At 65.4% G+C, this 114,718-nt stretch carries 103 protein-coding genes, 3 tRNA genes and 2 pseudogenes (2 of these 108 only partly in view); 71 read left to right on the top strand and 37 right to left on the bottom strand.

Translation table 11 applies throughout. The features are described 5' to 3' along the window. Both HPY67_12000 and HPY67_11995 read left to right on the top strand, forming a co-directional pair. Positions 1-912 carry the 3' portion of a radical SAM protein gene (locus tag HPY67_12000; GenBank protein ID NPV05441.1) on the top strand. Its footprint begins 816 nt before the window's first position, so only the last 912 of its 1,728 coding nucleotides appear in the window; its start codon lies off the left edge, out of view; it ends in the stop codon at positions 910-912. Positions 913-1,080: 168 nt separating this feature from the next. Beyond that, complete coding sequence (locus HPY67_11995; GenBank protein NPV05440.1) at positions 1,081-1,974, top strand: hypothetical protein; 894 nt, start codon at positions 1,081-1,083, stop codon at positions 1,972-1,974. A 158-nt stretch (positions 1,975-2,132) separates the two neighbouring features. On the opposite strand, the gene HPY67_11990 is transcribed toward HPY67_11995, so the two are convergent. Next, the gene (locus HPY67_11990; protein ID NPV05439.1) at positions 2,133-2,315 is read right to left on the bottom strand and encodes a hypothetical protein; all 183 of its coding nucleotides are present in this window, start codon (positions 2,313-2,315) and stop codon (positions 2,133-2,135) included. A 483-nt stretch (positions 2,316-2,798) separates the two neighbouring features. Between HPY67_11990 and HPY67_11985 the strand changes: the two genes are divergently transcribed. Then, positions 2,799-3,152 (top strand): septum formation initiator family protein, encoded by a 354-nt coding sequence (locus tag HPY67_11985; protein NPV05438.1) that lies wholly within the window; start codon positions 2,799-2,801, stop codon positions 3,150-3,152. 134 nt (positions 3,153-3,286) lie between these two features. On the opposite strand, the gene HPY67_11980 is transcribed toward HPY67_11985, so the two are convergent. From HPY67_11980 to HPY67_11965, 4 genes are all read right to left on the bottom strand, one after another. Next, entirely contained in the window at positions 3,287-4,453 is a 1,167-nt protein-coding gene (locus HPY67_11980) for an ABC transporter permease (protein ID NPV05437.1), read from the bottom strand. Between the two features lie 94 nt (positions 4,454-4,547). After that, on the bottom strand, positions 4,548-5,705 hold the full coding sequence (locus HPY67_11975) for an FtsX-like permease family protein (protein ID NPV05436.1): 1,158 nt from the start codon (positions 5,703-5,705) through the stop codon (positions 4,548-4,550). Continuing rightward, positions 5,692-6,432: an ABC transporter ATP-binding protein gene (locus HPY67_11970; protein NPV05435.1), complete on the bottom strand. Its 741-nt coding sequence runs from the start codon at positions 6,430-6,432 to the stop codon at positions 5,692-5,694. Before HPY67_11970 ends, HPY67_11975 begins: the two co-directional genes overlap by 14 nt. A gap of 126 nt (positions 6,433-6,558) precedes the next feature. Then, positions 6,559-7,773, bottom strand: coding sequence for an efflux RND transporter periplasmic adaptor subunit (locus tag HPY67_11965; protein NPV05434.1), 1,215 nt, complete (start codon positions 7,771-7,773; stop codon positions 6,559-6,561). A gap of 231 nt (positions 7,774-8,004) precedes the next feature. On the opposite strand from HPY67_11965, the gene HPY67_11960 reads away from it, so the two are divergent. From HPY67_11960 to HPY67_11930, 7 genes are all read left to right on the top strand, one after another. Beyond that, positions 8,005-8,337 (top strand): antibiotic biosynthesis monooxygenase, encoded by a 333-nt coding sequence (locus HPY67_11960; GenBank protein NPV05433.1) that lies wholly within the window; start codon positions 8,005-8,007, stop codon positions 8,335-8,337. 10 nt (positions 8,338-8,347) lie between these two features. Further along, positions 8,348-9,238, top strand: coding sequence for an MBL fold metallo-hydrolase (locus HPY67_11955; GenBank protein NPV05432.1), 891 nt, complete (start codon positions 8,348-8,350; stop codon positions 9,236-9,238). Between the two features lie 263 nt (positions 9,239-9,501). Further along, complete coding sequence (locus tag HPY67_11950) at positions 9,502-9,966, top strand: CBS domain-containing protein (GenBank protein ID NPV05431.1); 465 nt, start codon at positions 9,502-9,504, stop codon at positions 9,964-9,966. Between the two features lie 242 nt (positions 9,967-10,208). Next, entirely contained in the window at positions 10,209-10,364 is a 156-nt protein-coding gene (locus HPY67_11945; protein ID NPV05430.1) for a hypothetical protein, read from the top strand. Between the two features lie 929 nt (positions 10,365-11,293). Then, positions 11,294-12,001: a transglutaminase family protein gene (locus HPY67_11940; GenBank protein NPV05429.1), complete on the top strand. Its 708-nt coding sequence runs from the start codon at positions 11,294-11,296 to the stop codon at positions 11,999-12,001. Positions 12,002-12,047: 46 nt separating this feature from the next. Next, positions 12,048-14,714, top strand: a complete 2,667-nt coding sequence (locus HPY67_11935; protein ID NPV05428.1) for a glycosyltransferase — start codon at positions 12,048-12,050, stop codon at positions 14,712-14,714. A 193-nt stretch (positions 14,715-14,907) separates the two neighbouring features. Continuing rightward, a complete protein-coding gene (locus tag HPY67_11930; GenBank protein ID NPV05427.1) occupies positions 14,908-15,543 on the top strand; it encodes a J domain-containing protein in 636 nt (211 codons plus the stop codon). 143 nt (positions 15,544-15,686) lie between these two features. Here HPY67_11930 and HPY67_11925 read toward each other — a convergent pair whose 3' ends face one another. From HPY67_11925 to HPY67_11915, 3 genes are all read right to left on the bottom strand, one after another. Continuing rightward, the gene (locus tag HPY67_11925) at positions 15,687-15,938 is read right to left on the bottom strand and encodes a hypothetical protein (GenBank protein ID NPV05426.1); all 252 of its coding nucleotides are present in this window, start codon (positions 15,936-15,938) and stop codon (positions 15,687-15,689) included. Between the two features lie 98 nt (positions 15,939-16,036). Next, a complete protein-coding gene (locus tag HPY67_11920) occupies positions 16,037-16,309 on the bottom strand; it encodes a hypothetical protein (GenBank protein ID NPV05425.1) in 273 nt (90 codons plus the stop codon). A gap of 275 nt (positions 16,310-16,584) precedes the next feature. Beyond that, entirely contained in the window at positions 16,585-16,863 is a 279-nt protein-coding gene (locus tag HPY67_11915) for a hypothetical protein (protein ID NPV05424.1), read from the bottom strand. Positions 16,864-17,097: 234 nt separating this feature from the next. On the opposite strand from HPY67_11915, the gene HPY67_11910 reads away from it, so the two are divergent. From HPY67_11910 to HPY67_11890, 5 genes are all read left to right on the top strand, one after another. Further along, positions 17,098-17,994, top strand: coding sequence for a hypothetical protein (locus HPY67_11910; protein ID NPV05423.1), 897 nt, complete (start codon positions 17,098-17,100; stop codon positions 17,992-17,994). 28 nt (positions 17,995-18,022) lie between these two features. Continuing rightward, positions 18,023-18,940 carry a 4Fe-4S binding protein gene (locus HPY67_11905; GenBank protein NPV05422.1) on the top strand — a complete coding sequence of 306 codons (918 nt, stop codon included), beginning with the start codon at positions 18,023-18,025 and terminating at the stop codon, positions 18,938-18,940. Between the two features lie 212 nt (positions 18,941-19,152). Further along, positions 19,153-20,073: an ATP-binding cassette domain-containing protein gene (locus HPY67_11900; GenBank protein NPV05421.1), complete on the top strand. Its 921-nt coding sequence runs from the start codon at positions 19,153-19,155 to the stop codon at positions 20,071-20,073. Continuing rightward, entirely contained in the window at positions 20,070-20,861 is a 792-nt protein-coding gene (locus tag HPY67_11895; protein NPV05420.1) for an ABC transporter permease, read from the top strand. Before HPY67_11900 ends, HPY67_11895 begins: the two co-directional genes overlap by 4 nt. Before the next feature lie 83 nt (positions 20,862-20,944). After that, positions 20,945-22,135, top strand: a complete 1,191-nt coding sequence (locus HPY67_11890) for an NAD(P)-binding domain-containing protein (protein ID NPV05419.1) — start codon at positions 20,945-20,947, stop codon at positions 22,133-22,135. Positions 22,136-22,412: 277 nt separating this feature from the next. On the opposite strand, the gene HPY67_11885 is transcribed toward HPY67_11890, so the two are convergent. The 6 genes from HPY67_11885 to HPY67_11860 form a co-directional block, all read right to left on the bottom strand. After that, positions 22,413-23,315 (bottom strand): hypothetical protein, encoded by a 903-nt coding sequence (locus HPY67_11885; protein ID NPV05418.1) that lies wholly within the window; start codon positions 23,313-23,315, stop codon positions 22,413-22,415. 295 nt (positions 23,316-23,610) lie between these two features. Beyond that, positions 23,611-26,583, bottom strand: coding sequence for a peptidase M16 (locus HPY67_11880; protein NPV05417.1), 2,973 nt, complete (start codon positions 26,581-26,583; stop codon positions 23,611-23,613). 153 nt (positions 26,584-26,736) lie between these two features. Beyond that, positions 26,737-28,323, bottom strand: coding sequence for an FMN-binding glutamate synthase family protein (locus HPY67_11875; GenBank protein NPV05416.1), 1,587 nt, complete (start codon positions 28,321-28,323; stop codon positions 26,737-26,739). Between the two features lie 114 nt (positions 28,324-28,437). Further along, positions 28,438-29,187: a GAF and ANTAR domain-containing protein gene (locus HPY67_11870; protein NPV05415.1), complete on the bottom strand. Its 750-nt coding sequence runs from the start codon at positions 29,185-29,187 to the stop codon at positions 28,438-28,440. Between the two features lie 140 nt (positions 29,188-29,327). After that, positions 29,328-29,537 (bottom strand): uracil-DNA glycosylase, encoded by a 210-nt coding sequence (locus HPY67_11865; protein ID NPV05414.1) that lies wholly within the window; start codon positions 29,535-29,537, stop codon positions 29,328-29,330. A gap of 27 nt (positions 29,538-29,564) precedes the next feature. After that, positions 29,565-31,094, bottom strand: a complete 1,530-nt coding sequence (locus tag HPY67_11860; protein NPV05413.1) for a sigma 54-interacting transcriptional regulator — start codon at positions 31,092-31,094, stop codon at positions 29,565-29,567. Between the two features lie 122 nt (positions 31,095-31,216). Between HPY67_11860 and HPY67_11855 the strand changes: the two genes are divergently transcribed. After that, entirely contained in the window at positions 31,217-33,808 is a 2,592-nt protein-coding gene (locus HPY67_11855; protein NPV05412.1) for a phosphoenolpyruvate synthase, read from the top strand. A gap of 72 nt (positions 33,809-33,880) precedes the next feature. Here HPY67_11855 and HPY67_11850 read toward each other — a convergent pair whose 3' ends face one another. Next, on the bottom strand, positions 33,881-34,843 hold the full coding sequence (locus HPY67_11850) for a LuxR family transcriptional regulator (protein ID NPV05411.1): 963 nt from the start codon (positions 34,841-34,843) through the stop codon (positions 33,881-33,883). A 171-nt stretch (positions 34,844-35,014) separates the two neighbouring features. Here HPY67_11850 and HPY67_11845 point away from each other — a divergent pair, with 171 nt between their 5' ends. The 3 genes from HPY67_11845 to HPY67_11835 are packed head-to-tail and all read left to right on the top strand — an operon-like array spanning position 35,015 to position 38,048. Beyond that, positions 35,015-35,494: an NAD(P)H-dependent oxidoreductase subunit E gene (locus tag HPY67_11845; GenBank protein ID NPV05410.1), complete on the top strand. Its 480-nt coding sequence runs from the start codon at positions 35,015-35,017 to the stop codon at positions 35,492-35,494. Further along, positions 35,487-37,340 (top strand): NADH-quinone oxidoreductase subunit NuoF, encoded by a 1,854-nt coding sequence (locus HPY67_11840; protein ID NPV05409.1) that lies wholly within the window; start codon positions 35,487-35,489, stop codon positions 37,338-37,340. The genes HPY67_11845 and HPY67_11840 overlap by 8 nt, the downstream gene beginning before the upstream one ends. Before the next feature lie 12 nt (positions 37,341-37,352). After that, entirely contained in the window at positions 37,353-38,048 is a 696-nt protein-coding gene (locus tag HPY67_11835; GenBank protein NPV05408.1) for a hypothetical protein, read from the top strand. A gap of 92 nt (positions 38,049-38,140) precedes the next feature. Here HPY67_11835 and HPY67_11830 read toward each other — a convergent pair whose 3' ends face one another. After that, positions 38,141-38,527 carry a hypothetical protein gene (locus HPY67_11830; GenBank protein ID NPV05407.1) on the bottom strand — a complete coding sequence of 129 codons (387 nt, stop codon included), beginning with the start codon at positions 38,525-38,527 and terminating at the stop codon, positions 38,141-38,143. Positions 38,528-39,070: 543 nt separating this feature from the next. On the opposite strand from HPY67_11830, the gene rfbB reads away from it, so the two are divergent. After that, on the top strand, positions 39,071-40,138 hold the full coding sequence (rfbB, locus tag HPY67_11825; GenBank protein NPV05406.1) for a dTDP-glucose 4,6-dehydratase: 1,068 nt from the start codon (positions 39,071-39,073) through the stop codon (positions 40,136-40,138). Between the two features lie 113 nt (positions 40,139-40,251). After that, entirely contained in the window at positions 40,252-41,352 is a 1,101-nt protein-coding gene (locus tag HPY67_11820; GenBank protein NPV05405.1) for an inositol-3-phosphate synthase, read from the top strand. Between the two features lie 50 nt (positions 41,353-41,402). Here HPY67_11820 and HPY67_11815 read toward each other — a convergent pair whose 3' ends face one another. Further along, positions 41,403-42,218: an inositol monophosphatase gene (locus HPY67_11815; GenBank protein ID NPV05404.1), complete on the bottom strand. Its 816-nt coding sequence runs from the start codon at positions 42,216-42,218 to the stop codon at positions 41,403-41,405. Positions 42,219-42,415: 197 nt separating this feature from the next. Here HPY67_11815 and HPY67_11810 point away from each other — a divergent pair, with 197 nt between their 5' ends. Continuing rightward, entirely contained in the window at positions 42,416-43,375 is a 960-nt protein-coding gene (locus HPY67_11810; GenBank protein ID NPV05403.1) for a DUF4115 domain-containing protein, read from the top strand. 61 nt (positions 43,376-43,436) lie between these two features. Further along, positions 43,437-43,616, top strand: a complete 180-nt coding sequence (tatA, locus tag HPY67_11805) for a twin-arginine translocase TatA/TatE family subunit (protein NPV05402.1) — start codon at positions 43,437-43,439, stop codon at positions 43,614-43,616. Positions 43,617-43,768: 152 nt separating this feature from the next. Here tatA and HPY67_11800 read toward each other — a convergent pair whose 3' ends face one another. Continuing rightward, positions 43,769-44,182 (bottom strand): single-stranded DNA-binding protein, encoded by a 414-nt coding sequence (locus tag HPY67_11800; protein NPV05401.1) that lies wholly within the window; start codon positions 44,180-44,182, stop codon positions 43,769-43,771. A 437-nt stretch (positions 44,183-44,619) separates the two neighbouring features. Here HPY67_11800 and HPY67_11795 point away from each other — a divergent pair, with 437 nt between their 5' ends. From HPY67_11795 to rimO, 4 genes are read left to right on the top strand one after another with little or no spacing between them, the layout of a single operon-like run. Then, positions 44,620-45,363: a 1-acyl-sn-glycerol-3-phosphate acyltransferase gene (locus HPY67_11795; protein NPV05400.1), complete on the top strand. Its 744-nt coding sequence runs from the start codon at positions 44,620-44,622 to the stop codon at positions 45,361-45,363. Beyond that, the gene (locus HPY67_11790; protein ID NPV05399.1) at positions 45,360-46,199 is read left to right on the top strand and encodes an undecaprenyl-diphosphate phosphatase; all 840 of its coding nucleotides are present in this window, start codon (positions 45,360-45,362) and stop codon (positions 46,197-46,199) included. The genes HPY67_11795 and HPY67_11790 overlap by 4 nt, the downstream gene beginning before the upstream one ends. 14 nt (positions 46,200-46,213) lie before the next feature. Beyond that, complete coding sequence (locus tag HPY67_11785) at positions 46,214-48,463, top strand: DNA translocase FtsK (GenBank protein ID NPV05398.1); 2,250 nt, start codon at positions 46,214-46,216, stop codon at positions 48,461-48,463. 1 nt (position 48,464) lies between these two features. Further along, positions 48,465-49,808, top strand: coding sequence for a 30S ribosomal protein S12 methylthiotransferase RimO (gene rimO / locus HPY67_11780; GenBank protein NPV05397.1), 1,344 nt, complete (start codon positions 48,465-48,467; stop codon positions 49,806-49,808). A 16-nt stretch (positions 49,809-49,824) separates the two neighbouring features. On the opposite strand, the gene HPY67_11775 is transcribed toward rimO, so the two are convergent. Both HPY67_11775 and HPY67_11770 read right to left on the bottom strand, forming a co-directional pair. Beyond that, complete coding sequence (locus tag HPY67_11775) at positions 49,825-49,986, bottom strand: hypothetical protein (protein ID NPV05396.1); 162 nt, start codon at positions 49,984-49,986, stop codon at positions 49,825-49,827. Positions 49,987-50,036: 50 nt separating this feature from the next. After that, positions 50,037-50,486 (bottom strand): peptidylprolyl isomerase, encoded by a 450-nt coding sequence (locus HPY67_11770; protein ID NPV05395.1) that lies wholly within the window; start codon positions 50,484-50,486, stop codon positions 50,037-50,039. 252 nt (positions 50,487-50,738) lie between these two features. On the opposite strand from HPY67_11770, the gene HPY67_11765 reads away from it, so the two are divergent. Both HPY67_11765 and HPY67_11760 read left to right on the top strand, forming a co-directional pair. Then, positions 50,739-51,362 (top strand): hemolysin III family protein, encoded by a 624-nt coding sequence (locus tag HPY67_11765; GenBank protein ID NPV05394.1) that lies wholly within the window; start codon positions 50,739-50,741, stop codon positions 51,360-51,362. Between the two features lie 60 nt (positions 51,363-51,422). Then, a complete protein-coding gene (locus tag HPY67_11760; GenBank protein ID NPV05393.1) occupies positions 51,423-52,700 on the top strand; it encodes an amidohydrolase family protein in 1,278 nt (425 codons plus the stop codon). A gap of 41 nt (positions 52,701-52,741) precedes the next feature. Here the strand turns inward: HPY67_11760 and HPY67_11755 are convergent, their stop codons facing one another. From HPY67_11755 to HPY67_11740, 4 genes are all read right to left on the bottom strand, one after another. Beyond that, positions 52,742-53,626 carry a hypothetical protein gene (locus HPY67_11755; protein NPV05392.1) on the bottom strand — a complete coding sequence of 295 codons (885 nt, stop codon included), beginning with the start codon at positions 53,624-53,626 and terminating at the stop codon, positions 52,742-52,744. Positions 53,627-53,771: 145 nt separating this feature from the next. After that, complete coding sequence (gene bla, locus HPY67_11750) at positions 53,772-54,803, bottom strand: class A beta-lactamase (protein ID NPV05391.1); 1,032 nt, start codon at positions 54,801-54,803, stop codon at positions 53,772-53,774. Between the two features lie 46 nt (positions 54,804-54,849). After that, positions 54,850-55,665, bottom strand: coding sequence for a hypothetical protein (locus HPY67_11745; GenBank protein NPV05390.1), 816 nt, complete (start codon positions 55,663-55,665; stop codon positions 54,850-54,852). Positions 55,666-55,676: 11 nt separating this feature from the next. Then, positions 55,677-56,201: an NTPase gene (locus HPY67_11740; GenBank protein ID NPV05389.1), complete on the bottom strand. Its 525-nt coding sequence runs from the start codon at positions 56,199-56,201 to the stop codon at positions 55,677-55,679. A 99-nt stretch (positions 56,202-56,300) separates the two neighbouring features. Between HPY67_11740 and HPY67_11735 the strand changes: the two genes are divergently transcribed. From HPY67_11735 to HPY67_11720, 4 genes are all read left to right on the top strand, one after another. Further along, entirely contained in the window at positions 56,301-56,753 is a 453-nt protein-coding gene (locus HPY67_11735) for a YbhB/YbcL family Raf kinase inhibitor-like protein (GenBank protein ID NPV05388.1), read from the top strand. 89 nt (positions 56,754-56,842) lie between these two features. Beyond that, the gene (locus tag HPY67_11730; protein ID NPV05387.1) at positions 56,843-57,775 is read left to right on the top strand and encodes a radical SAM protein; all 933 of its coding nucleotides are present in this window, start codon (positions 56,843-56,845) and stop codon (positions 57,773-57,775) included. A gap of 211 nt (positions 57,776-57,986) precedes the next feature. After that, positions 57,987-58,196, top strand: coding sequence for a zinc ribbon domain-containing protein (locus HPY67_11725; protein NPV05386.1), 210 nt, complete (start codon positions 57,987-57,989; stop codon positions 58,194-58,196). Positions 58,197-58,339: 143 nt separating this feature from the next. After that, entirely contained in the window at positions 58,340-58,558 is a 219-nt protein-coding gene (locus tag HPY67_11720) for a PspC domain-containing protein (GenBank protein NPV05385.1), read from the top strand. A 145-nt stretch (positions 58,559-58,703) separates the two neighbouring features. Here HPY67_11720 and HPY67_11715 read toward each other — a convergent pair whose 3' ends face one another. From HPY67_11715 to HPY67_11705, 3 genes are all read right to left on the bottom strand, one after another. Then, entirely contained in the window at positions 58,704-60,347 is a 1,644-nt protein-coding gene (locus HPY67_11715; protein NPV05384.1) for a response regulator, read from the bottom strand. Between the two features lie 4 nt (positions 60,348-60,351). Continuing rightward, the gene (locus HPY67_11710; protein ID NPV05383.1) at positions 60,352-61,680 is read right to left on the bottom strand and encodes a replication-associated recombination protein A; all 1,329 of its coding nucleotides are present in this window, start codon (positions 61,678-61,680) and stop codon (positions 60,352-60,354) included. A 322-nt stretch (positions 61,681-62,002) separates the two neighbouring features. Further along, positions 62,003-63,373 carry a TrpB-like pyridoxal phosphate-dependent enzyme gene (locus tag HPY67_11705; GenBank protein NPV05382.1) on the bottom strand — a complete coding sequence of 457 codons (1,371 nt, stop codon included), beginning with the start codon at positions 63,371-63,373 and terminating at the stop codon, positions 62,003-62,005. A 514-nt stretch (positions 63,374-63,887) separates the two neighbouring features. On the opposite strand from HPY67_11705, the gene HPY67_11700 reads away from it, so the two are divergent. After that, a complete protein-coding gene (locus HPY67_11700; protein NPV05381.1) occupies positions 63,888-64,496 on the top strand; it encodes a threonylcarbamoyl-AMP synthase in 609 nt (202 codons plus the stop codon). 40 nt (positions 64,497-64,536) lie between these two features. After that, complete coding sequence (locus HPY67_11695; GenBank protein ID NPV05380.1) at positions 64,537-66,306, top strand: Rne/Rng family ribonuclease; 1,770 nt, start codon at positions 64,537-64,539, stop codon at positions 66,304-66,306. 95 nt (positions 66,307-66,401) lie between these two features. Here the strand turns inward: HPY67_11695 and proC are convergent, their stop codons facing one another. Further along, positions 66,402-67,220 carry a pyrroline-5-carboxylate reductase gene (gene proC, locus HPY67_11690; GenBank protein ID NPV05379.1) on the bottom strand — a complete coding sequence of 273 codons (819 nt, stop codon included), beginning with the start codon at positions 67,218-67,220 and terminating at the stop codon, positions 66,402-66,404. 246 nt (positions 67,221-67,466) lie between these two features. Here proC and HPY67_11685 point away from each other — a divergent pair, with 246 nt between their 5' ends. The 19 genes and pseudogenes from HPY67_11685 (at position 67,467) to HPY67_11595 (ending at position 85,372) form a co-directional block, all read left to right on the top strand. Continuing rightward, positions 67,467-67,769: a YggT family protein gene (locus tag HPY67_11685; protein ID NPV05378.1), complete on the top strand. Its 303-nt coding sequence runs from the start codon at positions 67,467-67,469 to the stop codon at positions 67,767-67,769. Between the two features lie 12 nt (positions 67,770-67,781). After that, the gene (locus HPY67_11680; GenBank protein ID NPV05377.1) at positions 67,782-70,385 is read left to right on the top strand and encodes a DivIVA domain-containing protein; all 2,604 of its coding nucleotides are present in this window, start codon (positions 67,782-67,784) and stop codon (positions 70,383-70,385) included. Between the two features lie 158 nt (positions 70,386-70,543). Next, entirely contained in the window at positions 70,544-70,843 is a 300-nt protein-coding gene (locus tag HPY67_11675) for a YggU family protein (protein ID NPV05376.1), read from the top strand. Positions 70,844-70,924: 81 nt separating this feature from the next. Continuing rightward, positions 70,925-72,517, top strand: coding sequence for a murein biosynthesis integral membrane protein MurJ (gene murJ, locus HPY67_11670; GenBank protein NPV05375.1), 1,593 nt, complete (start codon positions 70,925-70,927; stop codon positions 72,515-72,517). Between the two features lie 246 nt (positions 72,518-72,763). Further along, positions 72,764-74,206: pseudogene (locus tag HPY67_11665) on the top strand (IS1182 family transposase). A gap of 300 nt (positions 74,207-74,506) precedes the next feature. Then, positions 74,507-75,787, top strand: a complete 1,281-nt coding sequence (gene serS / locus HPY67_11660) for a serine--tRNA ligase (protein NPV05374.1) — start codon at positions 74,507-74,509, stop codon at positions 75,785-75,787. Positions 75,788-75,854: 67 nt separating this feature from the next. Then, a tRNA-Ser gene (locus tag HPY67_11655) sits at positions 75,855-75,940 on the top strand. Positions 75,941-76,097: 157 nt separating this feature from the next. Beyond that, positions 76,098-76,192: transfer RNA gene (locus HPY67_11650), tRNA-Ser, on the top strand. A gap of 20 nt (positions 76,193-76,212) precedes the next feature. Further along, positions 76,213-76,289: transfer RNA gene (locus HPY67_11645), tRNA-Arg, on the top strand. 96 nt (positions 76,290-76,385) lie between these two features. Continuing rightward, on the top strand, positions 76,386-76,694 hold the full coding sequence (locus HPY67_11640) for a nucleotidyltransferase family protein (GenBank protein ID NPV05373.1): 309 nt from the start codon (positions 76,386-76,388) through the stop codon (positions 76,692-76,694). Then, positions 76,681-77,031 (top strand): annotated as a pseudogene (locus HPY67_11635) (DUF86 domain-containing protein). The gene HPY67_11640 and the pseudogene HPY67_11635 overlap by 14 nt, the downstream one beginning before the upstream one ends. A gap of 543 nt (positions 77,032-77,574) precedes the next feature. Beyond that, positions 77,575-78,123, top strand: a complete 549-nt coding sequence (locus HPY67_11630) for a glycine zipper family protein (protein ID NPV05372.1) — start codon at positions 77,575-77,577, stop codon at positions 78,121-78,123. A 105-nt stretch (positions 78,124-78,228) separates the two neighbouring features. Next, the gene (locus HPY67_11625; GenBank protein ID NPV05371.1) at positions 78,229-78,660 is read left to right on the top strand and encodes a hypothetical protein; all 432 of its coding nucleotides are present in this window, start codon (positions 78,229-78,231) and stop codon (positions 78,658-78,660) included. A gap of 350 nt (positions 78,661-79,010) precedes the next feature. Continuing rightward, on the top strand, positions 79,011-80,177 hold the full coding sequence (gene pal, locus HPY67_11620; protein ID NPV05370.1) for a peptidoglycan-associated lipoprotein Pal: 1,167 nt from the start codon (positions 79,011-79,013) through the stop codon (positions 80,175-80,177). Between the two features lie 207 nt (positions 80,178-80,384). Then, positions 80,385-81,743, top strand: coding sequence for a tetratricopeptide repeat protein (locus HPY67_11615; protein NPV05369.1), 1,359 nt, complete (start codon positions 80,385-80,387; stop codon positions 81,741-81,743). A gap of 234 nt (positions 81,744-81,977) precedes the next feature. Next, positions 81,978-83,060, top strand: coding sequence for a hypothetical protein (locus tag HPY67_11610; GenBank protein ID NPV05368.1), 1,083 nt, complete (start codon positions 81,978-81,980; stop codon positions 83,058-83,060). A gap of 194 nt (positions 83,061-83,254) precedes the next feature. Then, entirely contained in the window at positions 83,255-84,061 is an 807-nt protein-coding gene (locus HPY67_11605) for an NYN domain-containing protein (protein ID NPV05367.1), read from the top strand. Positions 84,062-84,288: 227 nt separating this feature from the next. Beyond that, the gene (locus tag HPY67_11600) at positions 84,289-84,726 is read left to right on the top strand and encodes a hypothetical protein (GenBank protein NPV05366.1); all 438 of its coding nucleotides are present in this window, start codon (positions 84,289-84,291) and stop codon (positions 84,724-84,726) included. A gap of 244 nt (positions 84,727-84,970) precedes the next feature. Beyond that, positions 84,971-85,372, top strand: coding sequence for a hypothetical protein (locus HPY67_11595; GenBank protein ID NPV05365.1), 402 nt, complete (start codon positions 84,971-84,973; stop codon positions 85,370-85,372). Between the two features lie 237 nt (positions 85,373-85,609). Here HPY67_11595 and HPY67_11590 read toward each other — a convergent pair whose 3' ends face one another. Further along, positions 85,610-86,377 carry a PASTA domain-containing protein gene (locus tag HPY67_11590; protein ID NPV05364.1) on the bottom strand — a complete coding sequence of 256 codons (768 nt, stop codon included), beginning with the start codon at positions 86,375-86,377 and terminating at the stop codon, positions 85,610-85,612. A gap of 323 nt (positions 86,378-86,700) precedes the next feature. Here HPY67_11590 and HPY67_11585 point away from each other — a divergent pair, with 323 nt between their 5' ends. The 7 genes from HPY67_11585 (at position 86,701) to HPY67_11555 (ending at position 93,281) form a co-directional block, all read left to right on the top strand. After that, positions 86,701-87,963, top strand: coding sequence for an ABC transporter substrate-binding protein (locus tag HPY67_11585; protein NPV05363.1), 1,263 nt, complete (start codon positions 86,701-86,703; stop codon positions 87,961-87,963). A gap of 264 nt (positions 87,964-88,227) precedes the next feature. Continuing rightward, positions 88,228-89,088, top strand: coding sequence for a branched-chain amino acid ABC transporter permease (locus tag HPY67_11580; protein NPV05362.1), 861 nt, complete (start codon positions 88,228-88,230; stop codon positions 89,086-89,088). A 4-nt stretch (positions 89,089-89,092) separates the two neighbouring features. Beyond that, complete coding sequence (locus HPY67_11575) at positions 89,093-90,112, top strand: branched-chain amino acid ABC transporter permease (protein ID NPV05361.1); 1,020 nt, start codon at positions 89,093-89,095, stop codon at positions 90,110-90,112. Further along, complete coding sequence (locus HPY67_11570) at positions 90,099-90,857, top strand: ABC transporter ATP-binding protein (GenBank protein ID NPV05360.1); 759 nt, start codon at positions 90,099-90,101, stop codon at positions 90,855-90,857. Before HPY67_11575 ends, HPY67_11570 begins: the two co-directional genes overlap by 14 nt. Next, positions 90,850-91,566 (top strand): ABC transporter ATP-binding protein, encoded by a 717-nt coding sequence (locus HPY67_11565; GenBank protein NPV05359.1) that lies wholly within the window; start codon positions 90,850-90,852, stop codon positions 91,564-91,566. The genes HPY67_11570 and HPY67_11565 overlap by 8 nt, the downstream gene beginning before the upstream one ends. Positions 91,567-91,830: 264 nt before the next feature. Then, positions 91,831-92,718: a hypothetical protein gene (locus tag HPY67_11560; protein NPV05358.1), complete on the top strand. Its 888-nt coding sequence runs from the start codon at positions 91,831-91,833 to the stop codon at positions 92,716-92,718. Between the two features lie 26 nt (positions 92,719-92,744). Next, entirely contained in the window at positions 92,745-93,281 is a 537-nt protein-coding gene (locus tag HPY67_11555) for a hypothetical protein (GenBank protein ID NPV05357.1), read from the top strand. 74 nt (positions 93,282-93,355) lie between these two features. On the opposite strand, the gene HPY67_11550 is transcribed toward HPY67_11555, so the two are convergent. Together HPY67_11550 and HPY67_11545 are read right to left on the bottom strand one after the other, a co-directional pair. Next, positions 93,356-95,437 carry a hypothetical protein gene (locus HPY67_11550; protein ID NPV05356.1) on the bottom strand — a complete coding sequence of 694 codons (2,082 nt, stop codon included), beginning with the start codon at positions 95,435-95,437 and terminating at the stop codon, positions 93,356-93,358. Between the two features lie 106 nt (positions 95,438-95,543). Beyond that, positions 95,544-96,158 carry a peroxiredoxin gene (locus HPY67_11545; GenBank protein ID NPV05355.1) on the bottom strand — a complete coding sequence of 205 codons (615 nt, stop codon included), beginning with the start codon at positions 96,156-96,158 and terminating at the stop codon, positions 95,544-95,546. A 353-nt stretch (positions 96,159-96,511) separates the two neighbouring features. Between HPY67_11545 and HPY67_11540 the strand changes: the two genes are divergently transcribed. Beyond that, the gene (locus HPY67_11540; protein NPV05354.1) at positions 96,512-97,594 is read left to right on the top strand and encodes an IS630 family transposase; all 1,083 of its coding nucleotides are present in this window, start codon (positions 96,512-96,514) and stop codon (positions 97,592-97,594) included. On the opposite strand, the gene HPY67_11535 is transcribed toward HPY67_11540, so the two are convergent. The 5 genes from HPY67_11535 to HPY67_11515 form a co-directional block, all read right to left on the bottom strand. Continuing rightward, positions 97,591-98,298 (bottom strand): ABC transporter ATP-binding protein, encoded by a 708-nt coding sequence (locus HPY67_11535; protein NPV05353.1) that lies wholly within the window; start codon positions 98,296-98,298, stop codon positions 97,591-97,593. The genes HPY67_11540 and HPY67_11535 overlap by 4 nt on opposite strands. Positions 98,299-98,305: 7 nt before the next feature. Next, positions 98,306-99,466, bottom strand: coding sequence for an FtsX-like permease family protein (locus HPY67_11530; GenBank protein NPV05352.1), 1,161 nt, complete (start codon positions 99,464-99,466; stop codon positions 98,306-98,308). 141 nt (positions 99,467-99,607) lie between these two features. Beyond that, complete coding sequence (locus HPY67_11525) at positions 99,608-101,023, bottom strand: NAD(P)/FAD-dependent oxidoreductase (protein NPV05351.1); 1,416 nt, start codon at positions 101,021-101,023, stop codon at positions 99,608-99,610. Positions 101,024-101,048: 25 nt separating this feature from the next. Beyond that, positions 101,049-103,664, bottom strand: a complete 2,616-nt coding sequence (locus HPY67_11520) for an FAD-dependent oxidoreductase (GenBank protein NPV05350.1) — start codon at positions 103,662-103,664, stop codon at positions 101,049-101,051. Between the two features lie 249 nt (positions 103,665-103,913). Beyond that, on the bottom strand, positions 103,914-104,102 hold the full coding sequence (locus HPY67_11515; GenBank protein ID NPV05349.1) for an ArsR family transcriptional regulator: 189 nt from the start codon (positions 104,100-104,102) through the stop codon (positions 103,914-103,916). Positions 104,103-104,375: 273 nt separating this feature from the next. Here HPY67_11515 and HPY67_11510 point away from each other — a divergent pair, with 273 nt between their 5' ends. The 3 genes from HPY67_11510 (at position 104,376) to HPY67_11500 (ending at position 106,774) form a co-directional block, all read left to right on the top strand. Beyond that, positions 104,376-105,041, top strand: coding sequence for a PilZ domain-containing protein (locus tag HPY67_11510; protein ID NPV05348.1), 666 nt, complete (start codon positions 104,376-104,378; stop codon positions 105,039-105,041). A gap of 44 nt (positions 105,042-105,085) precedes the next feature. Next, positions 105,086-105,502: a hypothetical protein gene (locus tag HPY67_11505; protein NPV05347.1), complete on the top strand. Its 417-nt coding sequence runs from the start codon at positions 105,086-105,088 to the stop codon at positions 105,500-105,502. A 294-nt stretch (positions 105,503-105,796) separates the two neighbouring features. Further along, positions 105,797-106,774, top strand: coding sequence for a hypothetical protein (locus tag HPY67_11500; GenBank protein NPV05346.1), 978 nt, complete (start codon positions 105,797-105,799; stop codon positions 106,772-106,774). Positions 106,775-106,932: 158 nt separating this feature from the next. Here the strand turns inward: HPY67_11500 and HPY67_11495 are convergent, their stop codons facing one another. After that, positions 106,933-107,706, bottom strand: coding sequence for a hypothetical protein (locus HPY67_11495; protein ID NPV05345.1), 774 nt, complete (start codon positions 107,704-107,706; stop codon positions 106,933-106,935). 234 nt (positions 107,707-107,940) lie between these two features. Here HPY67_11495 and HPY67_11490 point away from each other — a divergent pair, with 234 nt between their 5' ends. The 6 genes in view from HPY67_11490 to tssA are tightly spaced (at most 21 nt apart) and all read left to right on the top strand, a layout consistent with a single transcriptional unit that may run on beyond the window. After that, entirely contained in the window at positions 107,941-108,552 is a 612-nt protein-coding gene (locus HPY67_11490; GenBank protein ID NPV05344.1) for an IS1595 family transposase, read from the top strand. Positions 108,553-108,573: 21 nt separating this feature from the next. Continuing rightward, on the top strand, positions 108,574-109,095 hold the full coding sequence (locus HPY67_11485; GenBank protein ID NPV05343.1) for a type VI secretion system lipoprotein TssJ: 522 nt from the start codon (positions 108,574-108,576) through the stop codon (positions 109,093-109,095). Continuing rightward, positions 109,092-110,474, top strand: a complete 1,383-nt coding sequence (tssK, locus tag HPY67_11480; GenBank protein NPV05342.1) for a type VI secretion system baseplate subunit TssK — start codon at positions 109,092-109,094, stop codon at positions 110,472-110,474. The genes HPY67_11485 and tssK overlap by 4 nt, the downstream gene beginning before the upstream one ends. A 2-nt stretch (positions 110,475-110,476) precedes the next feature. Further along, positions 110,477-111,154, top strand: a complete 678-nt coding sequence (locus HPY67_11475; protein ID NPV05341.1) for a DotU family type IV/VI secretion system protein — start codon at positions 110,477-110,479, stop codon at positions 111,152-111,154. Continuing rightward, positions 111,151-114,624 carry a type VI secretion system protein ImpL gene (locus HPY67_11470; protein NPV05340.1) on the top strand — a complete coding sequence of 1,158 codons (3,474 nt, stop codon included), beginning with the start codon at positions 111,151-111,153 and terminating at the stop codon, positions 114,622-114,624. The genes HPY67_11475 and HPY67_11470 overlap by 4 nt, the downstream gene beginning before the upstream one ends. After that, positions 114,621-114,718: the start of a type VI secretion system protein TssA gene (gene tssA, locus HPY67_11465; GenBank protein NPV05339.1), read on the top strand. It continues 2,290 nt past the right edge of the window; the window shows 98 of its 2,388 coding nt (coding positions 1-98); it begins with the start codon at positions 114,621-114,623; the stop codon falls past the right edge of the window. Before HPY67_11470 ends, tssA begins: the two co-directional genes overlap by 4 nt.

Below are 114,718 nucleotides of genomic sequence, written 5' to 3'. Positions count from 1 at the left end.
GTCTACCGGCCGGCCCGCTTCCGCAGCCTCGCCGCGCTCGAGGCCACGCTGGAGGAAGGGCTGCGCCGAAAGGGGCGCGTGGGGCTCCTCGGGACGGCCGTCTCCGACCACCCGCAGCTGGCCGCCCTCTGCCGCCGGACCCTCGCGGCCCGGGGCAGCTTCTCCATCGGGTCGCTCCGGGTCGACCGGGTCACGGGCGAGCTCGCGGGGCTGCTGGCCGAATCCGGCGTGGAGATGGTGTCGCTTGCCCCCGAGGCGGGTTCCCAGCGGCTGCGCGACGTGGTCCGCAAGGGGGTGACGGAGGAGCAGATCTTCCGGGCCGTGGAACATCTCATCGCAAACGGCATCGTGAACCTGAGGCTCTACTTCATGGTGGGGCTCCCCACGGAGGAGGAAGCGGACGTCGACGCGATCGTCGACCTGACCCGCCGGATCGGGCACCATGCCGTGAAGAGCGCGAAGGGGACCCGGCGCTTCCGCCGGATCACCCTGAGCGTCAACCAGTTCATCCCCAAGCCCGCAACGCCCTTCCAGTGGAGCCCGCTGGCCGACGCGGCCCTCGTGCGCAAGCGGATCCAGAGGATCAAGAGGGCCCTCGGGAAGGAGCGCGCCGTGAGCGTGATTCACGACCTTCCGAAGTGGAACTACGTGCAGGCGCTGCTGTCGCTCGGGGACCGTCTGGTCGGCGAGGTCCTGCTGGCCGTCCACGCCAGCGGCGGCAACTGGCCCCAGGCGCTCAAGCAGGTCAACGTCAACGCCGACTACTACGTGTACCGCGAGAAGGACCCCGCCGAGATCCTGCCTTGGGACTTCATCGATCACGGGGTGAGCCGGGAGTTTCTCCTCGAGGAGTACCGCAAGGCGATGGAAACGGCGACTCCGCCGCCGGCAGCAGAAGGTAAGAAGGTTTGAGGGTAAGAAGGTTGGAGAATCGGAGACACATTCGCGGTTGGCAGCCTGTCCAACCCTCTTACCCTCTTACCCTCTTACCCTCTTACCCTCTCACCTTCTGGTTCCGCTGTTGACGGTGGCTCACGTTCCGACTTATAGTACATATGCATTCCACAGGAAGGGGTTCTCATGGACAAGAATGCCCTCTACTTCGCCTACTCCTCCGACATCAACGAGAAGAGCCTCTCCAGGTGGTGCTCGAAGAACGGCTTCGACTATCCCCTGAAGGCCAAGGTGGCCAATGCCTGGCTGCCCGACCACGAACTGATCTTCAACTACCGCGAGCGGGAAAACCGGGGGCGCGTCTCGAACCTTCGTCGCCGCTACGGCCAGGCCGTGCCCGGCGTCCTCTTCGAGGTCAAGCCCGGGGGCTGGGCGGCCATCGAGGCCAAGAAGCTCGTGCCCCGCTGCTACAGGCCCTTCGAGACGATCGTGCTCACCGAGGACGGCCGGGAGCGGGAGGCCGTGGCCTACCGCGTGTTCGCCGATCACATCGCGGGCACGTTCTACCCCCCGCGCCTGGACTACGCGGCGGCCCTGCGTGACGGGCTCCTCTCCCACGGCCTCGACGACCGGATGCTCACGGCCGTCGCCGCAGGGCGCGAGGCCCCGTGGAGCATCGACCACATCTTCGTCTACGGGACGCTCATGAAGGGCTTCGCGCGGCATCACCTGCTCGAGTCCTGCGCACACCCCATGACCCGCCGGGAGGCCAAGGCGCCCGGGATCCTGTTCGACTGCCGCAAGGGATATCCCGGCATGGTCCCGGCCAGGAGGGACGGGCAGGTCGTTGCGGGCGAGCTGTACCGCCTCCAGGACAACCGCCAGGCCTTCGAGATGCTCGACATCGTCGAGGACTTCCGCGGGTACGGGGATGCCCGCTCGGAGTTCCGCCGGGCCATCGTGCGCGTGGAGGCGGGCGGTGAGAGCCTGCCGGCCTGGGCCTATCTGTACAACAAGCCCACGGCAAAGCTGGACGTCATCGAGTCGGGTGATTGGAGGAACAGGCCGTTCCTGGCTTGAGCGCGCAGCGGATTCGACGGGCGGACCCGGGAGCGGACCCCTCCCTGCCGCCGCCGATGCGGCGCAGGGGCGGACCGGCAGAAACAGCACACCCCGGCAGAGCGGAAAGCCCGGCCGGGGTGAACCGCTGAAGCGCTATGAGACCGTGTTGAGGCTGATTACGTTTCCTGGAACCGATACCAGAGGAATACCGCGCCGCAAAAGATGACAAAGGCTAACATGGGGTGGCCGACGAACTCGTCGAGCTTGCCGAAGGCGGCTCCGGCGCAGATCAGGATGACGGAGACAACAAAGAGCAGTTCGACGAGAACCTTGACGGGAGACGGGTACCGGCTGCTCATAGCACACCTCCCTGTGACGCAGGATCTCTTCTGACTCTCAGTTTTGCAAGAAAAGTGCCCACATTGAATGAAGGGGCATTTTTCCGGGCCGCATCAAGAAACACCGGGCATACCGTCTGACACGCGGGTCCTCGAAGCGTTGCGGCGCTTCATGAAAAAGTATGACCCGGGGATTCTTGCGGCACACTACTACAAAAAATGTAGATTGAACTGCATCTCCTGTAAAGACCTCCCCTGAAAAAATCGCCAAACCCCATCCGATCGCGCCAGCCGCATCGCGATCGCGCCGCCATACCCGGCACGAAGCCGCGAGTCCCGGACCGGGAGAACCCGTTTCCGGCAGGAGGCCGCCGCGTACGCCCCGAATCATGCCTAGTCCGCTGTATTTCCTGATTAAATATCACGATTCTTGCATGCGAAATCCGCTGGTGGGGTGTCTTCGCAGACTCATCTCGCAAAGCCTGAGCGGCTCCCGGGGCGGAAATGAGAATCGGCCGTTACCTGCTGTTGATCATCCTCTTCGTCGGCTTCTTCATCGTCTTCGGAAACCGGGGACTGCTGGACAACCAGCGACTGAAGCAGAAGCTCGCTGATCTGAGGGCCGAGAATGCCCGGCTCGAGGCGGTGAACAACAGCCTGAAGCGCGAGGCGCTCCTGATCCGGGAAGAGCCCCGGTACATCGAGTCCGTCGCCCGCCAGGAATTGGGCATGGTGAAGCGGGGGGAGCTGATCTACCGGTTCGTGGAACCGGCGGCATCGACTCCGCCGAGCGGCGACGGGAGTCCGCCGCAGGCGACGCATGGCCCGCCTGCCGGGAAGTCCGGCGCTCCCATGTAGTCCGTCTCGCCCGTCTTGCCGATCCGGCCCGCCTGGTCGTCTCATGCCGCCTGCACCGGTCAAGGTGACGGCGGCCGGATGACGGGGAAGAGCACCCGCAAGGATGTTGGTGTTGCCTGTTGCCCGTCCCCTGCCTAGGTCGTCCTCAGCGCGTCGACGATCTTCATCCGCGAGGCGCGCAGGGCCGGCAGCACGCCCCCGACGAACCCCATGACGAGCGAGAAGAGAAGGGCCTGCCACACGATCCCGGCGGTGAGGGTGAAGGAGAAGGCCAGCTCCGAAAAGGTCTGGAAGTTGAGCGTCGAGATCGTGAACAGCTGGAGAAAGGAGGCAAAGAAGAGCCCCGCGGCACCCCCGATGAGCCCCAGGAGCAGCGACTCCACGAGGAAGGCCGCCAGGATGCTGCGGCGCTGGAACCCTAGGGCCCTCAGCGTGCCGATCTCGGCGGTGCGGTTCGCCACGGCGGCATACATGGTGATCATGGCCCCGATGACGGCGCCCAGCGAGAAGATGATCGTCAGCGACATCCCGAGGATCCGCAGGAACTTCGCCATCACTTCCGACTGGTCGGCGTAGAAGCGGGTCTCGCGCTTGGCCTCGACGGTCAGCCTGGGGTCGGACTCGACGCGGGCCTTGAAGGCGTCGAAGGCCGAGGGGTCGCTCAGCCTGAAGATCACCGACGAGTAGGCCTGGCGGCGAAAGGTCTGCATGAGCTGGTCCGCATCGCCCCAGATCTCGGAGCTGAACCCGGTGCTCCCCGCGTCGAAGATCCCCACCACGGTCCAGTCCCGCATGCCGAAACGAAGCGTCTCGCCGATCCCGGCCCCCGAGAACCGCTGCGCCACGCTCGCGCCGGCGAGGATCTCGGCGGAGCCCCGCCGGGGCATCCGGCCTTCCGTCAGCCTCACCTGGGGGCGCATCGCCATCGACTGATCGCCGATGCCCCGGATGATGACGTTCGAGGGCTTGTCGGTGCCCCTCCTCGGGAGGCTGATCAGCACCACGACTTCCTTTGCAAGGACACGCCGCCCATCCGCCCCCACGGCCACCTCGGGCTGCGTCTCGAGGATGGAGGCCTGCAGCCGCTCGATGCCGCTCTGCACCTCCGACTGGGAGCCCTTGCGGATGAGGACCACGTTGTCCCAGGAGCCCGTCTCGACGAGGGTCTTCTGCAGGCCCTCGGCCAGCATGAGGATGGCGGCGAAGACGAAGACGACGAGCGCCATGCCCGCGGCGGTGAGGATCGTCGTCAGTCGCCTCGTCCAGAGATTCCGGAAGCTGTAGGAAACGGGAACCCGCATGTCTTGTCCAGAGTCCGGGGTACAGGATACAGGGTTAATTCATTCCGCGCCTTTTCCGCTCTTGTGCTCTTCCTCGCTTCCGCTCTTCCGGTCCTTACCCGATCCTCCGCAGGCCTTCGGCAATGCGGATGTTGACGGCCCGCCACGTGGGGAACAGGGCCGCCACCACCCCCACGAGCACCCCGGCGGCGAGGTCCATGAGGACCGTCTCCCTCTCCACGAAGAAGATGGGGAAGTAGGTCCCCAGGTAGTCGGCGAAGGCCTCCGCCGCCGGGAACGTGAGCCCGATCCCGATCGCCGTCCCCAGGAGGCTGATGAAGAGGGACTCCCCGAAGATGAGCCCCGCGATGAACCAGCCCCCGAACCCGAGGGTCTTGAACACGGCGTACTCCCCGATCCGCTCGCGGGCCGTCATGGCCATCGTGTTGGCGACGACGGCCATGATGATGACGATGATCACGATGGAGACGAGCTGGATGGCGATGAGGATCGCCTCGGTCATGGAGACGAAGCTCATCTGGAAGGCCTTCTCCGTCTCCGTGAGGGTCTCGGCGAGCGAATTCTTGAAGGCGGCGTCGATGGCCGCGCTCACTTCGCCCGCGAGGTTGGGGTTCGCGATCCCGATGATGTAGTACCCCACTTGGCCGGCGCGCCGGGGGGCCGTCTTCTTCATCGTCTCGTCGAGGTATTCCCAGTGAAAGAAGAACTGGGTCTCGTCGACGCTGCGGTCCTTGCCCCGGTAGATGCCCCGGACGGTGAACTCCCAGTTGCCGGGGAAGATCGTGCCCTTGAGGGTGACCGTGTCGCCGACCTTCCAGCCGAACTTGTCGGCGAGTTTCTTACCCACCACGGCGCCCTTGCGGTCGCCGAAAAAAGCAGCCTTCTGCGGGTCCGGGATGAGGTACTCCGGGTACAGGGCCAGGAAGCTGCGGGGGTCGACGGCGAAGTTGGGGAAGAAGTTCTTCTCCTCGATGTAGACGCCGCCGAACCAGTTGCCCCAGGAGACGAGGGTCACGCCGCTCACCTGGCGGATCTTGTCCTTGTAGGCCAGCGGAAGGGGAAAGACGAGGGAGATGGCGTTGCGGATCACGAGCCGGTTGGCCGACGAGGCCTCGACGCCCGCGTACCAGGCGTTGACCATGGTCCGCAGCATCCCGAAGGCGAGGATGGCGATGGTGATGCCCAGGACCGTGAGCCCCGTCCGCAGCTTGTGACGGAAGGCGTTGCGGAGGAAAAGCTTAAGCAGGCCCATGGTTCAGGGAGCCCTTGTCGAGGCGGAGGATCACCTGGGCCGCCTCGGCGGCCTTGGGATCGTGGGTCACCATGATGATCGTCTTGCCCGACTCGCGGCTCAGCCGGCACATGAGGGCCATGATCTCCCGCGCCGAGGCGCGGTCGAGGTCCCCCGTGGGCTCGTCGGCCACCAGGATCGTGGGGTCCGTGACGATGGCCCGGGCGATCGCCACCCGCTGCTGCTCGCCGCCGGAGAGCTGCGAGGGGTAGTGATCCATCCGGTGCGCGAGGTTCACCACGCGAAGGGCCGTCTCGACATGCTCGCGGCGCTCGGCGCGGCTCAGGCCCGTGAGCTGCAGGGGAAGCTCCACGTTCTCGAAGGCCGTGAGCACGGGGATGAGGTTGTAGAACTGGAAGATGAACCCCACGTGGGTGGCGCGCCAGCGGGCCAGCTCCGTCTCGTCGAGGGCCGTGATGTCGACGCCGCCGACGACGATCGAGCCGCTGTCGGCCTTGTCGATCCCGGCGATGAGGTTCAGCAGCGTGCTCTTGCCCGATCCCGAGGGGCCCATCAGCGCGAGGAACTCGCCCTCGCGGATGTCGAAATCGATCTCCCGCAGCACGGGGATGACGTGGCTGCCGCGCTGGTAGGACTTGCTGACGTTGCGCACCGCGACGATGACCGGCTGGTTCTCCAGCACGGGGGCCGGGCCGTGTTCGTCACAGATCGAGGTCGACTCGGGCATGGCCCTCCTCTTCAATCCGGAAGCTGTGAAGTTGGGAAGCTGAGAAGTTCGGAAGGGTCTGCCGTAAGGCGCCGACGGCATGCTTCTCCCAGCTTCATAACTTCCGCGCTTCGTAACTTCTGTCCTTTACTTCTCCGCCTGCTTCACCCGGCTGCCGGTCTTGAGGCCCTTGGGCGGGTTGAGGACGACCCGGTCGCCGGGCTTGAGGCCGCCCGTGACGATGAGCAGATCGCCCAGCTTTTCGCCCGTCGTGACCTCCTGCTCCTGCACCCGGCCCTCCCGGATGACGAAGGCGACCGTCCTGCCGTTGCGGCTCGCCAGCGCTGCGGGGTTGATCGTCGTGCGGGGGCTCTCCTCTCCGGCCCCCACGGGCCTCGACAGGAAAGCGACCTTGGCGCTCATCTCCGGGAGAATCCGGGGATCCGTCTCGACGAAGCGGACCTTCACCATCACCGTGGCCTTCGTCCGGTCCGCCGTCGGGATGATCATGTGCACCACGCCGCGGAACCGCTTGTCCGGCAGGGCGTCGAGCTGGATCTCGCTGGGCTGGCCGACCTTGACCTGCTCGAGGCTGGACTCCGACACGTCGGCCTCGACCTGCAGCGACTGCATGTCGGCGATGGTGACGACGGCGGCCTTGGCATTCGCGGCCGCGCCCAGAGGCGTCACGATGTCCCCGACGTCGGCGTTCTTCGTGAGCACGACGGCATCGAAGGGGGCGCGGATGAGCGTGTACTCCAGATTCACCGTCGCCGCCTCGAGGGCCGCCTCGGCGGCCTTCACGGCGGACTCGGCCCCCGCGACGCCGGCCTCGGCCTTGCGGAACCGGGCCTCGGCCGCGTCAAAGGCGGCCTTCGTCGTGTATTCCCGGGCCAGGAGCCCCTTTTCCCTCTCGTAGGAAACCCGCGCGTCCGCCAGCTCCGCCCGGGCCTGGTCCAGACTGTAGCGGGCCACACTCAGGTTTGCCCGGGCCTGGTCCCTTGCCGCGGCGGCGTCGGCGCCCTCGAGCCTCGCGATGATGTCGCCCTTCTTCACGCGGCTGCCCTCCTCGACGTGGATCTCCAGGAGCTGGGCCGTGATCTTCGAGGCGACGGCGGCCTTGCGCTGGGCCACCACGTAACCGCTCGCGTTGAGGACCGTGAAGGACTGCGAGGGGTAGGTCTGGCCCACCGTGGCCACGTCCACGGGCTGGGCGGCGCTGAAAACCCCCATCCCGTACAGGGCGGCCGCCAGCAACAGGAGAGCCGCGCCGACGACAAGCATCGGCTTTCTTTGCAGGCGCGGCCGCACGGTCTTCGCAGACTTGTCGATCTTGAGGCGGGAGAGGTCGTCGGCTGCCATCGGTTCTTTCTTTGCCCGGGCGCGGAAGTAAAAAAACCGGCGGAACCGGCCCTTCACACCGGATACGGCTCGCCGGGACAATGCGTATCCATTGCGGTTAAAAAAACATTCTCGGCCCGATTTGTCAACAGGATTGAGCGACCCGGCGGGACGGGGACTTTTTCGTTGAAGTTCGGCCCCATCGGGACTATGATGAAACTGCGCAGGAAATCCAAAAGAGGAGGCGTGAACATGCTCGTCAAAGTGCTCATCAAACGCAGGGTCACGCAGGACAAGGAAGCGGCTCTTCTGGATCTCATCACGCAACTCCGGACGCTTGCGTCCCGTCAGCCCGGATACATCTCCGGGGAGACGCTGCGCAGCGCCGACAACCCCGACGAGTATCTCGTCATCAGCACCTGGCAGACACTGGACGACTGGAAGAGGTGGCTCGCCAGCAAGGAGCGCGCGGCGCTGCAGGAACAGATCGACAAGCTCCTGGGCAAGAAAACCGAGTACGAAGTCTACCAATACCCGGAGAAATCGGTCTCCCTGCGCAGCTTCAAGGGCTACGAGGGCGGCTGATCCGCAGGCCATGGAACATCAGCCGACTGCCGCGGGCTATCCGCTGCGCCTGGCCGACGGGCTCTGGGTGCTGGGCAATTCCTTTTTCAACCTGTACCTGCTTCGGGGAGAGGCGGCGTCGGCCCTCGTGGAGACGGGCATCTCGGCCACGGCCGACATGGTCTTCGCGCAGATGGACGCGCTCGGGGTGAGGCCGGACCACCTCATCGTCACCCATCCGCACGGGGACCACATCAGCGGTCTGTCCGCCCTGCAGGAGCGCTACCCCGAGGCCCGCGTCGTGATTGGGCCCGGCGCGAGGGAATTCCTCGCCCACCCCAAGACGGCGGCGGCGATCGTGGCCGAGGACCGCTTCATGTCGGAGTTCCTGGCGTCTAAGGGGTTCAGGCCCGGGCGGCCCCCGATCGAACGGCCGCCTTCCGTGGAAAGCGCCGCGGTGGCCGCAGACGGCGACACGCTGGACCTGGGCGGCCTGGTCCTTCGATTCCTCCACGTCCGCGGTCACGCGATCGGCAACATCCTCGTGCACGCGCCGGCCCTGGGAGCCCTGATGTGCTCCGACAGCCTGGGTTTCCGCATCCCCCGCATCGGGTTCTTCCCGATCTTCTTCACGGGCTATGCGGACTACATGGCCACGATCGACCGGTTGGAAGCGCTCGAGCCCCGGATCCTCTGCCTCGCGCATCAGGGGCCGCTTGTGGGCGAGGACGCCCGCAAGGCCATCCAGGAGGCCCGGGAAGCCGCCCGTGCCCTCTGCGAGGAGATCCGCAACGACCCCCGCGACGAGGACGCGATCGTCCGGGACCTGTACCCGCGCTATTACCGGGACGAGCTGGCCCTCTACACGCCCGACAACATCATCGGGTGCTGCCGCCTGGTGATCCGCAGAAGCAGGGCCTGAGACGGGCCACGAAAAGGTCCCCCCGGGTGGTGCGGCCCGGGGGGAAGGTGAAAGGAAGAAAGGAGAAGATTGAAACGCTGCCAGCGGATCAGGGCTTGAAGCGGTCCCGGGTCCGTCCGGGAGGGTCGGGTCCCTGTTTTCCGTGACGGCCCGGCACCGGATCCAACCGCTGTCCCTGTCCACTTTATCGGCAGAGAACCCATCCAACTTGAGGACGCACGCGACGGCCCCGTCGCGCTGCGGCAGCAGGGAGGCATATGGCCATGCTCAAGGCCCGCGACATCATGACGAAAAATGTGATCACCGTCACCCCCGACACGGAGATCACGCAGGCGGCCAAGATTTTACTGGAAAACCATTTCAACGGGTTGCCCGTTGTCGACGACAAGGGGCGGCTCGTCGGGATCATCTGCCAGGACGATCTCATCGTTCAGCAAAAGAAATTTCCCCTTCCCTCCCTGTTCACCCTTTTCGACGGCCTCATCCCCCTGACATCCTACAGGAGCCTCGAAAAGGAGATGGCCAAGATCGTGGCCACCACGGTGGCGCAGGCCATGACGCCTGACCCGATCACGATCGACCCGGACGCGGCCCTGGAGGACATCGCCACCCTCATGGTCAACAACAACATCCACACCCTGCCGGTGCTCGATCAGGGCCGCCTCGTGGGCGTGATCGGCAAAGAGGATGTCCTGCGGACCCTCATGCCCGCAGGACGGCAGGACTGATTCGACTTTCCCATCCGTAGAATTTTTTCCGTCATACCCCTTGCTTTTTCGAATGAGAGTGTATAAATTGAATGCAGATTGTTCCGCACAGAGGAACAATCTGCCATTATGTAAGATGAATTTGGACTCGATTGTAGGTGTCTCTCTGACAGGAAAATCAGACTTGCTCCGATTCAACGAGGCGTTTCCATGGGGTATAAAGCGCCTAACCAAGTTCAGGGAATCGAGGCAAGAAAGACACCATGAACAGCAAAAAGGCTTCCACAGTGAATTTCAGGTTCTGGTTCGACCGTCAGATCCGCAATGCGAGGAAGCCGCGACTGATGTCGGGTTCGACGGAAAACCGTTTCTACTACGAAAAGCTCCTCGGCAAGTCCAAGGCCGAGGGCCGCTCTTGAAAAAAAGCCTGCGGGCACAGATAGAACTCTCTCTGTCATCTACCTCTCTCCTATTCGTTCATGGAGGGGACCAACGACGCTCCCCTCCATGAATGAATCCAAAACCGGAGGAGGGCGGCAGGGACCGAAAAGAAAGAACCCGTCCCCAGGACGGCAACCGTACTCTCTCTGTCATCTACCTCTCTCCTATTCGTTCATGGAGGGGACCAACGACGCTCCCCTCCATGAATGAATCCAAACCGGAAGAGGGCGGCAGGGACCGAAAAGAAAGAACCCGTCCCCAGGACGGCAACCGTACTCTCTCTGTCATCTACCTCTCTCCTATTCGTTCATGGAGGGGACCAACGACGCTCCCCTCCATGAATGAATCCAAAACCGGAAGAGGCGGCAGGGACCGAAAAGAAAGAACCCGTCCCCAGGACGGCAACCGTACTCTCTCTGTCATCTACCTCTCTCCTATTCGTTCATGGAGGGGACCAACGACGCTCCCCTCCATGAATGAATCCAAAAACCGGAAGAGGGCGGCAGGGACCGAAAAGAAAGAACCCGTCCCCAGGACGGCAACCGTACTCTCTCTGTCATCTACCTCTCTCCTATTCGTTCATGGAGGGGACCGACGACGCTCCCTTCCATGAATGAAGCCATCATGTATCCGTAACACATAACCCCCTTTCAACGGCCTGTCTCGCTCGAGGCAGGCTTTTTCTTGCCTTTTACCCGTTGGTCCCCCGCCCCTCCGGATGTTTAAACCCTTGAATGGATTTCCGAACTGCGTTATCTTGCCTGTGGCGGTCTCGCCGGGGCCTTCGGGCATGGCAGCCGCCGGCCGGGAGTCGGGAGCCCGAACGCCGCGGGCAAGACCGAGGGACATGCCCCGTCAACCAAGACTTCCCTTCCGGGAAGGAACAAGGAGAGCACAGGGGGTTCGCATGGAAGCGCAGGCTCCGGAAGATCTCCGTCCCTTTCTTCAGCCGACGTTCTACATCGATTCGGCATCCGGCACCGTCGTCGACTTCGCCCGGACCCGGGCAAGGGGACAAACGGCAGCGGAGAGGGCCGTGAGCCTCTTCCGCGCCGTCCGCGATGAACTCATTTACGACCCCTACAACATCGAGCTCGTGCCCGACGCCTTCAAGGCCAGCGTGATCATCGGCAAGAGACGCGGCTACTGCGTGGCGAAGGCCATCGCCCTGGCCGCCGTCGCCCGCGCGACCGGGATTCCCGCGCGGGTGGGGTTTGCCGACGTGAAGAACCACCTGAGCACGGAGAGGCTCCGCCGGCTCATGAAAACCGACGAATTCGTTTACCACGGCTATTCCGAGCTGTTCCTGGACGGCCGATGGCTCAAGGTCACGCCGACCTTCAACATGAGCCTCTGCGAGAAGTTCGGCGTCAGGCCGCTGGAGTTCGACGGCACGTCGGATTGTCTCTTTCACGAGTTCGACAGCCGGGGCCGGCGTCACATGCAGTACCTGCGGGACCACGGGGCCTTTGCCGACGTACCGTTCGAGCGGATCGTCGAGGCCATGCAGCGGCACTATCCCGATTTTTTCCCCGTGGGGGGCACCCCCGTCGGCGGCGACTTCGAGCGGGAAGCGATGAAGGAAGCGGCCGCCCCGGGCAACGACCGGCCCTGAGCCGTCCCCGCCCGCGGCTCGACAACCGGCAAGGATGAAGCGCCCGATGGTGTCCGTGATCTTCTATTTCCAGCTCCACCACCCCTGCCTGCTCCACCCGGAGCGCGACAAGTTCCTCTGGGACGAGCGGAACCGGGTATTCTTCGCGGACAAGGCGGCCCGGTTCTATCTGCCCGCCATCCGGACGCTTGCGGAGCTGGTCGGGCGCTGCCCCGATTTCAAGGCGGCCGTCAGTGTCTCGGGAACCTTCCTCGATCAGGCGGACCTCTACCAGAGCGAGGTCATCAGGGCCCTCCAGGACCTCCTCGATGCCGGGCGGGACGGCGCGAGGGTCGAGTTCCTCGACGAGACGCACTACCACTCGCTGGTGAGCCTCTTCGAGGACCCGCGCAAGCAGGAATTCCGGGACCAGGTCTCCCTGCACCGCGACCGGCTGGCCAAGCATTTCGGGACACGGCCCACGTCCTTCTGCAACACGGACCTGATCTGCAACCGGGACATCGCCGCCGTCGTCGCCGACATGGGCTACACGGCCATGCTGTGCGAGACGGGCGGCGCGGGCGGGGTGTGCCGGGCCGCCGGGTCGAGGCTTCTCCTGATCCCGAGGGACCGCGAGCTCAGCGATGCGATCGGTGCCTACGCCGTGCAGGGCGAACCCGGGCCCCGGGCGTACCTCGAGCGCATCGCCGCAAGCGCAGAAGGGGTCCTCCTTCTCGGCTACAACATGGAGACCCTCGGCTCACCGGGCGCCGGGGCGCCGGGGATGCACGACTTCTGGCGAAGGCTGGCCGAGGCGCTGCCGGAGTTCCCGGGCATCGAGGTCGTCACGCCGGCGGAAGTGGCCCGGAGCGTCGAGGCCGAAGGCTGCCCGGTCCTCGAGATCCCGGCGCCGCAAGCCGACGCGGCCTCGATGGAGGCGCAGACGGGGGGGTGGCTCGACGACCCCGCCCAGCTCGACCTCTTCCGGGATATCGAGAAGATGGAGGACATCGCCAGGAAGGCGGGCGGCGAGCTGCTGACGCACTGGCGCCACCTCACCGCGGCGGATCACCTGTTTTACATCCACCGGCCCACGGGCCGGGAGACGTCCCTGAGCAGCTACGCGAACCCTTACGGCGCATCGCTTGCCAGCGCCGTGCACATCCTGACCCGGAAGATCGACATCCTCACGGTCACCATCTTCCGCTTCGAGATCCTCACGCGCAAGGAAAAGCCCGCCGTTCTCATCGTGACGCCCGAAACGGGCCGGCTCCCCGAGGATCTGGGTGGGCTCGCCAAGTACATCTCCGGCAAGAGCGGCGGGCAGGGCGAGGTCATCTCGGCCCTGTGCGAGGGCCTGACGGAGCGGGGCGTCGACGTCCACCTCGCGCTGCTGAACCTCAAGAAGCGTTTCCAGCGGGAGTCCAGGCTCAGCGCGCAGCAGTGGCGGGAGATGCGCTACAGGATCGACCCCGAGAAGATCCACCTCGTCAGCTCGGGCGTCTTTTCCGATCTGCTGAGCGCCTACGGCGGCAACCCCCTGCTCAACGCCGCCGAGTTCCAGCGCGAGATCGTCAACAACGTCATCAAGGGCGTGAGCGCCCGCCACGGCGGCAGGCTGATCGTCCACACCCACGACTGGATGGCGGGCGGGATCATCAACGCCTACCTCAAGGCCCGCGGGGTCCCCGTCCTGCACACGGTCCACAACGTCTTCACGGGCCACATCCCACTGGACATGCTCTTCGGCGTCGACATGGAGGACTTCTCCGAGAACATCTACTACTCGGAGGAATACGGCAGGCGCTGCGTCGACAGCCAGGCCACGGCCATCAAGAACGCCACCCTGATCAACTTCGTGGGCGAGCAGTTCCTCAAGGAGGTGGTCTACGACTACTTCATGGACAGGCCCATCGTGCCGCCCGGCGTGCGGACCGAGGTCAAGGCCAAGTACTTCCACGGCTCGGCCATCGCGATCATGAACGCGCCGCCCGCCTACATGTACCCGGAACGGTGCGAGTACTGCGTCGAGAAATACGGGCCCGACGATGACGTCCTCAGGGCCAAGCGGATCAACCGCGTCGAGTTCCAGAAGCGGCTGGGCCTCAACGTCGAGCCCGACGCGATCCTGCTGTTCTGGCCCTCGCGCCTCGACCCCACGCAGAAAGGGGTGGAGCTGCTGGAACAGGTGGCAGGGCCCTTCTGCTCGGATCACCCCGACGTCCAGATCGCCATCGTGGGAGACGGCGTGGGCAGCGACCGGACCCACCCGGAGATCCTGGGGCGCATCGCCTACGCCTCGGGGGGGCGCATCGCTTACCAGCCCTTCACCGAGGAGCTCTGCATGCTGGGGTATGCCGCCGCGAGCGACGTCTTCGGGGCGTCGCTCTACGAACCCTGCGGCCAGATCGACCAGGTGGGCAACATCTTCGGCGCCACGGCCACGAACCGCGACACGGGCGGCTACCACGACAAGATCCGCGAGCTGCGCCTCAAGATCGCGGGGGCGCCCCAGGACGTGGGAAACGGCTTCTTGTTCCGGGACTACGACGCCCGCGGGCTCTGGTACGGCCTCGAGAACAGCGTGCGCTTCCACCGGCGCCCGGCCGAGGTCCGCGAGCCCCAGCTCAAGCGGATCATGCGCGAGGCCCGCCAGCGCTACCGCCTCGAGAACATGATCGCCGCCTACATCCGCGCCTACGAGCGCATCAACGGAGGCGAGCCGATCGTGTAGACGGCCCGGGGCGGCGGGTTTTCGAAGCCGTCCTGTGCATTTCTTGCGCTGCCGGCCGCGTTTGGCACATGGTTTGCTGCTCTTTTTCCCCGTCCGCAACCATCGATGGTCTGCCGTGCGCCCTCAAGGGGGCCGGGCCGGTTCGCGACCCTGCCCCGATGAGCGGCGCGGGCGACCCGGAAAGGGGTTTTTCGTGAACGACACGGGCTTCGTCGATTACTACGAGCTGCTGCAGCTGAGCCCGAACGCCGACACCGACACGGTGGAGCGCGTTTTCCGGCACCTGGCCAAGAAGCTGCACCCCGACAACCGGGAGTCGGCGGACCCCGAACGGTTCCGCCTGGTGGTGGAAGCGCATCAGGTTCTCTCCGACCCCAAGGCGCGGGCCGGCTACGACGTCAAGTACCAGGACTACTGGAACCGCAAGTGGAAGATCGCCTCCGAGGCGGGCGACGGGACCGCCTTCGGCGACGACCGGGAGACCCGCGAGAGCCTTCTCTCGATCCTCTACGTCCAGCGGCGGCGCAACCCGAAGAGCCCGGGACTGGGCGATTACGAGATGGCCCGCCTCCTCGGCAAGCCTTACGAACTCGTGGAGTTCCACCTCTGGTACCTGAAGTCCAAGGGCTGGGTCGAACGCCTCGACACGGGGATGCTGGCGATCAGCGCCCTGGGCGTCGACCAGATCGAAGAGAACCGGCTCCGGCTCCGAAAGGACCGCCTGCTCACGGCCGGCGGATCGGCTCCGCAGGGCCCGGACGGGAAAGCCGCCAGTCCCCGGAAGGAGGACCTTCTCGTCTCGCCCGAGGGTACGGCCTTCAACCGCTGATCCCCCCGGCCTCTCCCAATCTGAACGTAAAAAAAGCCCCCATCCCGGACGGGAGGGGGCTTTTTCTTTCAGGAGGACCTTCTGCGGTCTGTCTCGGCTGTTTCGTCTGTCGCGGGTTCCGTTTCCCTCGGCTCCCCGGGCCTCTAGCCCCGAGCCTTCTTCTCCCTGCCCACACGGTCCCAGGCATCCTTGTAGAGCCGCCCGATGCACAGCAGAAGCGCCAGGAAGAACAGCCCCAGCATGAACGTCGACGGCGTCCGCAGCATCTCGTCCAGCAGGTACCCCATGTACAGCGCCAGCATCGAGGCAATCACGATCGCAAACCCCCAGGAACCGATCACCAGAATATGCGAGAAGTCGATCTGCCGAACTCTTGCCTTCACCTGCGCTGCCATGGCCCCTGCCTCCTGTCTCGCGCTCGGGACTCCGTGCCTCTTTTGCCTTGCGCCTGCTGCTTCCTGAAGACTGACGCCTGATGCCTAGTGCCTGTCTCTTACAGCAGATTCTTGATCGCCTCGGCCACCGGGCTCGTGAAGAGCGCCACCAGCGCCGCGTACATCGCAAAGCTGCCCACCGCCTCGCTGAGGTAGAGCTTCTCGTACTTCTGCTTGAGCGATACGATCGTCATGCCGCCCACGATCAGGGCCCCCAGGTGGAAGTAGGGGAAGTTGCCCGCCCCGGCTGCCGCGTACTCGGCGAAGGCAAATCCGGCGGTGATCAGAACGACGACGGCGGAAAGAATCAGGGTGGAAAGCGTCTTTTTCATGGTCAGGTCCTCCTCGGTGTTTTTGTTTTGTTGCCCGATACCATAGAAAGGAGCGTGCCAGGATGGAGAGGGGAAGGCAGATAGTTTGCAAGTGCATGGATTCACGAAAGAAATGCCGGTGTGCAGGCGATGGCGGCGAGGCCTGCAGGGCGCCTCGGGAGGCCCTCTTTTGAACGGAACGTTCAACGCGGGATGAACGAAACATCAAAAAGGCATCCGGCACGGGGCGCAAGCGCAAAAAGACGGAAGGAGAGGGCGGCGAGCCCTGCTGTCGGCTACTTCGCCAGGTATGCAGCGAGTGTCTTGACGAAGCCGGGGGAAAACAGCGCAATCATCAGGATGTAGAGGACGTAGATCGAAGCGGCCGAGAAGAGGTCCAGGCCGCGGTAGCGCCTGAAGAGCGAGACGAGCGTCAGTCCCCCGAGGACGAGGGCGGCCCCCTGGACCGCGAGGAAAAGGTCGATGCCGGACAGGGACAAACTGGCCGCGATGAAGAGAAGGGCCGTCCCCGTCATGAAAAACCGGAGCATCCGGGTGTCGTGTTGCCGTTTCATGCGCCCTCCCTGGACCGGCCCGTCGGCTGTAGGCCCACCATAGCACAGAAGGCCCCGCCCTGTCGCGCGATCTTCGGGCGCAGCGGGCGCGGTACGATCCATGCAGGGAAAACCGGGGCCCGGGACGCAAAAAAAATTTTCTGTTTTCAGGGCCCTGTGGTAACGTTAGCAAATTGCAAACCCCCTGCGGGCGTACCGATGGCCCGAGGCAACCCGAGAAAAGGAGAAACGGAAATGAGAAAAATTTCGGCAGGCGCTCTTGCAGTCATCATGGTCTTGTTCGCCCTGACCGTCGCCGTCGCCCCGGCGGCGGAGAAGGCGAAGAAGGACGTGCTTGCGAAGGTCGGCAACAAGGAGATCACCCGGAGCGACATCGAGGCCTACACGGGCCTCTACCCGGAAAACCAGCAGGCCATGATCAAGGCCGATCCCCGGATGGAGGAGGTCCTCGTGCGGAACCTCGCGAGCATCATGGTCGTGTCCGACGTTGCCCGGAAGAAGGGCATCGACAAGAACCCCGCCGTCAGGAAGCAGATCGAGATCATGCGCGACGAGTACCTGGCCAGGACCTATGTCCAGAAGGAGATCATCGGCAAGATCAACCTCACCGAAAAGGATTTCCAGGCCTACTACGACGCGCACAAGAAGGAGTTCGAGAACCCCGAGATGGTCAGGGCGCGGCACATCCTCGTGAGCGTCAAGCCCGACGCGAAGGAGGACGACAAGAAAGCGGCACGGAAAAAGGCCGAGGAGATCCTCGCAAAGGCGAAAGCGGGCGAGGACTTTGCCAAGCTCGCCCAGGAGAACTCCGACGACCCCGGCTCCAAGGCCAAGGGCGGCGACCTGGGCTTCTTCACGCAGGGCAGCATGGTGGGCACCTTCGAGCAGGCGGCCTTCGCCCTGAAACCGGGGGAGCTGAGCGGCGTGGTCGAGACGGAGTTCGGCTACCACATCATCAAGCAGGAGGAGCGCAAGGCCGCCGAGCAGCAGCCCTACGAGTCCGTCAAGGAGCAGGTCAAGGCCCGGGCCACGCAGTCCATCCAGCAGGAGCGGCTCAACGCCTTCCTCGAGAAGTCGATGAAGGACGCCAAGGTCACCTACTACGGCCCGGAGCCCCCGAAGGAGCGGTAACCCGAATCGGAGGGGCGGGATGCCGGCGATGGAGGACTGGACGACACCCCGGCTCGATCCGGACCGGTGCACCGGCTGCGGTCTGTGCCTCGATGTCTGCCCGTCCGACGTTCTTGCCCTGGTGAACGGGACGATCACCCTGCGGCGGGACGGCTGCTTCGGCTGCGATCACTGCGCCGCCGTCTGCCCCGCCGGGGCCATCACGGTCGAATCCGTCAGCACGGGCCACATTGCGCTTGCCACGGTCGAAACGGGCGGTCGTTGGCTCCCCTTCGGGGAGTTCGACACCGCCCTGCTCGTCCGCCTCCTCGCCTCGCGGCGCTCGTGCCGCCGCTACACCGACGAGCCCGTCCCCAGGGCCGCCCTCGATGACCTCGCCCGGACCGGCGCCATGGCCCCTTCGGGCACCAACAGCCAGCGCTGGACCTTCACGATCGTTCCCGACCGGCAGGCCATGCTCGCCTTCGGCCGGCTCGTGGCCCGCTTCTACGAGCGGCTCAACCGCCTGGCCGCAAACCCGGCCGCCCGACTCTTCTCGAAGCTCTTCCTGAGGGACCGGCTGGGGTTCTACTACCGCCGCTACCACGACCAGGTCCGGGACGCCCTCCGCGAGTTCGAGGAGACGGGCCGCGACAGGCTGTTCCACGGCGCCACGGCGGCGATCGTCATCGCGACGAGGCCCGGCGCATCCTGCCCGCGGGAGGACGCGCTGCTGGCGGCGCAGAACATCGCGCTGGCCGCCCATGCCATGGGCATCGGGTCGTGCCTCATCGGCTTCGCCGTCGAGGCCATGCGCCGCGACCCCTCCATCCCGCGCGCCCTGGGCATCCCGGCCGACGAGACCGTCCACGCCGTCGTCGCCCTCGGCAGGCCCGCCGTCACCTACCTGCGGCCCGCCGGCCGAAAGCCCCCCGTGATCCGGTATGCTTTCCCGTCGAAAACATGATAAGCTGACCCCAAATTCAACCTGCGACGGACGTTTTTCTGACTGCGAAGTGAGACGCGTTTTCGGTATCCGCTCTTCGCGAAGCGGAACGTCTGCAGCGCAAACTGTCTGAGCCCGAAGGGCGAGTTTTTGCGTCTGCAGTGCAGCGGGCGTCAGAGCGGTCGAAAACCGTCTGTTCGCAGGAAGAATAATGTCCGTCGAATAACGGGGTCGTGTTGGACTACGTCATCGAGGCCGAGAACCTGAAAAAAACCTTCGGCGCCTTCACCGCCGTCGACGGGATCACCTTCCGGGCCCGGCGCGGGGAGTGCTTCGGCATCCTCGGGCCCAACGGCGCCGGCAAGACCTCGACGATCCGGATGATCTACGGCTTCTCGCCCCTGTCGGGCGGCACCCTGCGCGTCCTCGGGCATGACGTCTCCCGGCGGCGCGGGCTTCGCAAGCTCAAGTACCGCATCGGCGTCTGCCAGCAGGAAAACAACCTCGACCCCGAGCTGTCGGTCCTGCAGAACCTCGAGGTGTTCGCGTCCTACTTCGACATCCCCGGCCCGAAGGCGACCGAGAGGGCCCTCGAGCTGCTGCAGTTCATCGCCCTCGAGAGCCGCAGGGACGCGGCGATCCCCGATCTCTCGGGGGGCCTGATGCGGCGGGTGGTCCTCGCCCGGGCGCTGATCAACGAGCCCGACCTGCTGATCCTCGACGAGCCCACGACGGGCCTCGACCCCCAGTCGCGCCACCAGCTCTGGGAGCGCCTCGAGGGGCTCCGGGCGCGCGGCATCTCCATCCTGCTGACGACGCACTACATGGAGGAGGCCGCACGTCTCTGCGACCGGCTCATCATCATGGACCGCGGCAGGATCCTCGTGGAGGGAAGGCCCCGGGACCTGATCCGGGACCACGCGGGAAAGGACATCATCGAGGTGGGCGAACCCGGCGAGGCGCTGCGCACGTTCGTGCGGGACCGCGGGCTGCGGCACGACGACCTGGGTCACCGCATCATCATATACTGCGACGAGCGGGACCGGCTCTACCGCGAGATCAGCGAACAGTACTGCCGCGACGGCTGCATCCTGCGGGCGGCCACCCTGGAGGATGTCTTTCTGAAGCTCACGGGGAGGGAGCTGCGGGAATGAACGCTCTGCGCGACCTCCGGATATCCCGCCGCTTTCTCCACGTCTGGCGGCGCAACGTCCGGGTCTACCGGAAGACCTGGCGGGTGAGCTTCCTGCCGCCGCTGCTGGAGCCGCTGCTGTACATCCTCGCCTTCGGCTACGGCCTCAGCGTCCTCGTCGGCGACGTGCGCTGGCGGGAGGCGACGGTCCCCTACGTCGCCTTCATCGCCCCGGCGCTGCTGTGCATCGCCATGATGTACAACGCCTTCTTCGAGACGACCTACGGGTCCTTCGTCCGGATGTACTACCAGAAAACCTTTGACGCCATGCTGGCGACCCCGCTGTTTCTCGACGACATCATCGCGGGCGAGATCGTCTGGGGGGCCACCAAGGCCGTCATCGCCACGGCGATCATGCAGGCCATCCTGACCCTCTTCGGGCTGATCCGCTACCCCGAGGGGCTGCTGATCCTCCCCCTGTCCTTCATCGCCGGGTTCGCCTTCGCGTCGATCGGCATGGTCTTCACGGCCGTCGTCAAGCACATCGACCTGTTCAACCTGCCGATCTTCCTCTTCGTGACGCCCATGTTCCTCTTCGGGGGGACGTTCTTTCCCCTCGAGACCCTGCCCGCGTGGGCGCAGGCCGTCGCCTGGTTCCTGCCGCTCACCCACCTCGTGGAGCTCACCCGCGCGATCGGCCTCGGCCGCCTCGACCCGTCGCTGCCCTGGCACCTGATGTACCTCGCGGCCTTCAGCGCCGTATTCTTCCCGCTGGCCCTCGTATGGATGCGGCGCCGCCTGATCAAGTGATCCGCCGGGGGCATCCTTTTCATTTGACAGGCGGTTTCTAACTGCCTATACTTACAACCCATTCTGCAAAACGGGTAGCCACGTTGGACACGAACAAGATCGCCATCATAGGGCCGGGAAGGCTCGGCACGGCGCTGGCCTACATCTACGGCCGCAACGGCAGGCCCGTGACGATTTACTATCACGACGCCGAGGTGTGCCGTGCGATCAACGAGGAGCACCTCAACCCGAAGCACCTCACCAACGACCTCGCGCGGATCTACGGCGGGATGAGCAATGTCCCGAGGCTTGCCCCGGAGGTGAAGGCGACCAACGACCTCGAACGGGTCGTCAACGAGAACGACTTCATCTTCCTCGCCATCACGATGAACCGCCTGTCGCGCCTGCTCGACTACCTGCGCCCCATGATCGCCAAGAAGCGCGGCAAGACCTGCATCATCTCGGCCATCAAGGGCCTCGTGTCCGACGAAAAGACGAAGGAGCTGATCACCCCGTCACAGATGATCAACGGCGACCTCGTGCACATCCAGCACAAGTTCAAGGTCGTGGCGATGGGGGGGCCGTTTTTCGACGTGGACATTGCCATGGGCAAACCGGTGGCCCTGACCATCGCCGGACCGCGCAGCGTGGCGCAGACCGTCCGGAAGGAAATCCTGAATTTCGACCGGCGGGAGATCACATCCTACTACAATTTCGACATCGTGGGGATCGAGGCCTGCGGGGCCCTCAAGAACATCGTGGCCAACATCAAGGGGGTCACGGACAGCATGAACCTGGGCAACTCCATCCCGGGCACCATCTTTGCGCGCTCGGGGGTCGAGATCCGCTCGCTTGCCAGGCTCCTCGGGGGAAGTTTCCAGGCCTTCTACAGCCAGGCGGGCGTGGGCGACCTCTACGTCACGCTGTCCTCGGATGCCAGCAAGAACTACCGCTACGGAAAGCTCTACTACGAGCTCTTCGACGGCAACCCCATCGAGACGGACCGGAAGGTGCTGAGCCGCATCGACGGCACGCCGGAAGGCCCCAACACGATCCGCAACGTCTACCGCTACCTCGCGAAGAAGAACATGTACAGCCCCATCTTCTCCTGCGCCTACCACGTCTTCAACGAGTCGGGGGACCGCAAGCAGATCGAGGAGAGGCTCATCGAGTCCATCCAGTTCGACAAGCGCTCCAAGGAGTACATCGGCCCCGTCTCCCGCGTCCTGTACCGGCTCTTCCCGAACTGGTGGTACAGGCGTGACAAGGGACTGCCCTCGATGCTCGACTTCTAGGAGCCTGCTGATAAATCATCTACTGCGTTGCCCTCGTTCCTCGTCGCTCATGCACACCACACAGTACACTCTCTCCTCGGACCTTCGGGACGCCTTGTATCTGAACCTTTCTGAACAGGCTGCAGGAAAAGACCCCCTCTCACCGTCCGGCCGCTACAGGGTTGGATGCCCCCTGTCACGGTCAGGTCGGATGATATCCCGCAGATGATCGCGTTGAAAGAAATCAAATCCCTCGGATCCGCGATCACGGGGTATTCTGCTGTCTGCTGACTGCCGTCTATTGCCGGGCGGCGGGCTGGGGCTTGCCGTTGGCCGGGGTCTCCGGGGCCAGGGCGGCCGAGGCGGGGGGTTCCAAGGCCTTGAGTCTTTTGATGTACAGGCCCCGGTAGCTCAAGTTCCTGTAGTTGACCATGTCGTCCATGAGCTGGGCGGCGGCGGGCCGGATGTCCACGCCGTGGCGGTTCCTCTTCTCGCGGTTCGCGCGGTCCACGACCAGCACGGAGTAATAGGTGGCGAGGATCCGTGTCTTGGAGTCCCGCTTCCACAGGAAGGCCTTGCCGGACAGGGTGTTCAGGAAGAATGCGGCGTACTCGTAGAGCTCCTTCTGCGTCATGCGGATCTCGGGGTTGCCGGCCTCGATCCCCTTGTTGAGCCAATCGAAGACCATCTCCGCCGACGACTCCAACAGCTCCGTCTCGTTGGCGAGGATGTCGAGCAGCAGGCCGATATTCTCCTGCCCGATGACCCGCAGGAAATGCTCCTGGTTCAACTTGAGCTTGTAGGGGTCGGTTGCTTCTCCGGCCACGATGGGCGGGGCTGCAGCCAGGTTGTTGAGGATCCTGACCAGCTGCCGGTAGGTCCCCTCGGGAAGCCTGCGGGCCTTGATGTACTCCCGTTCATCCAGGTTGCGGCAGAAGCGGATCACGTCCTGCTCGAGCTCCTCGAAATCCTTCCACTCCTTCGGCGTCTTCTGCGCCCGCAGCTTCTTGCGGAAGACGCGGTTGCCCTGGATGTCGGGAAGCTCTCCCGGCGTATGCTTCGCCACAACGGGCTGGGCGAACCCCTTGCGCACGATGCCGAGGTCCTCGAGGCCGCCCCGCTCGAGGTAGACCCCGAAGCTGAGCACCGCGACGATGCCGAGAATCGTGCCGATTCCGACGAGGATGGAGCGGTTGTCCAAGTCGAGTCCTCCGACCGTGAGGTGAAACCCGCCTGGGGGAAGGAAACCCCTCGGCCTGTCGGGCTGAGAAATGAGCAATTTCTGTGCCGCAGGCTCCCCGGGTTGCATTTCCGGGGGCCCTCAGTCCCATGCGACCGGGATGAGGGGTATCAACCCGGCAGAAGGTAAGAAGGTGAGACGGTGAGAAGGTTGGAGGGGCTTTCAGCATGCGATAGCCCGCCGGCTTATCCAAACTTCTTACCTTCTTGCCCTCTTACCCTCTCAGCCTCTCTTCCGGGGCGGCACGCCCCGGAAATCACCCCATCAGCGGCTCGATGACGAGGTCCGGCACCGCCGTCTGCCGGGCCCGCGCGAGCCGTTCCTCGCCCGCATAGACCGCCACGGAGGACGCACCGAGCGCAGGGAGGAGGACCTCGCGGACGGCCCGCAGGAGCTCCTCGGGGGTCATGGCGAGGACCCGGTCCCGGAAGGCCTGACGGTCGGCGTCGGTGATCCCCGAAAAGTGGCGGACCATGGCGAGGTACCCCTTGCCCGCCGGGTCGGAGGGCCGGTCCAGGGTGCCGAGGGTCCCGATGACGGTCTTCTCCAGCTCTTCGGCATCGATCCCCGCGTCGAGCAGGTGCCGCGCGGCCCCCTCGTAGACCTTCAGCGTCTCCTCCAGGTGAGGGTCGCGGTAGGACAGGAAGGAGAAGATCCGCCCGGCAGGATCGTAGAGGGACATGCCCCCGTAGGCCCCGCCCTGCACACGGATCCGGTTGTACAGGTAGCCCTTCGAGAGGGCCCTCGAGGCGACGGCGAGCGCCGCCGAAGAGGGGTCGAGATAGCCGGGCGCGACGGCCACCTGCGCCACGTAGCACACCTGGGCGGCGATGGCCACCCCGAGCCGCGCGGGGCCCGGCGGCACCGATGCCGTGGCGGCCCCGGAGGAACCGCCGCCCAGCCGCCCGGTCAGGTTCCCGATCTCTTTGAGGAGACGTTCGATCCCCTCCGCATCCCCGGTCACGTTGATCAGCAGCCGGCCCCGGCCGAACACGAGCGCCCGGAGCCGCTCCATGGTCTCGATGAGGGGCTCGGCCGAGAATCGCTCCGCCAGGCCGTTGAGCAGCCGCAGCTGGATGCGCCCGTTCCACTGCTCGTCGCGCAGCGACGGCAGGGTCAGCGTCGCGGCCGCCGTGCGCTGGGCAAAGAGGTGCCCCGAGGGGATGACCGCCGACTGCAGGCTGTTTCGCTTCTCCAGGACGAGATCCTCCATCCGCTTGCGGTCCGCCAGGTCGCCCGCGGCGAGGATGTCGCCGAGGAGCCCCACGGCCTCGGGGATGTTGCGGTGCAGGGCCCGCATCCGGAACACCATCCTCTGCCAGCTCTCCTTCCCGTCGCACCCGAACCCCGAGGCAAGCTGCACCCCGAGCGCCCCCATGGTCATGGAGATCCGGGTCGCCATCTCGTCGTACCGCCGCCCTGCGGCACCCATCCCCCGCGCGAACTTGCCGAGCAGCGGCAGCCAGGGCTGGAGCTCCTCGGGCACGTGGGAGACATCGAAGGCGCAATCGAGGTAGACGATGCCGTTGCCGAAGATCTCGTGCTTCAGGACGTCGATCCCGTCGGTTCGATCCGTTTCGGAGGGGATCCGCTCCGCCTCGCGGGGAATGTCGGAGCGTCTCAGGCGGGGAAGCGTGGCGAGGGCCTCGGGGGAGTCGGGCTCGGACTGCAGCGCCCTGAGGCGCCGGGCCTCTTCGAGGATCCTCGACCGGTCCCTCTCGGTCAGGGCCGCCTCGATTTCGGCCATCCGCTGCCTGAACCGGGCCTCTGCCTCGTCCAGGCATGTCCGGCTCGGCTCCATTACGGAGGTGAGGCGGTGCGGGTTGTCCAGGAACCATCTCCGGACGACGCGCTGGAAGAGACCCGGATCACGCCGCCAGCGCTCCCGGATGCGCTCGATGAGGGCATTGAACTGCAGGGGCACGAGGGGGTCCCCGTCGTAGAGCCACGTGTGGAAGACGCGGCCCATGAGGGTGACCCCGTAGGGGTAGGCGCCCCGGACGATCTCGCGGCCGTGGAACTCCACCTGGTGCAGGGCCGCCTCGATGAGGTCCCGGTCGAACCCCCTATCGGCGATCCCCTCCAGGGTCTCGAGGATCAGCGCCTCGATGGCCCCCTGCCTGTCGGGCTCGGTGCCGCGGAGGCCGACGCCGAACACGACCTGGCGCAAGTCCGACTCGAGCCCCGTGACGGGCGACAGGTCCTCGCCGAGGCCCGAGTCGACGAGGGCCTTGCGCAGCGGGCCCGCCGCCGTGCCGACCAGCGCGTGGGACACGATGCGGAGGAGCAGCACCTCTTCGGGCTCGGTGTTCTCGGCGGTCATCCAGGCCATGTTGACGACGGTCTTCCGCGCCGGGCTGTCGGCCTTCGCGATGGGGTAGCAGTCCCGCCTCGACCGCGGCGCCGGCCACCGGGGCTGCAGGCCGATGGCCGAATCGACCCGGACCCGGCCGAACCCGGCGAGAACGCCCTCCAGGAAGGCCAGGTGCTCCTCGGTGGGGATGTTGCCGTAGAGGAAGAAATAGGCGTTCGAGGGCGAGTAGTAGAGCCGGTGGAACTCCCGGAGCTGCTCCCAGGTGAGCCGCGGGATCACCTCCGGGTCGCCGCCGGAATCGAACCCGTAGGGGTTGTCGGGGAAGAGGTTCTGCTGGAGGGCCTTGAACATCAGCGCCTCGGGCGAGGAGTAGGCCCCCTTCATCTCGTTGTAGACGATCCCCGAGACGGTGAGGCCGCTCGCCGGGTCTTCGGGGTCGGCAAACTCCAGGTGATGCCCCTCCTGCTGGAAGGTCTCCCGCAGGATGCGGGGCCTGAGCACGAGGTCCGTGTAGACCCGGGCGAGATTGAAGAAATCGGCGGGGACCTGGCTCGCCACGGGGTAGACGGTCTTGTCGGGGTAGGTGAAGGCGTTGATGAAGGTCTGCAGCGTGGCCCTCGACAGCTCGTTGAAGGCGTCCTTCACGGGGTATCGCTCGGAACCCGCCAGGACCGTGTGCTCCAGGATGTGGGCGATGCCCGTCGAGTCCCAGGGGGGCGTGCGGAACCCGACGGCGAAGAGGTTCTCGCTGTCGCCGCCGTGGAGGTGCAGCACCTTCGCCCCCGTGGCGATGTGTTCCATCTCGTAGGCCGTGCAGCCGATGTCGCTGACGGCCTCGACCCTCAGCACGGCGAAGCCGTGTCTCTCTTCGCCCTTTTGGAGCCTCGGTTCGGGACAGTCCGCTCGATTGACCACCTGGTTCATCCCTCCTCGTACAAGTTGCCCACGGTTGCGCAGGTTGCTTTTCAACCATGCAGGACAATCACGCCCCTTGTCAAGGCGAATGAAAAAAGGGGGCTGAAACGTGCGTTCCAGCCCCCCGAACCGTTTCGGATCGCGATCGCTACGCTACTTGAGCCACTTCTCGGCCTCCTTGCGGTACGCCTCCATGACAAAGGGGATCCCCGTGACCTCCTCGCACTCGCGGGTGAGCGACATGAGATGCTTGCGGTCCAGAAGCGAGAGGTTGAAGCTGCGGGCTCCCGCCATGAGCTGCTGGAGGCCCTGCTTGAACTTCGTCCCGTAGGTGTAGAACCCGATGGCGCCCGTGGGCATCGAGTCGAGTTCCTTGCCGTACTTCTTGCGGAGCTCCTCGTAGCTCACGAAGATCTCCTCGAGGGTGTTGCCGTAGCGCGAGACCGTCTTGGGCAGGTCCTTGTTCTTGATCCACTCGCCGATGTTCTTGCCCACCATGCCGGGGATCATCAGCGCGCGGCCCATGCAGACGGCCTTGACGTAGGGGGCGCCCAGGCAGAGGGCCTTGAACACGCCCGCCTCGTCGGAGAATCCGCCGGCAAAGGCGATGTCGGGCACTCTCTTTTTCTTCTTGGCCAGCTTCTGGCAGAAATCGTAGGCCATCGCGTGCAGGTACAGCGAGGGGATGCCCCACTCGCACATCATGGGCCAGGGGCTCATGCCCGTCCCGCCGGGGGCCCCGTCGATCGTGAGCAGGTCGATCTTGGCATCCGAGCAGAACCGGATCGCCATGGCCAGCTCCACCGCGGAGTAGGCACCCGTCTTGAGGGTGATGCGCTTGTAGCCGAGCTTGCGCAGGCGCGCGACTTCCTTCATGAAGCCCTCGCGCGTGACGAAGCCCAGGCGGCTGTGGCGCTCGAATTCCTTGATGGCGCCCGCCTTGTAGGCCGCCTCGACCTCCGGCATCGTCGGGTCGGGCAGGACGATGTAGCCGCGGCGCTTGAGCTCCTGGGCGCGCTCCAGAGAGGGGATCTTGATCTCGCCGCCGATGTTCTTGGCGCCCTGACCCCACTTGAGCTCGATCGTGTCGAGGCCGTGCTTCTCCAGGACGTACTCGGCCACGCCGAGGCGGGTGTCTTCCACGTTCATCTGGACGAGGATTTCGCCGTAGCCGTCCCAGTACCGCTTGTAGGTCTCGATGCGGCGGTCCATCTCGGGGGACTTTTTCACGAGGCCGTTGGCCCCGCGCTCGAGCCCCACGTCGATGCCGCAGACGTTCTCGCCGCAGACGATGGTGATGCCGGCAACGGCGGCGCCCGCCGAGAAGTGCTCCCAGTTCTTGCGGGCGATTTCCGTGGAACCCAGGGCACCCGTGAAGATGGGCAGTTTCATCTTGACCTTTTTCGTCCAGCCGTACTCCGTCTCGGTGTCGACGGCGGGGAAGACGGCCGTGTCGGGACCGGGCTTGACGCCCTTGGGGAGGCCATAGGCCCCGACCGCATAGCCCTGGATGCTCAGGTGGGAATAGTCCACGGGGTAGTTCTTGTCGGCCCCGGCGGTCATGTTGCCGAATTCCGTGGGGTAGAGCACCTCGCGGCCCCGGAACGTCGACAGCCAGATCTCGCAGCCGCCCCGGCAGCCGTCCACGCAGCGCGTGCAGATACCGGACATGGGAACCACGCTCCGCGAGCGGTTAAAGGTCCCCGTCGCCTCGTTTGCATTGGGTTGCCTCAGGTTCATACGCGCGTCCTCCTTCCTCGTCCTCCTGCGGGATTAAAAAAAGCGCCCAAAGCCCGGCTTTGGACGCCTTTATCCAAAAAGTAACGGTTCCGTTACCAGAGTTACAGAAACGTGTCAAGAACTTTCATGGACGCCCCGGGAGATGATGATCGCCTCTGCGATCTGCCGCATGGGGCGGCGCATGTTCATGCTCATCGCCCGGATTTTCCGGTAGGCCTCGTCGCCGCCGATGCCGTTCTCGGCCGCCAGGATGTCCTTTGCCCGCTCGACGATCTTGCGCGACTCGAGCTCCTCCTGGATGACCCGGCTTCGGACCAGCAGCTCCGTGTTCTCGATGGCGATGGCGGCCTGGTTGGCGATCGTGGTCAGGACGGTGACCTCGGACTCCGTGAAGTCGTGCGGCCGCGAGGTGTAGCAGTTGATGACGCCGATGACGCGGCCCTTCACGGCCAGGGGCACCGAGAGGAGCGACACGAGGCCTTCCTTGCGCGCCATGTCCGGGTAGAGGTAGTCCTCGCTCTCCCGCACGTCGCGCACGATGGCCGGCCGGTTCTCTGAGGCCACCTTGCCGACGACGCCCTTGCCGACCTCGAGGACCCGTTTCTTGTTGTATTCCTTGCTGATGCTCTGGGTCGCCTTGACGTGGAGCTTGCCGTCGTCGTCGATGAGCATGAGGGAACAGATCTTGGACCCCATGACCTCGGCTGTCACGGTGACGATGAGGCGCAGGATGTCTTCCAGGTATTTTTCGGACGTGATGGCGCGGCTGATTGTGAGCAGCGCGCTGATCTTGCTGTCCGCGGAGCCGGCCTTCCCGCCGCCGGACTGTTCGCCTTCGGCTTGCACCGTCTTTTTTCGAGCCATAAACCGCAAACCCCTCCGGTGCGGCGCTCGGGCGCCGCGTGCCCGGCACGCATTGGTTTCTGTTTCCTATAACACCGCCGCTTTGAAAATCAACAGAAATGTACCCCCGGGACGTCGTCGTCGCAGGCGGTCCGGGGCCGCTACCCCCTTTCCCTCGGCGGGCCTGACGGCCGCGGCTCGCGGCAAAGGCAGGGCTCGCCCGAGTTGCGCAGCACGGCGTCGGAGGGCATCTCCCGGGACTTGAAGCCCATGGCCTTGCAGCCGTAAGGCCAGGCCGGCTCGTGGGTGATGAAGAAGTGCCTGCACTCGAAGCAGCTGACCTTCCGTTCCTGCCGCCGCCGGCCGTTCAACCCTGTCCTCCTTGCCTTCCGACGGGATCAGCCCGTCCGTTTGGCCGCCTTGAACTTCGCGGGGTCGATCCCGAGCTTGCGGATCTTGTACTGGATGATCCGTTTGGTCGTCCCGAGAAGACGGGCCGCCTGGCTCTGGTTGCCCCGGGCCTCCTTCAGGGCCTCGACGATCATCGAGCGCTCCTGGGCCCCGATCACGGCGTTGAGTTTCCCCGTGTCCCTTGCCGTCTGGCCGCCCCTGCCGATCTGCAGCGACGGGGGCAGGTGCATCATCTCGATCGACGGCCCCTTGGCCAGCAGGACGGCCCGCTCGATGCAGTTCTCCAGTTCCCGGACATTCCCCGGCCAGGGGTGCGACAGGAAGGCCTCGATGACGGCATTGGTGATCCGCTTCACCGGTTTTTTCAGCTTGTTCGAATACTTGATGACGAAATGATCCGCCAGGAGGATGATGTCGTTCCCCCGCTCCCTCAGGGGCGGCAGGAAGATGGGGAACACGCTGAGGCGGTAGTAGAGGTCCGTGCGGAATTTCCCCTCCGCGACGCAGTCCTCCAGGCGCCGGTTGGTCGCGGCGATCACACGGGCGTTGGTCGTCACCTGCCGCGACGAGCCCAGCGGCTGGAACTGCTTCTCCTGGAGGACCCGCAGGAGCTTGGCCTGGGCCGCTGCGGAGAGCTCTCCCACCTCGTCGAGGAAGATCGTGCCGTTGTGGGCTTCCTCGAACCGGCCCCGGTGCTGCCGCAGGGCGCCGGTGAACGCCCCCTTCTCGTGGCCGAAGAGCTCGCTCTCGATGAGGGTCTCGGGGATGGCCGCGCAGTTGACCATGACGAGAGGCCCCTTGCTCCGGGGGCTGCTCGCGTGGATGGCCCTTGCGATCAGCTCCTTGCCCGTCCCGGTCTCCCCGATGACGAGGACCGTCGTCGAGGAATCGGCCACGTGACGGATGAGGGCGTAGACCTCCTGCATGCCCTTCGATTGGCCGATGATCTCGAGGCCGGCCCCGTCCCCAGGGCTGACCATGCGCCGCAGGCGCCGGTTCTCGTCCTCGAGGGCCAGGAAATGGACCGCCTTGGCGATCAGCTCCGCCACGGAGGACAGGACGGCCAGCTCGCGGTCCATGTCAGCAACCTCCGCTGCCGCCTTGTCGGCCGACAGGATGCCCACCACGCGGGAATCATAGATGATCGGGACGCACAGGAAGGCCAGTTCGTCGCGGTTTTTCAGGTGCCTGCGGGCCCCGGTGCGGTCCAGGAAAAGACTGTCCCGCCCCAGGCTCGGGACCGCGATGGGCCGGCCCGTCTGCGCCACCTTGCCGGTGACCCCCTCGCCGGCCCTGTAGGTGACCTCCATGCCCTCCAGGTCGACCCCATGGGCCACCTCCAGCATGGCCTCGCCCGAGTCGCGGTCCAGGAGGGAGATCATCCCCCGCTGCATGCCGAGACGGGTGCTCATCTCGGCGAGGACCCGCTCGAGCTGGTCCCGCAGGTCCCATGGCTGCGCCAGGGCCTTGGCAATGGCGTGCAGGGCCGCCAGTTCCTCGAAGGTGTGACTGCTCATGTGGAACAAATTTGAAACATTTCTTGTGTTGCGGCAACGTTAATACATTTTGGTCATAAAAACAATGGAAAACGGCGGGGATTCTGATATGATGCGCCCCAACGAACCGGACAGGGGGCGCCATGAGAACCTTTTCCCTCGTCAGCACGGGCATCAAGGGGCTCGACCACGTCATCGGCCACCTGCAGACAGGCGACAACGTGGTCCTCCAGGTCGACTCCATCGAGGATTACAGGGGGTTCGTCAGCCCCTTTGTCAAGGAAGCCCTTGAAAACAACAGGCGGGTCGTCTACATGCGCTTTGCCCGCCACGCCCCCCTGCTCGAGGAGACGCGGCGGGTGGCCGTCTACAAGCTCAACCCCGATGCGGGGTTCGAATCCTTCTCCACGCAGGTCCACAACATCATCCGCCAGGAGGGCCGGGACGTGTTCTACGTCTTCGACTCCCTTTCGGACCTGCTTCTCGCCTGGGCGACGGACATGATGATCGGCAATTTCTTCGTCATCACCTGCCCGTATCTCTTCGAGCTCAACACGGTGGCCTACTTCGCCATCCTCCGGGGCCGCCATTCCTTCAAGACCGTCGCGCGCATCCGGGAGACGACGCAGGTCCTCATCGACGTCCACAACAGCGAGGGGAAGACCTGCGTGCACCCCCTGAAGTGCTGGCAGCGATACTCCCTGACCATGTTTTTGCCCCACATCCGGGAGGGCGAGGACTTCGTCCCGATCGTGAACAGCGCGGACGCCGCCCGGCTCTTCGCCCACCTTGCCGACCGGAGCGCCGTCGACGCCGAGAGGCACCTCGACTACTGGGACAGGCTGTTTCTCAAGGCCCGGGAGATCGCCGGCGACGAATCGGCCGCCGGGGAGAGGCAGACGCTCGTCGACCAGCTCTCGCGGGTCCTGATCGGCCGGGAGAAACGCATGCTGTCCCTCGTCCGGGAGCACTTCACCCTCGAGGATCTCCTCGACATCAAGGACCGGCTGATCGGCACGGGGTTCATCGGCGGCAAGGCGGTGGGCATGCTCCTGGCGCGCAACATCCTCCGCCGGGACCGGGACTTCGACTGGCAGACGCACCTCGAGCTGCACGACTCCTACTTCGTCGGCTCCGACGTGTTCTACTCCTACATCGTCCACAACGGGTGGTGGAAAACCCTCATGGCCCACAAGACGCGGGAGGGCTACTTCGAGAGCGGCCGCGAGCTCCGGTCCCGGATGCTCGCCGGGACGTTTCCGCGGGAGGTGACGGAACAGTTCCAGCGGATGCTCGAGCACTTCGGCCAGTCGCCGATCATCGTGCGCTCCAGCAGTCTCCTGGAGGACTCATTCGGCAATGCCTTCGCCGGCAAGTACGAGAGCTACTTCTGCGTCAACCAGGGCACGCCGGAGAGGCGCTACGAGATCTTCGAGGAGACGGTGCGCCGCGTCTTCGCGAGCACCATGAACGAGGAGGCCCTGACCTATCGGCTGCAGCGCGGCCTCGACCGTCACGACGAGCAGATGGCCCTGCTCGTCCAGCGGGTCTCCGGCACGCATCGCAAGCACTACTTCTTCCCCGAGGTATCGGGCGTGGGGCTTTCGTACAACCCCTTCATCTGGAAACAGGGGCTCGACCCCCGGGCCGGCATGCTGCGCATCGTCCTCGGGCTCGGCACGCGGGCCGTCAACCGGGTGGAAAACGACTACCCCCGCATCGTGGCCCTGGACGCGCCGCTGGTGAAACCGCATGCCGGGATCACCGAGGCGCGGCGATTCTCCCAGCACGAGGTGGATCTCCTGAACCTCGAGGACAACCGGTTCCACACCCTGTCCCTGCGGCAGGTCGTCCAGGAGGGGCTCAATGTCCGTCTCGACCTCATCGGCGTGCGGGACGAGGAGAGCCCGGGGCCGGCGCGGGCCGACGGGCGGCCCGGGGAGGACGCCTGGATCCTGACCTTCGACGAGTTGCTGTCCGCAACGGACTTCACGGCCGTCATGTCCCGGATGCTCCGGGCCCTCGAGAGCGTCTACCGGTGTCCTGTGGACGTCGAGTTCACGGCGAACTTCGACAACGAGGGACGCCTCCGGGTCAACGTCCTGCAGTGCCGCCCCTTCCAGACCAAGGGGCAGGATGTCCAGGTCGAGATCCCGGAGAGGATCCCCCGGAAGAGGATCCTCCTGCGGCAGGTGGGCAACTTCATGGGGGGCAGCGTCTCCCAGAGCATCGCCCGCATCGTCTACGTCGACCCGAAGGCATACACGAAGCTGCCCCTCTCGCAGAAATACGACGTCGCGCGCCTCGTCGGCCGGATCAACAGCCTGATCGAGCGGCGCGAAGACATGCCGACGGCGGTGTTCGGCCCCGGGCGCTGGGGGACGAACACCCCGGCCATGGGGGTTCCCGTGAAGTTCTCGGAGATCAGCAAGATCTCCGTCATCGCGGAGATCGCCTACCGCGACGGCACTCTCATCCCGGACCTCTCCTTCGGGACGCACCTCTTCCAGGACCTCATCGAGACGGACATCTTTTACCTCGCGATCTACCCGGAGAGGGAGGGGGTGTTCTTCAACGGGGACTGGCTGGAGGGTCTGCCGAACCGTCTTGCCGACCTTCTGCCGCAGGAAGACCGCTTCGCCGGCGTGGTCCGGGTCTGCGATGTCAGGGACAGGGACCTGAGGCTGGTGTCCGACGTGGTCAGCCAGCGGCTGATCTGCTACTGCGCCTCCTGACCGCGGCGCCTCGCCGAGGAACAGGCCGCACGAACACCGCGCCGTCCCCTGCCCCTCCCCGGGCCCTCGTTATCACGCCAGGGACTGCAGGTAGGTCGCCAGATTCACCCGGTCATTGGTGATCCTCAGTTTCTTCCGGATGTTCTCCCGGTGGCGGTTGACGGTGGCCGCGCTCACCCCCCTCAGCTGGGCGATGTCCTTGGTGCGCATCCCGTTGCGGATCATGTTGCAGATGCTGATCTCCGTGGGGGAGAGCGAGTGGTAGTGGTTGACGACCTTGCTGACGAAGGGCGAGGTCATCTCCTCGAGGCTGTTGCGGAGGATCTCCACGTACTTGCGCTGGGCCTTCGGGACCTCGACGGACAGGGCGTGGAGGATCGGCATGATGATCTTCTCGATGTTCGTCTGGATGTCCCGGTAGGTCTGTTTCTTCTCCTCCTCGATCTTGGCCAGAACGGCGCGCAGCGCCGCGTTGGCCTCCTGCAGGGCCTGCCGCTCCACGGAGAGCTGCTTGTTGATCTCCTGCAGTTCCTTCTCGGCGGCGATGCGCACGGCGATGGAGCCGATGCGCGTTGCCACCTCGTCGATGAGGACCCGCTCCTCTTTCAGAAAGGGCCCCTCGTCCGCCGCGGGGCGCTCCTCCAGGTAAAAAATCGTCACGTCCCCCACCGGCTCGCCGTGCACGAGGATCGGCGCGGTCTGGCGCCATTTCGTGAGCCGGAAGTCCCGGCTCCGGTACGTCCGGTCCTCGATCACGATTCGGGCACAGGCGATCTCGGGGTACTGCCACGACAAGGGGAGAAGCTCGACGAGGGCCTTGAGAAAATCCTCCATCGAATCATGGTGCCTCTCGGCCAGCCGCGCAATCGCGTAGAGGCAGTTCAGCTCCTTGATGCGCTCCCGGAGCGCGATGTCGATCTTCGCCGGCTCCCTGTCCTCGATGAAGGGGATCTTCCAGAGATTGGCCAGGTAGTCCCGGGCGCTGAGGGGTCCCCGGACATCGCCGTGAGGACGTTTTGAAGGGGTCTGAGCCATTGTGCGGCCGTCCGAATGATAGTGAATTGGTAATTCTCTAGGCATTATTTGTGTAATTTAATGCCTATATGGATTGTGTAATAAATGGACACTATATCCGCATTTACCGGTTTAAGAATAACAGTTAAGAGGGGGCGAGGCAAGCAGGAAATACCGCCCAAGGAGGCTCCGATGGCAAAGATCAATCTGGATTCCATCCTGGAAGGGAGGCGCAGCCAGCCGCATATGCTCATTGAGGTGCTGCTGGACCTGCAGGACCAGGAGGGCTACCTGCCCGAGGAGGCCCTCAAGACCGTGTCGAAGGAACTGGGCGTTCCCCTGGTCGACGTCTACCGGGTGGCGCGCTTCTACAAGGCCTTCTCGCTCAAGCCGCGCGGCAAGAACGTGATCACCATCTGCACGGGGACGGCCTGCCACGTCCGCGGATCCCACCTGCTCGTGAACCAGGTCCGCGGGCAGCTCAACATCGAGCCGGGCGACACGACGCCCGACGGCCAGTTCACCGTGGAATGCGTCAACTGTCTCGGGGCCTGCGCCCTGGGTCCCATCGTCGTTCACAACGGGTCCTACTGCGACCACATGACACCCGGCAAGCTCCGCAAAAAGATCGACAAGGCCGCCGGGAAGAAGAAGGAGGCGCAAGATGCCTAGGATCAGTCAAGCGAGGGATCTCGAGACCCTGCAGCAGCATTTCGTGGCGAAGCGCGAGAGGGTCAAGACGACGATCGTCATCTGCGGCGGGACGGGGTGCCAGGCATCCAGGTCCGGCTCGGTCATCGATGCCGTCCGGGCGGCGCTGGCCCGGGAGGGCCTCCAGCAGGACGTCTCCGTCCGGGTGACGGGCTGCCACGGCTTCTGCGAGCAGGGGCCCATCATGGTCTTCGAGCCGGGCAACCTCTTCTACTGCCACGTGACGCCCGCCGATGCCCAGGATATCGTGTCGCGCACGGTCAAGAAGGGCGAGGTTCTCGACAAGTTCCTCTACCGGGATCCCGTCTCGGGGCGCACGATCACTAAGGAGGCCGACATCCCCTTCTACAGCGCACAGGGACGGCAGCTTCTGAACTTCAACAAGCTCGTCGACGCCTGCTCCATCGAGGACTACATCGCCATCGGCGGCTACCGGGCCGTCGCCAAGGCCATCAAGGAATTCAAGCCCGAGGCGATCATCGCCGAGGTCAAGGCCTCGGGCCTGCGCGGCCGCGGCGGGGCCGGGTTTCCCACGGGACGGAAGTGGCAGGAGGCGCACGAGGCGCCGGGCGACGAGAAGTACGTGATCTGCAACGCCGACGAGGGCGACCCCGGGGCCTACATGGACCGCTGCCTGCTGGAGGCAAACCCCCACCAGGTGCTCGAGGGGATGATGATCGGCGCCTACGCCGTCGGCGCGAACAAGGGCTACATCTATGTACGGCGCGAGTACCCTCTGGCCGTCAAGCACGCCCGGATCGCCATCCAGCAGGCCCGGGAGTATGGGCTGCTGGGCGAGAACATCCTGGGCTCGAACTTCTCCTTCGACGTCGAAATCGCCCGCGGCGGCGGCGCCTTCGTCTGCGGCGAGTCCACGGCGCTCATGACGTCCATCGAGGGCAAGGTCGGCGAGCCGCGCGCGAAGGACGTCCACACCGTCAAGGAAGGCCTCTGGGGCCGGCCCACTGTGCTCAACAACGTGGAGACCTGGGCCAACGTCCCCTCGATCATCCTCAACGGCGCCAAGTGGTTCGCCTCCCGGGGGACCGACACGAGCAAGGGCACGAAGATCCTGGCGCTCACGGGCCAGGTGAAGAACACGGGCCTCGTCGAAGTGCCGATGGGGACGACCCTGCGGGCCATCGTGTACGACATCGGGGGCGGCCCCAAGAACGGCCACAGCATCAAGGCCGTCCAGACGGGCGGCCCCTCGGGCGGATGCCTGCCGGAGAGACTGTTCGACCTCCCCGTGGACTTCGACGCCCTCTGGGAAGCCGGGTCCATGATGGGCTCGGGCGGGCTCGTCGTCATGGACGACAAGACGTGCATGGTCGACGTGGCGCGCTACTTCTTGACGTTCCTGCTGGACGAATCCTGCGGAAAATGCGTCCCGTGCCGCGAGGGCATCGACCGGATGCTCGAGATCGTCACGGACATCGCCGAGGGCCGGGGCCGCCCCGAGCAGCTCGACCTGCTCCAGGAGCTGGCGGAGACCGTCGCCGAGGCCTCGCTGTGCGGCCTCGGGAAATCGGCCCCGAACCCGGTGCTCTCGACGCTGCGATACTTCATGGACGAGTACAAGGCGCACGTGCTCGAGAGGCGATGCCCGGCCGCCGTCTGCAAGGCCCTCATCGCCTACGCGATCGACCCCGAGAAATGCACGGGCTGCGGCGTCTGCCTGAAGGCCTGCCCGCACGACTCCATCACGGGCGAGAAGAAGAAGCCCCACGTCATCAACGAGGCGCTTTGCCAGCGGTGCGGCATCTGCATCGGGGAGTGTAAGTTCGACGCCATCACGGTTCGCTGAGAGGAGAGTGCCATGTTACAGTATGTGAACGTTACGATAGACGGGGCCCCCGTGAGGGCGGAAAAAGGGACGAGCGTGCTCGACACGGCGATCCACTACGGGATCTGCATCCCCCACCTGTGCCACATCCCGGGCATCCACGACATGGGCGCCTGCCGCCTCTGCATCGTGGAGCACGTCAAGAACGGCCGCTCCAAGGTGACGGCCTCCTGCACGCTGCTCGTGGAGGAGGGCATGGTCATCCGCACGAACACCGACAAAATTTTGAAAATGCGCAAGAACATCGCCGAGCTGCTCGTGTCGCGGGCGCCGAACTCCAAGGCCATCCAGGACATCGCCGTGCGGTGCGGAGTGACGGAAGTCCGATACCCCTTCCGAAACGAGGACTGCGTGCTCTGCGGCCGCTGCGTGCGCATCTGCAAGGAGAGGGCGCAGGCCCACGCCCTAGGGTTTATGGGGCGCGGCAAGGACCGCCGCGTCGACCACCCCCCGGGAAAGCTCATGGACTACTGCAAGAACTGCAACGGCTGCATCATCTTCTGCCCCATGTCGGTCACCCCCTGCGGAGGGCCCATGAAGAAGGGCGAGGAGCGGCTCTGCGGCAAGTGCGATTCACAGCTCACGGCCGACGCGCAGAAGATGCCGGGCGTGTGCGTGTGGTGCGAGCTGGGCAAGGGGTTCCAGTGCAGCCGGTACCTGGCGATCTGACAGGCTGCTGAAATCAGGGAAAACGGCGGGGGCGTCTTTCGGATGCCCCCGTTTTCCGTCTGAGAAGAAGGTTTCGTGCCAGGCGCTCTGCCTCAGTTTCGAATCTCGAAATCGGCGATGTTCTGCCGCGAGACGATCACGTCCCTCCCGTCGGGAGTCCTGATCTTAGCGCTCATGAACCCCATGACCTGGTAAGCACCGTTTTCCAGGCCCGTCGTGTCCAGCCGGGTGGCGAAATCGTGCTCCCGGGCCGTGGACTCCCCGATCTTCATCCAGGACTGCGTGCCTTTTTTCCGGATGTACCATCCGTTGCTGAACCCGACGGGCCTGCCGTCGATGTTCATCGCCTTTAGTTCCCTCCGCAGCAGCTCGTCGTCGAGGGTCTCCCGAAGGAGCACGCGCCCGGAGTAGTGCTTGATCGTGATGGTCGGGACGAAAAACTGCGGACCCCAGCCCGTGTCGGCCAATCGAATCAGCATGCGTCCGTTGCCTCCTTTCCGGATGGTCGGCGGGAGAATCCGGCTCCCTGCATTCTGAACGGAGCAAGAGGCATACCTCAAAGGCAATCGCGCCACCACGCAACTTACTGAAATGAATAGGTTTTATTTTAGCAAAATCCGCCCCTCCGGCCGTGTCGTTACAGTTTGGTACCATGCCATCTCTTATGGATCAAAAATGTATTTTTTCGCTTTCGCGCCGGGCCGGGGAAAATCAACCGTCAATCTCACGGGACCCAATCGGTCACGCGGCGCACGGGCGGGGATTCCCGGTTGAGAATTCGAAGGATTCATGGTAGTCGGCATGTCGGGCTTTTCGAGCCCATGCCTCATGGAAGGGCAACGTGCCTGCCGGGCACTCTTTTTAGGACGGAAGCTGGGAAGTTTCGAAGTTGGGAAGTTCGGAGAACGGAAGCCGTGGGATTGCCCGCCTGTCCATCCACGCTTCACAACTTCGCAGCTTCATAACTTCCTTCCGATATCCTGCAAGCTGCTCGAGAATCCGGCAGACCGAAAGGAATGATCATGGCTTTCAAGAATCTGCTCGTCACCGGCGGCTGCGGCTTCATCGGCAGCAACTTCATCCGCTATCTGCTCGAGAAGGTCGGCTTTGACGGGCGCATCGTGAACGTGGACAAGCTGACCTACGCCGGCAACCCCGAAAACCTGCGCGGTCTCGAGGAACGCTTCCCGGGGCGCTACGTCTTCCTGCGGGAGGACATCTGCGACCTCGAGCGCATGGACGCGGTCTTCACCGAGTACGGCATCGACGCCGTCTGCCACTTCGCCGCCGAGAGCCACGTCGACCGCTCCATCAAGCGGCCCGCCGAGTTCATCTTCACGAACATCGTGGGCACCTTCAACCTCCTCGAGGCGGCGCGCAACCACGCGGACGGATTCCGCCTCTTCCACCACGTCAGCACCGACGAGGTCTACGGGAGCCTCGGCAAGGAGGGGTTCTTCACCGAGACGACCCCCTACAGGCCCAACAGCCCCTACAGCGCCTCGAAGGCCTCCTCGGACCACCTCGTGCGGGCCTACTTCAAGACGTACGGCCTTCCCGTGACGATCTCGAATTGCTCCAACAACTACGGCCCCTGGCAGTTCCCGGAGAAGCTCATCCCCCTCATCACCCTCAACGCCCTGGAGGGCAAGCCCCTGCCCGTCTACGGCGACGGGAAAAACGTCCGCGACTGGCTCTACGTGGAGGACCACTGCGAGGCGATCTGGACGATCATGAACAAGGGCCGGCTGGGCGAGACCTACAACATCGGGGGCAACGCCGAGGAGGAGAACATCGCGGTTGTCCAGAGCATCTGCGACATCCTCGACGAGATCCGCCCCCGGGCGGGCGCGGGCCCCCGGCGCGAGCTGATCACCTTCGTCAAGGACCGCCCCGGCCACGACTGGCGCTACGCCATCGATGCCGGCAAGCTGCAGTCGGAGCTCGGCTGGGCCCCCCGTGAATCCTTCCGGACGGGCCTGCGCAAGACGGTCCTCTGGTATCTCGAGAACGGCGAGTGGGTCCGGCGCGTCCGCAGCGGGGAGTACCTCCGGTGGATCGACGAGCACTACGGGGCGGCGGGGAAATAGCCCTTCGGTCGTTTTGCATCCTCCCTGTTGAACTGTCTCGGGATTTGTTGTAATAGAACCGGTTGCAAACTCATCCGCACGGGTTTTCCAACCGGCCAAAAGGGGGAGATATTTTGGGGAAGGTCCGGATTGCCATCGCCGGCGTCGGAAATTGCGCATCTTCGCTGATCCAGGGAATCGAGTACTACCGCAGGAAATCCCCCAAGGATCTCATCGGCTTGATGCACTGGGACATCGGCGGCTACAGGCCCTCGGACATCGAGGTGGTCTGCGCCTTCGACATCGACCGGCGCAAGGTGGGCAGGGACGTCGCCGAGGCCATCTTCCAGCCGCCCAACTGCACCACCGTGTTCCAGCCGAAGGTCCCGAAAACGGGGGCCCGGGTCGTGATGGGGAAGATACTCGACAGCATCGCTCCCCACATGAGCCAGTACGACCCGCGGTTCGCCTTCGTCCCGTCGACGCAGAAGGAAGCGACGAAGAAAGACGTAGTCGCCGCGCTGAAGGATTCGGGGGCCGAGATCCTGCTCAACTACCTGCCGGCGGGGTCGGAGGAAGCAACCCGGTTCTACGCGGGGTGCGCCCTCGAGGCGGGGGTGGCCTTCATCAACAACATCCCCGTCTTCATCGCCAGCGACCCCGAGTGGGCCCGGCGCTTCGAGAAGAAGGGCCTGCCCATCATCGGCGACGACGTGAAGAGCCAGCTCGGGGCCACGATCATCCACCGGGTGCTCACGCACCTCTTCAACCTCCGAGGGGTGAAGCTCGAGAGGACCTACCAGCTCAACACGGGCGGCAACACGGACTTCCTGAACATGCTCGACCGCAGCCGCCTGAAGTCCAAGCGCATCTCCAAGACCGAGGCCGTGCAGTCCCAGGCGGGCCGGCGGCTCGACCCGGAGAACATCCACATCGGCCCCAGCGACTGGGTGGCCTGGCAGAAGGACAACAAGGTCTGCTTCCTGCGCATGGAGGGGAAGATCTTCGGGGACGTGCCCATGAACCTCGAGATGCGTCTCTCCGTCGAGGACTCCCCCAACTCGGGCGGGGTGGTGATCGACGCCATCCGCTGCTGCAAGATCGCCCTCGACAGGGGGATCGGCGGCATCCTCTACGGCCCCTCGGCCTACTTCATGAAGCACCCGCCCCGCCAGTACACCGACGAGGAGGCCTGCGAGATGACGGAGGCCTTTATCAACGGGAAAATGAAATGATGGAATACTGGAATATCGGGTTCTGAATTTGATTTCAACTCATCATTCCATTATTCCAATACTCCATTCCTCACCAGCCTTTTGTCCATCGGGTCCGTGTTCTTGAGGATCTCCACCATGGCCTCGTGGATTCTCCCGTTGGTCGCCAGGACGTGCGGCGACTGAAGATCGAAGGGGCCGCCGAACAGGTCTGTCACCCTGCCGCCCGCCTCGGTCACCATCAGGCATCCTGCCGCCGTGTCCCAGGGGTGCAGCTTCAGCTCCCAGAACCCGTCGAACCGGCCCGCCGCGACGTAGGCCAGGTCCAGGGCCGCGGCGCCCGCGCGGCGGATGGCCTGCACACGCACAGCCAGGGCGTTGAAGTAGTTGAGGTTGTTGTCGGGGTTCACGCGGATGTCGTACGGGAAGCCCGTGGACAGAAGGCTCCGCGTCAGCTCGGCCGTCTGCGAGACGGCCAGGCGCTGCCCGTTCAAAAAGGCCCCCCCGCCCTTCTCCGCGACGAACAGCTCCTCCAGCATGGGGTTGCAGATCGCGCCGATGATCACCTCGCCGTCCTGCTGCAGGGCGATGGAAACGCAGAACACGGGATAGTGGTGGGCGTAGTTCGTCGTCCCGTCGAGCGGGTCGATGATCCAGGTGAATTCCCTCCGCTCCGCCGCGCCCCTTGTCTCCTCGGCCAGGATCCCGTGACCCGGGAAGGCCTTCTCGATGCGGGCAATCAGAAGCGCCTCGCATCCCCGGTCGGCCTCCGTCACGAGATCGATCTCCCCTTTATAGGTGATGTCGTGCGCCGAGTTGAATTTCCCCCTGAGGAAACGCCCCGCCTCCAGCGCCAGCTCCGCGGCAAAATCCCTGTACGATCCCATGGCCACCTTCCTTTTTTCCTGGGCGGCCCACCATAGCGCAACGGGGCTTTTCTGTGAAGAAAAAAACGCCCTTGCGCAGCGGCCGGACCATGCCGCATACGCCCCGCGCGGCGGACATTTTCTGTTGCGCGCCCCGCCCATTGGTGATAAACCTAGCCGAAACTCGCGGACCCGGAAGGCGGAAGGGCTAGAAAACCGTGGAGAAAACGGATCTGACAAACGGGTTTTTCGAAGAGCTGAAACGCACCCGCGAAGCCAAGGGCCTGAGGCTGGAGGACATCGCCCGGCGCTACAGGATCCGTCTCTCCTTCCTAGAGTCCATCGAGAGCGGCCGCTTCGAGGACCTGCCCGAACCGGTCTATTCGAAGACCTTCATCAAGACCTACGCGGGCGTCCTTGGGGTGGATGCCGGGCCCATCCTGGCACGTTACGAGAAGCACATCGAGTCGACCCTGCCGGCCGCGCCGGCCGAGACACAGAAGGCCGGCGAACCCGTGGGCGCCGGGCCGGCAAAGGCTCCCCTGGCCTGGGCGGGAATGGTGGGAAGCCGGGTCGGATGGACACTCGCGGCCCTGGCCGTGGTCATCGCGCTGGGCATCTATGCGTTGCAGGACGGGCCGAAAAAGCCGGTCACGGCAAAGCCTGCGCCTCGGGAAGAGATCAAGCCGCCGGAGAAACCCGCCGAGGTGAAGCCCCCCGCGGAACCGCCGGCTCAGGCCGCGCAGCAGCCCGAAGCGGCCCCGCCCCAGGCTCGGCAGCAGGCCGCCTTCGCGGAGCCGAAAAAACCGGAGATGCCCCCGCCGGTGGAGAAGAAGGAGTCCCCCCCCGCAGCCGCGCCGGCAGCGGGCGCCCTGAGCCTGACGATCGAGGCCACCGAGGCGGCCTGGGTCCAGGTGAAGGCCGACAAGGCGCCGGCCGTGCAGAGGCTCCTGCAGGCCGGCGAGAAGGTGAGCACAGAGGCGAAGGAGAAGATCGCCGTCGACATCGGCAACGCCGGCGGTGTCCAGATCACCTTCCAGGGCCAGTCCCTGGGCAGCCCCGGCAAGCGCGGGGAGGTGGTGCACCTGGTCTATCCCGAGGGCAAGCGCGTGGAGAGGAAAAAACCGGAGGAGCCGAAACCCGCCGCCGAGGCCGAGGCGAAACCGGCCGCGCAATAAGAGGCGGCGGCAGTCGGGGCATCAGGCGCCCGGCAGATTCGACAGCAAGGAGACGGAAACCATGTTTGGATTGGGCATGCCGGAACTGATCGTGATCCTCGTCATCATCCTGATCGTCTTCGGTGCGGGAAAGCTCCCCGAGATCGGGGGCGCCATCGGCAAGGGGATCCGGAACTTCAAGAAGGCCACCAAGGAAGGCGAGGAGGAGGCCGAGGCGAAGAAACTCGAGGAGAAGAAATAGGCCCGATCCCGCAGGGAACGGGCGTTCCCGCAAACCGCGAACCGCGGCACGCGGCTTTCACGGGGCTCTGAAACGTCGGAGGCAAAGAAAAACCCGGTTGCACGACCGGGTTTTCTTGCCTTTCGCTTTCGGCCTTTCGCCTTTCGCCTCTTTTAGAACGGCACATCCTCGTCGGGGGCCTGCTCGCCTCCCCCGTAGGCGGGCATGGTGCCGTCGGCACCGGCACCCTCGCGGCCGCCGCCCTTCGACTCGAGCATCTGCATGTTGTTGGCAAGGATCTCCGTCGTCGAACGCTTGTTGCCGTCCTTGTCTTCCCACTGCCGCGTGCGCAGCGACCCTTCGATGTAGACCAGGCGGCCCTTGGAGAGATAGCTGCCGCAGATCTCGGCGAGCTTGCCGAAGGCGACGACCCGGTGCCACTCCGTCCGGTCCACCCGCTCGCCGCTCTTGTCCTTCCGGTACTCGTTGGTGGCGACCCGAAGGTTGGTGATCATCGTGCCGTCCTGCGTGTAGCGCACCTCGGGGTCCGCCCCCAGCCTGCCGATCAGGATTACCTTGTTGACCATCCGTTCCCCCCTTTCGCGGCTTGCTCAAGTCCAACCGGACAAGACCGGTTTCCAGACGATGCCTGGCATCCACCCTTCGACCCTGCGAAGTTAGGAAGTTGAGAAGTTAGGAAGCTGAGAAGGGACTGACAGGAAAACCCTCGAACTTTTCCAAACTTCTTAACTTCCCAACTTCTTAACTTCCCGTACAGCCGGAACCCGTTGCAGCAAACAGCGTTAGTTGTATTAGCCCCCGGCGCCGATTCGAGGTCAGGGGCGGGGTCATCATATAGAAGAGCGGCCCGCTTCGCAATATCAAATAACCCGGGGCCGCCCTGAGGCCCGAAAGGGCCTTTCCCGTCTGCGGAGCGGGCAGATTCGCTGTTGACTTCGCCCGGCAGATCAAGTAGAAATGTACGGTTAAATTTAATAAATCATTACATTTTTCGGGAAACCCCATGTTCCGGTCGGCCATCCTGGTCCTCTTGGGGACATTGATCACGGCCTTTGTATCCTTTTTCGTCGTCGTGTCGTATCGCCTGTTCCCCCGCGGGGAATACACGACGCACCGCGTGTCCGTGCTCTGGGCGAAGATCCTGCTGCGCATCTCGAGCGTCCAGGTGACCGTGGAGGGCCGGGAAAACATCCTGAGGGGAAGGCCCCAGGTCTTCATGGCCAACCACCAGAGCGGCTTCGACATCCTGATCGTGCTCGCAAACATCGACACCTATTTCGCCTGGATCGCCAAGAAGGAGCTGTTCGCCATCCCCGTGTTCGGCAGGGCCCTGGCAAGGACGGGTTCCATACCGATCGACCGGAAGAATTTCGTGCGGGCCATGCGCAGCATCAACGACGCGGCACGATGCATCCGGGAAGGGAAATCGGTCATGACGTTCCCCGAGGGGACGAGAAGCATGGACGGACAGATCCACCCGTTCAAGAAGGGCGTGTTCCACCTGGCCCTCAAGGCGGGGGTCCCCATCGTGCCGATCACGATCGTCGGCAGCGGCGAGATCATGCCCAAGAAGTCATTCCGGGTCCACCCGGGGCGCGTCACGCTGGTCATCGACAAGCCCATCGACGTGACGGCATACTCGGAAGAGACCCTCGATGAGCTGCTCCTGAGGGTCTACGACGTCGTCGCATCGCACTACTACCTCCGGAGGCCGGATTTGGCCGTCGGAAAGGAGAAAGCCGCTTGAGCCTGCTCGAAGGGATCCTCCTCGGCATCGTGCAGGGGCTGACGGAGCTGCTGCCCGTGAGCAGCTCGGCCCATCTCGTTTTCGCCCAGAGCCTCATCGAGGGGTTCCGGCAGCCGGGGGTCCTCTTCGACGTCATGCTGCACGTCGGGACCACCGTGGCCGTCGCCCTGTTCTTCCGGAAGGAGATCGGGGAAATCCTCACGGCGCTGCTGCCGGAGGGGTATCGACGGTCGCTCTTGGGCCGGCTCGACACGGCGCTCAACGACGGGTGGGTCGACACGCGGCGCCGCCTGCTGCTGTACCTCGTCGTGGCCACGGCCATCACGGCCGCCATCGGGCTTTCGTTCAAGGACATCATCCACGAGCTGTTCGAGTCGCCGGCGTTCGCCGCGGCAATGCTCCTCGTGACGGGGGCCCTCCTGTTTCTCTCCGACCGCGTGAAGAACCCGGTGCGGACCGAGGCCGAGATGAACCTGCTCGACGGCATCGTCATCGGCGTGATCCAGGGGATCGCCGTCCTGCCCGGCATCTCCCGGTCGGGCTCGACGATCACCTTCGGCCTGTTCCGGGGGCTCGAGGGCGAGACGGCGGCAAGGTTCTCCTTCCTGCTGTCGATCCCGGCCATCGCGGGTGCCGCGGTCCTCGAGGCCAGGCACATCGACGCCGTCCCGCCGGGAGAGGCCGCGGTGTACGCCGCCGGGGCCGTCGCGGCGGGGGTGGTGGCGTACCTGACCCTGAAGTTTCTCTTCTCCGTGGTGCGGAAGCGCAATCTGCGCTACTTCGCGTATTACTGCTGGATCGTGGGGGCGGCGGTCCTCGCCCTGCACCTGCGATGAAACGGCGGGGAGCCATGGCCGAACGCAAACCGATACAGGGAAGGACGCGCGAGATCGCGGGGGTTGTCCTCTTCGCCCTGGCGGTCTTCCTGTTCCTGTCGGTCATCTCCTACTCCCCGACGGACCCGTCGCTGTCGAACTACGAGACGTCCCGGGCGAAGATTGCCAACATCGGCGGGGTCATCGGCTCCTACATCGCCGACATCCTGATCCGGTTCCTGGGGCTCTCCGCCTACTGGCTGCCGCTGTTCCTGCTCATCACCTCGGTGAAGCTCTTCCTCGACGCGGGCTTCCTCTTCCGGCCCGGCTGGATCGGCGGGTTTGCCGGGCTCGTCGTGACGACCTCGGGGCTCTTCGCCCACGCCTACAGGCTGATCCCGCTCGTCGACACGCCCTTTGCGGCCGGCGGCTTCGCGGGGACCCTGATCTCGGAATACCTCAACGCCCTGTTCAACCCCGGCGGGACCTTCATCTTCCTGTTCGTGGGCCTCGTCGTCTCGCTGATCGTCACGGTGGACCTCTCCGTCGTCACCGCCCTGCGCAAGGCCTACGGGGTGGTCCTCAGCACGGGCCGCGCGGTGCGCTCCTGCGTGGCGATCGGCCGCGAGAAGGTGACGGACTACCTCAAGGAAGACGAGGAGCAGGAACGTGCAGCCCCGAGGAAGGCAGAGAGACGGCCGCCCCCCGTGATCCGCGAGGAGAAGGCCCCGGCACAGGAGCGGACGCGGAAGAAGAAAATCGAGCAGACGGCCTTCGAGTTCGCCCGGCCCCAGGGGGCCTACATCCTGCCTCCGCTGACCCTCCTGGACGAGGTGCCGCGGCGCGACACGAAGCAGCGGCGCGACATCCTGATCGACAACGCGAGGCTCCTGGAAAGGAAGCTGGCCGACTTCGGCGTCGAGGGCAAGGTGTCGGAGGTCAAGCCGGGGCCCGTCATCACGATGTACGAGCTCGAGCCTGCGCCGGGCGTCAAGATCAACAAGATCGCCAACCTCGCCGACGACCTGGCCCTGGCCCTCAAGGCCCAGAGCGTGCGCATCGTCGCGCCGATCCCCGGCAAGGCCGCCATCGGGATCGAGATCCCCAACGCCGAGCGCGAGGCCGTCACCCTGCGGGACGCCGTCGACAACGAGGCCTTCGCCCAGGCCAAGCACCGGCTGCCCATCGCGCTCGGCGAGGACATCACGGGGACGCCCGTCATCGCCGATCTCACCCGGATGCCGCACCTGCTCATCGCGGGCACGACGGGCTCGGGCAAGAGCGTCTTCCTCAACGCGCTGATCTGCAGCCTGCTCTTCAAGGCGCCCCCCGACGAGGTGAAGTTCATCATGATCGACCCCAAGCGCCTGGAGCTGGCGGCCTACGAGGGGCTGCCGCACCTGCTGCACCCCGTCGTGGTGGACCCCAAGGAAGCCGCCTCGGTGCTGCGGTGGGCCGTCGAGGAGATGGAGAGCCGCTACCGCATCATCGGCGAGACGGGGGAGAAGAGCATCGACAAGTTCAACCGCTTCGTGGAGAAGAAACAGCAGGGGCGCGAGCGAATCCTCGAGGAGGCCCAGGCGAAGCTGCCCATGGGCGAAGCGGCGGAGCCGGAACCGAAGCCCCTGCCGGCGAAGCTGCCCTACCTCGTCATCGTCATCGACGAGCTGGCGGATCTCATGATGGTGGCCCAGCGCAACGTGGAGGAGTCGCTCACGAGACTTGCCCAGATGGCCCGCGCCTCGGGCATCCACATCATCCTCGCGACCCAGCGGCCCTCGGTGGACGTCATCACGGGGATCATCAAGGCGAACTTCCCCACGCGGATCTCCTTCCAGGTCTCCTCGAAGGTGGACTCGCGGACGATCCTGGATCAGCTCGGCGCCGAGCATCTCCTCGGCCAGGGCGACATGCTCTTCATGCCCCCGGGCACCTCGAAGCTCCAGCGCATCCACGGCGCCTTCGTGTCCGACCGCGAGATCTCGCGCATCGTGAGCTTCATCCGCAAGCAGCAGACCCCCGTCTACGACGAATCGATCCAAAAGTTCAAGGCCGAGGCCCAGGAGGGGGAAAAGGCCGAGGGCGACGTGGACGACAAGTACGACGAGGCCGTGGAGCTCGTGACCGAACTGGGCCAGGCCTCGGTCTCGCTCGTGCAGCGCTACCTCAAGGTGGGGTACAACCGTGCAGCCCGGATGATCGAGCGGATGGAAAGAGAGGGGGTCGTGGGCCCCTCCGACGGCGTGAAGCCGCGCAAGGTCCTCGCCAGAAAGCTGCCGCGGTAAGGTGAGCGAAAAAAGCGTCTACATCCTGAGCCTCGGATGCCCGAAGAACCTCGTGGACAGCGAGGTCATGTCCGCCCTGCTGTCCCGAGCCGGGTGGAGCGTCACCGACAGGCCCGACCGGGCCGCAGCCATCGTCGTCAACACCTGCTCCTTCATCCTCCCCGCGAAGGAGGAGTCCGTCGAGGAGATCCTCCGGATGGCGGCCTGGAAGAAGAAAGGCCGCTGCCGCAGGCTCGTCGTCGCGGGATGCCTGCCGCAGCGCTACGGCGCCGAGCTGGCCCGCGAGCTTCCCGAGGTGGACCTCTTTCTCGGCACGGGGGATTTCCCGGGGATCGCCGCGCACCTCGAGCGCCTGGGCGACGGCCCCCGGCGCCCCCCCGCCGTGCACGTGGGCAGTCCCCTGTATCTCATGGACGCCTCCGTCCCGCGCAGGGTCTCCACGGCCTTCTACAGCTACCTCAAGATCGCCGAGGGGTGCTCGAACCGCTGTGCCTACTGCGTCATCCCCGCCATTCGGGGGCCGTTCCGGAGCCGCCCCATGGACGACATCGTCGCCGAGGCCGAGCGGCTCGCCGCCGGGGGGACGCGCGAAATCGTCCTCATCGCCCAGGACACGACGGCCTGGGGACGTGACCTCCGGGGGCGTCCCACGCTCAACGGCCTTCTCAAGCGGCTCTGCGCGATCGAAGGGCCGCGCTGGATCCGGATCCTCTACGCCTACCCGAGGAACATCACGGCCGAGCTTCTCGCCACGATGGCCGCGGAGGAGAAGGTCTGCCGGTATCTCGACATCCCGGTGCAGCACATCGACGACGGAATCCTCAAGGCGATGAACCGCAAGGGCACCTCGGCCTTCCTCCGGAAGAAGATCGACGAGATCCGCCGGGCCGTCCCGGGCATCGCCCTGCGCACTTCGCTCATCGTCGGGTATCCCGGCGAGACGGAGGACGCCTTCGAGCGGCTGCTGGGGTTCGTGGAGGAGGCCCGCTTCGAGAGCCTGGGGGTCTTTGCGTACTCGCCCGAAGAGGGCACGGCGGCGGAACGGCTGCCGGGGCAGGTGCCGGAGCGGGAGAAGCGGAGGCGCCAGGGCCTCGTGCTGGAGGCGCAGGCGGCGATTGCCGACGAGATCGGCCTCGCCCGCATCGGGGCGCTGGAGGACGTGCTCATCGAGGGCAGGACGGAGCGCGAGGATTTCCCCTGGCGGGGCCGGACGCGCTTCCAGGCCCCCGAGATCGACGGGATCACCTACGTGCGGGGCGCGGGGCTCAGCCCGGGCGCAATCGTCCGCTGCCGTGTCACGGCGGCCGAGCTCTACGACCTCTACGCGGAAACGGCGGAGGGCTGAGGGGCCGTCGCCTGCCTCAACCCAGCCCCATCTGCTTCCTTCGCTTCTTCTCGTCGCCCTCAAGGCAGCAGCGCTTGTACTTCTTGCCGCTCCCGCAGGGGCAGGCGTCGTTTCGCCCCGCCTGCACCTTCTTCTTGGGGCCTTTCTCCGTGCTGAAAAGCTTTTCCAGGAATTTCATCGTCGTCCTTCCGCCATGGGTTCCTCGGGCCTTCGCCCGGCGCCTTCCCGTCAGCCCGGGTCCTGCGACGGGCCCGCCGCCACGATCTCGATGTCGAAGACGAGGGTCTTCCCGGCCAGGAAGTGGTTGAGGTCCATCTTGACCACCTCGTCGAGGATCTCGAAGACCTCCGCCGGGATCCGGTTGCCCTGCGGGTCGACCAGTTCGATCATCATCCCCTTCTCCAGTTCCATGCCCTCGGGAACCGTGTTTCTCGGGATGTCGACGATCAGCTCCGTCTGCCGGGGGCCGTAGGCCATCTCCGGCGCGATCGTGACGGTTTTCCGGTCCCCCACGGCCATGCCGAGCACCGCCTCGTCAAAGCCCCGGATGATCTGCCCGGTGCCGACGGTGAACGTCATGGGCCGCCTCCCCGACGAGGAGTCAAAGATTTCGCCGTTCTCGAGTTTCCCGGTGTAATGCACGCTGACCGTGTCGCCCGACTGGATGGCTCTTCTCATCGTTTCGCCTCCTGCTCGTTCCGGTTGTCGAAAAAAAACCACCGGCCTCTGCGGAGCCCGGTGGTTGTCCCTGCGCCACAAAAATCGCTGTTCGTCCCGGTTGGACCCTCAAAATCTCTTGAGGTTCCCGTTTGGGCGTTGTATATAACGCACCACGCGATAAGTAAAGCCCCTTTTTCGGCTTCGCACCGCAGGCAACGGGCGGGGCCGGCGGCGGGGCAGCCGGAGATTATGCGCGATCAACGCATCCAGATCGAAGAGCTGGTGAACAGCCTCACCCACGGCACGGGCGCCCTCCTGAGCGCCGCGGGGCTCGGCGCGCTGGTGACCTTGGCCTGCCTGCACGGCACCGTGCTGCACATCGTGAGCTGCAGCATCTACGGGGCGACACTGGTGCTTCTCTACACGGCCTCTACCCTCTACCACTCCGTCCGCTCGCCGCGGCTCAAGCAAGCATTCCGGATCGTGGACCGTTCGTGCATCTACCTGCTCATCGCGGGCACCTACACGCCCTTCACGCTCGTGACGCTGCAGGGGAGCTGGGGGTGGACGCTGTTCGGCCTCGTCTGGGTCCTGGCCGCCGCGGGGATCGTCTTCCAGCTGCTCTTCGCGCAGCGGTTCAAGGTCCTGTCCGCCGTCGGCTACCTCCTGATGGGGTGGCTCATTGTCTTCGCCGTGAAGCCCCTCCTGGAAGCCCTGCCCGACGGGGGGTTCACCTGGCTGCTGGCCGGGGGCATCGTCTACACCGTGGGCGCCCTGTTCTACCTTTTCAAGAGGCTCCCCTACAACCACGCCATCTGGCACTTCTTCGTTCTCGGCGGCAGCGCGTGCCACTACGTCGCCGTCCTTCTCTACGTCGTCCCCGGCCAGGCGTAGCACGCCTCCGGGCCCTGTTTGCATCCGCCCCGGATTCCCCGTGAAGAAAGGGGGAACGCCATGGAAGACACCCGCCGCTTCTACGACATCCACTGCCACGCGATGAACCTGAGCCACCCGAATTTCGCCGCCTTCCTGAAGCGGATCAACCGGGTCAAGTTCTTCGTGCTGCTGCTCTACCTCCAGCTGCTCGTCCCCCTTTCCCCCAGGTTCAGAAAGCTACTCTTCCAGGGCTCGCTGAACCTGCTGTCGCTCATGGAAAACGACATCGCCTCCTTCTTCCTGATCACCGAGTATTTTCTGCGCAAGGACCTCTGGAGCCCGGCGGACGGGGCCCTGCGCCTCCACGGGGGCACCGGGGCCTACGACAGGCTGGTGCTGACGCCGCTGATCATGGACTTCGGCTACAAGCAGCTCGAGCGGGAGGTGTCGGGCGAGGCCTTCTACAACATCGCGGCCCGCAAGCCGATCGCCGAGCAGGTCGTCGACGTGTTCAACGGCATCCGGGGATACCTGGAGACGGAGCTCATCCGTGACCCGCTGTCCGGGGAGACGCGGTACGCCGTCATCCCGCGCCGGACACCGGCCCTCTTCGAGATCTACCCCTTTCTCGGCATCAACACGGCCAATTACAGCTTGGCCGAGGTGGACGACCTGCTGCAGAAGTATTTCGGGAATTACCGGGGGGACCGGGAATCGTTCCTCTCCCGGATGGGCCGTTTCGACGCCAACATCGACGAGGGGGGCGACCGGAGCCATTTCTTCGCGGGGATCAAGCTCTACCCCCCGCTGGGGTTCGACCCCTGGCCCGACGCGGGAGACGAGCGCAGGAAGGTCGAGCGGCTCTACCGGTTCTGCGAGGCCCGGAGGATCCCGATCACCGTGCACTGCAGCGACAGCGGGTTTCAAACCGTCCGGAAGCGGCAGCTCGAGCTGTACACCGCACCGGAGCGCTGGGAGCAGGTGCTCGAGGCCTACAGCCTGAAGATCAACTTCGCCCATCTCGGGAAGCGCTATGTCCTCCACCTCTTCCCCGACGGACGGTGGGAAAAGCAGATTCTCGACTACATCGCCCGCTGGGACGGCGTCTATGCCGATTTCGCAAACTGCCCCGGGAACCGGTACTACGGGCGGCTCCGGTCCCTGATCGACCAAAGCCCCCACGCGGAGAAAGTCCGCAGCCGGATCCTCTTCGGCTCCGATTTCCCGATCAACCTCCTCGACGTCGATTCCTACAACGACTACCTCCGGACCTTCGGCGGCACGACGCACCTGACCGACGGGGAAAAGGCCCTGTTCTGTTCCGTCAATCCCGAGCGGTTCCTCTTTCAGCCGTGATCGGAGCGGGTCACAGCGTTCATCCGGGGCCGGCACCCGGATCAGTAGTAACCCAGCTTCAGCATCAATTCCCGCACCTCGTCGAACGGCCCGGCCAGGCCGATCGGCTTCCTGTTGATCCTCCGTGCGTTATCCAGGGCGTAGTACTTCCCGTCGGGAGCCTTGAGGATGACCGTCAGGTGTCCGGGTACCTTCTCTTTCCAAGAGTGGTAGCCCGCCCAACTCAGGCAGCGATAGGTGAAATTGGCGTAATCGACGCAGTTTCCTCCCTTGCGCATGAAGATGGAGTATGAATCCGATTCATCCTTGCTTCGGTTGAAGCCGTATTTGAAATACCGCTTCTCGTAAAAATCGACCAGTTCCGGGGCATTCAGCCGGTCGATGACCGTGTCGAAATCCCCCCAGCGCTTCCTGTGTTTCTCTGCGACCGCCGGGTTCCCGGACTGCCCGACCGTGTCGTCTCTCACCCAGGCAGAGCGCAGCAGGTCGAGCAGATCGTACTCGTCCAGGATCCGTTTCGCGGATTTCATTTTCCCGTCCTCGACCAGCCAGAAGTAAGCCTGAAGGGGTGTGTTGTAGCGGCGGTACTCGGGAAGCCCGACGGTGAGCATCTGTTCCAGGGCCTTCTGGAATTCCTCGGGTTTCTCGGCTTGCAGCCGGGCGATCCTCTGCAGGGTCTCGATCACCGCCGCGTCGCAGGCCCGGATTTCGGGCAGCCGCCCGAGTTCCGTGGCCAGGACGGGGTTCACCCTGCCCAGTTCTCCCAGGATGCCCTTGGCTTTGACGAAATACTCGTTTGCAGATTTGGGATCGGGATCGTAGCCCGGATCGATGACGCTGACATTGGGCTTCGATGTGGCCGAAAAACCCGCAAAAAGAGGGATCGAAACCATCAGCAAAACGACGAGGAACTTCCTCTGCTGCATCTCTCACCTCCCCTGACTCGGCACCGGGTTGAAAGGCCCCAAACGAGTCCCCTCAGGCGGCTTTTCCATTCCTTACAACGGTCGAGTCCCCGCTGCAACCCCGACGTGCTGCCACAGCCGTGCCCTCCCCTCCCATGTCTGCGATTCAGTCCTGATGCCCCGGGGTCGAAAGCAAGAAGTAATCGTACACGAGGCGCGCGACGTCGGCGATCGCCGTCTCCCGCACCTCGGGGGGCGCTTCGGAGCCCTTCACGAAGACCACAAGGGCCACACAGCCTTTCCCTCCCGGGAGGGTGATGTACCCCATATCGTTTGCCGTGCCGGCCAGTGTCCCCGTCTTGTTGCCCACGATCGTCCCCGAGGGAAGCCTGCCCCGGATCCGCTTCGGCCCGGTCACGGTCCTTTCCATCATGGGGACCAGCACGGCACGCACCGTCTCGCGCTCCCCGTCGGCCTGCCGGATCATGGCAAGGAGCGCGAGCATCCCGTTCGGGGTTGCCTGGTCCCGGGGGTCGGCGTCGTATCCGGGGTTTGCCCGGATCGCCTTCGCCCGGCGCTCCGACGCCTGCCTGGGCGGCATCTTCCGGAACTGATCCGCCAGAGACATCGACGGCGAGGTCGGCTCGGGGATCGACAGGACATCCCGCAGAAGCTGCCGGATGTAACGGGCGGGTCGGATGTCCTTGATACCGATGCCCTTGAGCCATGCGTCTACCGCCGGAGGCCCTCCGGCCACGCGAAAAAGGACATCGGCGGAGGTGTTGTCGCTCCGTGTGATCATCGCCTCGAGGAGTTCTTCGATCGGGTAAGACAGTCCCGGACGCCACCGGATGTCCCCGAGAGGCCCTTCCGGCACCATCTCCGGCTGCCTCACCGGAATCTCCGTCGCGAGACTGACCCGGCCTTTGTCCGCCATGTCGAGGATCCGGGCTGCGAGAGGCACCTTGACGGTGCTGGCCATGGGGAAGAACTCGTCTGCACGGTATTCGACCCTCCGGCCGGTATCCAGGTGCACGGCGGATACACCCAACGTTGCCCGGGCGGCCTTTTCGATGCGTCCGATCTCGCCCGCAACGGCCCCGGGCGCAATGCCCGCAGCCTCATCCGCCCACGCGGGCCATGCCGCGAAAACGGCCCAGATCGACAGCGAGAGGAAGAGAATCCGTTTGCGTCTCATCGATGGCTCCCCCTGTGATGATGCATGCGGACCCAACATGGAAGGGTCATGCCAACCCGCCTGTCTGCCGTTTCCGGTGGAGAAAAGGCACCGCCGGGTGCGGGTCGAATCCCCTGATGAACCCGGGCAGGCGCTCCTTCCGCCCGATGACGAGATACCCGCCCGGCACGAGGCTGTCGAGGATCGCCGGCAGGGCCGCCTTGACGATACCGTCCCGGTAGTAGGTGAGGAGGTTGTTTCGGAGAAAGACGATGTGGAAGTCCAGAGCCGGCGGAGGGTCGGCCGCCAGATCGTGGACCTGCCAGCGGATGCCTTCCCGCAGTTCTTCGACCACGCGAAGGGTATTCTTCCCGGCGGGCCGGAAGAAACGCCCCCGCACCTCCGCGGGCATGCGCGCCAGGGCTCTCGCGGGATAGACCCCCTCGATCGCCCGCTGCAGGTACGCCGCGTTGACATCGGTGGCCAGGAGGTCGAGAGACGGCATGGAGGATTCCCCGTCCGACAGTCGAGCCCATAGTAACCGGATGCTGTATGCCTCCTGCCCCAGGGCGCAGCCCGCCGACCAGACCCGCAGTCCGTCGGGGTGCTTCTCGAGAAGCGGGGGGAGAATCTCCGTTTCCAACGCCTGCCACACTTCCGCGTCGCGGAAGAAGCGGCTGATCGATACATCCATGAGGCGCCGGGCCTCCGCCTCGGCGTCCCTGTCGGCATCGAGCCGCCCCAGATAGGCCCTCATCGAGGGGCAGCCGAGCTTCTGCATATGCCGGATGATGCGCTTCTGCACGCCCTTGCGAACCTTGCGGTACCCCTCGGCACAGAGGGAGAAGCGGGCCAGAAGCATGGCAAAATCCCTCGGGTCCATGACGCACGGCCTCAGCGCAGCCGCTCCTGCAGCAAGCGGGCGATTTCGTCGCAGAGCCGATCGCGGTTTTTCACGGTCACTTCGAAGAGGGCGACATCGTCACGGGTCTTCACCCCGGCGATGAAGCCCCCGCCCCTGAGCGCCACCGTCGCCAGCACCGGGGAGGCCGAATCGAGCAGGGCCGCGACCATCCGGCAGAAGGCTGCGGAGAAGCACTCCATCTTCCCGATCTCGTCGATGACGTAGAGCCCCGCCTTGCCGGGCTCGAGAAGCGGGAGCGCCAGACCCTCGAAGCCTGCCACGTCGACGCCGTAGCGGCCGACGCGCGCCCTGCCCCCGGCCCGCACGTGGGCCAGGGTCGCCGTCCGCCCGTCGAGGGCGTTCACGGTGAACCCGACCCGCTCGCCCGCCTCGCGGATCTCGGCGGTGAAGAAACCGGATGCCGCGACACCCGTCGGGAGCCGGTCGAGGACCCGTCGGATCAATGTTGTTTTCCCCGTCCCGGGCAGCCCGGTGATGAGCAGGTTCTTCCTCATGGGCGTCCATACAGGCGCGCAAAAGAAGGTTTTCATTTTTTCCAAAGGAATTATATTATACCCGTACTCGCACACCGCTGCAAAAAGGAGGGGAGCGCGATGGAGATCAAGAGCAGCGCGTTCGGCAACGGCGAGATGATCCCGGTGAAGTACACCTGCGACGGCGCCGATTTCTCGCCGCCCCTGGAGTGGACGGCAGGTCCGGCCGGCACGAAGAGCTTCGCCCTGATCTGCGACGACCCCGATGCCCCCATGGGGACCTGGGTGCACTGGGTGATCTACGACATCCCGCCGACCACGTTGATGCTCGCCGAGGGGATCACCCGCGAGAAGGAGCTTCCCGGCGGGGGCACGCAGGGGATCAACGACTTCCGGAAAATCGGCTACGGGGGGCCCTGTCCCCCGGGCGGGACGCACCGGTACTTCTTCAGGCTCTACGCCCTGGACACCGTGCTGGGCCTCAAGCCGGGGATCACGAAGGACCAGCTCCTGAAGGCCATGAAGGGCCACATCCTGGCCGAGGCGCAAACGATGGGAACGTACAAAAGATAGAAGTCAGGCATTAGGCATCAGGCATTGGGAGGAGAAAAGAACGGATTCCCTTTTGCCTGTTGCCCGGAGCCTGTTGCCTGGAGCCTGTTTTGTCTGAGCCGTCCTATTTGAAGCTGCATCGCGAAGGCGTGCTGCGGCAGCGTGCGCGCCAGGCCCTGGAGCGTCTGCGCGAGTGCCGCATGTGCCCCCGCCGCTGCGGGGTGAACCGCCTGGAGGACGAGCAGGGCTTCTGCCAGACCGGCCGCAGGGCCATGGTCTCCAGTGCAGGGCCGCATTTCGGCGAGGAGGCGCCGCTGGTGGGCACGTACGGCTCGGGCACCATCTTCTTCAGCTCCTGCAATCTCCTTTGCTCTTTCTGCCAGAACTATGATATCAGCCACCTGCGGGAAGGCAACGAGGTCGATGCGGCTCGTCTGGCCGACGCCATGCTGCGGCTGGCCCGGGGCGGCTGCCACAACATCAACTTCGTGACCCCCAGCCACGTGGTGCCCCAGATCCTCGAGGCGCTGGTCCTGGCCGTCGAGGGCGGCTTGAACGTCCCGCTGGTCTACAACACCGGCGGCTACGACGCCGTCGAGACCCTCGCGCTCCTCGACGGGGTCTTCGACATCTACATGCCCGACTTCAAGTTCTGGGACAACGCGTGGGCCGAGCGCCTCTGCTGGGCCGGCGACTACCGGGAGCGGGCCATGGAGGCCCTGCGGGAGATGCACCGGCAGGTGGGAGATCTCGAGATCGACGCATCCGGTGTCGCCGTCCGGGGGCTTCTCGTGCGGCACCTCGTCATGCCCGGCGGCGTGGCGGGAACGGAAGGGGTCATGCGGTTCTTGGCCACGGAGATCTCGAGGGACACCTACGTCAACGTCATGGACCAGTACCGGCCCTGCTGGGAAGCGCAGAAGACCCCGGCGATCAACCGCCGGATCACCCGCGAGGAGTACGAGCAGGCGCTGGAGGCGGCCCGGCAGGCGGGGCTGCACCGGCTGGACGACAGAGTACGCACACGATTGGCACGTTTTTAGACAACCGCCGACCGGAGGGGCATCCGGAGCGAAGCAGGCAACAGCAGGCATGAAGGTGAGAGGGTAAGAAGGTTGGAAAAGCCGGAGACCGGAATCACGCGCACCGTTTCTCCAACCGTCTCACCTTCAAACCTTCCTACCTTCTAAATATCAGGGCCTTGCGGCAACTTCTTGCACAGGGCCGGAGATGAAACAAGGATGGTGAGACCCCATGCCGATTTTCGAGTATCGATGCGCGAAGTGCAAAAAGACGTTTGAGACCCTCGTCTTCGGGAACCAGGAGGTGTCCTGCCCGACGTGCAAGGGCAAGAAGGTGAAGAAGCTCATGTCGGCCTTCAGCCACTCGAGCGACGGCAAGTTCACGAGCTCCGCGGGACCGGGCTGCGGGTCCTGCAGCGCCACCAGCTGCGGCCCCTCCTGAGGGGGCTGATGCAACGGCCGAAGGGTTCGGCCGACGAAACAGCGCCGGGGGGGTGCGGCACGGCAACGGTCTGCGCCGCGGGCACTGCACCGGAGAGGGTTCACGGCTGCCGGGGCCGATCGTCCGGCAGTAGGGGTTACGCGATGGAAGAGAAGAACGTTCTGCACACCTTCAAGCGGTCCCGGACGGATCGCTGGCTGGGGGGGATATGCGGGGCCCTGGGCGCACGCACGCCGATCCCGTCCTGGACCTGGCGGCTGCTTTTCGCCCTGTTGTTCCTCATCTACGGGACGGGCCTGCTGCTCTACATCCTGCTGTGGATCTTCGTGCCGCAGGAGCCGGAAACGCAGGCCGGAGGATGATGTCCGGCACAGAGATGCCGGCGGCAGATGCCGGGCCTTCACAGAGGTTGAGAAGTTGAGACGGTGTGAAGGTGAGAAAAGAACGGGCTGAATCCCGATAACTGCTTCTTACCTTCTCACCCTCTTACCCTCTCAGATTCTTCTTTCAATCCCCCAGAGGGACCTCGTCCCTCTCCCCGTCGAGCACCTCGCGCACCTTCTTGAGCATGTCCTCGAGACGGTAGGGCTTCGCCATGAAGCCCGTCGCGCCCGCTTCCAGGATCCCCTGGACGGTCTGCGTCGCGGCGTAGCCGCTGGCGATGAGGACCTTCACCGACGGGTTCATCCGCAGGAGTTCCCGGAGGCATTTCTCGCCCCCCATCCCGGGCATGCCGAGATCGAGGATCACGAGATCGATCTCCCGCCCCCGCCGCGAGTACGTCTCGACGGCTTCCTCGCCGCTTCGCGCCATGAGCACCGTGTAGCCGAACTGCTCGAGGGTGTTCTGGCCGATGTCGAGGATGTCCGCCTCGTCATCGACGATGAGGATCGTCTCCGCCCCGCGGTAATCCGCCCGCTTGCGCGCCTCCTTCCCCGGGGCCGCCCCCGGCCGTTGCTGCGCCGGCAGGTAGATCCGGAAGGTCGTCCCCGCGGCCGGGCCGCTCTCGCAGAGGATCGCCCCGCGGTGGCTCTGGACGATGCCGTAGACGATGGCCAGCCCCAGCCCGATCCCCGATCCCACGCCCTTGGTCGTGTAGAAGGGCTCGAAGATCCGCTCCTGGGTGTCACGGTCCATGCCGTGGCCCGTGTCGCTGAAGGAGAGCTCCACGTAGGCCCCCGGCTTCAGGCCCGCGTGGTTGCGGCAGAAGGCCTCGTCGAGCCGGGTGTTGCGGGTTGCGATGACGATCTTGCCGCCGTCGGGCATGGCGTCCTTCGCGTTGATCCCGAGGTTGAACAGGACGTGCTCGAGCTGCACCGCGTCGCCGTCGATGGGGTGGAGGTCGGCGGCCAGCCGGAGCTCCGCCGCGATCGATTCGGGAATCGTCCGGGCCAGCGTCTTCTGGGCCTGGCGCACCACCTCGTTGAGATCGAGGGGCTCGAGCCGGCTCTCCTCCCGGCGGCTGAAGATGAGCAGCTGCTTCGTGAGCGCCGCCGCACGCTGTACAGAGCGCTCGATCTGCAGCAGCCAGCCCTGTTCCGTGCGGTCCCGGTCGCCGCGCATCATGAGGAGCTGGATGTAGCCCGAGATGCCCTGCAGGTGGTTGTTGAAGTCGTGGGCGATGCCGCCGGCAAGCGTGCCGACGGCCTCCATCTTCTTCGCGTACTGCAGCTGCGACTCGAGCTGCACCTGCCTCGTCACGTCCCGCATCAGGCACAGCACCGCGGGGCGCTCCTCCCAGGTGATCGGGACGGCGCGCACCTCGGCCTGGAACCCGTCCCCTCCCTTGCGCAGCGCCCCGAAGGCCAGCGTCCCCCGGAGGTTCTCGCCGTCGAGGATCCGGCGGTACCGGTCGAGCACCCGTTCACGGTCCTCCGGCCGGATGAGATCCGCGACGGGCACAGCGCCCAGTTCCTGGGCCGTGTAGCCCATGAGCGCCGTCATGGACGGGTTGGGGAATTTCACGCGGTCGTCCTGCACGATGAAGATCCCGTCGAGGATCTTCTCCACGAGGAGCCGGTAGCGCTCCTCCGACTCCTTCAGCGCCCGGGCGAGGGTGGCAAACTCCTTCTCCATCTCCTCGAGGTAACGGACGCGCTCGCGGAGCGCCGCGATCTCCCGGATGTACTGCTCCCTGTCAGGCCCCGTCACCGTCTCACTCCTCCCCCTTGTGCTTGGCGTCCCGGGCCGCCTGCTCCCGGATCCTCCGCCACTTCGTCAGCCGCTCCCGGATGACCTTCTCGTAGCCGCGGTCCGTCGGCGTGTAGTAGACCTGCCCCTGCAGGCTCTCCGGGAGATGGTCCTGGGGCACGAAGGCCTCCTCGTAATCGTGGGCGTACTTGTAGCCCTTCCCGTAGCCGAGATCGCGCATGAGACGCGTGGGCGCATTGCGGATGTGCAGGGGCACCGGCAGGGTTCCTGTCCGGCCGATGACGGCCTTCACCTTCCCGTAGGCACGGTAAACGGCGTTGCTCTTGGGCGCCGTGGCGAGATAGACCGCGGCCTGCGCGAGCGACAGCTCACCCTCGGGCAGCCCGATGAAGTGGAAGGCCTGCATGGCCGCCATGGCCACCGTGAGGGCCATGGGGTCGGCGTTGCCGATGTCCTCGGAGGCGAAGCGGATCATGCGCCGCGCGATGTAGAGGGGGTCCTCGCCCGCCTCGAGCATCCGCGCGAGCCAGTAGAGGGCCGCGTCGGGGTCGCTGCCCCGGAGGCTCTTGTGCAGGGCCGAGATGAGGTTGTAGTGCTCCTCGCCGGCCTTGTCGTACTGCAGGGCCTTGCGCTGCAGGGCCGTCTCGGCCATGGCCAGGGTGATCCGGCGGTCCCCCTCGCCCCTGCCTGCCGTCAGCGAGGCCGCCGCCTCGAGGTTGTTCAGGGCCGCCCGCGCATCACCGTCGGCGGCCCGGATCATGTGATCGAGCGCCTCGGGCTCGACCTCAATGGAGAGCCCGCCCAGGCCCCGCACGGGGTCCGCAAGCGCCCTCCGCAGGATCTCGGCAAGCTCCTCCTCGGTGAAGGGCCGAAGGACCATCACGCGGGTCCGGGACAGCAGAGGCGAGATGACCTCGAAGGAGGGGTTTTCGGTCGTGGCGCCGATCAGGGTGATGAGGCCGCTCTCCACGTGGGGCAGGAACGCGTCCTGCTGGGCCTTGTTGAAGCGGTGGATCTCGTCGACGAAGAGGATCGTCCTGCGGCCCGTCGTCTCGAGCTCGGCGCGGGCCTCGTCGATGACGGCCCGGATCTCCTTGACGCCGGAGAGCACCGCCGAAAAGGTGGTGAAGCGGGATTTCGTCTCGCCGGCGATGAGGCGGGCCAGGGTGGTCTTCCCGGAACCGGGCGGCCCCCAGAAGATCATGGAGAAGAGCCGGTCTTCCTCGATGGCCTTGCGCAGCAGCCCCCCTTTTTCCAGGATGTGCGACTGGCCGACGTATTCCCCCAGGGTCTCCGGCCGCATGCGGTCCGCCAGGGGGCGGGCGTTTCGCATGCGATCTTCGGGGGCATCCGCCCGTTCCAGGGGGCTATTTTGTCCGCTCTTCCTCAATTCCGCTATTCCGCTTTCGGCAGGATCAAGCCTTGCGGCCGCGCACGGGCACCGCACGGGACCGGCAGCAGCCGCAAACCCGCCGGGGAAAGGCCCCGCGGGCGGCGAAACAATAGCACGTCTTGCGGCGAAACACAATCTCACCGGGCCCGGGCAGGCGGCGCGGCAGGCAGAAACTCCCCCTGCCCTGCCTGGCGCAGAAATGAAAATCCCCCTCTTTCCCCCTTTTTGACAAAGGGGGATGCAAGGGGGATTCGCCTTTCGCCTATCTCTCAATGCACTTCGGGTGGCTCTCGATCGCCTTGAGTGCCCGCCGGATCTCCTCGTCGGGCAGCTCGTAGGCCGACAGCTTCCCTGCAAAGTAGGCTTCGTAAGAGGCCAGGTCGACGAGACCGTGCCCGCTGTAGTTGAACAGGATGACCTTCTCCGTGCCCGCTTCCTTGGCCCGCTTCGCCTCGTCCACGACGGCGGCGATGGCGTGCGTCGTCTCCGGCGCGGGGATGAACCCCTCGGTCCTGGCCCACAGAACGCCGGCCTCGAAGGTGTCGAGCTGATGGTAGGCCCGGGCCTCGATGAGGCCCTTCTTCAGCATATGGCTCACGATGGGCGCCATGCCGTGGTAACGGAGCCCGCCGGCATGGATGGGCGCCGGGATGAAGTCATGCCCGAGGGTGTGCATGGCCAGAAGGGGGGTCGTCTTGGCCACGTCCCCGAAGTCGTAGGCGAAGGGCCCCTTTGTCAGCGTCGGGCAGGACGACGGCTCCGAGGCGATGACGTGCACCTGTTTGCCGTGAATCTTGTCCTGGACGAAGGGGAGGCTCACCCCGGCGAAATTGCTCCCGCCGCCGGCGCAGCCGATGACCACGTCGGGGTACTTCCCGATCTTCTCGAACTGCCTCTTCGCCTCGAGGCCGATGATCGTCTGGTGCAGCAGGACGTGGTTCAGGACGCTCCCGAGGGAGTAGCGGGAGTCCTTGTTCGTGACGGCGTCCTCGATGGCCTCGCTGATGGCGATGCCGAGGCTGCCGGGACAGTCGGGGTCCTGGGCAAGGATGTTGCGCCCCGCCTGCGTCCGGTCGCTGGGGCTGGGGATGCACTCGGCGCCCCAGGTCTGCATCATCATGCGCCGGTAGGGCTTCTGGTCGTAGCTGACGCGGACCATGTAGACCCGGCACTCCAGGTCGAACATGCGGCAGGCCATGGACAGCGCGCTTCCCCACTGGCCGGCGCCCGTCTCGGTCGCGAGACGCTTGATGCCGTAGGCCTTGTTGTAGTAGGCCTGGGCCACGGCCGTGTTGGGCTTGTGAGAGCCGGGGGGGCTCACGCTCTCGTCCTTGTAGTAGATCTGGACGGGGCACCCGAGGGCCTTCTCGAAGTTGCGCGCCCGCCGCAACGGCGTCGGCCGCCACAGGAGGTATTTGTCCAGAACCGCCTCGGGGATCGTGATCCAGCGCTCCGGGCTCATCTCCTGCTCGACGAGGTTCATGGGGAAGATGGCCTGCATGTCCTCGGGCCGGATCGGCTGGCCCGTCCCCGGGTGCAGCGGGGGGTTCATGGGTCCCGGAAGATCCGCCAGGACGTTGTACCATTGCCGGGGGATCTCCGCATCGCTGAGCATGATCTTTCTCTCTTCCATTGCCGTTGCCTCCTTCAGACTCGGTTCGTTCGTTTATTCGTCCACTTCGTTTTTTTCCGTGCAGCCCCATCCTCGATCCCCGTCTCCCCGGCGCGGGAGAGGGTCAGGGCAAGGGGGAATAACAGAAAAGCCATGGGAGATTTCCCATGGCTTTCTCATACCCGGTCGGCCATGGGTGATTCTCCTCACCCACGGCCCCTTGTGTCAATAAGAGGGCCCCGCGGGCAGGGTCCTGTCGCCCCGCCACCACCAGCCGAAGGTGTTGATTGCAAATAATCTCTTCATAATACGCCAAGCCTGCCTGCCCCTTATCACAGGCAATCCCCGCTGTCAAGCCATTAACGCGGTGCCTGCGATTCCCGTCAAACCGCGTGGCGGCGGCCCTCCCGGGCCCTGCGGTGGGCGCTCCGGACGGGCCGCGGGGGCCCGCGAAGCGCCAGAATCTGCTTATTTTATTGAAAAAACGGTGTTTTTCTGATAAAAAAACGCTGCCTACGAGAGATGGCCCGAACCTATGCTCCTGTCCATCAACGAGAAGAACCCGCAGATCCGGCTGATCCGCAAGGCCGTCGAGGTGCTGCGCAACGGGGGGATCATCGTCTACCCCACGGACACGGTCTACGGAATCGGCTGCGACCTCTACAACAAGCGGGCGATCGAGAAGATTTACGAGATCAAGCGCCGCAGCCAGAAGCAGCCCTTCAGCTTCATCTGTGCCGACCTGAGGGACATCAGCCAGTACGCCATCGTCTCCAATTACGCCTACAAGACCATGAAGAGGCTGTTGCCGGGGCCCTACACGTTCATCCTGCCCGCGTCGCGTCTCGTCCCGAAGATCCTCATGACGAAGCGCCAGACGACGGGCATCCGGGTCCCCGCGAACGAAATCTGTCTGTCGCTCGTGCGCGAGCTGGGCCACCCCATCATCAGCACCAGCGCCTCGACGGACAAGGACGAAATCCTGAGCGACCCGGAGGAGATCCGGAAGCGCTACGGGCACGCCGTGGAACTCATCCTCGACGCGGGCATTCTCGCATCGGAGAAGTCCAGCATCATCAGCCTCGTGGACGACGTCCCCGAGGTGATACGCGCCGGGAAGGGCGACGTGAGCGAGTTTCTGTGATGCCCGGTCAACCCGGTGGGGTCAGAGAGGAAACCGGTACATGAAGAAGATCATGCTCATCAACGCCGTGGACCAGGAGCTGAGCCGGATGGCCGTCCTCGAGAGCGGCAAGCTCGTGGAGTACAACATCCAGATGTCGGCCCGCGAGCCCATCACGGGGAACATCTACAAGGCGGTGGTTCTCAAGGTGGAGCGGGGCCTCCAGGCGGCCTTCGTGGACTACGGGGCCAAGAAGCACGGCTTTCTGCCCCTGCACGACGTGAGCCCCGAGTACTTCCGCACCGAGGACGAGGGCGGGGAGGAGGGCCACCGGCACCGCCGGCCGCACCTCAAGAGCGGCCAGGAGATCCTCGTCCAGGTGGTCCGCGAGGAGAAGGACCACAAGGGCGCGATGCTGACGACCTACATCTCGCTGCCCGGCCGCTACATCGTCCTGATGCCGAACCGGCAGAGCACGGGCATCTCCCGCAAGATCGACGACGACGAGTCGCGCAAGAACCTCATGGCGCTCATGGAGCAGATCGCGGCCGAGGACCGCGTGGGCTTCATCGTGCGCACGGCGGGGATGAACCGCACCAAGCAGGAGCTCTCGCGGGACTACTACGTGCTGCTCAAGATCTGGCGGGACATCGAGAAGAAGGCCAAGGAGGTCCAGGCCCCGGCGCTGATCCACCAGGAGGGCGACTTCGGCGTGCGCTCGCTGCGCGACTACTTTACCAGCGATATCCAGGAGATCCTCGTGGACGACCTGGAGACGTACCGCAAGATGCGCGCCTACATCAACACGGTGGCGCCCCGCAACGTGAAGATGATCAAGCTCTACCAGGAAAAGACGCCGCTGTTCGACCGCTACCACCTGGAGCCGCAGATCGACGCCATCTACAAGGAGCGGGTCGAGCTCAAGAGCGGCGGCTACCTCATCATCAACCCCACGGAAGCGATGATCACGATCGACGTCAACTCGGGAAGGGCCTCGGACCGCCGCGACGTCGAGGAGACCGCCTTCCGGGCCAACCTCGAGGCGGCCGAGGAGATCGCCCGGCAGCTGCGGCTGCGCGACCTCGGGGGCCTCATCGTCATCGACTTCATCGACATGAAGGACCGCAAGCACATCGCCGAGGTCGAGAAGGCCTTCAAGAAGGCCCTGAGCCTCGACCGCGCCCGGACCCAGATCTCGCGCATCTCCAAGTTCGGGATGATGGAGCTCTCCCGCCAGCGCAAGAAGTCCAACATCCAGGAGATCAGCCACATCACGTGCCCGCACTGCAAGGGCGCCGGCATGCGGCCCTCGCTGGAGTATGCGGCCCTGAGCACCTTCCGCAAGATCCGCCTCAACGTCCTGAAGGGCACCTACTCGAGCGTCCGGATCACGCTGCCCCACGAGATCGCCAACTACCTCCTGAACCAGAAGCGCAGCGACATCGTGGAGCTCGAGAACGCCCACAACGTCTCGATCCACATCTCCGGCAACCCCGACATGCTCTGGGAGGAGGCGAAGTTCGAGTTCGTCGAGCGCGAGCACATCCCGCTGCCCGCCCCGGAGGCCGAGGAGGAAAAGGGCGATGAGGCGAAGGCCGAGGGTGCGCCCGGCGAGGCGGGCCGGGGGACGCGAAAGAGGCGCTCGCGGCGCGGGCGCCGCCGGTCCGGCGAGCGGAGGGAGGACCAGGAGCGGGATGCGGAGCAGGCCCCCGCGGAGGCGCAGCCGGCCCCCGAGCCCAAGCCCGAGGAGCCCGCGCGCCAGGAGCCGCAGGATGAGAAGAAGTCCGGCGGCGGGATCATCACGAGGATTTACGACATCTTCAAGTTCTAGGCGAAAGACATCGGGCAGAAGGCGAGAGGCCAAAACAAACCCCCTGCAGCACTGCTGTCAGGGGGTTTTCTTTCTCTCCGTCGCTTTGCGAAACCCTATTTCCCCTTCCCCAGCTCCCTCGAGCGCAGGGTCGCCGCCTCGACGGCCGAGATGAGGGCCGAGCGGAGCCCGCCCTCCTCCAGGGCCTGGATGCCGGCGATCGTCGTCCCGCCGGGCGAGGTCACCATGTCCCGCAGCTCGCCGGGATGCTTGCCGCTGTCGAGAACCAGCCTGGCCGCCCCGAGGAGGGTCTGGGCCGCCAGCTTCACGGCCACGTCCCGGGGCAGGCCCATGAGCACGCCCCCGTCGGACAGGGCGTCGATGACGATGAACCCGTAGGCCGGGCCGCTGCCGGAGAGCCCCGTCACCGTGTCCATGAGGTCTTCCTTGACGACGACCGTCAGGCCGAGGGCGTCGAAGATCTCCCGCGCCGCCGCCAGGTCGGCCCCGGAGGCCGCATCGCCGGCCGCCAGCGCCGCCGCCCCCTCGCCGACGAGGGCCGGCGTGTTGGGCATGACCCGTACGATGGGCACGTCCTTCTTGAGGTGCTCGGCGATGAAGCGGATGGGGATGCCCGCGGCGATCGAGATGACGAGCTTCTTGCGGTCGATCACGGGCGCCAGCTCCTTGAGCACATCGCCCATGCCCTGCGGCTTGACGGCCAGGATGACGATGTCGGCTTCCCGGGCGGCCTTGCGGTTGTCATCCGTCACGCCGACGGCGTACTTGCCCTTCAGGTAGGCAAGCCGGTCGGGAACGATGTCGGTCACGGTCACGCCCGCGGGCTGGGCCAGGCCGGCCTTGAGGATGCCGCCGGCAATGACCTCCCCCATCTTCCCCCCGCCGATGACGACAATCTTCTTTGCCTTCATGATCTTAGCTCCCTCCTATTTTTATCCGCCCAGCCGGGCCGATGTCCCCCCGTCTGGCATGAATCTTGTTACTACCTCCTCATGGCACCGGACTGCCCGCCCGGGTGCAGGCGGGAAACCGGGATGGCCCCGCGGAGGCCGCCTCCGGGAAATCCCGCACCGGGTGCGGGTTTCCGCCAGAATATAAGCCTTGACATTTGCGAACTCAACTTTTATTTTCGGCCTTCTGTTTCTTTCGAAGGGTAGGCGATGTTCCTTGTGGCCAATTTTATAGAGGCCTTTGCCAGGATCCTTGACGTGGCGCTGAGCCTCTATACCTGGGTGATCATCATCCGGGCCCTTCTGTCCTGGGTGAACCCCGACCCCTACAACCCCATTGTCCAGTTCCTCTACCGGGCAACGGAGCCGGTCCTGCGGCCGGTGAGGCGGTGGCTGCCCTTCGGAAACATCGGTATCGACCTGTCGCCCGTCATCGTCATCGCGGCGATCATGTTTCTGCAGTATTTCCTGGTCCCGAGCCTGATCCAGATGGCGTTCAAGCTCCGGTCCTGATGGATGGCGTTTGTGAAGATTTCCCCGAAAGACATCCGGCAGCGGCAGTTCAAGAAGGGCTTCACGGGATACGACCCCGAGGAGGTCGGCTCCTACATGAAGGCCATCGCCGCCGAGCTGGAGCGGCAGATCGAGCAGAACGCGCGCCTCACGGAGCTCATCGCCGACCTGGAGAAGAAGCTCACCGTCCTGAAGGTCAAGAAGATCTTCGGCGGCAAGGAAAAGGGCGAGGACCTCCCGCCCGAGGTCAAGAAAGACGTCGAGCAGATCCTCGCCGACGCGAAGGCCAAGGCCGAGGAGATGGTCAACGCGGCGAAGGCCGAGTCCGACGCGCTACGGGCCAAGATCAAGGAGGATACCGCCAGGGAGTTCGAGAAGCAGTACGGGCAGATGCTCGAGGAGGCCCGCGCCCACCAGCTCAAGACCCAGCTGCTGCAGCTCCAGGCCGAGGAAAACTACAACAACACCGTCGCCCAGGCAAAGGCGAAGGCCGAGGAACTCGTCAGGGAAGCCACGGCGAGACGCGACGAGCTCGCGGCCCGGATCCGCGAGGAGTACCGCGCCGAGGCGGAGAGGCTCATGGCCGAGGCGAGGGCCCGGGCGGCGAAAATGCTGGAGGAGGCCCGCAGCGAGGCTGCCGCGCTCGGGTCGGCGATGAGCCTGGAAGGGGCCCAGCAGCAGGCAAGCGAGATCATCGACGAGGCCAGGGCCCGGGCGAAGGAGATCGTCGGCGCGGCGGGCCGGGAGGCGGAGGCCCTTGCCGCCCGGCAGATGGAGACCGCCCGGAAGGAGATCGATCGGGCAAAGGCCGACGCCGAGCAGATCCTCAAGAAGGCCCGCGAAGAGGCCGCCGTCCTCAAGGAGACGCAGAGGGCGGAGCTGGCCGGGGAGATCGAGCAGAAGGCAAGAGCCCTGCTCGCCGAGGCGCAGGCCCAGGCCGAGAAGATCGTCAAGGACGCCGAGTCGAAGGCGAAGGACATCGAACCGAAGGCTGCGGAGCTTCTCTCCGGCGCCCGGGCCCAGGCCGAAAAGATCCTCAAGGACGCCGAAACGGCGGCCTCGGAACTCAAGAGACGGCAGGAAGAGGTCCTGGTCAAGGAACTCAAGGCGAAACGCCAGGAGATGGTCAGCCAGGCCCAGGCCGAGGCGGAGTCGATCCTCAAGAAGGCCCGGGAGGAGGCCGAAAATCTGAAAAGCCGGCAGAAGGAGCAGCCGCGGGAGGACGACCCGCTGGCCAAGGAGCTCATCGCCGACGCCCAGAAGCGGGCCGAGAAGATCGTCAAGGACGCCGAGGCCCAGGCGGCCGAGCTCATGGCCCGGCAGCAGGAGATCGTCGAGAAGACCTTCGAGGAGAAGCGCAAGGAGCTCTTCGACCAGGCCAAGGCCGACGCCGAGAGAGCCGTCGTCGAGGCCCGCAAGGAGGCCGAGGCGATCCGGGCGAGGATGAAGGCGGAGGCCGTCGACGCCGCGCACAAGGAGTACAAGGCCATCCTGGAAAAGGCCGGGGCCGACGCCGATGCGCTCCTGAAGGACGCCGGTGGGCTCCTGGCGGCGCAGGGCAAGGCCAAGGAAGCGGAAAAGAAAGCGGCCGAGCTTCTCGAGGAGGCGAAGAAAAAGGCCGACGACATCATCAACCGCGCCATGATCGAGGCGGAGGCCCACCGGGCGAAGCTGCAGGAGGACCTGGCGAAGGAAGCGGAGAGGAAAACGAAGGACATGCTTGCCCAGGCGCAGGCGCAGACCGAGCAGCTCCTTGCCGCAGCAAGGGCCGAGGCGGAGAACCAGAGCCGCAAGTGGAAGGAAGAGGCCCTGAAGGACGCCGAGAAGAAGGGCCGGGATCTCATCGCCCAGGCGCAGGCCCAGACCGAGCAGCTCCTCGCTGCAGCAAGGGCCGAGGCGGAGAACCAAAGCCGCAAGTGGAAGGAAGAGGCCCTGAAGGACGCCGAGAAGAAGGGCCGCGATCTCATCGCCCAGGCGCAGGCCCAGGCCGAGAAGATCCTCAACGAGGCCGCCGCACAGGCGACGGCCCAGAAGGGAAAGCTCGAGGAGGAAAACAGGAAGGCCCTCGAGGCGCTGCTCGCAGACGCGAAGGCCAGGGCCGAAAAGATTCTCAAGGAGGCCGAGAGCCAGGCGGCGGCGCTGAAGGCCAGGCTCGCCGAGGAGGGCAGGAAGGAGCAGGAGCGGATCATCGCCGAGGCGAAGGCCCAGGCCGACGAGTACCTGAAAAAGGCACAGGCCGAGACCGACCAGGACAAGGCGAAGAAGGCCGCCGAGGGTCAGGCGGCGGGGCAGAACCTCCAGGCCCTCCGCAACGAGGTCGAGATCCTCACCGAGGAGATCGAGAAGCTCAAGAACCTCAAGGCCTGGCACGAGAAGGACTTCTTCTCGTTCCTCACCTTCAACCTCGAACTGCTCGAGACCTGGAAGAAGGGCCTCGACATCCCCATCCCCGTCAACACGGGCCGCTCCGAGGCGGACAACCTCCGCGGCGAGATCAAGAAGCTCTCCAACATCAAGAACCAGCTCGAGAAGTACTTCGAGTCCTTCATGGACTTCAACCAAAAACTGCTCGAGGCGATGAAGAAGGGGAGCGCCGACTGGGACGGCATGCAGTAAACATAGGGCTGGTGAAAACCACCCATCTGCGGCGTTGTCCTCGCTCCTCGTCGTTCATGTAACGACAACGCACACTCGCTCCTCGGACTTTCGGACGCCTTGCAACCGGGTATTTTTGACCAGCCCGCAGGATATCCCTCCGACACAGACCGAAGCTTATGATCGCGATCAAGGAAACAGCCGCCGGCGTGCAGTTTGCCGTCCGCGTGGTCCCCGGGGCCTCGAGGAACGAGGTGGCGGGCGTGCAGGACGATGCCCTGAAGGTACGCCTCGCGGCCCCCGCCGTCGAGGGGAAGGCCAACCGGGCCTGTATCGATTTCCTGGCCGGCCTGCTCGGCGTGCGCCGCTCGTCCCTCGCCATCGCCTCGGGCGAGAAGTCCCGCAAGAAGACCGTCGCCGTCGAGGGGATCTCCCGCCGGGAGCTGGAGGCACGCCTGGAGGACCTCCTGGGGGGCTGATCCGCGAATCGAAGAAGTTGCACCGGGCCCTCATCTGTGCTTGACGCGGGTGAGGGTCCTTCTATAATGGGCCGCGACACCATGGAACCCATCCAGCCCACCCATGAAACCGAGAACCGCCGCGTTGCGAAAGCCGCGGGCGTGGTGGGATCGGCCACGATGCTCTCCCGCGTGTTCGGGTTCATCCGCGACGTCGTCGTTGCCCGCTACTTCGGCGCGGGGCTTGCCACCGACGCCTTCTTCGTCGCCTTCCGCATCCCGAACCTGCTGCGGCGCCTCTTCGCCGAGGGCTCGCTCACCATCGCCTTCGTGCCGGTCTTCACCGAGTACCTCAAGACGAAATCCCGCGAGGAGGCCTACGAGCTGGCCCAGGTGGCCTTCACGCTCCTGTCGGCCATCTTGGTCGTCGTCTCGGTCGCGGGCGTGCTGCTCTCGCCCGCCATCGTCACCCTGATGGCCCCGGGCTTCCGGGCCGCACCGGACAAGTACGCCCTCACGGTGCTCCTGACGCGCATCATGTTCCCCTACATCTTCTTCATCGCCCTGGTGGCCCTGTGCATGGGGATCCTCAACTCACTGCGGCACTTCGCCACGCCCGCCCTGTCGCCCGTCATCCTGAACCTCTGCATGATCGCGGCGGCACTCACCCTGCGGGATTTTTTCGCCGAGCCCATCGTGGCGCTGGCCGTCGGGGTCATGATCGGTGGGTTTTTGCAGCTCGCCGTGCAGCTGCCCGTGCTCTTCCGGCTGGGGGTTACTCTCAGGCCCGATTTCCGGTTCGGGCACGAGGGCGTGCGCCGCATCGGGGTGCTCATGCTGCCCGCGGCCTTCGGCGCCGCCGTTTACCAGATCAACATCTTCATCAGCACGCTGCTGGCCTCGTTCCTGCCCGAGGGCAGCGTCTCCTTTCTCTACTACGCCGACCGCATCGTGGAGCTGCCCCTGGGGATCTTCGGCATCGCAATCGGCACGGCGGCCCTGCCGAGCTTCTCCGACCAGGTGGCCCGCGGGCAGTACGGCGAGATGAAGCGGACGATCTCCTTCTCACTGCGCCTCATGCTCTTCATCACCGTCCCCGCCATGGTCGGGATCATCGCCCTGCAGGAGCCCATCATCTCGGTGCTGTTCCAGCGCGGCGAGTTCGACCCGCGCTCGGCGGTGCTCACGGCGCAGGCCCTCTTCTGGTACACGGTGGGCCTCTGGGCCTTCTCCACCATCCGCGTCGTCGTGGCCGCCTTCTATGCCCTGCAGGACACGAAGACCCCCGTCCAGATCGCCGTCGTGGCCCTCGTCGTCAACACCGTGTGCAGCGTGGCCCTCATGTTCCCCATGCAGCACAACGGCCTTGCCTTCGCCACCTCCATCGCCTCGGCCGTCAACGTCCTCACGCTGGGCTGGCTGCTGAAGAAGCGGATCGGGGCGTTTCTCGACGCCGCGTTCTGGGGTTCCGTAGCCCGCGTCGCTGCCGCGGCCGCCGTCATGTGGGTCGCCGTGGCCCTGACCACGCACGCCCTGGGCTGGGACGTGACGGCGCCCTTCCGGCAGCGCCTCACGGTTCTCGCGGCGGGGATCGCCATCGGGATCGCCGTTTTTTCAGCCTGCGCCGTCGCCCTTCGCTGCCCGGAGATGACGACGCTCGCCGGCATGGTCCGCCGCAGGCTCGGCCGCCGCTAGCCCCTGCGCCGCCTGCATTCCGGGATAAAATGTTTGACCTTAACGTGGCGAAGTGATAAGGGAAATTGACTTCTGAAGCGTCTTTTCCGCCTTGCAGCCTGCTTTCCTGACGGGGATGCTCTGCCTGATCGTCCCCCTCTCCCCCGAGAGGCTGTGTCGCAATAGGGAGTAGGGGCTGAGTTCTTTGACAAAAAAATATCCGTAACGCACCTCGAAGGATCGCCAACCCCGGCCCGGTGTGCTAGAGTGCTCCGCGAAAGGAGATGCGCTCATGCCTATCGAACCGGCGACCGTCTGCAACTGGGGCTGCTGCCCGCCAGCATCGAGGACTACGTGTCCCCCGAGGACCCGGTACGGGCCTACGATGCCTTCGTGGAGGCCTTGGATCTGCCGCAACTGGGCATCGAGGTGGACCCCAACCAGGTCGGCAACGCCGCCTACGATCCGCGCGCGATGCTCAAGCTGCTGGTCTACGGCTACTCCTACGGGGTACGCAGTTCCCGCAAGCTCGAACGGGAGTGCCACCACAACCTGGCCTTTGTGTGGCTGATGGCCGGGCTGAGGCCCGACCACAAGACCATCGCGGAGTTTAGGCGCAACCACAAGGCGGCCCTCAAGCAGGTGCTCCGGCACTGCGCCCGGCTCTGCATCAAGCTCGACCTAATCGCGGGCAACGTGCTGTTTGTCGACGGCACAAAGATCCGGGCCAATGCCTCACGCTACCGCAGCCATGACCGGGCCTGGTACGAGAAGAAGCTGGCCGATCTGGATCGGCGCATCGAGCAGCTGTTGCAGGACTGCGAGGCCATCGACCGCCGGGAGCGGCACATGGACTCGTACGTGGCGATGCGAAAGGACCTTGCCCAGACGAACACGCTCAAGGACCGGGTCCAGGAGGCCCTGCGGGGCTTCGAGGGAGGCAGCCACCGGCACGTCAACCTCACCGACCCGGACTGCGCCCTGATGAAGAGCGTCCAGGGCAGCCACGCGGCCTACAACGTCCAGTTGGTGGTGGATGACAAGCAGGGGCTTCTGCTGCAGGCCGATGCCGTCGAAGAGACCAGTGATGTCAACCAGTTCGCCCGGCAGATCGAGGCCGCCAACGCGCTGCTGGAGAGTCCCTGCGAGACGGCCTGCGCCGATGCCGGCTATGCCGACACGGCGGAGCTCGAGAAGATCGACCGCCAGGGGATCCGAGTGATCGTGCCTTCACAGCGGCAGGCGAGGAAAGAGCCGGAAAAGCCGTTCAGCAAAAGCCATTTTGCGTATGACCCAGAGCAAGATGACTACAGCTGCCCTGAAGGTCACAGGCTCCGGTATGAATCGACGGAAAAACGCACGGGCAAGCGGCACTACGTGATCACCGACGCGGCCATCTGCCACGCGTGCCGGCACTACGGGAGCTGCACCCAGGCGCGCAGGGGGCGCAAGATCATCCGGCTGCCCAACGAAGAGGTTAAGCTCAGGCTGGAGGCCCAGTACGAGGAGGCCGCCTCGCAGGCCGTCTACGAGAGGCGCAAAACCCGGGCCGAGCATCCCTTCGGGCACATCAAGCGCAACCTCAAGGTCGATGCCTTCCTGCTACGGGGGCTCGAGGGGGCGCGAGCCGAGGTCTCGATGCTGGCCAGTTGCTTCAATGTGGCTCGCCTGATCTCGCTGCTCGGGGTCAACGGGCTCATCGAGAGGCTCCGGGCCCTCGGAAGGCCCTGCTTGCACCGGCATGAGGCTCAACGGCGCTCTTCAAAGGGCCCTGAACCATCAAAACCTGCCCGACAGACCGTGCGCGGATAGACGTTACGGATATTTTGTTGTCAAAGAACGGGTAAACAACTCGTCCCTTCTTGACTGTTGCGACACAGCCTCCGACGGGAGAGGGCCGGGAGGAGGGTGAAAATCCCCCTGCCCTTTCGGGGTCGAGGATCGGACTGGGGGTGGGTTTCTCGAACTTTTCACCGGCCTCTCCAACGAGAGCAAGGGGGATTACAGGACATGCTGGACATCAAATTCCTTCGCGAGAACACCGAACTCGTCCGCCGCAAGATGCTCGAGCGCGGCCAGGAGATCGACTTTGCGCCCTTCATCAACGCCGAGAAGCGCCGCCGTGACATCCTCCAGGAGGTCGAGGCCCTTCGGGGCGAGCGCAACAAGGCCTCCAAGGAAATCGGGGCCCTGAAGAAGGAAAAGAAGGACGCCTCGGAGCTCGTCGCAAGGATGGCAAGCATCTCCGAGCGGATCAAAAGCCTCGACGCGGAGCTCGCCCAGGTGGAGGCCGACATCCAGAACTTCGTCATGATCGTCCCCAACATCCAGCACGACTCCGTCGAGTACGGCACCAGCTCCGAGGACAACCCGGTCGTGCGCCACTGGGGCGAAAAGCCCGTCTTCGACTTCGAGCCCAAGCCCCACTGGGACATCGGCGAGAACCTGAAAATCCTCGACTTCGCCTGCGGCGCGAAGATCACGGGGGCGCGCTTCACCGTCTACAGGGGCTGGGGCGCCAGGCTCGAGCGGGCCCTCTTCAACTACATGCTCGACCTGCACACCTCCCAGCACACCTACACGGAGGTCCTCACGCCCTTCATGGTCAACAAGGAGAGCATGACCGGAACGGGGCAGCTGCCGAAGTTCGAACAGGACCTCTTCAAGATCCAGGGCATGGACTACTACCTCATCCCCACGGCCGAGGTGCCCGTGACGAACATCCACCGCGACGAGATCCTCAGCGAGAAGGACCTGCCCATTTACTACGTGGCCTACTCGCCCTGCTTCCGCAGCGAGGCGGGCTCCTACGGCAAGGACACCCGCGGCCTGATCCGCCAGCACCAGTTCAACAAGGTGGAGCTCGTGAAGTTCACGACCCCCGAGACCTCCTACGACGAACTCGAGAAGCTCACCCTCGACGCCGAGGACATCCTCAAGACCCTGGGCCTGCACTTCCGCACGGTGAGCCTCTGCACGGCCGACCTGGGCTTCTCCTCGGCCAAGACCTACGACCTCGAGGTGTGGCTGCCCGGCCAGAACGTCTACCGCGAGATCTCCTCGTGCAGCAACTTCGAGGACTTCCAGGCCCGCCGGGCCTCGATCCGCTTCCGGCGGGAGGGCACCGGCAAGGTGGAGTTCGTCCACACCCTCAACGGCTCGGGCCTTGCCGTGGGCCGGACGGTCGTGGCCATTCTCGAGAACTACCAGCAGAGGGACGGCAGCGTCGTCATTCCCGAACCCCTGCGGCCCTACATGAAAGGCATTGACAGAATACCCGCCGGCGGGTAATATGCCGTTTTCCAAAACGGGTATCCTGCCGGCCAGACCCGGCCGGTTGCATGGAACGGGCAAAGCCGGAGGGATGGCCGAGTGGTCTAAGGCGGCGGTCTTGAAAACCGTTAACCGAAAGGTTCGCGGGTTCGAATCCTGCTCCCTCCGCCAGAATAGAACATACACCCATCTGTTTGGGCTGGCGCCTCCCTTCCAGAGAAGAGGCCACCGCCGAGACTCCTCTCCCTCGACGGGAGGGCACCTCCCAAACACCTCTCCTTGACGGGAGAGGCCGGGTGAGGGTGAAAATAGAGGCCGATCGACGCGCGGAGAGATGCCAGAGAGGCCGAATGGGTTCGCCTGCTAAGCGAATGTACGCCCTTTAAAGGTGTACCGGGGGTTCGAATCCCCCTCTCTCCGCCATTTTTACAACCGAACCAAGCGCGCCCTTAGCTCAGTTGGATAGAGCGTTGGACTACGAATCCAAAGGTCCTAGGTTCGAGCCCTAGAGGGCGCGCCAGAAAACGAGAAGGGGTTGCGAGATTTTCATTGCCCGCAGCCCCTTTTTTTATGTATTTTTCCTTCAGATATAAACACTTATACAATAAGAAAGTAAATGCAAACAAAGATTCGCATATCCATCCCGGCAGACGAGATCAACTCATTCTGCAAGAGAAATCACATTCGCAAACTTTCCTTCTTCGGCTCCGTTCTCAGGGATGATTTCAAGCCTACGAGCGACGTCGACGTGCTGGTGGAATTCGAGCCGGGGCAGACCGTAGGTTTCTTCCGTCTTGCTGAAATGGAAATGGAACTATCCAGCATCCTGGGGCGCAAGGTGGATCTGCGGACGCCGATGGAGTTAAGCCGATATTTCCGACAGGACGTTCTTGATAGTGCAAAGGTCGCATATGCTGAAGGCTGATCTTGTTCGCGTACGCCACATGCTGGATGCCGCAAGAGATGCAATTGCTTTTTCCGCGAGCAAAACCCGCCACGATTTGGACACCGACAGGATGCTCGTTCTGTCCCTGGTCAAGTCTATAGAAATCATCGGGGAAGCAGCATCGTGAGTATCCAAAGAATCAAGAGAACGATCTCCCGAAATCCCCTGGGCAGTCATCGTTGCCATGCGGAATCGGCTCATCCATGCTTACTATGACGTCGACCTCGATCGTGTTTGGGACACGATCACGAGCGACCTACCACCGCTTATCTTTTCGCTTGAAAATCTGCTCAAGAAAGAAAACAAGCCCGCTTAAGATCCCTGGACCGAATCTTGGAGGACAAGTGAGCCACATCAAGGGATTATCCGAACCTGAATAATCCCTTTTCGCATTTGTGGCCCGATGGTCTTCTGCGGCCCTCGACCTGCCGGCCCGGCCCTCAATCCCTGCAGAACAGAGTAAGGCGAATCCGCAACTGTCAGGGAAGCCCCCAATCTCTCCATCAGTACATGGTCTTGCAGGCATGTCGAGGCTCTCCCGCGGCATAATGCACGTTTGCCAACAATGCTTCGAGCTGATCCCACCGTTCCTCGCTCAGTTCACTGGGTCCGGCATGCCCCCTGCGACTGCGTGGAGACGTTGGTCATGAGAAAATATCCGGGGGAGAAAATTGTTTACTTGCTGCATCCGACCGGGGGACGAATGTCAGTGGGGACAGGCAAGAAATAGGTAATGTAAAATTCCCGGCTTTCTGTATAATGAAACATCTATTCGTGACGTTATTCCCGGCCCCTGCAACCCGGTGAAGCAACAGGGTGGCTTCAGCGGCAGATCGCCAGGCGTGGATAAATGACGGATATGGAAGATTGGGCAGCACGAGATCCCAAAAGGAGGGCGACCATGCAAAAGAAGAAGTTGATTTTCCTGACGGCGTTGGTTCTCGTCGTCATGGCAGCGCAGCATGCCGCGGCGCAGCATCTAAACTTTATCATCTACCCCGCCAGGGGACAGAGCCAACAGCAGTTGCAGCAGGACAGGATTGAATGCCAGACCTGGGCCACGCAACAGACCGGTTTCGATCCCCTCGCGATGCCTACGGCCACGGCGCCGCCACCGCCTGGTGCCCAGGGAAGCGCCGTCGGCGGCGCCGTCAGAGGCGGTGCCGTCGGTGCGGCCACCGGCCTGGCGATCGGGTCACTCTCCGGCGATGCGGGCCGTGGGGCGGCCACGGGGGCCATCGCGGGCGGCGTGTTCGGCGGGTTGAGCTCCCATTCGCGGCAGCAGGACGCCCAGCGGGCACAGCAGCAGTGGGCCAACCAGCAGGCCTCGCAGCACATGCAGCAGCGCAACGCGTTCGACCGGGCCTTCACCGCGTGTATGACCGGCAGGGGCTATACGGTGCACTAGGTTGTCCGCCGGGGTTACCGGCGGCAGGTTCTTGAGCATCATCGTTGACCGGGCCTGCCGTCCGGCAGGGCAAGCAGGAATTGCAGAAGACCAGTGGAGGCCTTTATGAGAAATCTAACGATTCTGTGCGTCGCATTGATCCTGTCGGCCGGCATGGCGCCGGCCGCAGCGGCAGGGGACTTTGACGGTTCCAAGCCGCTCCTCTGCTCCGTCATGACCGTCGTCGAAAGCTCGCCGACCATGAATCTCGTGGTCAATCCGGAAAGCATCGGCATGCCGCTGTTTCTCAAGGTGGACGTCGCCAAGAAGAAGGTCTGGCCGGCCATGGACAAGGAAGGCAAGCGCGTCAGCGAGATCAAGCGGGTGGACCGCCTCGACGGGATGCTGATCCTGCAGGGAGCCGATGCGGGCATCGCGGACAAGAGGGACGGCACGGGATGGTCGGCAACGATTTCCGGGGAAACGGGGAAATTCACCTGGACGGCGGCGGGCGAGCAGGTGGCGTATGTCATCTTCGGCGCCTGCCTGCCCCAGTAGGGTCTTCCGTCGGCAGGGATAACCCCTGGCGAAACAGGAGTCGTTCCGCTCGAGGGAGATTCGTAAACGGGAAGACGGGCACAAGACACGTCGGGTGCAAGCGCGCAATCCAATGCTGGACAAACGAGAAAGGGGGTATCCGTAAGGAAGTTGCCGGTGCTGTGCATCGCCGTCATCCCTCGGGAAAGGCGATGCAGGTCAAGGTTGACAAGAGCATGAAGGGGTCCATCAGGCTGAAGAGGGGCGACGGCATCGTCCTGACGCTGACCGGGGCCCCGGCGATTGCGGCCGTGAGACCCTGAGCGGTTCCTGATCCGACATGAATGAGGAGAAAAAAAGGAGGTAAAGAGATGAGAAGCAAATGGCTCCTGGTGATCGTTGCGCTCGTTGCGCTGGTGGGGCTCAGCGGCTGTGCGACGGTTATCAAACCGGTCCCGGCGCAGGATCTCAACCCGAAGCTGAAATCCGGCGCGCTGGTTCAGAAGACGAACAACTTTCAGGTGATCCTGGACACGTCGGCCTCCATGGATGAGCCGTACACGTGGAAGCATTTCGAGTACACCAGCCCAATGCAGACGACAAAGCTGGAGTACCAGCAGCACCTGGCCCGGCTGTTCAATGACACGATCCCGGACATGAAGCTTACGGCAGGTCTGCGCGATTTTGCCGGCAGGCGTTGGCTCACGCGCAACTTCGACACGAAGCTCTGGTACGGGATGTCGCCCTGGGTGAGGGCGGATCTGGGCAAGGCGATCTTTGCGGTGAACACGGCCGGCGTGGAGAGCCCGCTCGACCTGGCGCTCGATGCGGCCACGCTGGATTTGAAGCCGCTGGCGGGCAAGTCCGCCGTGATCATTTTCTCGGACGGGCTTGACATGCCGAAGGCGGTGGCCTCGGCGCAGGCGATGAAGGCGGCGCTGAAGGACAACGTGTGCATTTACGCGGTTTTGATCGGCCCGGACCGCATGACGATCGAGGAGCCGAAGGGCGAAGGTAGGGCGCTGCTCGAGAAAGTCGTGAAGGCCGGCGATTGCGGGGTGATGGTGAGCGGCAAGGACGTGGAGACGGCGGCCGGCATGGCGGCCTTTGTCGAGAGGGTCTTCCTCGGACCTCCTCCCCCTCAGCCTCCTCCTGCGCCGCCGGCGCCGGTGGTGGTCCCGCCGGCGGTCACGCCTCCCGCTGTGCCGGAGAAGCTCGAGTCGATCTACTTCGATTTCGACAAGTACGTGATCAAGCCCGAGTTCCGCGATGCGCTGAAGCGCAACGCCGAATGGCTGCGGGAAAACCCCAACGCGAAAGTGGTCATCGAGGGCAATTGCGACGAGCGCGGGACCAACGAGTACAACATGGCGCTGGGCCAGCGCAGGGCCGACGCCGCGGCGAAGTACCTGATCGACCTCGGCATTGCGAAGGACCGCGTGAGCACGGTGAGCTTCGGCGAGGAGAAGCCGATCTGCACGGAGTCCAACGAGGCCTGCTGGTCCAAGAACAGAAGGGATGACTTCCGCGTGAAGTGATCTGCACAGGAGGATAACCCTTGAGACAAAAAGAGGGTCCCGCGCTGTGCGCGAGACCCTCTTTTCGTATTGTCTTGCGCCGTGGGGAGGATCGGGCTCCTCTCCGGGCACTTTGATTGAGGTCAGGGAAACTCGTGGTAAGCGCCGGCCCGGGCCGCAGGGCGCGGTGTCCGTGCGGGCGCCGCAGCATCAGCAGGAGCAGGAGAGATGAGGCTGTTTCATGCGGTTCGTTGCAGATGCCCTTTGTGTCGGCGTCCGCGCCGCCTGCGCGGCCTGTGCGCGGTGGCCGTCGCCGTGTGCCTGATCGCTGCGCATCCGGCGTTTGCCGCCGAACCGGACCTTGCCCGCGCCGAGACGCTCCTTCGCGAGGGCCGCTACCAGGAGGCATACGATCTGCTCGCGCCCTACGAAGAAGCCCGCAGGGGCGACGCCGCGTACAACGCGCTGCTCGGCCGGGCCGCGCTGAAGACAAACCGCGCGGACAAGGCGCGGACGCTTCTCGAGCGGAGCCTTGCGGCGGCCCCGGACTCGGTCGACGCGCACCTGGGGCTGGGCCGCGCCTATCTCGCCCTGGGCAACTATGCGCGGGCCAAGATCGAGTTCGAGACCGTGCTGCGCTTCGACGACCTGCCGCCCGACCTGCACCGGCAGGCCGAGATCTACGCCGAGGCGGCGCAGGGCTATGCCGAGGGCAAGCGCCTGCTCGCCAACGGCTACGCGATAGCGGGCCTCGGCAACTACCGCGTGAATGCCACGGCCGGCACGGATGCGTTCGGCGGGAGCGACACCGAATACAACTTCTTCAGCGCACGGGTCGGCGGCGGGCTGCACCGTGCGCTCGCCGACGGTTACGCGCTGACCGGCAGCCTGGACTACCGCTTCCGGCACTACGACGACCCCGACCGCCGGAACGACTCCGACCTGCGCTGGAACAGCGCCGTCAGCCGCACGCTCGGCGCGGGCAACCTGGCCGGCGGCCTGAGGGGCCGGGTGAGCTACCGGGGCAACGGCAGCTACCGCAACGACTACGGCCTCCACGGCGACCACCGCTACCGCCTCGACCCCGACAACCAGTTCAGGCTGGGCGCAGAGTACCGGCGCCGCGCCTACCCGGACGGCCCGCTGCGCGCCCGAAGCCGCGACATCGCCGAGCTGACCGGCAGCTGGACCTATTCGCTGCCGGAGGGCAAGGCGGGCGTGACCCTGGATGCCTTCGGCGGTCGCGAACTCGCCCTTTACGACCGCCCCGACGGCGACAACAACTTCTTCGGCTTGTCGGCAACGCTGAACTTCACCCTCACCGAGAAGCTCGGGGGGTTCGTGTTCGGCCGGTGGCAGAACGACCGCTACAACATCGAACGCCTCAACGTCGGCCCCGCCGACGAGATCCTGGGCATCACCACGCGCAACGACGACCTGTACGAGGCCGGCGGCGGCCTGACCTGGCAGTTCGCACCGGGCTGGTCGCTCAACCCGGAAATTCTCTACAGCCGCGATAGGAGCAACATCCTGGCGGTCAATTACAGCTCGACCGAAATCTGGATGACGCTGCGCAAGGACTTCTAGCGGGCGCATGTCAGGTTCGAGACCTTCCCGGGCTCCGTCGCGGGGGGCGTGCCCGCCGTGACCGTGGCGACGGCGCGTGATCGAGGTGGCCGGCGGGGGCAGACGAGTCGCCCGGCAGGCAGACGTGATGGCGCCTGCCGATCGGCCGTCCGCCGGGACCCGAAAAGGGGATGCCCCGCGCGGGCACGGACTCGAAGTTGCCCGGGGCTTCGGAAAAGGAGAAAGGAGGTTCCCATGGTCCGGATTCGATCGGGGAAAATACTCGTGTACCGGCTCTACGATGTCGCGCTCGAGATCAACCTGCCGGGCGTGGAGGAGAGGCTCCGCGAGGAGGCAAGACGGCTGAAGATCGAGCGCAAGCCCCGCAGCAAGGCCCTCGAATTCTCCAACCCGCCCGTCGTGTTTCAGCTCAAGGGCACCGAGTGGGAGTCAGGGGGGCGACGGCTTGCCGTGAACGTCCACGGCAAGGCGTACGACTTCGGCGTCCTCAGCATCATCCTCGAGATTCCCGTGCAAGACATCACCCTGTCCGAATTCGAGGAGACGGCCGCTGCCGTGTCGGAGTCGGAGACCCTGCGGGAAGAGTCGCGCAGGCATCTCAACCAGACGATTTCGGCCCTGGGCGGCGCGCTTGTGGGACTCAACGTGAGCCGCTTCGAGGAGGACTACACCGTCTTTTTCATCGAGGCCCTGGAACCGGCCATGGGCGCAGACGATTTTCTTCGGCACTACGACGTGTCCCGCCTCCTGTACGGAGAGCGGAAGACCCTCAGCGGCCACCTGCGGGAGGAACTCCTGCAGTACCGGTACTCCTACTTCGAGGACGACCTGGTCATTTTGAACTGGGACAACGCGCTGGTGGTCGAGCCGTCGGGAAGCATGGATATCGCCGACATCTTGGAATTCGCCATCGCCCAGCTCCTGGAGCTCCGGTACTACGATGACGTGGTGGACAGGGAGCTGAGCACCATTCAGAGGGACATCTCGGAAAGGGGCGCCCTGTCGATCTGGAGAATCAAGAAATACGAGAGGCTGGCCGCCGCGGTGATGAAGACGATCACCGAGCTGATGGGCATCACGGAAAAGATCGACTCGGCCCTCAAGGTCACGGAGGACGCGTACTACGCCAAGATCTATCTCGCCGCCCTGAGGCTGTTCCGCGTCAAGGACTGGGAGGGCAGCATCGAGAAGAAGCTCGACATCGTGTCGAACACCTACGACATGCTCAGCCAGAGCATCGCGATCAAGCGCTCGGAAATCCTGTCCCTGGTGATCGTGATCCTGATCGCCATCGAGATCGTCATCTTCATCAAGTGACGGATCCCGATGGCACTTCTCCCGGTTCGTTGATGGACATCAGGGGGATGGGTTGGGTGGCACAGGCCCCGGAACCGGTCCCCGAGGGGGCGGCTCCGCACGAATGATTTGCCGAATCGTTCAAACTGGGGTATGGTCAGGATAACGCTGCGCAAGGGCCATACCCCTCACGCCGCCGGAAAAGAGGAGTTACCATGGTACCCCCGAGATCGGTCGAAAAAGCGGAATCCGAAGAGCATCCCGTACGCCTGGCGGTGCTCATCGACGCCGACAATGCGCAGGCCGCCGTCATCGAGGGCCTTCTCGCGGAAATCGCGCGATTCGGCGAAGCGACCGTGCGGCGCATTTACGGGGATTTCACCGCCCCGACGAGCGCATCGTGGAAGAAGGTGCTGCAGCGCTACGCCATCAAGCCGGTTCAGCAGTTCGCCTACACCACCGGGAAGAACGTCACGGACAGCACGCTGATCATCGACGCGATGGACCTGCTCTACACGCGCAAGTTCGACGGGTTCTGCCTGATCACGAGCGACAGCGATTTCACGGGTCTGGCGATGCGGCTGCGCGAGGAGGGTCTCATCGTTCTCGGGTTCGGCGAGAAGAAGACGCCGGAGGCGTTCCGTAACGCCTGTCATAAATTCGTCTTCACGGAGGTCCTTCGTCAGAATACGTCAGCCCGGCTGGCCGGGCAGCGCTCGAGATCGAAAGGCGAGAAGAAGCCCGCGGCGCCCCAGGCCCCCGCAAAGACGGCGGAGACCACCCATGACTTTCCCAAGGAATTCGTCCTGACGGCGCTCGAGCAGTCGACGGACGACGCGGGCTGGGCCCAACTGGGCACCTTCGGGAGCTACCTGACCAAGCTGCAGCCCGATTTCGACCCCAGGCTCTACGGCTACAAGAAGCTCTCGGATCTCGTCAGGGCGAGGACGGACCTCTTCGTGACGGAAGAGCGAAGGGCGCCGGGATCGACGCAGAAGGTCCTGTACCTTCGCGCGAAATAGCCCTCGCGCCCGGCAACCGGCACGAGTGGCCGGCGATAGACCCTCAAGCGGACGACCCGCTTGCCGGTCGGCAGCGTCAGGACGGCCGACACGGTCTCGCCCGCCGAGGGAATGCCCTCTCCGAGCCTGACCACAATCCCCGCCCTCACGAGCCCACGGTCGCGTGTCTGCCCTCTCCGGCGGATTGCACGGGACGGACAGACGATATGTGTCATGCGAGGTGAACCATGGTCCGCGTGGCGAAGATCTACCATCCCCCGTCCGGCAGCGAACGGCGGGGAAAGCACGTGCCGTCGATGCTGATCCTCGGCCCCCTCGGGCCGTTGCAGAAGGAGTTGATCCCCGCGCTATTCCGGATCGCCGGCGATCACGAGATCCGCCATGTCGACATCACCCATTCGCCGGACGTGCTCGATCCGGAGCGGCTCAGGCGCTACTCGCTCATCTTCGTGGCCTTCGAGGCCTACCGGGACAACGAGCCGCTCTTCCGCCTCCTCCCGGACTCCATCCGCAGCCGGATCACCGTCCTGGCCAGGCCCTCGGATTTCCCCTCGGTGTCGGGGGAGTTGCGGTGCGCCTGCTTCTGCTCGGGTCTGAAGGCCCTCCTGCCCCGGGAAGAGGCTCAAATCCTCGACCACCGCCATGTGCCCGACGAGACACAGTAGCCCCCGGGGGGGTGTGATCGTGCCTGCGGCAGGCCCGAGACCGGCCCCGGGATTCCAAGTTTCCTTGACTTTCGTCCCCCCCTCCCATTACAAACGAAGCAGCGTCACCGGTTCCGGTCGAACGCATCATCGCACGCATCACGGGGGCCCGGATCGAGCATGAAATCCTGTTTTTTGACGAAGGCAGGACTTTTCTGCACGGGGACGGATCAATGAAAAACAACCACGAAAGGAGAGACATCCCATGGCCAAGGCAAGTAGAGTCAAGCAGCTCAGTTTTACAATGCCCAACAACGTCGGACTGCTCATGGAGATCACGGAGGCACTCGCAAAAGCCAAGGTCAACATCGAGGCCATCACCGCGTACGGATGGGAGGAGCTGGAAGCGTCGTTCATGATCGTGACCGACAACAACGCGAAGGCAAAGAAGGCGCTCGCCAAGCTGGGCGCAAAGGTGGAGATCGAGGAAGCCATTGCCCTTGAACTGCCGAACAAGGTGGGCGAGCTCCACAAGGCGACGCAGAAGATCGCCACTTCCGGGATCGACATCTATTACCTGTACGGAAGCCCTCCCAAGGGGGGGAAGATGACCATCATCTTCAAGACGGAGAACGACAAGAAGGCCCTGAAGGCCCTTGCAAAATAAACCGGAAAGCGGCTTGCCTATCCAAGGCACGCTCGGAAACGGGCGGGGTCAGCCCAGCGGAGGCTGACCCCGCCGTCGGCCCGTTCTTTCAGGGAATGCGCGCCTGCCCGATTGCCGGGCACAGGGGACATCCGGCCATTGACACCACAGCCTGGCGGGGGAAGACGAAAATGAGGGCCCCGATCCGCAAACATCGCGGAACCGAAGGTTTTTCTCAGGGTCCCCCCGGCCCTCCCGCTACCGCTTGAAGATATCCACCCAGATTTCAACGGGAAAGGCTGTCGGGTGGTAAGGAACCCTCGTCCCGGGAGCCGGTTTCTGCGAACGGACGAGCCCCGCGGATAACCTCGGATCACGAACGAGCTGCTCGTGGACGACGATGCGGTTCCGGGTGATCCCGCTGCCGGTCAGGGCATTTTGAGCATCGGCGAGAGTCTTTCCGACCGTGTCCGGCATGGTGATTTCGCTCGGTGCGCCCTGCTGAGAAAATTTGAGACCGCCTCGCTGCGGCTGCGGCACCTGATCGCCAACCTTCAGCAGGACCGTTGTCTGCCGGGGAACGGCCTGTGATCCGGCATGGGGCGACTGGGAAAGAACCCTGTCTTTCCTCCCTGCGTCGTCCGTCACCTCGCGCCTGACATCGACTTTCCAGCCTTGCCTTTCGAGTGTCTCGCGGGCCTGAGCAACATGCATGCCGACGACATTCGGCAGGCTCGTGGGGGTCGGGGCACTGTACTTGCCCACCACCAGCGGCACTGTCGAGCCCCTCGCGACGCGCGTGCCTTCGGAGATCTTCTGCGCGAGGACTACGCCGTCCAGCTTCGGATGCTCGACGGGCTGCAGGGTCACCTGGGCGTTGAGCCCCTCCCTTGCGAGGATGCGCTGGGCCTCGGCCAGCGCCTCATCCCTGACAAGGGGAACATGGGCCGGCTGGGCTGCCGCGGTTGCCGCGGAGACGATCAGCAGCACTGTGATGACAGTGCAAGACAGCGGAATCTTTTTCATGGGAGCCTCCCTTCGTGCGGATGCCCCGACGGGGCTGAGGGCATTCTTGCAAACGCCGGGCCACGCGGAAGTGCAAGGGCCGAGGAAGGTGCGATGGCGAGGTGAAAACCTTCCCGCAAGGCCTCCTCGCGTCGCAAACCGGCAGGCTCTGCCCCCGATGGCTTCTTCTCAGCGCCACCAGGACCGGCATAAAGAGGGTGATCCCCGGCATGCCGCCCGGCGGAGAAGAAAACCTCCTTGACAGAAAGGGGTGCATTTACTATGGTCCCGGTTCAGTGAAGGAACGCTTGAAAAGGAGGAGATCCGAGATGTTCAAGCCCCGCATGAGATTCTGGATCGTGGCCGCCGTGGCCGTCACCCTGATGCTGGGTGCGGCCCCGGGGCAGTCCCTGGCCCAGTCGCAGGAAAAGGTCATCAAGATCGGCACCATCTTCCCCCTGACGGGCCCCGTCGCGCTGGCCGGCCAGCGCTGCAAGGCCGCGGTGGAGACGGCCGTCGAGATCATCAACAACAAGCACCCCAACATCAAGGTCCCGCTGGCGAACCAGGCCGGCCTGCTCGGCGGCTACAAGATCGTGCTCGTGCACGCCGACAGCCAGGGCAAGCCCGACGTGGGCAAGGCCGAGGCCGAGCGCCTGATCAACCAGGAGGGCGTGTGGGCCCTCATCGGCGCCTACAACAGCTCGGTGAGCGGGCCGGCGAGCCTCGTGGCCGAGCGCGCCAAGAAGATCTTCATGTGCGGGGCCTCGAGCGCCGCCTCCCTGACCCAGCGCAAGGAGATGAAGTACTTCTTCCGCACGGCGTCGACCGACGAGATCGAATCGCAGGAGTTCGTCGAAGTCCTCGAGTGGCTCAACAAGACCCAGAAGAACGCCAACATCAAGACCCTCGGCATCATCTACGAGAACTCCGTGTTCGGCAAGAACGCCGCCCAGCAGGCCATGAAGGCGGCCGCCGGCAAGTTCCAGGTCGTGGCCGACGTGCCCTTCAACCCCGGCGCCACCAACCTCGACAGCGAAATCCAGACGCTGAAGGGCAAGAACCCCGACGCCCTCTTCGGGGCCGTCCTGGGCGCGGACTACGCCCTGATGGTCAAGACGATGAAGAAGATGAACTGGGTGCCGAAGGTCTCCCTGAACTACTGCAGCGGCTACCAGGACCCGGTCATCGCCAAGCAGCTCGGCCCCGATGCGAACTACTTCATGGGTTCCACGGCCTACTCGCCCGAGTTCCAGAGCATGATGCCCGCCGTGGCCGAGGTGGAGAAGATCTTCAAGTCCAAGACCGGCGGCGTGCCCTATGACAGCGACAGCATCCAGGAGACGATCGCCATGCTGGTGCTCGCGCAGGCCATCGAGAAGTCCAAGAGCCTCGATCCCACCGTGGTGGCCGAGACCCTCCATGCCAACACGTGGCCCTCGCCGCTGTCCCTGAGCGGCAAGGTGGCCTTCGTCCCGGGCGGCCAGAACAAGTACGCCCTGAGCCTCATCACGCAGCTCCAGGGCGGCAAGTACAAGAAGATATTCCCCGTGGAGAAGGCGGACACGAAACCCGTGTTCCCCATCCCGCCGTGGGACAAGCGCTGACGGCCGGACCACATCATTTGTAAACGCACCGGTGCCGGGGGTCTCAGGGCCCCCGGCACCTTTTGTGAAAACCGGCGTTCCCGCGAAAATAAAATGATCCCTGATCCTCCTCTCCTCCCGCGGGAGAGGATGGAGGTGAGGGGGATGTTCCGAGCATCTCTTCTCACCCTCACCCTGCCCCTCTCCCGTCGAGGGAGAGGGAACGGATAGATGGCCTGGGGACGCCCCCGGGCCGATAAAGACTGTTTTCGGCTTCGCTGCGCAATGGACACTCTGCTTCAAGTCCTTCTGGACGGCATCCTCAACGGCATGCTCTACGCCCTGGTGGCCGTCGGGCTGTGCCTGATCTGGGGCGTCATGGACGTGATCAACTTCGCCCACGGCGAGTACGTGATGATCTCCATGTACGTCACGTACTGGCTGGGCTTCCTGGCCAACGTGGACCCGCTCGTCTCCATGTTCGCGGGCGGCCTCTTCATCTTCATCCTCGGGGCCCTGACCTATCAGCTGATCATCAAGTACACCGTCGGCAAGCCTCCGCTGTCGGCGCTGCTGGCGACCTTCGGCCTGGCGATGCTCCTGAAGAACCTGTGCCTCAACTGGTTCACCCCGAACTACCGCATCCTCTCGGACACGTGGCTGGGCGACAGGACGTTCCAGCTCGGGGCGATCATCGTCCCCGTCCCCCAGCTCGTCACGGCCGTCCTGGCGCTCGTGATGATCGGCCTCGTCTTCTTCATGGTCCGCCGCACGCGCTTCGGATGGGCCGTGCAGGCCACGGCCATGGACAAGGAGGCCGCCGAGCTGATGGGCATCAACACGGAGCGCATCTACCTGCTCGTCTTCGGCATCGGCGGGGCGACGGTCGGCATCGCGGGCGGCATCATGCCCACCTACCTGGCCGTGCACCCCGAGGTGGGCACCATGTTCAGCCTCATTGCGTTCATCTGCGTCGCCATGGGCGGCTTCGGCAGCATCCCGGGCGCGCTGGTGGCGGCGCTGCTGGTGGGCGTCGTCGAGGCCCTGGCCGGCTACTACATCGCGCCCGTCTTCAAGTACGTGGCCGTCTTCGGGCTCTACCTGGCCCTCGTTCTGCTGCGGCCCAAGGGCATTTTCGGGTGGTGACCCCATGAACCAAACGCTCAGGCGAACCGACCTCTTCTGGCTGGCCTTCACGGGGCTTGCCGCCCTCGTGCCGCTCGTGCCGGCGATCGCGGCCAACTCGTTCATCATGCACGTGCTCATCCTCGTGCTGCTCTACGCCAGCATGGCCCAGGCGTGGAACATCATCGGCGGCTACGGCGGGCAGACCTCCTTCGGGCATGCCGTGTTCTTCGGCATCGGCGCCTACGGAGCAGGCATGGCCGTCGTCACCTACGGCATGACCCCCTGGCCGGGGGCGCTCGTCGGCATCGTCTCGGCCGCCGTCGTGGCCGTGCTCATCAGCTACCCCTGCTTCAAGCTCAGCGGCCACTACTTCGCCATCGCCACCTTCGCCATCGTGGAGATCTTCAACCGGATGTTTCTCGTCTGGGACTGGGTGGGCGGCGCGCTGGGGCTCGATTACATGATCGTGGAGGAGGGACTGGCCAACCTCATGTGGTACGACTCGAAGACGGGGTACTTCTACTGCGCGCTCGTCTTGTTCGCCCTCGTCTTCGGCATCGTGCGCTTCCTCGAGGGGCACCGGTTCGGCTACTACCTGCGGGCCGTGCGCGCGGGCCAGGAGACGGCCGAGTCGCTCGGCGTCAACTCGACGGCCGTCAAGCTCGCGGCCATGGCCCTGTCGGCCGCGCTCGCCGCCCTGTGCGGCGCCTTCTTCGTGCAGTACAACCTCCGCGTCGACCCCGGCATGGTCATGTCGCTCGACACGTCGATGAAGTTCGTGCTCGTCACGATCCTGGGCGGCGCGGGGACCCTGGCCGGGCCCCTGCTCGGGGCGGCGGTGCTCATCCCCCTGCAGGAGTTCACCCGGGCGAAGTGGGGCGGCCTCGGGGGCGGCGTGGACCTCATCATCTTCGGCTTCCTGATCATCCTCATCGTCATCAAGCAGCCCGCGGGCATCACCGGGATCGTGCGCGACATCGCCAGGCGCCGCGGGCGCAAGGACGCTTCGGGACAAGGAGGTGCTTCCCTTGGCTCTGCTTGAGGTACGGGACGTCACCAAGAAGTTCGGCGAGCTCGTCGCCAACGACCGCGTGAGCTTCACCGTCGAGGCCGGGTCCATCGTGGGACTCATCGGGCCCAACGGCGCCGGCAAGACGACGCTGTTCAACTGCATCTCCGGGCTCTACCCGGTGACATCGGGGAGTATCGTCTTCGACGGACGGGAGATCACGGGCCTGCCGTCCTACCGGATCGCGCGGATGGGCGCGGTGCGCACCTTCCAGGTCGTCCGGCCGCTCAAGGACATGAACGTCTTCGAAAACGTGCTGGTGGGCGCCTTCCTGCACGACGCCAATACGGCAAGGGCCCGGGCCGCGGCCGAGCACAGCATCCGGATCTGCGGCCTTGCCGAGTTCGCCGACAAGGACTCGGGCGACCTGCCCATCGGCCTCAAGAAACGCCTCGAGCTGGCCCGCGCGCTCGCCACGCGGCCCAGGCTGCTGATGCTCGACGAGGTCATGGCGGGGCTCACCTCCACCGAGGTCAACACGGCCCTGGACCTGATACGCAACATCCGCAAGGAAGGCATCACCCTGCTCATCGTGGAGCACATCATGGAGGCCATCATGCCGATCGCCGACCGGGTCGTCGTGCTCGACGGCGGCGTCAAGCTCGCCGAGGGCCCCCCGGCCGAGATCATCCATGACGAGCGGGTCATCACCGCGTACCTGGGCGAGAAGTTCAGCCGCCGCATACAGGCGCGGAAGGGGGGAGGGGCCCATGGCTGAACCCATCCTGCGCCTCGTCGACGTGCATGCCGGCTACGACGGCGTCCCCGTCGTTTTCGGCGTCTCCCTGGAGGTCATGCCGGGCGAGCTGGTGGCCGTTGTCGGGGCCAACGGCGCCGGCAAGTCCACGACCCTGCGGAACATCGCGGGCCTCAACAACCCCCTGCGGGGCTCGATCCGGTTCGAGGGGCACGACATCTCGCGCCTCCGCCCCCACCAGACCCTCGCCCTCGGCATCAGCTACGTCCCCGAGGGGCGGCGGGTGTTCGCCAAGCTCTCCGTCGAGGAGAACCTGCGGCTCGGCGCCTACACGGAGAAATCGGAGGCCGAGATCCGGCGGCGCCTCGACGAGATGATGCAGCTCTTCCCCGTGCTGCGCGAGCGGCCGCGCCAGACGGCCGAGACCCTCAGCGGCGGCGAGCAGCAGATGCTCGCGATCGCCCGGGGGCTCATGTCGAGGCCCAGGCTGCTGATGCTCGACGAGATGTCGCTCGGGCTCATGCCCACGCTCGTGGAGAAGATGATGGAGACCGTCGTCGCGATCAACCGCAGCGGGGTCACCGTTCTGCTGGTCGAGCAGATGGTCCAGGAGGCCCTCGAGATCGCCCACCGCGGCTACGTGCTGCAGAGCGGGCGCATCGTCCAGTCGGGCACGGCGCAGGAACTCCTGGACTCCGAGGAGATCCGCAAGGCCTACATGGGGATGTAGGGCAGCCGGATCCCCCCTTTCGGCCCCGAGCCGCGGTATGGAGAACGAAAACCAGCCTGCCCATCGGAAGCCGAACTTTCCGCTTGACGAATCACACTTCCTCTCCCTATAGGAAATCGCAAAGCCTTCCGCATGTCGAGCATAAGGCGGACACCCCAAGCCCCTCGGCAGGGATCCGCAAGTCCATGCGTTTTACGCTCCGCAACCTCTAACGTTTTCGACCCATCGCACAGATGCGCCGACATCAGAGCCAGGAGGTGGACGATGAATCGCAGTTTCACACGCCTTTTGCCGGCAGCCGTGATCGGGCTTGCGCTTCTCGCGCCCTTTCTCCAAGCCCCCGCAGCAGCCCAGATGACCGTGACGGGCGAGAGCCTCACGATCGAGCGGGCGGCCCCGTCGATCGGGGATATCCTCTACATGACCCTGCGGTTCCGGGTCGAGGGCTTCGGGGCGGCCATCCCCATCGCCTTTTCGGCCGTCGAGAGCACCGCCATCCCCGACCCGGACCGGCCGACCGCCGCTAGCCGAAGCTACGACATCCGTCCCGCGTCCCCCCATTCGGTCAGGATGGAATACCGCCTGCCGAGACCCGTTCCCACGGAGATGTGCTTCAACGTCTATGCCCATTTCACGGGGACGGGCCTGCGCAGCGCCCTCATCTTTCAGAACGCCTGCTGGGGCGCGACCCCCCGGAGCGGCACGGGGCAGCGGATCGAGCTGAAGCCGGATCTGACCGTCTCGATCGACGCGGTGAGCGTTGATCGTACAATCGAGTGGTCAACATACGGCGAGGTCTTCCATCCCATGGACCTTTCTTTCACTGTCCGCAACATCGGGACCGCCCCTACGGGAATATCCGGTGTATGCTGGTCGTTTTCCTTCCATCTGCCACGATCGGTGGTCGCCTTGCCGGCCGGCTGGAACGAGCACGATTCTCACTCCTGCGGGCCGATCCCGGGAGGGGGTTCGCAGAGCTTCAGCCGTCGTTACCAAATCCCCGCAGTGACGGATCGAATCCGGATCACGGCAGACCCCGTCAACGCCTTGAGGGAAATTCGCGAGGACAACAACACGGCGGAGCGCCTCATCGGCGTGCCGCCGAGAATCCGCGGCACCGAGCCCGTGAAGCCTGACATCCGGAAAAAATGAAAACGCCTTTCGGGGAGGGCAACGTCATGAAGCCGATGATTTGGTTGATGGCCGCTGCAGCGGTGCTTCTCATCCCGACCCTGCCGGTCCCCGCCTGTGCGCAGGGGCCCTACAAGCCCGGGACCGACATCCGGCCCCCGGGCCCGGGAATCCCGCCGCTGCCGGATCTCATTTACGTGGGGGGGCTGAAGCCCCGGACGGCCCCGTTCATCCTGGGGGACCGCATCAAGATCCCCGTGCAGCTGCGCATCGAGAACCGCGGCAACGCCGCGGCCGGGCGTTTCCGGATTGCCTTCTTCCGCCTCGTGGATGCGCCGCCGGGTGCAATCGAGGAGATCGAGTTCGACGGGGCGAAGATCTTCCCCGGCCTGCGGCCCTCGCGCGAGGGCGGCGGCGACGGCATCTCCTTCCACAGCGTGATGGGCAATGCGATCGTGCCGGTCGCGCTGGCCGGGCAGCGGATCAAGATCTGCGCCGTCGTCGACAGCGACAACGAGGTGCTCGAGTCGAGCGAGACGAACAACAAGACCCCGTGGCTCGAGGTCCAGCTGCCGCGGCGCTGAGAGTGCCCAAAAGAAGAAGAGGCGGGACCCGCGCGGGCCTGCCTCTTCATTGCCGTGAAGACCTTGCCGTCGCGTCAGCCTTCCGTCCCCTCCACGATATGCCTGCCGGGGCCGACCTTCGTGATCCGGCAGTATTCGCGGATCGACGGGGCAAGGGCATCCCGGCCCCTCGGCTTCCCATCCGCGTCGCAGCGGTGCGTATCGTGTTTCCAGTACCGGAGCACGTTTCCCTGCACCTCGGCCAGGACGAACCCGGGCCGATGGCAAGCGTCGCCCGGGTCCGTGTCGCCGAAGCCGCCGACCCCCGCCACGATCGCGCGGTAGTCCGCAAGCCCGTTGCAGATCGTCTTGTGCCGGAAGATGTGCTGGTGGCCCGCCAGCGCCACGTCCACGCCGTAGCGCAGGAACAGCTCGGGGTATTTCCCGCCGTTGTCGAGGATCGCGTGGTGGTCGTGGAGATAGACGACAAGCCAGACGTCCGTCTTCGCGACCTCCCCCTGGAGGGAGCCGAGATAGTCGTGCAGCGCCTCCTCTTGCCTCGCCGCCCATTCTTGCGTCCATGTGCGGCCGTTACCGAGATTGCAGCCCTTGAGGTCGGGGACCCCGAGGGACAGGAAAATGACGTTCCCGTAGCGGAAGGTGTAGAAGTACCCGCCGCTGCCCCTGTTGAAACGCGTCGAGGCGTCGTCCCAGCCCACCGAGGGCAGTTCGAACCCCCCGCGGTAGGCCTTTTGCCAGTAGGCGAGGCACCCGTCCACCGAGGAGAACGACGGCTTCGAGCAAATGTCGTGGTTGCCGAAGGTGGGAAAGACCGGGAGGCCGCCCAGCAGCCCGAAGTAAGGCGGGCTCCGGAAAGCCTTGACGCCCGTACGTCGCGCCGTGCGCATGTGCGATGTCAGACGGGGGTCACTCCGGTCATGGTAGGCGTTGTAGACGTGGAAAAAGAAGGGGTCCATCGCGTTGGGGTGGCCGTCCGTGTCGTTGTCGATGTCGCCCAGCGCGAGCCACAGGTGCGGGCCCTGGCTTCGGCAGATGCGGTGGAACAGGTCGAAGACGTCGTAGAAATAGCTGGGCTGCCCGTCCCCGGGGCCGAGATCGCCCATGGCGACGAAGCACACCCGCGGGTTGCCCGACGGCCCGGGGGCCGTCCGAAACGTGATGTCGTCCGCCAGCACGAGGTTTGCGATCTGGGGGTCCGCCCCGTCGGCGACGCCCTCGCACTCCACCCGGTAGTGATAGACCGAGCCGGGCCGGAGGTCCCGGAAGGTGACGCGGAACTGAATGACGGGCCGGTCGGAGAGGCGGTTGAGCCAACAATCGTTTTCCCCGTCGCCGTCGGGCACGTCGTGGTCGAAGGTCACGCCCGACTCGTACTGGTAGGTTCCCGTCGCGTCGCTCGCCTCGATCGGCCGGGCCGCGTCGCCCGTACGGTAGAGCGTCCCGGCGGTCGTTGCCGTACCGGCGGGCGCGACCCATGCCCGGGCCTGGAGCCTGCCCACCCACGACCGAGGGTCCCGGCCTTTCGGGATCCCCACTCGCCAGAGGACGGTCGCGGCGTTGCCCGTCACGTTCTGAATGTAGGGCGAGCGGATCGATGTGGCATAGGCCGCAAAGTCCAGCCCTTCGTTCCCGTCCCACTCCACGGCCCACGTGTGCGGACGGCGGGTCTGCATCGACGCCTCGCCCGGAACGTAATCCCCCGCGGCGGGCTGTGCGCGTGGCACGTGTGTCTCGAGGTAGAAATTGCCCCGGGCCGGACGCCGTCCCCAGACGAGGTTGATGCCGTAGTCCCGCTCTCCGTAGAGCAGGTAGGCGTCGCCCCTCCGGGCTGCGACGAGATTCTTCAGACGCAGGACGGGAAATTCACCCTCGACGGCCCATTCCTGCGGATCGGCGCGCCGGGCGTCCCGGGCCCACCGGAGGTTGATGCCGTAGTCCCGCTCCGCGTAGACCACGCAGTCGGCGGCGGTCCGATTATAGAGCGCCAGGGGAAGCCCCGGGTCCACGTCCCCCGCGGCGCCCGCGCGCCGGAACTCCCACTCCAGGACCGGGTCTTCCGACCACCCCAGGTTGATGCCGTAGCGACGATTCTCGTAACGGATATAGCCGTGGCCTGCAACCTCCAACGCAAATCGCACGCCGTATTGCAGCTGCATGGAACACCTCCTCTGCGCGACGCCGGTCGTGAGGCAACATGGTTGACGCGATGTCCGGCATGTGAAACGTGATTGACACTCCCCCCGAGGAACATGACCCTCCGGTTCAGAAGGCCTCGCGGGGCTTCCACTCCTCCCAGGGCTTCGTCGGCCCGCCCGATTCGTCCTCCGCGGCCAGGGTCGGCTTGCCCGGCTCCCAGCCGCAGGGCGTCATCCGCCCCGTCGCGCGGTGTTCCTTCAGGGCCCGCAGCTGGCGGAGGATCTCCGAGACGCTCCTGCCCATCGGGGCCGCCACCATCTCCACGGACTGGACGATGCCCTCCGGGTCGATGATGAAGTGGCTGCGCATCTCCATCTTCCGCGCGGCGTCGTAGACCCCGTAGAGAGACCCGATCTCGCCGCCGGGGTCCGAGACGAGGGGGAACCGCGCGCCGCCGGGCACCATGCGGCAGAGGCCCCTTTGCTCGAAGTCCCGGTGGGACTCCATCGCGTCGGTGCTCACCGCCAGCACCTCCGCGCCGAGCTCGCGCAGGGCGGGGTACTTGACGGCCACGGCGGCGATCTCCGTCGGGCACACGCAGGTGAAATCCCCGGGGTAGAAGATCAGGACGACCCATTGCCCCCGGAGGCCGGAGAGCGTGATCTCGACCTGCTTTCCGCCGTGATAGGCCTGCGCCCTGAAATCCGGTGCCGGTTCGCCGACAAGGGGAATCCTGCTCATCGTCCGACATCCCTCCGCCCGTTCGGTCCATCGTCGCCTCGTCCCGTCCCCGCACGCTCACGCCCTCCCGGGGGCCCCGTCGCCGGGGACGCAAGATCGACCTGCCAGCCGCCTCCGAGGGCCTTGTAGAGGGCGACCAGCGAAGGGCGCCCTCGGGGGGTCGGCCACCGGGTCGGCGTGGATGACGGGCCTCGATCCTTGCCGGACCATCCACAGCGCGAAGACGATGCCGACGGCCGCCAGAACGGGAATCATGTACCTTCTGACCATACGGCCTCCTAGTGTCCTGAGTTATAAATTCGTTGACAAACGAGGGTAATTCCTGTATCCAAAGGGGAAAAAGGAGGATCGACATGAGTCGTCCGCTTGCTCCCCTGACGCTGACCGAGGAAGAGAGAGAAACGCTGCTTCGGTGGGCGCGAAGACCGAAAACCGCTCAAGCCCTTGCCTGCAGGGCAAGGATCGTGCTTGCCTGTGCAGCCGGCAGATCCAACGGTGAGGTGGCCGAGGCGCTTCAACTCACCCGGCAGACCATCGGCAAGTGGCGGAATCGGTTCGTCGAGAGTCGTCTGGACGGCTTGCTGGACGAACCGCGGCCCGGCGCCCCGAGAGCCATCTCGGATCAGGAGGTTGAACGGGTGATCACCATGACGTTGGAATCGTCCCCGAGAGATGCGACGCACTGGAGCACCCGTTCGATGGCAGCGGCCTCCGGGCTGAGCCAGAGTGCGATCAGTCGCATTTGGCGCGCCTTTGCCTTGCAGCCCCACCGTTGCGAGACCTTCAAGCTCTCCACGGATCCGCTCTTTATTGAGAAGGTCCGGGACATTGTGGGCTTGTACCTCAATCCGCCGGAGCGTGCGCTGGTCTTGTGCGTCGATGAGAAGTCCCAGATTCAGGCGCTGGATCGCACACAGCCCATTCTCCCGATGCGACCCGGGCAGATTGAACGGCGCACCCATGACTACCGTCGCAACGGGACGACGTCCCTCTTTGCCGCCCTGAATGTGAAAACCGGGGAGGTGATCGGGCAATGCCATCGGAGGCATCGGGCTGTCGAGTTTCGGAAGTTCCTGGATCGAATCGACAACGCGGTCCCTGAATCGTTGGATGTTCACTTGATCCTGGACAATTACAGCACGCACAAGACGCCTGCCATCCGTGCCTGGTTGGCCAAGAGGCCACGCTTCCACGTGCACTTCACCCCCACGGGCGCTTCTTGGCTCAATCTGGTCGAACGATGGTTTGCCGCCCTCACGGAAAAACAGATCCGCAGGGGGACCCATCGGAGCACGCGGCAGTTGGAGACGGCGATCAAAGACTATCTCTCGATCCATAACGCAAATCCGAAACCGTTTGTGTGGACGAAAACAGCGGATGACATCTTGGCATCCCTCTCACGCTTTTGTAAGCGGATTAATGACTCGCGACACTAGGACGTCGCCACCTGCGGCTCGACGAGGATGATCCTGCCGTCGTCCATCCGGGCGATGCGGTCGGCGAAGCTGAAGATGCGGTTGTCATGGGTGACGATGACGAGGGCCCGGTCCTCGGACAGGGCGTTTTTCCGCAGGACCTCCATCACCAGCCTGCCCGTGTCGGCGTCGAGGGCGCTGGTGGGCTCGTCGCAGACGATGAGCCGCGGGTTGTTGACCAGGGCCCGGGCGATCGCCACCCGCTGCTGCTGCCCGCCCGAGAGCGCTGCGGGATAGGCCTCGAGCTTGTCCCCGAGCCCGACGGCCCGCAGGACCTCCTCGGCCCGCGACAGGGCCTCGGCCCTGCGGCGCCCCAGGATCAGCAGGGGGATGGCCGCGTTCTCCGCGACGCTGAGCGTGGGGATCAGGTTGTAGGCCTGGAACACGAAGCCGATGTTGGCCCCCCGGAAGCGGGTCTTCTCGGCGGGGCTCATGGACCGCAGGTCATGGCCGAAGACGACGATGTCGCCCTCGTCGTGGTCCAGGATGGCGGCCACCACGGAGATGAGGGTCGTCTTCCCGCAGCCCGAGGGCCCCACGAGCATGAGCAGCTCCCCGGGACGCACGTCGAGGTCGACACCCCGGAGGGCCTGGACCCGCGAAGCGCCCTCGCCGTAGGCCTTGGTGACGCCCCGCAGGGAAACCGCCGTTCCGTTCTGAGACATGCTCCCCCTACATCTTGAACACGATGGCCGGCTCGAGCTTCATGACCCGGCGGATGCTCAGCAGGGCCGAGAAGGTGACGATGACAGCGATGGCGCCCCCCGCGAGGACGAGGATCTCGGGGACGAGCCGGAAGGACAGCTCCGTGCCCCGCATCAGGTAGCCGAACAGCGCGGCGGCGCCCACCCCGAGCCCGTATCCCAGGGCCCCCACGACGAGGGCCTGCAGGACGATCATCCGCAGCAGCACCGTGTCGGCCGTGCCCATGGCCTTCAGGGTGCCGAAGTAGCGCAGGTTCTCGAGGGTGAAGTTGTAGAACGTCTGGCCCGCGATGGCCGTGCCGATCAGGAAGCCCAGCATGACGGCGATCCCGAAATTGATGGGGATCCCCGTGCTCCGCATGTAGTAGTTGAACGTCAGGTCCTTGAACTCCTGCGCCGTGTAGGCCGCAAGTCCCGTGCCCCGCGCGATCCGCCCGGCCAGCTCCTTCGGGTCCACGCCGCCGGCCGCCTTGACGAGCACGAAGGACAGCAGCTTGCGCTCCCGCGGGGCGAAGGTCGTGGCGCGGCTGTAGGTCGTGTAGATGACGGGCTGCGACTGGAACGTCCGCGACACGCGGCAGATGCCCACGACGACGGCGCGCCGGTCGTTGATCTCGAGGACGTCGCCCACCCCGAGCGGCACGGGCCTGCCGCCGGGCTCCGCCGGCTTCCGGGCCAGCCGCGTGGCCGCCCCCACGTCGTTGACGATGATCGCGTCCTGCCTCCGCAGGTCGGCGAGGGTGCCCTCGACCATGACGGGCGGGCCCCCGATGAGGGTCGCGTCGTCGAGGCCCAGGACGTTGACGATCTGGAAGTTGCCGTCCTCGAGGCGGGCCTTGAGGAGCCCCTTGTACAGGGGCACGGCCCACTCGACGCCGGTGATGCCCCGCACCCGGATGAGCTGCGTGTCCTGCAGGGGCTTGACGTCGTCGACGAACTGCACCTTGGGGTCCATCACCCAGATGTCGGGCTGGGAGAGGTCGTTGATGAAGCTGTAGGTGCGGGTCATGAGGCCGGTGAAGATGGAGGACTGCTGGGTGATGAGCAGGGCCGCGAAGGTGAGCCCCATGATGAGGCCCAGGTACTTGCCGCGATCCCCCATGAGCATTTTCAAGGCGATGCGGTACATTCAGGGCCCTCCCTGCCTGCCGAACGTGGACCGGGAAACGGACAGACCGTGCAGACGCCGCGGCGTAAAGAGTATAGAAAGGCGCCCCGCTGGGTGTCAACGGCAAAGTCGGCGGTGCCTGCGCTGCGGCAAGCCCGCCCGTCAGAGCGCCCGCGCGGCGTAGTGGCCGCACAGGCCGTGGACGCCGCCGCCGGGCGGCGTCGAGGACGAGCAGAGGTAGACCTTTGGGTTCGAGGTCCGGTAGGGAAACAGCGACAGAACGGGGCGGCTGTAGAGCTGCCGCAGGTCCTGCACGCCGCCGTTGATGTCGCCGCCCACGTAGTTCGCGTTGTGGCGCTCCATGGCCGGGGCGGGCATGCTGCTTCGCGCCAGGATCAGTCCCCGGAAGCCGGGTGCGCAGCGCTCGATCCGCTGCTCGATGGTCTCCGTCATGTCCGCCGGGGACCCGTTCGGGACGTGGCAGTAGGCCCAGGCGGTGTGACATCCGGCCGGGGCGCGCGTGGGGTCGAAGAGGCTCTGCTGGGCAAGGACCACGTAGGGTGCGCGGCATACCCTCCCCTCGTGGGCGTCCCGGACCGAGGCGGCGATCTCCCCGAGGGAGCCCCCGAGGTGCACGGTGCCCGCCCTCCTGCAGGCGTCGGCCTCCCAGGGGATGGGGCCTGACAGGGCCCAGTCCACCTTGCAGACGCCGGGTCCGTAGCGGAAGCGCGAGAGCTTCGCACGGTAACCCTCCGAGAGGCCGAGGCCCTCGATCGCGAGAAGCTGCCGGGGCGTGACGTCGAAGAGGTAGCGCTCCGCCCGCGGCAGGTCGGCCACCGAGCGGACCTCGAGGCCCGTGCGGATCTCCCCGCCGGCCTGCCGGAAGCATTCGGCCAGCGCGTCGGCGAGCCTCTGCGAGCCCCCCCTGACGACCGGCCAGCCCACGCCGTGGGCGAGCACGGCCAGCAGGATGCCGAAGACCGCCGTCGCGGCCCTCTCCAGGGGGATGATGGCGTGGGCCGCAAGCCCCGCGAAGAGGGCCCGCGTCCGCTCCTGCCGGAACGCCGCCTCGGCCAGGCCCCGGGCCGTGCGCAGGCCCTTCAGCCCGAAGCGGGCCATGAGGAAGGGGTGGGCCGGAAGCGGCAGGGGTTTGAGGACATCCCCCAGAAGCCTCTCGTGACTCTGCGCGAAGGGGCCGATGAGCATCCGGTATGCCCCGCCGTCGGGGCCGAGACCCTCGGCCGTCTCCTCGAGCGAGCGGTGCAGGCACAGGGCCCCGCCGCCCTCGAAGGCATGGGCGAGGGGGATTTCGGGGTGGACCCATTCGAGACCGAGCCGCTCGAGCCCGAGTTGGCGGAAGAAGGGCGACGAGAGGGCCAGGGGATGGACGGCGGAGCAGACGTCGTGGACGAAGCCGGGGAGCGTGAGGGCGGCCGAGCGCGCGCCGCCGCCGACCGTGTCCGCCGCCTCCACGAGCAGGACGTGCCGGAAACGCCTCGTGAGCGTTATGGCCGCGGCCAGGCCGTTGGGTCCGGCGCCCACGACGACGGCATCGTAATGATCTCGCGCAAAGGACACGGGCCTTCGACCTTTCGGTTGTCTCTCAGCGCCGCAGCGCCTGCTTCATGAGGTAAAGGGGCATGTAAAAGGACGACAGGACGGGCGCGCTGAGCAGGATGTTTGAGGCCTCGCCCCACTGGAGTCGGCCGTCGATCAGCGTGTCGCGCTGCTCCACCTGCCCCCGGAGGCCCAGCCTCGCGGCCAGGTTGCCCAGTGTCGAGTGCCAGAAGCGGTCCTCCTCGCCGCCCGCGCCGATGCGGAAGGAAAACTCCATGAGCGGGTCGCTCGGCCGGAAGAGCGGGTGCACCTGCACGACCGTGGCATCGCCCTCGCGGAAGCTGCTGAAGGTGATCCAGCCCGCGATGACGTGCCCCTCGATGCTGATGAAGCTGAAGGCCGTGTCGGCCACGTAGAGGACCATGAGGCCCGTGGCGACCACGAGCCCGCCGGGCAGGCGCAGGTTCAGGACGGCCACCGTGCCGGGTGCGATCGCGGCCCCGCCGGAGGGAAAGAAGCGGTTGCCCGCGGGCCAGAAATCGGCAAACTCCGCCTTCCACACGGAGACGATCTCGCGCGGCTCGGGCGCGTTGCCCTCGATGCGGAGGCGGTAGCGCTTGTCCCAGAGCCTGCCGAAGCCCCGCACGGGACCGGCGGGCTCCCGGCCCCGGACGTTGATGTCCATCGCCTCGTCGGGGATGAGGCCCGTCGAGAGCCGCTCGACGGAACGGGCCCAGCCGGGCTGCAGCGGCCCCCCGTAGGGCGCGTGGAAAACGCCGCGGCGGGGGGAGAAATCCGCAGCCTCGAGGGCCTGCGCCTCGCTGTCGAAGACCGCGATGATCTCGTCGAGCCTCGTGAGGCGGAAGACATCCCGCAGCGGGGCCGCAAGGCCGCAGGCCGCAACCCCGGCCCCCTTTGCCCCGGCCCGGACGGCGTTTGCGACGAGCGCCCCCGCCCCTTCCGGATCCATGTGCGAAAGGCCCGAAAGGTTCAGGAGGATGCGCCGGTGCTTGTCGAGGCCCGCCTCGAAGGCCTCGGCGAGGGCCCCCTCGCAGGCCGCATCGAGGACGCCGCGGACATCCAGGACAAGGACATCCGGCGCCGCCGGCCGGGACTCGACGGGGCAGCCCCCGCCGCCTGCCGGCAGGGCCTCGCTCGAAAACTCCGTCGGCTCCGGGGGGTGCTCCTCGTCGAGGCGCTCGCGCGCCAGGTGGATGCGGTGGGCGTAGCCGGGCAGCGCATGGAGGGCAAGGGCCACGAAGGGGTTGGCCGCCATCCGGTCCAGGAAGGCCAGCTGGCTTGCCCTCCCCACGAGGGCCTGGGCGTAGGTCGGGTAGGCGTGGGTCAGGACCTGCACGGCGTGCAGGGGCTTCCTCATCGCCCGGATGAGCGCCGCCTCGTGGATGACCTCCGCCGCGGCCTCGCCCAGGATGTGCGCCCCCGCGATGCGCCCGCGGCCGTCGCAGACGAACTTGGCCGCCCCCGTCCCCGTGCCGTCGATGAGCGCCCGGCGCATCGTCCCGTAGGGGAAGCGGTAGACGCGGATGCCGCGCCCGTGCGTCTCCCTGGCCTGCGCCTCCGTGAGGCCCACCCAGGCCAGGGGCGGCTCGGTGAAGACGACGGTGACGTTGTTGCGGTAATCCACGTTGCGCTTGACGGGCAGGCAGGCGTTGGTGGCCGCCACGATCCCGTGGGCCTCGGCGGTGGAGGCCAGCTGGTAGGGGCCGACGATGTCGCCGCAGGCGTAGATGTGGGCAGCCGAGGTGCGAAGCCTGCGGTCCGTGACGATGCCCCGGGCGTTGAACTCGACGCCCGCCTTCTCGAGCGCGAGCCCCTCGAGGTCGGGCTTTCGCCCCGCGGCAACGAGCACGCGCTCCGCCTCGATCTCCTCCCGCGCGCCGCCCTGCCTCTCGACCGTGAGGACAACCCGCCCCTGCCGGCCGGCAAGCCCCACGGCCTTCGTCCCCGTAAGAACACGGATGCCGTCTGCGCGCAGCGCCTCGAGCAGCCGCTCGACCAGCTCGCCGTCGGCCATCGGCAGGAGGCGCGTGGCCATCTCGACGACGGTCGTCTCCACGCCGAGCCGCCCGAAGGCGGAGGCGTACTCCAGGCCGTCCACCCCGCCGCCGAGAATCAGGAGGGACCGGGGCAGATCGTCGAGGCGGTAGAGGGTCTCGTTGGTAAGGTAGTCGACGGCGTCGAGCCCCGGGATTGCAGGGATGAGGGGTCTCGTGCCGGCGGCGATGATGAATGCCCGCGCGGACAGGGTCTCGCCGCCCGCGCGGATGCGGTGCGGGTCCAGAAAGCCCGCCTGCGCCGAAATCATGCGGATCCCGATCCGCTCGAAGGTCTCGGGGAGGTCCTTCTCGTAGGCCGTCCGGACGATATCCCGGATGCGGGCCATGACCCGCGCGCCTTCGAGGCCGCCCGCGGGCAGGCGAAGCAGGCCCAGGCGCTCCAGGTGCGCCATCTCGCGGCCCGCGTGGGAGAGGCGGATCAGGGCCTTGCTCGGGATGCAGGTCGTGTTCGTGCAGCTCCCGCCGACCCTCGACTTCTCGACGACCGCGACGCGCTTGCCCAGGCTTGCCGCCGTCACGGCGGAGACCATGCCGGCGATCCCCGCGCCGATGACGATCAGGTCGAAGTCACAGTCCCTCTTCATGGCTCCCCCGGTACCGGGGATTATTCCCGATCGGGACCGTGAATGCAAACGGAAAGGGGGCGGCCCGACGGGGGCCGCCCCCTTTTTGTCCCGGCTCTTCCCGGCTGCGCAGGGTTCCTCTGTCTACTTCACGTTCACAAGGTAGCCGGCCTTTTTCCAGGCCTCGACGCCGCCCCCGAGGGCCTTGACGTTGGTGTACCCCATGGCCGCGTATTTCGCTGCCTGACCGGCAGACGTGTGCTCCTTGGGTCAGGCGCAGTAGAAGATGATCGGCTGGTCCTTTGTAAGCCCCGCGAGCCGGCTTTGGAATTCCTTCAGGGTGATCGCCCGCTCCAGCATAATCGTGCTGCAGGTCTTCTCGTTTTCATAGGCGCAGACCAGGAGCGCCTTCCCCGAGGCGACCTGTGCATACGCCTCCTGCGGAGTGATCCGGGCCACCCGGTCGCTGTCGCCCGCCGGGCCCGCCTGCTGCTGCGGCGCAGACGCGCAGGCCGTCAGGACGAGCAGTCCCAGGAGCAGCGCGGCCGCGATCCCACATGTCCCATGTTCCCGCATTCTCGACATCGCTTGCCCTCCTTTCCGGATTTCTGACTCAGCATATCCCGTTTCAGCGCGAAAGGCCAACGATTTGGCCGCGCGCCACGGATGCTTCAAGATTTTCCCGGTTTTTTCGATTTACGAAGCAAGGGGCGCTGATCCCCGCCGACGGTCATGAACATCGGTCCCGGCTCCAATGTAGAGATCATCCTCGAGCTGGATGAGCTGAAAGAGAAGATCGACGTCCGCAGGGCGATCGTCCACGACGTCGAGGGGGACCGTTACATCCTCTCCCAGACGAGCCCGCCCGTCCGGCTCTCCGACGTCGGGAAAGACGCCCGGGTGACCCGCCTGGCCCGGAAGGGCGATCAGCTCTATCGATGGGGGTTCTCGGGAACGTTCGAGGAGATCCTCCGCGACTACCCGCTGAATTCCTCCAAAACGGTCCAGGCCCTGGTCATCCGCAGGACCTCCGGCTTCGAGACCTGCAACCTGAGGATGCACTACCGGGTGCGGCCCGGCTCGGAGTGGTCGACGCGCATCGCCGTCGACTCGCAGGCGGTCAACCTCATCGACATCTCCATCGGCGGGGCCCTCTTCAGCCACGGCATCGGGCGCCCCTTCGAGCACAACCGGAACGTCGAGGTGACCTACACGGGAAGCGACGGGACGCGGCACGCCATCCCCGCCGTCGTCCGCAGGGTCTGGACCCCGCAGGACGCCCGCTGCAACGGCATCGAGTTCGTCGCCGTCCGCTTCACGAACCTGAAGAAGGAGCTGGAGCGGGAACTCGCCCGCGAGATCATTGAGCTGCAGCGCGGCACCCTTTACAAAGTCTGAAAGAAGGACTATAGGGGTTCGGGTTGCACATACAGGAGGGTTTTATGAAACGAACGATCGTCTTTGCCGTTTTTCTGTTCATGCTGTGTGCCGCATCGGCACAGGCGGCGCAGGACTTCGCCTGGGTCAACGACTTCAACATCCGGGCCCAGTCGGACCCCTCGGGCTTCCGCGCAAGGCTTGCGGCCCGGTTCCGGATCGGCGATGCCGAGATCTCGGCGGTCATCGGCAACGTCGCGAGCCCGGCCGACGCCTACATCGTGTTCCGTCTCGGGGAGATGTCCGGCAGACCCTACGACCGGGTGCTCCGGGAATACAAGTCCTCGAGGGGCAAGGGCTGGGGCGTGATCGCCAAGAGCCTCGGCATCAAGCCCGGCTCGAAGGAGTTTCACGCGCTGAAGCGCAGCCAGGATCTTTACGACGGCCCGGGCGGTAAAGGCAAGGGGAAGGGCAGGCACTGAACTCGGCGTGTCCGCAATGACAAGACACTTGCACCGGCGGGCCGTTTCTGCTACCTATTCAACAAATGCAACGAATTGTTCGTTGACCCGTTATCCTCCAAAGCTAGATCAACCTTTTACACCACAACCAACCATCTTCAACCCCTGAACGCACCCGGCCGGAAACCCGGTGATGACCGGCCGGGAAAGGCTCCCGGGCAACCCTTGCCGGATAGGCCGGCCCAGGCCGGCCGGATCGGTCCATGTTCCTGGGCAGCAGCAACAGGGACTTCAACCAACAGGAAAGGAGGAGCCATGAGAAAGGGCATCTTTGGGGCGGCTCTGCTGAGCCTCGTCTTCCTCGCCGGTTGCGCCAGCGAGCTGGCCTTCGTGAAAGGCAACAGCATTTACAAGATCAAGGACGACGGAGACGACCTGACGCCGATCAGCATGCCGGCAGGCAGCTACTATTTCCGGCCCGACGTGTCCAACGACGGCAAGGACCTGGTCTTTGTCCGGGTGACCCCCGTGGGGCCTCATGTCGAGGTAGGGGTGATCTGCCGCTCGAAGATCGACGGCTCGGGGTTCACGATGCTCAACCCGTCGGGCCCCCCCAGCACGACTCCCCGGTGGTCGCCCGACGGGCAGTCCATCGCGTACTATGCGGCAGGGGGAGCGAGCCGCGGCATCTACCGGATGACGGCCGGCGGCACGAATCCCACTCCGATCCCCAATGCGGGGGCTTCCAGCGACGGCGGCCATGACTACTTCGCCGGCGGCGGCAGGATCGTCTATTCCCGGGAAATGACCGACGGCTCCTACAAGCTGTTCTGGACCAGCGTCGCGGCGGCGGTGCCCAGCGGCCAACTCAATCCCTATCTGCCTGCCGCGGTTGTGACGCAGGACCTCCACGAAACCCTCCCGGCGGTCTCCCACGCGGGCGACCTGCTGGCCAGCGCCGTGCGCTACCCGGACCTGGTCGGCATCCGGATGCGGGCGATGGGCACCGACGGCAACTGGGGTGCACCCTTCACCATGCAGCTGCCCGTCGCGTACGTCACGGGCGTGGGCTACTCGGACAAGGATGAGAAGGTGTACTTCTCGGCCATTCCGCAGGCGGGTCAGCCGCAGGCCCTCTACTATGTCTCCATCAAGGAGCTGCTGCCGACGATCACGGGCCTGCTCACGCTGCCGCCCGGGGCGCCCCCGCCTGCGCCGGTGCCCGTCACGCCGAAGCTGATCAGCGCCGGTGCGGGGCAGAATTTCTGGCCGAGCGGGATCCCGAAACCGTAGCGAGCGGGGCCTCGGACTGCACGCCCAAGGAACCGAAACGGAAGTCACCGGGAAACTTCGCTCACGATGAAGAAAATCCCGCCGGGGCGGTGGGCCTGCCGTCCACCGCCCCGGTCCCTTCGCTCGCTTGATTCCCCGATATTCCATTCCAACAGGTTTCACCGCCGCACCGGCGGGGGGGCATAGCCGGTATCGTCCCAGAGACGGTTGGGGATGCGCCCGTAGGTCTGCCCGCAGGCGATGACGCCCGCGCGGCACAGGGTCTCCCGCCACTCGTACTTGATCAGGACCGTCTCGACGGCCTTGCTCTCGGGCTCGAAGCGGACGACGCGCGAGGGGGAGTACTCCTCCCTGCCCCAACCTGTGCCGGGCGATGCCTCGACCCGCGCCGAGGCCTTCGCCTCCGCGTCGGCCTGCGGGCGGGCCCCGGGGGCCGCGGCGGAGAGATCGTGCGGTCTCTTTTGCCGCTGGACCTCCGGATAGACGGCAACGGCGATGACCCCCATGGCGGATTGATCGCCGAAGGCGGCGGCATAGGAGTCGGGCGCGTCGGTGAAGTAGAAGCGGTGGACCCGGTCCTGCGCCGTGCGCCAGCCCGAGTACTCGTTGACGGCGTAAGGCTCGAGGATGTACATCCGCTCGGTGTGCTTCAGCCACGATTGCTGCCCCGAGATGATGTTGCGCCCGTCGACGGCCACCACCACCCCGACCCGCCGGTTGAGGTTGTTCCGGACCACAATGCGGTAGTGATCCCCCTTCACCGCCTCGGCGTAGGCCTTTTTCACGGCCTGCGAGCCCGCGTGCGGGTAGAGGGGGAGGGGCCGGCCGCCGTCGGTGACAATGCTGACGTCAACCGCGCTGCCCACAGCGGCGGGCGCCGCAGCGGGGAACCCGAAGCAAAGAGCCGCAAGCAACAGGAACACGATGTGCATGATCTCCTCCTGCAGATGATGATGGGCTTTTGTCCGCCTCTGATCCCTTAGACGAGAGCGAACCGAAAAAGTTCCCCACCCCCTCTCATCACGAAGCATTAGTCCCGCTCATACTTTCTTCGTACCCTAAAATCATACCGGGGCGCGATTGACTCGCCCGGCCTTTTCCGTTTTCATGGCCGCACTGCGGAACTGGACCAACAGGAAAGCGTGCAAATCCCGGAAAAGCCAATCATGTCAACAGCGAACCGATACGCGAAGCGTTCGAAAATCTCCGAGGCCAAGTTCCGGGAGCTGGTCCGGTACTTCGCGCTCGACCTCGATGCCCACAAGATCGCCGCCCTGACCCGCCTGAACCGCAACACCGTCAACCGCTACCTGCTGCGGATCCGTGAGCGCATCGCGGAGCACTGCGAGGAGGCCTTCCCGACCGGCGGGACCGGCGCGGGCGGAACCTGCAGCAGCGGCGGCCGACGCGGGCGAATCCCCGTCATCGGGATCTTCGAGCGCGGCGGGCGCGTCAGCGCAGGCTTCGTCCTGGAAGGCGACGGCCCATCGGGTCACGGCGGCGGGCCGGCCGACATCCTGCGCCCCGACGCCTGGCGCGGATACGGCGGCCTCGGCGACGAGACCGACGCGAAGGACGGCCATCGGGGGGCCGACGGGAGGGCCGACGGCATCCGGAGTTTCCGCCGGTACGCCCGGAGGCGGCTCGCGAAATTCCGCGGCGTGCCCGGGTCGACCTTCTACCTGCACCTGAAGGAGTGCGAGTTCCGGTTCAACTGCCGCAACCGCAGCATGTACCTCGTGGTCTTGAAGCTGCTGAGGGAAAACCCGCTCAGCTGACACCCTTGTGAGGAAAACCCGATGAAAAAGACCCTGTTGCCGATTGTCATCCTGGCGCTGATGAGCCTGGTTGCCTCGTGCGCCGCCACCGGCGGCCGCGCCGCCATGTCCCCCTACATCGAGGGGGGGATCAACGTGCACTTCCGCGGCGACCGGCAGCTCAACCTCTACCAGGGAGCCCCCCATGCCCTCACCGTGTGCGCCTACCAGTTGCGGGACCTCAACGGATTCAACCAGGTCCTCGAGGAGAAGGAGGGGGTGGCGAGGCTCATGGAGTGCAGCCGCTTCGACCCGAGCGTGAACTTCGCCAAGCGGCTCGTGGTCCAGCCCGGACGCGACCTCTACGACGCCATGGAGGTCTCCGAGGGGACCCGGCACGTCGCCATCGTGGCCGGCTACTACGGATTCAAGAAGAAGGACGCCGTCAAGACGATGCCCCTGCCCCTGAAGGGGATGCCCTTCTTCAAGAAACCCGGGGGCACGGACATCAGCGTCTTCTGCGGCCCCCAGGAGCTGCGCATCCTCAAGGGGGGCGAGTCATGAGCGTCGCGAGGCCTCTCTTCTGGCAGCAGGGGCTCTTCCTGCAGCCGCAGCACTTCCAGCTCCAGGAGCAGTCCCTCCGCGGGCTGCTTGCACCCTACGGCCGGTACGCGGCCCCTCACCTCTGGGGGGTGGCGCAGCTGGAGATCCGCGCCTCGGCCCTGCCCAACCGGATTCTCGACGTGCACCGGGGCTCGTTCCTGTTCCCCGACGGGACTTGGGTCGAGCTGCCCGGCAACGCCGTGCTCCCGGCGCGATCCTTCGACGAGTCCTGGGCCGGCCCCCTCAACGTCTGGCTCGCCCTCAAGGCGTGGAACGAGGCGGGTGAGAACGTGACGGTCGTCGAGACCCTGGAGGACGTCTCCGGCGTGACGACCCGGTTCGCGGCGACGACCGACCCCGAGGTGATCGCCGACCTGCACGCGGGGGGCCCCGAGGGCCGCGTCCGGAGGCTTCATTACGTCCTGAAGCTGCTCTGGGAGCACGAAATCGCCGAGGCGGGCGGCTACGTCCTGCTGCCGCTGGCGCAGCTGGTGCGGTCCGGCGCCGAGGTGCGCCTGTCGGAAGACTACAGCCCCCCGTGCCTGACGCTGGCGTCGTCGGAGCCGCTCATGAAGCTCATCGGCGAGATCCGCGACCAGCTGACCGCCCGCGGCCGCCAGCTCGAGGAGTACAAGAAGCGGCGCGGCATCCACTCGGCCGAGTTCGGCTCGCGCGACATGGTCTACGTCCTGGCCCTGCGGTCGATCAACCGCGCCGTGCCGCTGCTGCACCACTTCACGGAAACCCGCGACGTGCACCCCTGGGCCGCCTACGGCGCGCTGCGGCAGCTCGTCGGCGAGCTGTCGTCCTTCTCCGAGCACGTCAACGCCCTGGGCGAGTGGAGCGACGGCCGCCGGATGGTCCCACCGTACAACCACCGGGACCTCTGGGGATGCTACGCGGCCCTGCAGGACCTCCTCTCGAGCCTGCTCGACGAGATCACCGCGGGCCCGGAGTACATCATCCGCCTCACCCGGGACGGGGCCCACTGGGCCGCCGACCTGCGGCCCGCGCTCTTCGAGGGGCGCAACCGCTTCTACCTCGCGCTGCGGACCGAGTCGAACCCGCAGGACGTCCTGCAGGCCGTCAGGACGGTCGTGAAGCTCGGCTCGCGGGAGGACCTGCGCGTCATCGTCGCGCGGGCCCTGCCGGGCATCGGCCTCGAGCACCAGCTCCAGACGCCCAAGGAGCTGCCCTGGCGCTCCAACACCCTGTACTTCGCCGTCCAGCACCGCAGCGAGCTGTGGGAGTCGGTGATGAAGAACCGCAACGTGGCCCTGTACTGGGCCAGCGCGCCCGATGACCTGGACGCGGAACTGATGGTTGTGGGGAGAGCGTAACCATGCACCTGAGCGACTGCTTCATCGACCTCATCGCCTACGTCACCTATTTCCTGCGCTCCGTCGAGAGCCGCCAGCCGTCCTTCGAGCGGGTCCGGGGGGACATCCAGCGGCTCGTCGCCGCGAGCGAGGAAAACCTGAAGAAGGGCCTCGTGCCCCAGGAGGATTACGACCAGGCGCGCTTCGCCGTCTTCGCCTGGATCGACGAGGCGATCCTCGCCTCGCCGTGGCGGGAGAGGGACCTCTGGCTGCGCGAGCAGCTCCAGCGCGTCCACTACCGCACGACGGACGCCGGCGAGACGTTCTACGAACGCCTGGGCGCCCTGGGCGCCCACCAGCGCGAGGTCCGCGAAATCTACTACCTGTGCCTCGCCCTGGGGTTCAAGGGCCGCCACCACAGCGACGAGTACGCCCTCGAGCAGCTCAAGACCTCGAGCCTCAAGCTGCTCATGGGGAGCTCCCTGGGCATCCCGTCCCTCGAACGGGTGGAACTGTTCCCCGAGGCGTGGCCCGCCGGTTCGGTGGACCCGGGCACCCGCAAGCGGCCGCCGCGCTGGTCCTGGATCACCGTGGCCTGTGTCGCCGGGCCGGCCGCGCTGTTCGGCCTCCTGTTCATGATGTACTTCTTCATCCTCGGCCATGTGGGCGAGAATTTCCTGCGGGCGGTGTCATACGGATGAAAGAGCGGATCCTGAAAATCCTGAAAGTCGTCCTCGCGGTCTTCGTCGTCGCCCTGGCGATCACGCTCGTCCTCGGGCTGGTGCTGCTGATGCGCTGGCCCCTGTGGGTCGGGTTCTTCCTCGCGCTGCTCTTGGCGGGACTGGCGATCGGGGGCGTCGCGGCCTGGAAGGTCTGGAAACGCCGCCGCGAGCAGCGGTTCGTCCGGGAGGTGATCGAGCAGGACGAGTCGCGCCTCCAGGCGCTGAGCGCCAAGGAGCGCGACGACCAGCGGGAGCTCCAGCAACGCTGGAAGGAGGCGGTCGACACCCTCCGCGCCTCCCACCTGAAGAAGCGGGGAAATCCCCTGTACGTCCTGCCCTGGTACATGGTCGTCGGCGAGAGCGGCTCGGGGAAGACGACCGCCCTGAGCAGCGCCCGTCTCGCGTCGCCCTTCACCGACACCGGACGGACGGCGGGGGTCTCGGGCACCCGCAACTGCGACTGGTGGTTCCTGGAGAACGCCATCGTCGTCGACACGGCCGGCCGCTACACGATCCCCGTCAACGGGGAGCCGGACAGGGACGAGTGGCAGAGGTTCCTCTCCCTGCTCGTGAAGTACCGCCGGCGCGAGCCCCTCAACGGCCTGATCGTGACCGTGGCGGCCGACAAGCTCGTGGGCGCAGGCCGCGAGGCGATCGAGGAGGAGGCGCGGACGGTCCGGCGCCGCATCGACGAGATGATGCGGGTGCTCGGCGTCAAGTTCCCCGTCTACGTGCTGGTGACGAAGTGCGACCTCATCCAGGGCATGAACAGCTTCTGCGCCCAGCTGCCCGAGGGGAGCCTGCGCCAGCCCATGGGCATGGTCAACCAGACCCTCTCGACGGACGTCGCCGCCTTCACGGACAGCGCCATGAAGACGGTGGGCAAGCGCCTGCGCAACATGCGCCTGCTGCTGCTCTACCAGCTCCAGTCGAAGCAGGCGGACCCGGCCCTGCTCCTGTACCCCGAGGAGTTCGAAGGCATGCAGCCGGGCCTCGAGGCGTTCATGAAAACGCTCTTCAGCCACAACCCCTACCAGGAGACCCCCGTGCTGCGGGGCCTGTTCTTCTCCAGCGGCCGCCAGGAGGGCAGCCCCTGGTCGACCTTCACCCGCAAGCTGGGGGTCGCCGACGACCGGGAGGTCCTGCCCGGGACGGCACGGGGCCTGTTCCTGCACGACTTCTTCGCGAAGGTCCTGCCCCGGGACCGCAACCTCTCCACGCCGACCCGCCGCGCCCTGGAGTGGAGGACCCTGACGGGAAACCTGGGGCTGACGGCCTGGGTTGTCCTGTGCGTGGCCCTCTGCGGCCTGCTGAGCTTCTCCTTCGTCAAGAACCTGCAGACGATCAGCGAGACCGCCGTGGAGATCCCCCGGATGCCCGCGCTGCGGGGCGACCTTGCAGCCGACGCGGCGGCCCTGGATTCCGTCCGCAAGGGGGTGGTGCGGGTGGAGGAACAGAACCGTAACTGGTGGATCCCGCGGTTCGGCCTGCACGAGAGCCTCCGCGTGGAGCGGGAACTCAAGGCCCGCTACTGCGGCCTGGTCCGCGAGGGCCTCGCGCAGCCCTTCGACCGCAGGCTCACGGACGCCCTGCGCGCCCTTCCCCCGGGCCTGCCCGACGAGCAGGTCGCGCCCTTCATGCTCCACCTGACGCGCCGCATCAACGTGCTGCGGGCCTCGCTCGAGCGGGGCGGTCTCGAGGCGATGCGGAAGAAACCCCAGCCGGCCTGGCTCATCCCGGGCCGCGACGGGCAGGGAGCCGGCCCGGAGCTCAACGCGACCCTCGGTGACATCCACCTCCACTACCTGGCCTGGCGGTCGGACCCCGACGAGACCCGCCGGGAGATTGCCGCCCTGCAGGTCATGCTCGGCCAGCTCCATGCGCGGGCACCGGGGATGTCCTGGCTGCTCGCGCTCGCGGAGTTCGAGGCCGGTCTCGCCCCGGTGACGCTCGAGGAGTTCTGGGGGCCGGGCCAGGCCCTCGCGGGAGAGCGGCAGGTGCCGCCGCGCTTCACGGGCAAGGGCCGGCAGGCGATCGACGGCTTCCTCAAGGAGCTGGAGGAGGCCCTGCCGGAGACGCCGCAGCTGGCGAAGAGCCGGGCCGAGTTCGACGCGAAGTACCGCGCGCTGGCCTTCGAGGCCTGGAAATCCTTCGCCGAGGGTTTCCCCGGCGGCGCCGCACGCCTCAAGAACCCCCGGGACGTGCAGCGGGTGGCCGCGCGGATGGCCCTCGACGGGGGCCCCTACTTCGTCTTCCTCAACCGCCTCACCGTCGAGCTCGAACCGCTGGTCGCGGGCTGGACCGCGCCGCCCTGGATCGCCCAGGTCCTGCAGTTTCAGCTCATCCGGGCCCAGGGACTCGCCCAGGAGGCGAGCGGGACCCTGAACCGGGCCGCGGAGAGCGGAAGGCAGCTGCTGGCCGCGGTGGAGCAGAAGCTCGGACGCGAGGCGGCGGCGAAGAGGCTCGAGCAGCAGATGGCGGCGGCACAGGCCTTCGGCGTCTACAAGGCATCGCTGGCGGCCATCGCGCCGGCCGTGGCCTCGCGCAACCAGGCCTACCAGCTCACCGCGCAGGTCTTCGGCGAGGACCCCGTCGCGAGCAAGTCGCCCTTCTACGCCGGCTACGCGGCCCTGGACAAGGTCCGGAGCGCGATCGGCGACGGGGCGGCCCCCGACGAGACCGTGGGCCGTCTCATCGCGGGCCCTCTGGATTTCCTCTGGGCGTACGCCTGCCGGGAGACGGCGGCCCAGCTTGAAAGCCAGTGGAACGAGCAGGTGCTGGCGCCCGTGGCGGGCATGAGCGCCCGCGAGGCCTCGGCGCTGCTCGTGGGAACGGACGGCCTGGTCTGGAAGTTCGTCAAGGGTCCCGCCGCGCCGTTTCTGAGCCGCAGCCCCCGAAGCGGCTACCACGCCAAGGAGGCCCTCGGCTCCACGATCCCGCTGGACAGGGCCCTCTTCGCCTACCTGAACAAGGGGGCCCAGGTCCAGGCCAAGGCCCAGGCCTCGCCGAGGCAGAGCACCTACACCGTGGGCATCCGGGGCCTGCCGACGGAGGCCAACCGGGATGCGAGCATCCAGCCGCACGGCACGCGCCTGGAGCTTTACTGCGGCGGGAGCATGCAGACGATTGCGAATTACAACTACCCCGTGCACAAGACCTTCAGCTGGTCGCCGGATGCGTGCAGCGACGTGATCCTGCAGATCGAGGTGTCGGACTTCGTCCTCACGAAACGCTTCATGGGGCCGCAGGCGTTCCCCGAGTTCCTCAAGAGCTTCGGCGGCGGCCAGCGGACCCTGCAGGCCGGCGAGTTCCCCGGTGAGAAGGCGGCCCTTGCCCGCCTCGGGATCAAGTGGATCAAGGTCCACTACCAGTTCTTCGGCAGCGGGCCGGTCATCCAGACCATCACGACACCAGCGGGGCAGGCCCCGGGGAGAATCGGCAGGCGATGAGCGCGGTCGTGTCCATCCAGACCTGGCGTTTCGCCGCCGCGGGGAAGCACCCCGCGGCCAAGGACTTCATCCGGCTGGCCGAAGGCGGCCCCTT

Source organism: Syntrophaceae bacterium, from assembly GCA_013177795.1.
Lineage (GTDB): Bacteria > Desulfobacterota > Syntrophia > Syntrophales > UBA2192 > UBA2192.
Note: the sequence above shows the minus strand (reverse complement) of the source record. Positions and strands in the feature narration are given on the sequence as shown.

Coding starts and splice junctions, on each gene's coding strand:
- HPY67_11795 (NPV05400.1), top strand. CDS start 44,620: ATGTTCCGGTCGGCCATCCTGGTCCTCTTGGGGACATTGATCACGGCC.
- HPY67_11625 (NPV05371.1), top strand. CDS start 78,229: ATGAGAAATCTAACGATTCTGTGCGTCGCATTGATCCTGTCGGCCGGC.
- HPY67_11775 (NPV05396.1), bottom strand. CDS start 49,986: ATGAAATTCCTGGAAAAGCTTTTCAGCACGGAGAAAGGCCCCAAGAAG.
- HPY67_11485 (NPV05343.1), top strand. CDS start 108,574: ATGAAAAAGACCCTGTTGCCGATTGTCATCCTGGCGCTGATGAGCCTG.
- HPY67_11520 (NPV05350.1), bottom strand. CDS start 103,664: ATGAAGAGGGACTGTGACTTCGACCTGATCGTCATCGGCGCGGGGATC.
- HPY67_11970 (NPV05435.1), bottom strand. CDS start 6,432: ATGCCCGAGTCGACCTCGATCTGTGACGAACACGGCCCGGCCCCCGTG.
- HPY67_11505 (NPV05347.1), top strand. CDS start 105,086: ATGAAACGAACGATCGTCTTTGCCGTTTTTCTGTTCATGCTGTGTGCC.
- HPY67_11555 (NPV05357.1), top strand. CDS start 92,745: ATGAAGCCGATGATTTGGTTGATGGCCGCTGCAGCGGTGCTTCTCATC.
- HPY67_11540 (NPV05354.1), top strand. CDS start 96,512: ATGAGTCGTCCGCTTGCTCCCCTGACGCTGACCGAGGAAGAGAGAGAA.
- HPY67_11610 (NPV05368.1), top strand. CDS start 81,978: ATGGTCCGGATTCGATCGGGGAAAATACTCGTGTACCGGCTCTACGAT.
- HPY67_11840 (NPV05409.1), top strand. CDS start 35,487: ATGCCTAGGATCAGTCAAGCGAGGGATCTCGAGACCCTGCAGCAGCAT.
- HPY67_11575 (NPV05361.1), top strand. CDS start 89,093: ATGAACCAAACGCTCAGGCGAACCGACCTCTTCTGGCTGGCCTTCACG.
- HPY67_11860 (NPV05413.1), bottom strand. CDS start 31,094: ATGAGCAGTCACACCTTCGAGGAACTGGCGGCCCTGCACGCCATTGCC.
- HPY67_11755 (NPV05392.1), bottom strand. CDS start 53,626: ATGCAGCAGAGGAAGTTCCTCGTCGTTTTGCTGATGGTTTCGATCCCT.
- murJ (NPV05375.1), top strand. CDS start 70,925: ATGGAACCCATCCAGCCCACCCATGAAACCGAGAACCGCCGCGTTGCG.
- HPY67_11870 (NPV05415.1), bottom strand. CDS start 29,187: ATGGCTCGAAAAAAGACGGTGCAAGCCGAAGGCGAACAGTCCGGCGGC.
- HPY67_11905 (NPV05422.1), top strand. CDS start 18,023: ATGGAGGACTGGACGACACCCCGGCTCGATCCGGACCGGTGCACCGGC.
- HPY67_11590 (NPV05364.1), bottom strand. CDS start 86,377: ATGAAAAAGATTCCGCTGTCTTGCACTGTCATCACAGTGCTGCTGATC.
- HPY67_11800 (NPV05401.1), bottom strand. CDS start 44,182: ATGGTCAACAAGGTAATCCTGATCGGCAGGCTGGGGGCGGACCCCGAG.
- HPY67_11530 (NPV05352.1), bottom strand. CDS start 99,466: ATGTACCGCATCGCCTTGAAAATGCTCATGGGGGATCGCGGCAAGTAC.
- HPY67_11980 (NPV05437.1), bottom strand. CDS start 4,453: ATGCGGGTTCCCGTTTCCTACAGCTTCCGGAATCTCTGGACGAGGCGA.
- HPY67_11850 (NPV05411.1), bottom strand. CDS start 34,843: ATGGCTCAGACCCCTTCAAAACGTCCTCACGGCGATGTCCGGGGACCC.
- HPY67_11910 (NPV05423.1), top strand. CDS start 17,098: ATGAGAAAAATTTCGGCAGGCGCTCTTGCAGTCATCATGGTCTTGTTC.
- HPY67_11630 (NPV05372.1), top strand. CDS start 77,575: ATGGAAGATTGGGCAGCACGAGATCCCAAAAGGAGGGCGACCATGCAA.
- HPY67_11925 (NPV05426.1), bottom strand. CDS start 15,938: ATGGCAGCGCAGGTGAAGGCAAGAGTTCGGCAGATCGACTTCTCGCAT.
- HPY67_11695 (NPV05380.1), top strand. CDS start 64,537: ATGAAGAAGATCATGCTCATCAACGCCGTGGACCAGGAGCTGAGCCGG.
- HPY67_11855 (NPV05412.1), top strand. CDS start 31,217: ATGAGAACCTTTTCCCTCGTCAGCACGGGCATCAAGGGGCTCGACCAC.
- tssK (NPV05342.1), top strand. CDS start 109,092: ATGAGCGTCGCGAGGCCTCTCTTCTGGCAGCAGGGGCTCTTCCTGCAG.
- HPY67_11565 (NPV05359.1), top strand. CDS start 90,850: ATGGCTGAACCCATCCTGCGCCTCGTCGACGTGCATGCCGGCTACGAC.
- HPY67_11985 (NPV05438.1), top strand. CDS start 2,799: ATGAGAATCGGCCGTTACCTGCTGTTGATCATCCTCTTCGTCGGCTTC.
- HPY67_11815 (NPV05404.1), bottom strand. CDS start 42,218: ATGGGATCGTACAGGGATTTTGCCGCGGAGCTGGCGCTGGAGGCGGGG.
- HPY67_11585 (NPV05363.1), top strand. CDS start 86,701: ATGAGATTCTGGATCGTGGCCGCCGTGGCCGTCACCCTGATGCTGGGT.
- HPY67_11490 (NPV05344.1), top strand. CDS start 107,941: ATGTCAACAGCGAACCGATACGCGAAGCGTTCGAAAATCTCCGAGGCC.
- HPY67_11725 (NPV05386.1), top strand. CDS start 57,987: ATGCCGATTTTCGAGTATCGATGCGCGAAGTGCAAAAAGACGTTTGAG.
- pal (NPV05370.1), top strand. CDS start 79,011: ATGAGAAGCAAATGGCTCCTGGTGATCGTTGCGCTCGTTGCGCTGGTG.
- HPY67_11745 (NPV05390.1), bottom strand. CDS start 55,665: ATGGACCCGAGGGATTTTGCCATGCTTCTGGCCCGCTTCTCCCTCTGT.
- HPY67_11615 (NPV05369.1), top strand. CDS start 80,385: ATGAGGCTGTTTCATGCGGTTCGTTGCAGATGCCCTTTGTGTCGGCGT.
- HPY67_11760 (NPV05393.1), top strand. CDS start 51,423: ATGGAAGACACCCGCCGCTTCTACGACATCCACTGCCACGCGATGAAC.
- HPY67_11895 (NPV05420.1), top strand. CDS start 20,070: ATGAACGCTCTGCGCGACCTCCGGATATCCCGCCGCTTTCTCCACGTC.
- HPY67_11960 (NPV05433.1), top strand. CDS start 8,005: ATGCTCGTCAAAGTGCTCATCAAACGCAGGGTCACGCAGGACAAGGAA.
- HPY67_11935 (NPV05428.1), top strand. CDS start 12,048: ATGGTGTCCGTGATCTTCTATTTCCAGCTCCACCACCCCTGCCTGCTC.
- HPY67_11830 (NPV05407.1), bottom strand. CDS start 38,527: ATGCTGATTCGATTGGCCGACACGGGCTGGGGTCCGCAGTTTTTCGTC.
- HPY67_11710 (NPV05383.1), bottom strand. CDS start 61,680: ATGCGAAACGCCCGCCCCCTGGCGGACCGCATGCGGCCGGAGACCCTG.
- HPY67_11785 (NPV05398.1), top strand. CDS start 46,214: ATGGCCGAACGCAAACCGATACAGGGAAGGACGCGCGAGATCGCGGGG.
- HPY67_11835 (NPV05408.1), top strand. CDS start 37,353: ATGTTACAGTATGTGAACGTTACGATAGACGGGGCCCCCGTGAGGGCG.
- HPY67_11560 (NPV05358.1), top strand. CDS start 91,831: ATGAATCGCAGTTTCACACGCCTTTTGCCGGCAGCCGTGATCGGGCTT.
- HPY67_11975 (NPV05436.1), bottom strand. CDS start 5,705: ATGGGCCTGCTTAAGCTTTTCCTCCGCAACGCCTTCCGTCACAAGCTG.
- HPY67_11950 (NPV05431.1), top strand. CDS start 9,502: ATGCTCAAGGCCCGCGACATCATGACGAAAAATGTGATCACCGTCACC.
- HPY67_11685 (NPV05378.1), top strand. CDS start 67,467: ATGTTCCTTGTGGCCAATTTTATAGAGGCCTTTGCCAGGATCCTTGAC.
- bla (NPV05391.1), bottom strand. CDS start 54,803: ATGAGACGCAAACGGATTCTCTTCCTCTCGCTGTCGATCTGGGCCGTT.
- HPY67_11915 (NPV05424.1), bottom strand. CDS start 16,863: ATGAAACGGCAACACGACACCCGGATGCTCCGGTTTTTCATGACGGGG.
- HPY67_11495 (NPV05345.1), bottom strand. CDS start 107,706: ATGCACATCGTGTTCCTGTTGCTTGCGGCTCTTTGCTTCGGGTTCCCC.
- HPY67_11640 (NPV05373.1), top strand. CDS start 76,386: ATGCAAACAAAGATTCGCATATCCATCCCGGCAGACGAGATCAACTCA.
- HPY67_11605 (NPV05367.1), top strand. CDS start 83,255: ATGGTACCCCCGAGATCGGTCGAAAAAGCGGAATCCGAAGAGCATCCC.
- HPY67_11535 (NPV05353.1), bottom strand. CDS start 98,298: ATGTCTCAGAACGGAACGGCGGTTTCCCTGCGGGGCGTCACCAAGGCC.
- HPY67_11940 (NPV05429.1), top strand. CDS start 11,294: ATGGAAGCGCAGGCTCCGGAAGATCTCCGTCCCTTTCTTCAGCCGACG.
- HPY67_11945 (NPV05430.1), top strand. CDS start 10,209: ATGAACAGCAAAAAGGCTTCCACAGTGAATTTCAGGTTCTGGTTCGAC.
- HPY67_11580 (NPV05362.1), top strand. CDS start 88,228: ATGGACACTCTGCTTCAAGTCCTTCTGGACGGCATCCTCAACGGCATG.
- HPY67_11550 (NPV05356.1), bottom strand. CDS start 95,437: ATGCAGCTGCAATACGGCGTGCGATTTGCGTTGGAGGTTGCAGGCCAC.
- HPY67_11595 (NPV05365.1), top strand. CDS start 84,971: ATGGCCAAGGCAAGTAGAGTCAAGCAGCTCAGTTTTACAATGCCCAAC.
- HPY67_11990 (NPV05439.1), bottom strand. CDS start 2,315: ATGAGCAGCCGGTACCCGTCTCCCGTCAAGGTTCTCGTCGAACTGCTC.
- HPY67_11965 (NPV05434.1), bottom strand. CDS start 7,773: ATGGCAGCCGACGACCTCTCCCGCCTCAAGATCGACAAGTCTGCGAAG.
- HPY67_11735 (NPV05388.1), top strand. CDS start 56,301: ATGGAGATCAAGAGCAGCGCGTTCGGCAACGGCGAGATGATCCCGGTG.
- HPY67_11500 (NPV05346.1), top strand. CDS start 105,797: ATGAGAAAGGGCATCTTTGGGGCGGCTCTGCTGAGCCTCGTCTTCCTC.
- HPY67_11545 (NPV05355.1), bottom strand. CDS start 96,158: ATGAGCAGGATTCCCCTTGTCGGCGAACCGGCACCGGATTTCAGGGCG.
- HPY67_11510 (NPV05348.1), top strand. CDS start 104,376: ATGAACATCGGTCCCGGCTCCAATGTAGAGATCATCCTCGAGCTGGAT.
- rfbB (NPV05406.1), top strand. CDS start 39,071: ATGGCTTTCAAGAATCTGCTCGTCACCGGCGGCTGCGGCTTCATCGGC.
- HPY67_11845 (NPV05410.1), top strand. CDS start 35,015: ATGGCAAAGATCAATCTGGATTCCATCCTGGAAGGGAGGCGCAGCCAG.
- HPY67_11740 (NPV05389.1), bottom strand. CDS start 56,201: ATGAGGAAGAACCTGCTCATCACCGGGCTGCCCGGGACGGGGAAAACA.
- HPY67_11705 (NPV05382.1), bottom strand. CDS start 63,373: ATGGAAGAGAGAAAGATCATGCTCAGCGATGCGGAGATCCCCCGGCAA.
- HPY67_11700 (NPV05381.1), top strand. CDS start 63,888: ATGCTCCTGTCCATCAACGAGAAGAACCCGCAGATCCGGCTGATCCGC.
- HPY67_11920 (NPV05425.1), bottom strand. CDS start 16,309: ATGAAAAAGACGCTTTCCACCCTGATTCTTTCCGCCGTCGTCGTTCTG.
- serS (NPV05374.1), top strand. CDS start 74,507: ATGCTGGACATCAAATTCCTTCGCGAGAACACCGAACTCGTCCGCCGC.
- HPY67_11600 (NPV05366.1), top strand. CDS start 84,289: ATGGTCCGCGTGGCGAAGATCTACCATCCCCCGTCCGGCAGCGAACGG.
- tatA (NPV05402.1), top strand. CDS start 43,437: ATGTTTGGATTGGGCATGCCGGAACTGATCGTGATCCTCGTCATCATC.
- HPY67_11875 (NPV05416.1), bottom strand. CDS start 28,323: ATGAACCTGAGGCAACCCAATGCAAACGAGGCGACGGGGACCTTTAAC.
- HPY67_11475 (NPV05341.1), top strand. CDS start 110,477: ATGCACCTGAGCGACTGCTTCATCGACCTCATCGCCTACGTCACCTAT.
- HPY67_11770 (NPV05395.1), bottom strand. CDS start 50,486: ATGAGAAGAGCCATCCAGTCGGGCGACACGGTCAGCGTGCATTACACC.
- HPY67_11675 (NPV05376.1), top strand. CDS start 70,544: ATGATCGCGATCAAGGAAACAGCCGCCGGCGTGCAGTTTGCCGTCCGC.
- HPY67_11470 (NPV05340.1), top strand. CDS start 111,151: ATGAAAGAGCGGATCCTGAAAATCCTGAAAGTCGTCCTCGCGGTCTTC.
- HPY67_11995 (NPV05440.1), top strand. CDS start 1,081: ATGGACAAGAATGCCCTCTACTTCGCCTACTCCTCCGACATCAACGAG.
- HPY67_11720 (NPV05385.1), top strand. CDS start 58,340: ATGGAAGAGAAGAACGTTCTGCACACCTTCAAGCGGTCCCGGACGGAT.
- HPY67_11955 (NPV05432.1), top strand. CDS start 8,348: ATGGAACATCAGCCGACTGCCGCGGGCTATCCGCTGCGCCTGGCCGAC.